Source organism: Microbacterium sp. SA39, assembly GCF_000967865.1.
Lineage (GTDB): Bacteria > Actinomycetota > Actinomycetes > Actinomycetales > Microbacteriaceae > Microbacterium.
The window spans coordinates 111,321-226,663 of record NZ_JXRU01000036.1 but is presented as its reverse complement, the minus strand read 5'-3'; the positions used below and the strand labels follow the sequence as shown (position 1 = coordinate 226,663).

The following is a 115,343-nucleotide window of genomic DNA, read 5'->3' as shown; positions in this document are numbered from 1 at the left end:
GGCGCGCGCGGCACAGTGGATGACCGCATCGATATCGGGGTGGTCGGCCAGCAGCCGATCCAGCAGCTCGGCATCCGCGATGTCGCCCTCGTAGAGGTTGCGTCCCTCACCGAAAGCGCGAAGGCCCTTGGAGAGGTCATCGAGGATGACGACATCGATGCCGGCTTCGATGCACGCCGTCGCGACAGTGGACCCGATGTAACCGGCGCCGCCGGTGATCAATACCTTCACCGTGCCCAGTCTAGCCAGCCACGCACGGACTTCATCGGAGGCCGCTCTCCGCAGATCCGAAGGCGGCGGACGGTAGGCTACTCACTGCTCGTCGAGTCGCGCGCTGTCCTGCGGCAGCGGTCTGCGGCACCAACATCGGAGAACTTCCCTGTGGCCCACGTCCTTCAGAATGTCGTCTTCCCACTCGATCGCGACCCCGATCTGCTTCCCCTCTATGCTGACCCGGAGACCTGGTCGGTCATCGAGAACGAACCGGTGCGCGTATCCAACCGGGCGCATCTGGGCAACATCCTCGGCCGTCATCGCGCGCGCATCGTCGCCGGACGCCGCGTGTCGCTCGGCACCTACTTCAACGCGTTCCCCGCCTCCTACTGGCAGCACTGGACCAGTGTGCGCGCCGTGCGCCTCACGGTGCGGACCACAGGTCCCGCGACGATCCTCGTGTACCGCTCCAACGGCTCCGGCATCCGCCAGCGGGTCGCGACCCGTGAGGTGACCGGCGAGTCGACCACGGACTTCGACCTCGAGCTGACGCAGTACAGCGACGGCGGATGGATCTGGTTCGACATCGTCGCCGACGAGAAGCCCGCGGTGCTCGAGGGCGCCGAGTGGACCACGGAGCAGGAGCCGACGCGCAAGGGCAAGGCCTCGCTCGGCATCACGACCTACAACAAACCGGACTACTGCGTCGAGACGCTCCGAGCGCTCGCGGCTTCGCCGGACGCTCTCGAGTTCGTCGACCGGATCTTCCTCATCGACCAGGGCACCCAGCTCGTCTCCGAGCAGGCCGGCTTCGAGGCGGTCGCCGGAGACCTCGGCGAGACGCTGCAGCTCATCCGCCAGGACAACCTCGGTGGCTCGGGCGGATTCGCCCGCGCCATGCACGAGACGCTGCAGCGGCCGGAGAGCGACTTCGTGCAGCTTCTCGACGACGACGTCCGGCTCGAGCCGGAATCCCTCCGCCGCTCGATCGTCTTCGGCCAGTACGCGACGACTCCGGTGCTGGTCGGCGGACACATGTTCGACCTGCTCGACCGACCGAAGCTCCACGGATGGGCCGAGGTCGTCGACGAGCATCCGTTCATGTGGCGCAACCTCTACCAGGAGCAGATGCCGCACGACTTCGGCGTGGCGAACCTGCGCCAGTCGACGCTGCTCCACATGCGGATGGACGCCGACTACAACGGCTGGTGGATGTGCCTGATCCCCGTCGACGCGATCCGCGAGGTGGGCCTGGCACTCCCCGCGTTCATCAAGTGGGACGACGCGGAGTTCTGCCTGCGCGCCGGCGAGGCCGGATTCCCGACGGTGTCGATGCCCGGCGTCGCACTCTGGCATGTCTCCTGGGTGAACAAGGACGACACGATCGACTGGCAGGCCTACTTCCATGCGCGCAATCGGATCGTCGCCGGCCTCCTGCACTCGAACGCGCCGCGCGGAGGGCGCCTGCTGACGCACAGCCGCCGCGTCGACCTCAAGCACCTCATGATGATGCAGTACTACCCGGTGGCCCTCCGCGCCCGCGCGCTGCGCGATGTGCTGTCCGGCCCGGAGCACATGCGCGGGAACCTCGCGACCGCCATGCCTGCCGCGCGTGCTCTCGCCGCCGAGTACCCGGAGACCGTCGTGCACCGCGACCCCCGCACGGTGCTGCACTCCCGCCGCGGACGCCAGGTGTACAAGCAGCTGTCGAAGAACGATCTCGACAGCCCCAAGGGGCTGAAGCTGAGGTGGTTCACGCTGTCGACCCTCGCGTCTCACTGGCTTCATCGGCCGGACCCGGCGAACATCGCACAACCCGAGGTCGAGGTCGGCAAGGAGGACGCGCACTGGTGGCGCGTTCCGGCATTCGACAGCGCGCTCGTGAGCTCCGCCGACGGGTCGGGCAAGAACATCTACACCCGCGATCGAGTGAAGTACCGTCGGATGCTGCGCGAGAGCATCCGACTGCACGCCGAACTCCGCCGCCGGTGGCCCCAGCTCCAGAAGCAGTATCGCGATGCGCTCCCCGAGCTCGTCTCGCCCCAGTCCTGGCAGCAGATCTTCGAGGAGAAGGCATGACCGCGGCGCCCGCTGCATTCGATCCCACGACAGCGACGATCGTCATCGTCACCTTCAACCGGTCGCACCTGCTCGCGGGTCTGCTGACCAGCATCACGGCGATGAACCCGAAGCCGGGTCACGTCGTGATCATCGACAACGCCTCGGCTGACGACACCACCGACGTGGTCGAGTCGTTCCGAGAGGTGATCGGCACCGAGATCGTGTACCGCCGCCTCGAGACGAACACGGGCGGTTCCGGCGGATTCAGCGAAGGCATGCGCACGGCGTATGAGCTCGGCTCGGAGTGGATCTGGATGATGGACGACGACGTCGAGGTCCTCACCGACGGCCTTGCGAAGATGGGCAAGTGGGCGCCGCGGTTCAAGAGCATCCAGGGCCGACGCTACGACTACGACGGCAGCGAGTTCTACTGGCAGTACCGGATCGCCGAGCGCATGGGCATTCCCATCCCCTTCGCGCCCTCCAAGTTCGACGCCTCCGGCTTCAAGGAGATGAACAGCGGATGCTTCGAGGGCATGTTCATCCACCGTTCGATCGTCTCGCAGATCGGCCTCCCCGACCCCCGCTTCTTCATCTACTGGGACGACCAGATGTACGGGTGGCTCGCCTCGCGGCGCACGACCGCCGTCATCGTCGACGAGTTCGTGCTGAGGCGCACTCGTGAGATCAAGCAGTGGGACATGGGCATTCGCCACATGAACGCCTCCAGCAACGCGTACCGCTACTACATCATGCGCAATCGAGGATTCATCAAGCAGTACTACCGCGTGCACGGTGTCTACAACCCGGTGCTCTTCGGGCTGGGCACTGCGGCGACGTTCACCAAGGAACTCATCCGACTCGTGTTCGTCGAGCGGACCGTGCGCGGAACCAGCAACCTGTTCCGCGGTATCCGCGACGGCGGCAAGGCCGGTCGCGATCGCACCTGGCAGCCGATGGAGCCCCTGGAGGCATGACGATGGATGAGCAGCAGCCGGAACTGCGGTGGGCACCGCTGGAACCAACACCGAAGCGGACCGGCCGCGTCTGGCTGATCGTGGGGCTAGCCGTCGCCGCGCTCGTCATCGTGGGTGTGCTGCTCTTTCTCTTCCTGCCGCGGGGCGAAACGCCGGACCCGGTGTCGAGTCCCTCAGCGACCCCTTCGGCGACGCCGAGCGCGACACCGACACCGACCTCGACCCCCTCGACGGCCCCGGAACCGAGCGAGACCCCGGTCGCCACGCCGCCGCCGGCGACCGACCCGACCGTCGAGGCATTCCGCGGACAGGTGAGCGGGTGGCTCAACGACGCTCCCCGTGGCCTCGACATCATCGCGGGAGCGAACGGTCCGGACGCTCTGCCGGTCGTGGAGACGCTGCAGCAAGACGCGCAGCGCCTGTCGGACGCGCAGCCGCCGTCATCGATCTCCGAGGGATGGCGCGAGGGCGTCTCGGCGTATTCGCAGAGCCTGACCGAGCTCTCGTCCGCCCTGTCATCGGGTGCCGCGCCCGCGAGCACGATCGACGCCGCGCGCACGGCCGTGCAGAACCTGCGGACCCTCGTCGGGCTCTGAGGCGCTCAGGTCAGGCGTTGTAGTCGGCGTTGTAGCGCGCGAGCACATCCGCGATCGGTGCGTCGAGCACCAAGGCGCCCTTGTCGAGGTAGAGGCCGCGCGTGCAGAACCGGCGGAGGTCGCGCTCGTTGTGGCTCACGAAGAACAGCGTGCGGCCCTCGGCGAGCAGTTCGTCGATGCGTTTGTAGCACTTCTCCCGGAAGGCCTTGTCTCCGACGGCGAGGACCTCGTCGACCAGGAGGATCGGCTCATCCAACTGCGAGACGACCGAGAACGCCAGGCGCACCTTCATGCCGTTGGACAGGTGCTTGTAAGGCGTCTCCTCGAAGCCGGCAAGCTCCGCGAAAGCGATGATGCCGTCGTAGCGGCGAGACACCTCGTCGCGTGACATCCCATGCAGTCCGGCGGTGAGCCGCACGTTCTCGCGCACGGTGAGGTCACCGACGAAGCCGCCGGTGATCTCGATCAGCGGGGCGACTCCCCCGTTGACCGTGACCTCGCCCGCGTCGGGCAGCAGCACCTTGGCGACCAGCCGCAGCAACGTCGACTTTCCCTGTCCGTTGCGTCCGACGACGCCGATGGACTCCCCCGGCTGCACCGTGAAGGAGACATCGCGCAGCGCCCAGAACTCCCCGGGCCGCGAGCGCCGTGACGCACCGGAGAAGAGGTCCTTGAAACTGCGCCTACCCCGCCGGTTGCGGCGGAAGTGGACACCGAGACCCTGCACCTCGATCGCCGAGGACATCACAGCTCCTTCAGCACGGGTCGCTCCAGACTCCGGAAGGTCCAGATGCCCAGAGCGAGGATGACGACGCACATCACGGCGCTGATCACCACAGGCGTGGTCTGCCACAGTTCCGGGAAGAAACCGACCCGGTAGAGGGTGAAGATGCCGGACAGCGGGTTGAACGCACCGATGGTGTCGAACGGCGCCGGGAGGTCCTGGAAACTGTAGATCACCGGCGAGGCGTAGAAGAGTGCACGCAGGATCAATGCCGTCGTGCGCTCCAGATCGGCGTAGAGAACGCACAGCGGCGCGACGAGCAGCCCGAGGCCGACGAGCAGCGTGGTCTGCATGAGCATCGCGACGGGGAACCAGAGCAGCATCCAGTTGACGGTCGCACCGCTGAACACCGCGAAGAGCACGAGCACCGGCATCGAGAACAGGAACTCGATCCCCTTGCTCAGCACGATGCGGTTGACCCAGATGGAGCGCGGGATCGCCGTCGAGCGCACCAGGCGGGAATCCTTCTTGAACGCACGGGTGAAATCGGACACCGAGCCGTTGAACCACACCCACGGGAGGAGCGCGACGATGAGGAACACGATGTACGGGTCCTCGCCCACCGTGCGGTGGAAGACCTGCGTGAAGACGAACCAGTAGATGGCGCTCATCACGAGCGGATCGAGCACCGACCAGAGGTACCCGAGGAAGCTCGTCGCGTACCGTACCTTGAGGTCTCTCGCCGAGAGCAGCCACAGCGAATGCAGGTATCGCCGGGGCGTTCCCGGCGCCCCGACAGCAGCGTGACTCACAGTGTCGATCTTAGGCGAGCGTGTTGTTCCACATCGACAGCGCCGAGCCGATCGCCATATGCATGTCGAGGTACTGGTACGTGCCGAGACGACCGCCGAAATGCACGTCCTTCTCGCCCTTGGCCAGCTCCCGGTAAGCCAGCAGGCCCTCGCGGTCGGTGGGCGTGTTCACCGGGTAGTACGGCTCATCCTCGCGGTTCGCGAACCGCGAGAACTCGCGCATGATGACTGTCCTGTCCTGGTCGAACACTTCCTTGCGCTCCGGGTGGAAGTGCTTGAACTCATGGATGCGCGTATAGGGCACGTCCATGTCGGGATAGTTCATGACCGGAGTGCCCTGGAAGTCACCGACGTTCAGGACCTCCTGCTCGAAGTCGAGCGTGCGCCAGCTGAGCGCACCCTCGGTGAAGTCGAAGTAGCGGTCTACCGGGCCCGTGTAGACGACGGGGACCTGACCGACGGTCGCCTTCTTGCTGAGCGGCTGCGAGTCGTCGAAGTAATCGACATCGAGCTTGACCTCGATGTTGGGGTGGTCGGCCATGCGCTCGATCCACGCGGTGTAGCCGTCGGTCGGCAGGCCCTCCCACGTGTCGTTGAAGTAGCGGTTGTCATACGTGTAGCGCACCGGGAGCCGGCTGATGATGTCGCCGGAGAGCTTGTGCGGGTCGGTCTGCCACTGCTTCGCGGTGTAGTCGCGGAAGAACGCTTCGAAGAGCGGACGGCCGACCAGAGCGATGCCCTTCTCCTCGAAGTTCGCGGCGGTCTTCACGTCGAACTCGCCCGCCTGCTCCTTGACCAGCGCCCGCGCCTGATCGGGGGTGTACGCGGACTGGAAGAACTGGTTGATCGTGCCGAGGGTCACCGGCATCGGGAAGACGGTTCCCTTGTGGGTCGTGTAGACGCGGTGCACGTAGTTCGTGAAGTTCGTGAAGCGGTTCACGTACTCCCACACCGTCGGGTTCGACGTGTGGAACAGGTGCGCGCCGTAGCGGTGGACCTCGATCCCGGTCTCGGATTCCGCCTCGCTGTAGGCGTTGCCGCCGATGTGATGACGACGATCGATGACGGTGACTTTGCGGCCCGCTGCTGCTGCGCGCTCCGCGATGGTGAGGCCGAAGAAGCCCGACCCGACGACGAGAAGATCCATACCTGCAATCGTATCGGCGCGTACCTGAGAGCTCAGCGCCCGGCGCCGGCGCTCGCCATCAGGTCGACGGCGGTGCCCACGACGATGCGCGGGGTTCCCGCCCAGCGCGCGGCGTCGGTCGACGCACGTCCGTCGACGAGCAGCTTGATACCGGGGAGCTGCGCAGGCTCGAGCTCGCGATAGGCCGCATGGTCGGTCTGCAGGACGGCGATGTCGATTTCGCCACCCAGCGCATACGGCTCGAAACCGAGACGACGGAGCTCATCATCGCTGTAGAGCGGATCGTGCACGTGCACGACTGCGCCGCGCTGCTCGAGCGCGGCGACCGTCGGGAACACGCCCGAGAATGCCGTCTCCTTCACGCCTCCGCGGTAGCTCGCGCCGAGGACGACGGCGCGCATCCCGGAGAGCGATCCGAGCAGGCTCTCCGCCTGAGCGACGAGGCGTTCCGGCATCGACTCGTTGACGCGACGTGCGGTACGCACGATGTCCGCGCCGGGATCCGTCGAGAGGTAGAGCTTCGGATACACCGGGATGCAGTGTCCGCCCACGGCGATGCCCGGACGGTGGATGTGGCTGAACACCTGCGAGTTGCAGGCCTCGATGACCTGATAGACGTCGATGCCGTTGGCTCCGGCGAACAGGGCGAACTCGTTCGCGAGCCCGATGTTCACGTCGCGGTAAGTCGTCTCGGCCAGCTTCGCCATCTCGGCGGCTTCCGCGCTGCCCAGATCCCAGACGCCGTTCGCCCGCGCGAGATCGGGGCGGTCGTCGAATTCGAGCACCGCCTCGTAGAACTCGACGGCTCGGCGGGCCCCCTCGTCGGACAGGGCGCCCACGAGCTTCGGGTACTTCCGCAGGTCGGCGAAGATGCGTCCCGAGTACACGCGCTCCGGAGAGAACACCACGTGGAAGTCCTCACCCTCGGTGAGGCCGGAGAGCTCCTCGAGCATCGGCTTCCACCGACCGCGGGTGATCCCGACCGGCAGCGTCGTCTCATACGACACCAGGGTTCCGGGGCTGAGATGCTTCGCCAGTGACGCCGTGGCCTGATCCATCCAGCCGAATTCAGGCTCCGCCGTCTGTTCGTTGACGAACAACGGCACGACGACCACGACGGCGTCGGCGCCGGGGATCGCCTCTGCGTAGTCCGTCGTCGCTCGCAGACGCCCGGCTGCGAGCGCCGCGGTGAGCTTCTCCTGCAGCTGAGCCTCGCCGGGGAACGGCTCGACACCCCTGTTGATCGTGTCCACGAGTGCCGGGTTCACGTCGACCCCGATCACCTCATGCCCACGGTCGGCGAACTGCAGAGCGAGAGGGAGGCCGATCTTTCCGAGGGCCACGACGGCGATACGCAGGCGAACCAACATATTGGACGGGGAGTCCGCTTCCCGCCGTGCAGGAGCCCGGCCAGATCGGACGGGCGCCGTTCGCGCGTCAGGAGCCGGGTCGCCGGAAGAGGACCGCGTACGCATCGCCCTCGGCGTCAACGACCTGGTCCCACCCCGCTCGTTCCATTCCCTCGAGCTGGACGGGCGCGTCCGTGGCGACGGCGATGAAGTCGCTGTCGTACTCGTCTGCCAAGTCGATCAGGGCGTCAACCGACAACTCGCTGTACCCGGGCGCACGCGGCTCGAGGCACTGCTCGTATCCGCCGAGTTCCGCCAGTCGCTTCTTCCACTGCGCCCACGGCTCGCCGCCGTATGGCACGTTCTTGCAGTCCGCGATCACTGCCCGCTCGGATACGAACTTGATCCACACCTGCTGAGGGGACGCGACGATCGACTCCCCGGCGGGCACGGCTCGCTCGGCGTTCTCCCCCCAGACCCGGAAGTCGGCGAAAGGGGTGATCGCGAAATCAGGAGCGCGCAGCGCGAGGCCGCCGTTGCCTGCCGCCGCCGCCAGCACGAGCACAGAAGCGATCAGGGCCGCCGCAGGCCGTGTCCTCACGTGGTCACGCCTCAGCTGACGAAGCACCGCGAATCCGAGGAAGGGAATCAGGAGTGCGAGCGTGTAGAAAACGAGGCGGCTGATGAGAGGTCCGGCTGAAACGAATCCCCACGCAGTGAGGATCATCAGCCAGCCCAGCCCCCACGCGGCGAGAAGCGCGACGTAGCGCCAGCCCCTTGCCCGGGACAGGAGGGGCGTCACCGCACCCCAGACTGCGAAGGGAATGAGTACCGCGGCGAGACGGTAGACGTTGACTCCCTGGGCGAGCGGACCGAGGACGGGCACGCTGAGCGCATCCATCGCGAAACCGCCCGCGTATCCGAGCGTCGCGAGCCCCACGGTGCTCAGCCAGAGCCAGCGCCGGGCGCGAGGCAGCGCGAACACGCTCAGCGAAGTGAGGAGGATCAGACCAAGCGTCGAGACGATGTCTCGCTCGTCCCAGGTATGAGCCGCACAGTGATAGGGGATCATCGTGTCGCAGATCTCCACGAAATCCGCGAGATTCGAAGCCACCGGGCGGATCAGCAGCCCGAAGCCCACTACCGCTGCGGTGAGCCCGCCGGCCAGTGCCAGCCACCAATCGACGCGACGGTCTCGGACCGCCTCGACGATCAGGAGCGCCACCATGAGCACGATCGCGATCGATCCTTGCTGGACGTGCACCACCGATATCGCGGGTCCGACGATCACAACCAGGAGCCGTCGTTCCGTCAACATCCCGGCGATGAGCAGGTAGATCATGTTGGCGGACAGCACGGCGGGCAGAGCAATGGCGATGACAGGCGTACCCGTGCCGCCGAGCATCCAGGGCATCAGTCCCGCCACGACGGTGACGAGCACTCCGACGCTCGCGGATGCGGACGGAACGAAGTGGCGCGCGAGCATGGCCGTCGCCGCGCCGAAGGCGAGAAGACCCGCAGCCCAGTACAGCCCGTAGACGAGGGGCAGGATGTGCAGGGACTCGCCGAAGGAGGTCAGAAGATCGAAGAACCAATGGGGCTGCGGCGCCGACTCCATGAACCAGTCGTTCGCGTACGCGTCGGGCCTGACCCAGTTGATGCCCTCTGTGGAGAGGACGAAGTGGTCCGCCCAACCCGCAAGGTAACCGAGCCCGGTCCTGCTTGAGAGCTCCAGCACTCCCAGGATCGCCGCAAGCAGGAGCGGGAGCGTCCAGCCCCATCGGCTCCCTCTGCTCGCCCGGTCCTCGGGTCGCGTCGTCGTCGTCTTCTCGTCGGTCGTCACTCTTGCCCCGCTCCTTGCCCAAACCCTGACCATCTTACGCACGCCCCCGCGCGCAGCGGTTTCTGATGTTCGCGGTACGCTGGGACGTGTGACAGACGAGATCGACCGCCCGGAAGCTCACCTTCCCCGCTCAACGCGCCTGTTCCTTCTCCTCGTCGGCGGAGTGGTCGCGATCGGCTCGCTCCTGGTCGTACTCGCTGTCCCCGAGCTGCGTCCGCAGCCGGGGTCCCTCGCCGCTCGGGCGACCCACGTCGCCGGTGGGGAGCCCGGCTTCACCTTGCTGCTCACGCTTCTCGGAGGCACCGAATCGGACGCCGCGTGGCGATCCGCCGCCGTCCTCCAGGCGTTCCTCATCGCCATTCCCTCCCTCTGGATGCCGCTCGCGGTCGCCCGCATCTTCCACCGGGCGCGGGCCGGCTACGCGCTGCTGCTGCTTCCCCCGCTGATGTGGCTGCTCAACAACGGCACCGTTCTCGTCGGCACCGAATTCGGCATCACCGACGATGTGAGCAGCGACCGGGTGCCCCTCCCGCTCGGCATGGTCGCATCTCTGACGTTCCTCGGACTGTCCCTCGCGCTGCTGTTCACCACATACCGGCTGTCCCGGGCGCGCCTGATCGGGGCCACCGCCCTCGTTCTCCTGCTCGCGGCGCTCGCCGGCTCCTTCGGTTGGCTGGCTGGAGTATCGGTCGCACTGTCGGCCAGCGTCCTCTGGTGGTTGCATCTGCCTCGCGGACGACGCCTCCTCCCCGCCGCCCTCGTCGCGATCGTGATGGTGGCTGGAGCCCTCGGCGCGCAGTCCGCCGCCGTGTGGGCCGCGTCCTCGACCCCCGTGTCGGCCAGCGCGCGCGCATCCGCGTGGGAAGACCTGTACACCGGTCTCACCTACCCGCGGCCCCTCCTGGACCGCCCCTCGATCACCGGGGTCACCGAAGCCGACGTCGAGGACGTTCGCGATTCACCGGATGCCGCCCGCGAGCAGTTCCTGGCGACGGCGGCGAACGATCCTGGCGGAGTCGCGGCCACGATCTTCCAGAAGGTGCTCGCCACCCTCAAGCACTTCGGCGCGATGATCATCGTGATCGTCGTCGGACTCGTCCTCGCCCTCACTCGTCGGGCTCACCAGAGCCGAAGTCTGTCGGCCGCCTTGATGATCGCGGTGCCTCCGCTGGTCCTCGGCCTCGCCTACGCATCGCTCACGATGCCGGTGGTGCACAACTTCTCCGTCCTCTCCGCAGCCCTGTCGTACCTCGTCGCCCTGTCCCTCGGTGCTCTCGTCTGGTCGGTCACGTCGATGCCCTCGCACGTGCGGTCCGTCGAACGCGGGAGGATCAGCAGCCGCGCCGGCATCCTGGTCCGCGCGGAGTACCCAGCGGACTCCGGAATCGACCTCACCGTCGTCGTGCCCACGCGCAACGGCGCAGAAGTCCTGCCGGAGACGCTGTCGCTTCTCGGGCAGGAGCTCGGAGCAGAGGACGAGATCATCGTCGTCGAGAACGGATCGACAGACGAGACCACGAAGACCGTGGGCGAGATCGTGCGCACCTGGCCGCACCCGTCGAAGCTCCTTATGCGGCACTCCGCCCCTGGTCTCGGGGAAGCGCTGCGCGCGGGGACGCTCGCGAGCCGCGGCCGCCGACTGCTCTTGACCGCGGACGACCTGCCGTTCGGGTTCACCGATCTCCAGCAGTTCCGCAAGCTCTCCTCATCGACGGCGGTCGCCATCGGCTCGAAAGCGCACCCCGATTCCGAGGTCGTGCGCAGTCGAACCCGCATGATCCAGTCGAAGATCTTCCGTTTCCTTCGAGAGTCGCTGCTGCAATCGCGGGTCGGCGACAGCCAGGGCACGCTCTGGGTCGACGGCGCCTGGGGGCGCGAGTTCGCCCGCCTCTCCCGCGAGGACGGTCTCATGTGGACCACCGAGCTCGTGCTCGCGGCCGAGCAGCAGGACCATCGCGTCGTCGAGGTCCCTGTCTCGCTCGTCGAACGTCACGAGACCGGGGCGAGCCGGTTCCGTGGCGGCGACGCGATCCGCTCGGTTCTCGGGTTTGTCCGCCTCGCCATCTATAAGGACGACTACTGCAACGAGGACTGGGAGCGTTCGACGCGACCGGACTCGGCTCCGATCGACGCATGAGTGGTGCCCCCATGTCGCCTGCACGCGCCGCCCTCGCTCGGCTCTGGAGTCGCGGAGAGGTGCGCTATCTCCTGGTGGGGGGATTCTGCTTCCTCGCCGATGTGGCGATACTCTGGGTCGCCCACGACCTCCTCGGCGTTCCTCTCCCGATCGCCACCCCCGTGGCCTTCCTCGCGTCGTTCGCTTTCACCTACACGATGCAGCGCGTGATCGCTTTCGGGTCGCAGTCCGCGATCGGGTCGAGCGTGTTCCGCTATACGCTCCTCGTCGTGTTCAACACCGTCGCCACGACCGGGATCGTCTGGGCGGCACCTGCGCTCGGGCTCCCGTGGATCGTCGGAAAGCTCGTGGCCGTGATCGCGACGACGATCTGGAACTACTTCGCCTATCGGCACTTCGTCTTCCGGCCCGCGCGACCCGCACGCGACGCCGACGCCGACGCCTGAGCCGACCGGTCTCTCCTCGTCGCTCGCAGCCGAAGCTGAACGCCCCCGGATAGACTGACTCCATGCCGTTCGCCCGAGGAGAATCCGCAGCTCGATGGTGAATCGCGACCGACTCCCCCGCTGGGTCAACGTGCTGATCGACCGGATCGCGGACGCTCCGACGAGTCCGATCGGCCGTCTCGCCGCCCGCCAGTACGGCAGGCCGAGTCCACGAGGAACGGTTCCCACGACGGTATTCGCCGATCTTCCGCTTCGGGTGCTCATCGCACCCGTCAACTACTCCGGACAGGGCACGGCGTGGGCCCGGGCCCTCGAGTCCAGCGGCGACGGAATCTCCGCGCGCAACATGGCGATCGACGTCGTCGGTGGCTTCCGCTTCCCCGCTGACGTGCTCGTGCCGCTGGCGACCTATCACAATGATCCAGACTGGCAGCGACGCGAGTTCGACGCGGCGTCCGCAGCGACGCACGTCCTGATCGAGGCGGAGGAGCCGCCCTTCGGTCGGCTGCTGGGGCGTTCCGTCTCCGCCCAGGCCACGGCGCTCGCCGACCGTGGCGTGAGTGTCGCCTACATGGCGCACGGCACGGATGTGCGCCTTCCCTCGCGGCATCTGCGCGACAATCCGTGGTCGCACTACAACGACGAATCCATCTACGTGCCCCGCGCCGAGGCGCTGGCAGCGCGGAACATCGCCCTGCTCGCAGACAGCGGTCGCCCATACTTCGTCTCCACACCGGACCTGCTGAGGGACCTCCCGCAGGCGCAGTGGTGTCCCGTCGTCGTGGACCTCGACCGATGGGCGGTACGTCGGACGGAGCGCGACGCGCGATGCCCGCTGAGCGTGGTGCACGCGCCGTCCGTCTCCGCCGTGAAAGGAACCGCCCTGATCCTGCCGGCCCTCGAGCGCCTGGCGGCCGAGGGCATCATCACCCTCGAACTGGTGAGCGGAATTCCGTCGGAGGCGATGCCGCGGATCTTCGCGGGTGCCGACGTGGTGATCGATCAGATGCGGATCGGGTCCTACGGCGTGGCGGCTGTCGAAGCGATGGCCGCCGGATGCGTGGTTGTCGGCCATGTCGCGGCAGACGTCCGGAAGTCGATCGCGCGGCACACCGGCGAGGAGCTGCCGATCGTTGAGGCCACTGCGGATACCATCGAGGAAGAGCTCCGCCGTCTGGCGGCCGAGCCGAGCCTCGCGGACCGCCGTGCAATCGGACAGGCGTTCGTGGCGCACGTGCACGACGGGCGTCTCGCCGCCCGAGTGCTGACACAGCACTGGATCGATCGGCATCCCTCCCGGCAAGGAAAGGCTTCCACAGATGAACCCGATCGCTGAGCGCGCGTGGCAGGTCGTCCCCAAGCCGCTGCAGGACGCCATCGCCGCCGGGGTCGACAAGCTGCAGGGCGCGATCGTCCCCTCTCCTCCCCTACCCGACACGAACAGGCCCTACCGCCTGTTGATCGGCCCGGTGAACTACGCGGGTCAGGGGTACCGCTGGGCGCGAGCCGCCGAGACCAGCGGACTCGTGTCCGCCCGCAACTACGTGCACACAGGCAACAACCCTTTCGGCTATGACGCGGACCACCTGGTCACCTGGCGTATGTCCGAGCACTCGCGCGCCTGGCAACGGGCGATGCTCCAGGTGATCCGCACGGATTACACGCACGTGCTGATCGAGGCCTGCTTCCCGATCCTCGGCGGGCTCTACCGCGGAGACGTCCGGCGTCAAGTGCGTCTGCTGCAGGAAGCCGGGGTGAAAGTCGGCATCGTCGGTCACGGTACCGATGTGCGCCTGCCGTCGACCCATCTTCGCGACCACCCCGACTCGCACTTCGGAGTGGGGGCGGCGGACTGGGCGCCGGTGGAGAGGATCGAGAGGAATGTCGCGGAGAACCTCGCTCTCATCGCAGATCTCGACGTGCCGGTGTTCGTCTCGACCGCCGGACTGCTTCGCGACCTGCCCGACGGACACCTCCTCGGCGTCGTGATCGAACCCGACCGCTGGGCCTCGTCCGAACCCCTGCTCGAACGGAAGCGTCCGCGCGTCGTGCATGTCCCGACGCAGCCCCATGTCAAAGGCAGCCACCTCATCGGCCCCGTCGCTCGGCGACTGCATGATGAGGGGCTCATCGAGTACATCGAACTCACCGACATCGCCCACGACGACATGCCTGCCGTCTTCGGCTCCGCCGATGTCATCCTGGATCAGTTCCGCGTGGGCGACTACGGAGTCGGCGCCTGCGAGGCGATGGCCGCCGGCAGACTCGTGCTGTCCCACGTCTCCACTCAGGTGCGCGATGTCGTGGAGCGACGAGCCGAGATGCCGCTGCCGATCCCTGACGTCAGCGTCGGCACCCTCGAGGGCGTGCTGAGAGACGTCGTCGCTCGCCCCGCAACCTACCGCGCGCTGGCGGCCACTGGCCCCGACTACGTCCGCCGACTCCACGACGGTTCGTTCTCGCGGGATGTCCTGCTGCACGAATTCTTGGAGCAGTGAGATGAGAGTCGCCATCGTCTCACGCATCTACCGACCGGAGCCGGCAGCCGCGTCACTCTATCTGGGAGCGGTCGCGGACGAGTTGCTCGCACGGGGTGACGAGGTCGACGTCATCACCGCGGCACCGCCGCGCGGCATGGCAGCGGAAACGCGCGGCGAACGCGTGCGCACGTTCCCCGTCCTACGCGACGCGAACGGCTATGTCCGCGGATACATCCCCTACCTCAGCTTCGACATCCCGCTCGCGTTCCGTCTGCTGTTCGTACGCCGACCCGATGTCGTCTTCGTAGAACCCCCGCCCACGAGCGGGGTCGTCGTGCGGGTGGTCTGCGCTCTTCGCCGCATTCCCTACGTGTACGACGCGGCCGATGTGTGGTCGGATGCCGCACAGCTCGAGCCGGTCTCGTCCGTCGTGGTGGCCGTCGTGCGTGTCATGGAACGCTTCGCTCTTCGCGGTTCCGCACACATCGTGACGATTTCCCAGGGCGTCGTCCATCGACTGCGCGACCTGAGAGTCGACCGGCCCGTCACCGTCACCGGATTCGGTGCGGACACGAAGGAGTTCCCCGCCGCGATCGCCGAACCTGCGCGGTCGTTCGTCTACGCCGGCAGCTACTCTCCTTCGCATGGCGCCGAGATTCTCGTCGACGCGTTCGCAGAGTTCCTGCCCGCTCATCCGGGCTTCGTGCTCCGATTCATCGGCAACGGCAGCGAGCGTCCCGTCGTCGAGGCGAGGGCGAAAGAGCTCGGCGTCGAGGAGAGCATCGAGTACCTCGACCCGATCCCTCCCGCCGAACTGGTGCCGCACCTGGCATCCGCGGTTGCCAGCCTCGCGACGATCAAGCCCAGCACGGTGTACGGGTACTCCTACGCCTCGAAGGTCTTCTCCTCCTTCTCCACGGGGTGCCCCGTGATCTTCGCGGGGCCGGGGCCGACAGCGGCACTCGTCGACGAGGCGAACATCCGAGTCAGAGCCGGGGTCGCCTGCGAGTACGACGCGACGGACATCGCCGCGGCCATGACGGAACTTGCGGATGCCCCCAGCACGCAGGGGCAGCGCCTCGCCCTGGGCGCGTGGGCCGCTGAGGAGCACTCCATGGCGGCTGTGGCACGTCGCGTGGCGGACGCGCTCCGATCCGTAGTCCGGAGACGATGACATGTCGAGGTTCTTCGCTGCCGCCACCGATTGGCTCATGCGCCACCGCTCCTCGCTGCCCGCGTGGATGAACCGCGCGATGGAGTCGGTCGCGAGAGATCCGGACGGCGTGATCGGGCGGCTCGCCTCACGCCTGCTCGGCGCGGGCACGGATGTCGCCGTGACCACCGTGCCGGACACCGAGATCCGTCTCTACATCGGCCCGACGAACTATTCGGGACAGGCGTTCGCATGGGCGCGCGCCGTCGAAGCCGAAGACCTCCGCGTCGGTGCGCGCAGCGTCGCCATCGAGCTGCCGGGCGGCTTTCGCTTCCCCGCGGACACCACTGTGCCGATCGCCGCCGTGAACGCCTCCCTGCCATGGGCGGAGGCTGAGTGGGAGGCAGCGCGTCGTTTCACCCACCTGCTCATCGAAGCCGAGCGACCCCTCTTCGGTCGCCGCTTCGATCGGGATGTCCGCACCGAGATCGCCGCTCTGGAGGCCGCGAACCTCTCGGTCGCCTACCTGTGCCATGGCACTGACATCCGCGATCCGGCGGCGCACGCCCGAAGGACTCCGTGGTCGCCGTACCCGGATGACCCCCGGACATCCACCCTGCAAGCCGACGCCGAGAGAAACCTCGCCCTCCTTCGAGCCATTCCCCTGCCCACGTTCGTCTCCACCCCGGATCTCCTCGACGATGTCCCATGGGCGACCTGGTGCCCGGTCGTCGTGGACACCGCCCGTTTCGCTTCGGCGGCGGGGCCGTTCGAGTCCGGCACGCCCCTCGTGATTCACGCGTCCAGCTCCGCCGTGCAGAAGGGCAGCCATCTGATCGACGGCGCTCTGGCGCCTCTCCGCAACGACGGAGATCTCGAGTACCGCGTGGTCGTCGGGGCCGCCGCCGCCAACATGCCAGCGATCTATGCGGATGCGGATATCGTGCTCGACCAGTTCCGCCTCGGTTCCTACGGCGTCGCGGCCTGTGAAGCGATGGCGGCCGGCCGGGTGGTCGTCGGGCACGTTCTGCCCGCTGTCCGAGATCGGGTCCTCGAAGCCACGGGCCTCGCGCTGCCGATCATCGAGGCGACTCCCGATACTCTGGCGGATGTCCTCGCCGATATCATCCGGGATCCCGAGTCTGCGCGAGAGTTCGCTGCAACAGGTCCGGCGTTCACAACTGCTGTGCACTCGGGCGAAGCGAGCGCGCGCGCCCTCCTGTCCGGCTGGATCGACGCGACGCCATAGAATCATCGTGATGAAGCAATACGACATCGACGTGGTCATCGCTGTGCATTCGGCGTCTCGTCCGATCCGACGGGCGGTCGCCTCCGTGCTGGACGGCGTGAACGCCGGGGTGCGCGCGATCGTCGTCGCCCATAACATCGACGTCGGCGAGATCCGTGACCAGCTCGGGGTGTTCGCCGACCACACAGGTGTGATGCTGCTCGATCTCGTCGATGGCATCCATTCCCCGGCTGGGCCGATGAACCGCGGGTTGGATGCGGCGACGGCCCCTTACGTCGCGCTCCTCGGTTCGGATGACGAGTTCGCCCCGGGAGCATTGGACTCCTGGCTGGGGATCGCACGGGAGACGGGCGCCAGTACCGTCCTCGCGCGCATCGACCGCCAATCGGCTGGCCCGGATCCGCTTCCTCCGACCCGCCGAGGCCGCACGCGCGACCTCGACGCGGTGAAGGACCGACTCGCGTATCGGAGCGCTCCGCTCGGCCTGATCTCGCGCGAACACTTCGGGGAGCTGCGCTTCACTCCGGGGCTGGGATCAGGAGAAGACCTGGAGTTCACGGCGGCTCTGTGGTTCACCGGCTCGCACATCGCGTACGATCGCGCCGCTCCCGGCTACTACGTCCACGAAGACGGAGAAGACCGCGTCACGTCGGCCGGACGCTCCGTCGCCGAAGACTTCGCTTTCGTGAACGCGATCATGGGCTCCGATTGGTTCCCGCGCCTGAACAGGTCTCAGCGACGCGCCCTCGGCGTGAAGACCCTTCGAATCCATCTCTTCGACGCCATCCTGATTCGTCTGCACAGCGCCGAGGGGCTGGTCGCCCATCGCGAAGCACTCGACGCCGTGATCGGGCAGGTCGAGGAATTCGCGCCGGGCACGACCGCGCTCCTTTCGCGTGTCGATCGAGCGATCATCGCGGCGATGCGTGCACCCGAAGTCGATGAGGCGCACATCCTGGCGCTCCTCTCGGCGCGGTGGGGGCGCTCGCCCGACGCGCTGCTCCCCCGCAATCCCTTCATCGCGTTCCATCGTCAGGCGCCGTACCGCACGCTGCGGGCCACGGTCGCATGACGAACGCCATGCCGACGCACGCGCCGCATCCGCTCGTCGATTTGATCATCCCGGTTCATTCGCCGACAAGGCCCATCGCCAGAGCGGTAGCTTCTGTGGTCGATCACACACACGCGGACGTGCGGGTCAACGTGATAGCGCACAACATCGGTGCCGACGTCATCCGTTCGCACCTCGGGTCGTATGCAGAGCACGCGCGCGTGCGCCTGCTCGAGTTGCGAGACGACATCCATTCGCCCGCCGGGCCGATGAACCACGGCCTCTCCCATTCGGATGCACGCTTCCTGTCGGTCATGGGTTCCGACGACGAACTCTCCCCCGGTGCTATCGATTCCTGGCTCGCGCTGCAGCGCGCCAGCCGCGCGGAGGTCGTGATAGCCCGGATCGTGCTCCCGGACGGGCGGACCGATCCCTACCCACCGGTGCGCGGCGGACGGCGAACCCGCGCTCTGGATCCCCGCAAGGACCGTCTCTCCTACCGGAGCGCTCCGGTAGGTCTCATCGACCGGCAGAGGTTCGGCGCGCTGCGCTTCTCCGAAGGCCTCCAGTCCGGGGAGGACCTCGCATATTCGACGGCGCTGTGGAACAGCGGCGCGCAGATCGCCTACGACCTGCACGGCCCCGGCTACCTCATCAACGACGACGCTGACGACCGGGTCACAGCGGCGCCGCGTCCTGTAGCCGAGGACTTCCGGTTCCTCGACGCGATCGAGGACTTGGACTGGTTCGCGACCGCCGGGCGCACAGCGCGTGAGGCGCTGGTCGTGAAGTTGATCCGGATGCATTTCTTCGATGTGCTTCGCGCGCACCTTGCTCAAGGCGGAGGCGTGCGGGCACAGGCGGATCCATTCAGGTCCGTGCTGGAACGACTGGTGCGGATGGCGCCGAGCGCATTGTCCCTGCTGTCGGTCGCCGACCGGCGCGTGCTCGACGCTCTCCAGTCGCCGCATGTCGACGATGACGAACTCGACGAGCTTCTGGCGGCGCGCTCGCGCTATCGGTCTGCAGCGGCGCTGCTACCGCGGAACCCGTTGTCCGTGCTACATCGACAGGCGCCACTGCGAACACTGGGCGCCGGCGTGCGCGCTGCTTCCGCCTGACCCAGAATCACTCCTGCGCGTCGCGCGCGAGCCCTGCGAGGAAGACTTGCTCGGCGAAAGCCGGAAGACTTTTCGCGACCTCGTGGAAGGACCCCGACGCCGCGATGACACCCTCGTCCAGGTAGCAGACACGGTCGTAGTCCTTGATCGTCGACAGACGGTGCGCGACGGAGATGAGCGTGACCTCACCCTGGAGCGAGCGGATGGACTTCGTCACCTCGTCCTCGGTCTTCGTGTCGAGAGAACTCGTCGCCTCGTCCAGCACGAGCACCAGCGGATCGGTGTAAAGCGCTCGGGCGATGCCGAGGCGCTGTTGCTGCCCGCCGGACAGCGAGACACCGCGTTCACCGATGCGCTCATGGATGCCGCCGGCGCGGGAGGCGATGAGACTTCCGAGCTGTGCGCGCTCCAGCGCGCGGAGCACCCGTTCCTCATCGACCTCGTCCGTCCAGGTGAGGGCGACGTTCTGCGCGATGGTGCCGTCGAAGAGGGCAACCTTCTGCGGAACATACCCGACGCGCCCTCGCCACTGCCGCAGCACCGACCGCAATGGGGCCCCGTCGATGGAGATCTCGCCAGAGGACGCCTGGCTGAGCCCGAGGATCAGATCGATGAGCGTCGATTTTCCCGCCCCCGACGGGCCCACGATGCCGAGCGAACTGCCGAGCGGAATCGTGAGCGACATCCCGCGGATGACGTCCTCCGTCGTGTGCGGGTAGTGGAAGCGGACGTCCGAGAGACGCAGCTCCCGCGGACTGGCCGACAGCTCCATGGTGTCAGCCGGAGCCTGCGAGCTCTTCATGTCGGCCTCGGCCGCCGTCAGGTCGCCGATGACGTCGCGAGCGGAGGGAATGCTCGCGACACCCTGCACCAGACCGCCCTGAACGCCGTTGATCGCCGGAATCAGCCGGAAGCCGGTCGCTGCGAACAGGGCCACGGAGGAGAGGGCACCCGCGAGTCCGTTCTGCGCGAACGCCACCGCGCCGATGAGGATCACTCCACCGATGAGAGCCGATTCGAAGACGAAGCCGGGAACCACGCCGAGGAAGGACCCGTTCGCACGCGCACGTACCGAGCGCTGCCGGTTGGTCGACACGAGGTCTGCGACCTCGGAGAGTCGATTGCGAAGGCTGAGCTCCTTGAGTGCATCGAGCATCTCGGTCATCAGAATCGCGACGCGGTAGCTGAACTCGAGGTTGACCTGGGCTGCCTCTAGGGTCCGGCGCGTGATGACGAAGTGCACGAGAAGGGCGACGACGGTGAGATAAACGAGCGCGATGATGGACGTCATCGGATCCGCGACGAAGAGGACGCCGATGATCAGAATGAAGGTGAAGACGGAGCTCGGCACGCGCATGAGCGGCAAGAGGAACCCTGCCATCGTGTTAGCGATGCCGGCATCCGCGATGCGGGTGATCTCAGCGACCGAGCGCTTGGAACGCTCTTCCCAGCTCGAATTGATGTAAGCCTTGAACATCCGGTCACCGATCTCCAGCTCATATCGAGCGAAGCGGCGAGTGGCGAGCCAGTGGACGGTGACGGTGAGTGCCGACTTGGTGATGATCAGAGCGCAGGCGCTGAGACCCAGCAGAGGAAGGCTCTCCGCGGGTACTTCGCCGATGATCGGAAGCTTGAGAGCCGACCCGGTGAGCGCCGGACCGATCATGACCGCCAGCAGGGACATCGCCACGACGTCGAGCGCGGTGATCAGCGTCGTGACGATCATGTACCCGACGAAGTACCGCTGCGCACCCTTGGGGAGCAACGGGAGGAGGTCTTTCAGTACCGACCAGAGATGCTTCATCCGAGATCAGAACGCCGTCGAGGCGCCGGAGGCGGCCGAGGCGACCGCACCTTCGACGACCTCGAGGGTGTGGAGACCCTGCTCCATGGTGACGAGGTCGCTCGGCTCGCCGAGCACGGCGTCGCGGAACGCCTCATGCTCGACGCGTAGCGGCTCGCGCTTCGCGAACGCGTATCGTGTGATATCACCTTCGGAGACTCCGCGGAAAGACGAGATCGACTCCCACTCGAGCGGGATGGTCCCGTTCGCGTAGAAGGTGAGGTCTCCGGTCGCGGTGTCCGCGATGAACGTGCCGCGATCGCCGGTCACGACTGTGATGCGCTCCTTCATCGGAGAGAGCCAGTTGACCAGATGATTGACGATCACGCCGTTGGCCAGCCGACCGGTGATCGTGATCATGTCCTCGAACTCACGACCGCTCTTATGTGCTGTCTGAGCGAACACGGTCTTGTACTCGCTCTGCGCGACCCAACTGGTCAGATCGATGTCATGAGAGGCGAGGTCCTTGGCAACCCCGACGTCCGCGATGCGCGCGGGGAACGTGCTCTGGCGACGGGTCGCGATCTGATAGACGTCTCCGAGATCGCCGCCCTCGAGCCGTCGCCGCATCTCCTGCACTGCAGGATTGAAGCGCTCGACATGGCCGACGGCGCCGACGAGCCCGCGCGACGCGAAGGCGTCGGCCATCCGACGCCCGGCTTCGACATCGTGCGCGATCGGCTTCTCGACGAGCGTGTGAACCCCCGCCTCTGCGAGCTTGAGCGCTGCGTCCTCATGGAACCGGGTCGGCACGGCGACGACCGCGATGTCGATGCCTGCGGCGATGAGGGCGTCGATGTCGGGAAGGACTTCGAGCCCCCCGGCGACGCCGTGGGGATCTCCCCCGGGGTCGGCGATGGCGACGAGATCGACACCGTCGACATCGCGCAGCACACGGGCGTGGTGACGACCCATCATTCCCACGCCGAGCAGACCTGCCCTCAGGTTGCCCATCAGGCACCCGCTCCGGCGACGGCGTTGACCGCCGCGACGATGCGCTCGAGGTCGTCCTGGCTGAGCGACGGGTGCACGGGCAGCGAGGCGACCTCGCGAGCGGCGCGCTCCGTCTCAGGCAGGTCCAGCCCCGGCGCGAAGCGCGTCAGCGAGGGCAGGCGGTGGTTCGGAATCGGGTAGTAGACGCCTGCACCGACATTGTGCTCGCTCTTCAGCGCCGCGACGAAGCCGTCACGGTCCTCGGGAACGCGGATCGTGTACTGGTGGTAGACGTGCACGGCGCCGTCGGCGACCGGCGGCACGACGACACCCTGCAGGTTGGCGTCGAGGAACGCGGCGTTCGCCTGCCGGGTCTTCGTCCAGGCGTCGACCTTGGTCAGCTGCACGCGGCCGATCGCCGCGTGGATGTCCGTCATGCGGGCGTTGAAGCCGATGACCTCGTTCTCGTACTGACGCTCCATGCCTTGGTTGCGCAGCAGCTTGACCTGGCGCGCGATCTCATCGGTCGCCGTCGTGACCATGCCGCCCTCGCCGCTGGTCATGTTCTTCGTCGGGTACAGGCTGAACATCGCGAACTCGCCGAATGAGCCGACGGGTCGGCCGTCGAGAGACGCACCGTGCGCCTGAGCCGCATCCTCGTAGAGCGCGACACCGCGCTCGGCAGCCAGCTTCTCGAGCTCACGCATACGCGCCGGGTGGCCGTACAGGTGGACCGGGAGGATGCCCTTGGTCTTCGGTGTGATGGCCGCCGCGACGGCCTCCGGGTCGAGCGTGAACGTGTCCGGCTCGATGTCGACGAACACCGGGGTGCCGCCGGTCAACGCGACGGAGTTGCCCGTCGCCGCGAAGGTGAAGGAGGGAACGATGACCTCGTCACCGGCGCCGACGCCGGCCGCGAGCAGACCGAGGTGGAGTCCCGCGGTGCCGGAGTTCACGGCGACGGAGGGACGACCGGGCACGAAGTGCGCGGAGAACTCGCTCTCGAACGTCGCGACCTCCGGGCCCTGCGCGATCATGCCGCTGCGCATCACGCGGTCGACAGCGGCGCGCTCTTCATCTCCGATGATCGGCTTTGCGGGGGGAATGAACTCGCTCACACGGTCTCCTTGATCAGTTTTCCGTCAGTCTCGATGTAGCGCGCCCCCGTGGAGGGGCACACCCAGGTCTTCTCGTCCTCGCCGGCGGCCAGGGGGACGCCGGATTCACCGACCCACCCGATGCGGCGTGCGGGAACGCCGGCGACGAGCGCATAGGCCGGCACGTCCTTGACGACTACCGCTCCAGCCGCGACCGTCGCCCAGGCGCCGATGGTGACGGGGGCGACACAGGTCGCCCGTGCGCCGATGGCGGCGCCGCGTTCGATCGTGACCCCGACGGGCTCCCAGTCGTGGGCGCTCTTGATCGTCCCGTCGGCGTTGATCGCGCGTGGGTAGGTGTCGTTGGTGAGCACCACCGCGGGACCGATGAACACGCCGTCGCCGAGCTTCGCAGGCTCGTAGACGAGAGCGTAGTTCTGCACCTTGCAGTTGTCGCCCATCACCACCCCGGTGCCGATGTAGGCGCCGCGCCCCACGATGCAGTTCTCTCCGAGCTGCGCATCCTCGCGCACCTGCGCAAGATGCCAGATGGAGCTGCCTGCTCCGATCTTCGCCTCAGGGGACACATCGGCCGAATCGACGATCCGGACATCGGTCGGTGAGGGCATACGGGTTCTCCTCGTGGGTGAAGAAGGGGACTCGGTCATCCTATCTGTTCACCCACTCGTTTCCTGAGAGGATAGGAGTGTGATCAACCCAGCCAGCCCCGATCCGCACACCTGGGTCGTCGTCCCGCTGTTCAACGAGGCGACCGTGATATCGGGGGTGATCGCGACCCTGCTCCCCCACTTCCCGAACGTCGTCTGCATCGACGACGGCTCCACGGACGACTCCCTGGAAGCGGCTCGCGCGGCCGGTGCGCACCTCGTCGAGCACCCGATCAACCTGGGACAGGGCGCGGCGCTGCAGACCGGTATCGACTACGCGCTCGCGCAGCCGGGGTGCGAGTACATCGTGACGTTCGACGCCGACGGCCAGCACCGCGTCGACGACGCGATCGCCATGGTCGCCGCGGCGCGGGAGTCAGGGGCGGCCATCGTCTTCGGGTCACGCTTCCTCGATGACCGGACGAACCCGGGCTGGATGAAGCGCGTCATCCTCAAGACCGCCGTCTGGGTGACGAACCTCACCACGAGCGTCAAGCTCACCGATGCGCATAACGGCCTGCGGGTCATCCGCGCAGATGCGGCCCGTCAGATCCAGCTCCAGCAGGATCGGATGGCGCACGCGACCGAGATCGTCCTCCAGCTCGGGCACACCGGGCTCCCCTGGATCGAGCATCCGGTGGAGCTGCTGTACACCGACTATTCGAAGTCGAAGGGGCAGTCGGTGCTCAACTCCGTCAACATCCTCGTCGACCTGATCGTGAGGTAACGCCATGTGGATCCAGATCGTCCTCATCGTCGGCGTCGTGGCCATCGGCGCTGTCTTCATGCGCCGCACGGGAGCTGACAACCACCTGGCGATCCGGCGACTTCTCTTCGGAGCCTTCGTCCTGGTCGCCATCGTCTCCATCCTCTTCCCGCAGTGGCTCACCTGGGTGGCGAATCTCGTGGGCGTCGGCCGAGGCACCGACCTGCTGCTCTATGCGCTCGTCCTGATGTTCCTGGTTTTCGTCTACACCCAGTCACGCCGCAACGCCGCGCAGCAGCGACGACTCACGCTGCTCGCCCGCAAGCTTGCGCTGCTGCAGGCGACCACCGCTCCCGAGGGAACACCGCCCCACGGCCCGACGCACACCCCCGGTCCGGATCCGGCCGACGGCGCCTGATCCCGGCGAGCCTCATTCGCACGCGGTGATCCGCCAGAGGCTCGCGTCGCCTTGCCGTGCGACCTCGGTGAACCCCGGCTGACCGTCGAAGTCGGTCATACCCGGCATCAGATACTCACCGGGGCGGGTGCCGCCGATGCCGAAGTCGAGCACGTACCCCGGAGCGCCGTACGCGACGAGCGCGTCGCAGACAGCGGGGTCATCGTCGACGTCGCGCAGTGAGGTCGCCAATGTGTCCCAGGCGGTCGACTGCGGCGGTGACCAGGTGCGCGGGACGATGTCGCGATCTCCCAGCACATAGGCGAAGGCCGCACCGGTCGACGGGTTCGCGACGATGAGAGCGTCGTCGGGGACGAGCTGGGGCAAGTCGCGCAACAGCGTGTACTCGTCGTCGGAGAGGTAGGTGTCGTCGTCCATCGCGTACCGGGACTGTTCATCGGTCTCGGCTGCCACGCGCAGCAGCACGACCGGTGCGACGATCACTCCGACCGCTCCGACGATCGCGATGACGATCATCGCGATCGCGGTGAGGGGCGTCCGGCCGAGAAGCGTCACAGAGGACCAACGCCTCCCCGTCATCCGGATCAGCGTCGCGAGGCCGATCGCGGCGAGGGGCACCACGATGAGCGGCACGATCGCCGCGATCCGGAAGGAATCCCCGTACCAGGGACCCGTGAGGACGCGTTTGACCACCGGGAGGTCGGTGGCGACGCCGACGACGTAGAGCAGGGACACTCCGGCCCAGGCGACGACCAGCCAGCGCAGGCGCGGATTGCGAACGGCGACGATGATGCCCGCCACCATCAGCGCACTCACGGCCACCGCCGCAGGGAGCAGGGAATGGCTGTTCAGCAGCACGTCCGAGGCTGCACCCAGCACCCCGCGGTACGACCGCCACAGGACCGTGCCCGCGAGATACGCGAGCGCGAGCCAGACCGCCACGACAGCGGTCCAGCCGACGAGGAGCACGGTAAGAGACCGGATTCGGAACAGGCGATCGCCGCTGCCGTAGCCGCGCAGGATGGTGCCGGTGAGCCACAGCATCACGAGCATTCCCCAGACGAGGACGGAAGACGGCTGCGCGAGTGTCGTGGCGACGACCGCGAACACGGCAGCGGTGCCGGTGGCGGACGCACGACGGAGCTTCGCACCGGGTGCCTCGCCCATCCAGACCCGCACGGTCATGATCGTCAGCGCCGCCGCGGCCGGGGCGACGGCGAGGGACAGTGCGTACGGGTAGAGGACGCCCCATTCGAACATGAGCTGCGGGAAAGCGAGGAGGCCGGCGGAGAGCGCTGCGGCGAGCGCGGTGACCGTGCGGCTGCCGTGACTGATCACGCGGGCGAAGAGAGCGATGCTCAACGGCCACACGATCGCAGCGATCACGAGCGACACCATGTTCGCCGCCACCGGGATCGACTCGACATCGAGCGCGACGAGTGACGCGACCGCATGCCAGGCCGCGGGATAGAAGGTCGTCCCCCCGATGAGACCCGAGACATCGAGGGAGGATGCCGTGCCGGTCTCTGCGATCCAACGCAGAGCGTTCAGGTGGAAGACGGCGTCATTGGTCTGAGACAGAGCGCCGGGTGCACCCACATATGTCAGGAGGCGCGCGGCGTTCAGTCCTCCACCGACGACCAGGCCTGCCGCGAGGAGCGCGTTCGACACCCGGGAACGGCCGCGCGGAACGGCCGCGCGAAGTCTCCGCCTGACCGCGAACGACACGGCCCACACGATCAGCGCGATCAGCGCGATCCCCGCCGCGACACTCACATGCCCCCAGCGGACGCCGATGAACGAGTAGATGATCGCCAGGAGCGACAGCAGCCCGACCGACACAGCCGGAGCCGCAGCCCACAGCGTGAGCCCGCGGAGGCGCAGCACGACACCGATGAGCAGACCGGGCAGGAACACCACGACGAGGCCCAGGGCGAAGAGCCCCGAGTGCGCCAGCCAGTCCGTGATCATTCGTCGACCAGCGCGATCGCGCCCTCGATCTCACCGTCGTAGACGACCTCGCCCTTGTTGATCACCACGCCTCTGGTGCAGAGCTCTCGGACCATCTCCATGTCGTGGCTGACCACGACGAGCGTCTTCTTCTGCGCGATCAGCTCGCCGAACTTGAGGCGGCACTTCTCGCGGAACGGTGCATCTCCGACGGACAGGATCTCGTCGACGAGGAGCACATCGAGTTCCACGTGGATGGCGACCGAGAAGGCGAGCCGCATGAACATGCCCGAGGAGTAGTGCTTGACCTCCTGGTCGATGAACTGCTCGATCTCGCTGAAGGCGACGATCTCGTCGTAGCGCTCCTCGACCTCCTTGCGCTGCATTCCGAGGATGGCGGCGTTGAGGAACACGTTCTCGCGACCGGAGAGCTCCGGGTGGAAGCCGGCGCCGACCTCGATGAGCCCGGCGACGCGGCCGCGCGTGAGCACCTCTCCGGCATCCGGCTCCATCACCCCGGAGATGAGCTTGAGGAGCGTCGACTTGCCCGACCCGTTCAGGCCGAGGATCGCGACCGATTCTCCCTCGTTGATGACGAGATCGAGTCCCTTCAGCGCCTCGAAGGTGCTGCTGGTCTTGCGACGACGGATCCAGGCCACCACGGTGTCCTTGAAGGACAACGCATGGTTGAGGGTGAAGTTCTTGCGCACACCGTCGACGACGATGCTGGGGCGTGAGGCGAGTGCGGTGCTCATAGGTCCTGGGCGAACTTTCCCTCGAGGCGTCGGAAGACGAGCTGGCCGAGCAGCAGGGTGCCCACGGCGATCAGGAACGTCCAGAGCGTGTTCCAGGCGAGGTCCGGCGGCAGCGCGAGCGTGGTGGTCGAGACCGGACGCCAGAAGGCGTAGTGGAACAGCTCGACACCCTGGGTGATCGGATTCAGCAGGTAAAGGTTCACGAACCAGTCCGGCCAGCCCAGCTTGTTCATCGCGTCCTGCACCATGGTCCACGCATAGAGCACGGGCGACGCCCACGTGGCGAGAAGGAGAAGGAGTTCGACGATGTTCTCCGCGTCGCGGAAGCGCACGTTGAGCGCTCCGAAGAAGAGTCCGATCCCGAGGGCGAACAGCGACACGATGATCATGGCCGCCAGGGCGGCGAGAACGCCGAGGATCGAGACGCTCGGGATCCACCCCATGAACAGGCAGACGATCAGCAGCAACGCGAGTTGCGGCAGGAAATGGATGAAGGCCACGATCACGGACGAGACGGCGAACAGCTGACGCGGCAGGAACACCTTGCGCACGAGGGGGGCGTTGTTCACGATCGACGTGGTGGCGTTCTTGAAGGCCTCGGAGAACAGATTGATGACCACGATTCCGGAGAACAGGTACACCGGGTAGTTCTGGATGTCGCGGTTGAGGTTGAGGAAGAGCCCGAGCACGACCCAGAACACGAGGAACTGCGCGCCGGGACGGACATAGGACCAGGTCCACCCGAGGATCGAGTTGCGGTAGCGGGTCGTGACGCCTGTCCGCACCAGCAGGTACAGGAGGTAGCGCCAGCGCACGACATCGATGAGTCCACGGCTGGTGCCAGGGGTATCGAACTCGGAACGCGGGACGACGGCGAAAAGATCTCGGGTATCTGTCACTGGCCCACTCATTCAGCTGCGGTGGCGGTCGCCACGACGCATCTCAGTATCTTATGGCACCGTGCTGAGCGCCTCCGGCACGCTCAACCGAGCGCCGAGAAACCGCCCCAGCCCGTCCCGATGATGCTGCTCGCACCCCACCCGCCGCGGCCATCTCCGCGGTACAGATAGAGGTTGTTGTCCGCACCCCGGGTGATCAGATCAGCCGTGCCGTTCCCATCGAAGTCGCCTGGACCGACGATCGCGGAGAAGCCGCCCCAGCCCTGACCGATCTGGCGAGCGGTGCCCCACCCGCCGGCTCCGTTCGTCGAATACAGCCACAGGCTCGCTCCACTCGATCGGACGACGAGGTCTGTGTAACCATCGCCGTCGAAATCGCCGGCGTTGGAGATCGAGTCGAACCCGCTCCAGCCGTTGCCGATCGGGAGCGCCGAGCTCGCCCATCCTCCCTTGCCGCTACCCCGGTAGTAGACCAGCTGTCCCGCCCGGTTGCGGCCGATGACGTCAGTGTTCCTGTCGCCGTCGAAGTCGACACCGCCCACCAGCAGCGACAGCGCCTGCCAGCCCGTGCCGATCACCGCCGGTTCGCCGTACGTGCCGACGGCCGATCCGGGGTACATCAAGAATCTGCCGTCGGCCGTGATCCGTCCGAGATCGCGGTAGCCGTCGCCGGTGAAGTCGCCGAGCGTCATGATGCGGTCGGTCGGCAACCAGCCGGCGCCGATCGGCTTAGATCCGCGCCATCCCCCAGTGCCGTTCCCGCGGTAGAGGCTGAGAGAACCCTGCGAACTCAGTGCGAGCACATCGAGGGCACCGTCGCGGTCGACGTCGCCGGCCCCGGGAGCCAGCGCGCGAGGACCGGTCACCACCGCACCCACACCGGTGAGGCCGGAGAGCGCCTGCCAGCCGTTGCCGATCCTGCCGCCGGTGATGATGGAGCCCGAACCGTCGCCCGGGTAGTGATAGAGATCACCGGCCGCCGTGCGCGCGAGCAGGTCGGTGACGCCGTCTCCGCTGAAATCGCCCGGCGCGAAGATCACCGACATCCCGCCCCATCCGTCGCCGATCTGCCGCTGCCCGTTCCACCCGCTGGCGCCGTTTCCGTAATAGGCCCAGAGACGGCCGGCTGTGTCCCGCCCGACGAGATCGGGATTGCCATCGCGGTTCAGGTCGACGTTGCCGACCAGAAGGTTCATCCCGTTCCAGCCGTTACCGATCCGAACGCCCGGGAGCAGTCCGCCTCGATCGTCGCCGCGCCACAGGGAGAGGTCGCCGGCCGCGTTCGTCGTGATCACGTCGGGAATACCGTCGCCGTCGAGGTCACCTGCCGCGGTCGACAGGAGCACTCCGCTCCAGTCCAGATTGAGAGCTCGCGGCGCGTCGAAGCCCGAACCGTTCCCGCGCATCAGCGACACACCGCTTTGCTGACGAATCACGAGGTCGCGTGTGCCCTCCCCGTTGAGATCACCGACCATCATCGCCGACGTGACCGGCGCGAGTCCGCTCGCCAACTGCTTGCGCTCGCCCCAGGCGCCCTTCGCGAACGGGTATCCCCACAGCGACCCGGCACTGTCGACGCCCGCGACGAATGACGACGTGCTCACCGAGGTGAGCGCAGGAACGGTCGGCACCTGCGTCGAACCGAACCAGTCCGTGAAGTAGTTGTAGAAGTTCCGGTTGCCGTAGGCGGAACAGGAGTTGCCCGCGCCGTAGCCCGCGGCGAGAGCTGCGGCGTTCGGCTGGTACGGCGTGTAGTAATAGAGCGCGGACGTGGCCTTGTTGGCCACGTAGACGGGCGAGGAGCCGCAGGCGGAATTCGGGTTGTACTGAATGTTCCACGTCCGTCCCGGTGCGTACCACTGGAACCACTTGCCTTCCATGTAGATCTGCATCTGGCGCGCCGCGCCGTAGATCTGGTGGAAGAAGCCGATGTAGTTCGGGTCGCACGGTGCGGTGTCCGGGCACCCCTGTCCCAGAGCGATGCGGTAGCGCCAGGCGCTGGGCCAGGTGTTCGTCACCAGGCTCTGCTCCTTCTGGAGCATCACGATGAGCACCTGCGGGTTGATGTTGCAGGCCTGGGCGGTCCGGTAGATGATCCGCGCCGCCGACTCGTTCGCCGCCCCCGTGTATCCGCTGCAGTAGGCGTCGGCCGGGCGCGTCACCGTGGTCATGGTGAAGTCCTTGAGGCAGACGATCGGTTCGTTGTTCTCGTCGCGACCGCCGAGGCAGCGGGACACCTTGCTGTTGAAGAAGCTCTGGATCTGCGCCTCTGTCATCGAGTTCTTGTTCGTGAACACGGCATCGCTGATGATGTTGCCGGCGTTGAACCCGGCGAGCACCGTCTTCGCTATGCCGGTCGCGGCGGGATCGGCGGAGGCGCTCACCGCGGGGGCGACGCTCGACGAGACGGATGCCGCGGCGACGGTGGCGGGGACCACCGTGCCGACGATCAGGGCAGAGGCGGCGAGGAAACAGGTGAGGAGTCGGGCGGTCCTCAGTGTGTTTCGCGAGCGTGGGGCACGTCGAGACATGTGACCAGTGTGACGGAAGTTGCAGAATGATGCCACTGTTACTGAGAATCCGCTGCATGAGATCGGCGTGTCATGAGACGCGCAGGCAGCTCTCAGGTCTCAGAGATCGGCGTGCAGGCCCCAGACGCGCTCAGCGGAACTGGCCCACGAGAACGCGCGCGATCGATCGGCGGCGAGGACCCGCAGGCGCGGCCCGCCCTCCCTCGCGGCCTCGGCAACGGCATCCGCCATCCCGCCTTCCGGCACCAGAAGTCCGCCGTCCGCGATGACGTCGTGGTGCGAGCCGCTGTCGACAGCGACCACCGGGACACCGAGCGTCATCGCCTCGACCGCACGCCACGGCCATCCGGCGACCGGACTCGTCGCCGCGAAGGCCGAGGCTCCGGCCAGCACGGCCGCGCGGTCTTCCGGCGACAGCCCGCCGCGGATATGCGCCCGGCGCTCCGGGAGTCCTGCGGCGGAGGCGAGCTCCGCCAGGCGCGGCTCCGCTCCCTCAGGGGCATCGAGCACCACCGCGTCGACACCGGCGGCGACAGCTCCGCGGAAACCCCCTTCCAGGGAGGCGGCGGTGCCCGTGAGCACCACGTAGCCCTCGGGGAGGGAGAGCGATGCACGCCGCGCGGCGGCATCATGCGGCGCCGAGAATCCGCGGGGGGCGGCCCCGGCGATCACCCTCACGCGGTCGCCGATCCGAGCCAGTTCAGACAGCCGTTCCGCGACCGCATGCGACGGCACCACCACCGCGTCGGCGTGCTTCACGGCTCGCTTCAGCATCGCGCGCTGCCATCCCACCACGCCCTTCGGAAGAAGATCCGGCGCATCCCACGCCTGCAGATCCCACACGGTGACAGTGGTCTGGTCGTTGTCATGCACGCGATCGTGACGCACGAGAGGTGCCATGAGGCTCGGAGAATGGATGAGGCCGCCTCCCACCCCTGGCGCTATCCCCAGCTGCCAGGCGCCGGCGAGCTCGCGACGACCGAGAGTGAGCGTGCGCACGTCGGAGACTCCGGGCACGGGCACCTCGGCTCCCGCCGGCACGATCGCGTCGACTGTGCAGCCCGATGGCGCCGTGGCGACGAGCCCCGCCACGAGATCGACGGCCGCGGAGGCCTGATCGGCATCCACGACATGCACGAGCTGATCCAACACCACACGCAGCCGAGCACCCATGCGCTCAGGTTATCCTCGCCTACCCGCTCCCCCGTGGAGCGCGACCCTCGTGCCGCGCGAATGTCAGTGATCCCACAGGAAGCATGCCGTCGCTCACTCCGGTTCGTGCTTGAATGCTCACGTGAGCGACGGTCGACTTCCCCGGCAGCGCCGATGGGTCGGTTGGACCGTCGGCATCCTTCTGACCGTCCTGGTCCTGGCAATCGGCTGGGTGACCGTGCGCGGGATCGGCGCCGTGAGCGATCTGCAGCAGGTCGCGAAGGGCGCATCGCAGCTCAAGTCGTCGATCGCCGCGGGCGATCTCGAAGGAGCCGAGCCGATCGCGAAGAGCATCGCCGGCAACGCGGCCTCGGCGAACGACCTCACCTCTGATCCGATCTGGCAGGCGTTCGGTCTCGTGCCATGGCTCGGCCCCAACTTCCGAGCGGTGAGCGACGTGGCGACGATCGCCGATGATGTGTCGTCGGACGCTCTCACTCCGCTCCTCGACGTCGCCGGCGACTTCGACCTGGCCGGCCTCGGGTTCACCGGCGGCGCGATCGATCTCGCACCGTTCGCAGCGATCGAGAAGCCGCTCGGCACCGCCAGCGATGCTCTGACCTCGGCGGCGCGGCGCGCCCAGCAGATCGACGCCGACGCCACTCTCCCCCCTCTCGCCGACGCGGTACGCGAGCTGCGCGGCTCCGTCACCGAGGCCGCGACGGTGGTCGGTTCGCTCCACGGAGCTTCCGTCCTGCTGCCCACCATGCTCGGCGGCGAGGGTCCTCGGAATTACGTGCTGGCGATGCAGAACAACGCCGAGTTGCGCTCGTCCGGCGGGATCATCGGCTCCATCGCCCTGCTGCATGCGGAAGGCGGCCGCATCACCCTGGGCCTGCAGGCCTCCACCCGCGACTTCCCCGCGCTCGACGTGCCTCTTCCGCTCAGCGAGTCCACGGTCGCGCTTTTCGAGGACCGGCCCGGACGCTACCTGCAGAACATCACCAGCATCCCTGACTTCGCTGAAGCGGGCGCCACGATCGCCACGCGATGGCAAGGGCGATTCGGCGGAGAGGTCGATGGCGTGATCGCCGTCGACGCCGTCGTCGCGAAGCATCTGATGGCTGCGACCGGGGACCTCGCCTTCGGACCCTTCACCGCGACCGAGGACACGGTGCTCAGCATCCTGCTCTCTGAGATCTACGCCGCCATCCCCGACCCGGCAGCCCAGGACGACGTCTTCGCCCAGGCGGCGGGCGGACTCTTCTCCGCCGCGCTCTCCGGCGGTGACCCACGCGCGCTGATCGGCGCCCTCGCCGAGGCGGCCGACGAAGGCCGCGTCCGCATCTGGAGCGCGCACGAGGACGAGGAAGCCGTGCTCGCGGCCTCTGCGCTCGGAGGCACGATTCCCGAGGACGCTGCCGATGCGACCTACGTCGGCGTGCTGATGAACGACACCACCGGCGCCAAGATGGACTACTACACGCGCGCATCCATCGCCACAGCGGTCGGAACGTGCCAGGGCGAGGCGACGACCCAGGTGCGAGTGACGTGGACCAACACCGCGCCGGCGGATGCCGCGACCTCGCTGCCGCCCTATGTGACGGGCGCCGGATACTACGGCGTCCCGGCGGGGTCGGTGGGCACGCTGATCGCGGTGTACGGACCCGAGGGCGCCACGCCTTCGCGGATCGATCGCGACGGCGAGGAAGAGGGCGTGCAGACGACGACGCTCCAAGACCGCGCCGTGGTGCAGCACGAGGTGCTGCTCGCGCCCGGGGAGTCGACGACCATCACCGTCGAGTTCCAAGGCGAGGGTGCCGGAGAACGACTCACCGAGGCGCTGGTGACACCGTTGATCCAGGAGCCCGAGATCTCCCGGGCCGAACTGCAGTGCGCATCGTGACTTTCGCCGCCGGATAGGTTACTGTCGACCTACTGGGGAATATCTGGGCTCTGTCTTCCTGCCGTGGGGGCAGGATGAGTCCACGCAGTCGAATGCAGGGGTGTGTTCGAGTGCGATTCCGCGTGAAATTCTGGGGAGAAATCATGCTGAAGAAACTGGCTGCCATCAGCCTTGCCGCCGGCGCGCTGGTATTCATCGCGCCGACCGCTGCGACCGCTGCGCCTACCGCGCCGGATGCAGCATCCGACTCCTACCCGTCGCCTCCCGGCGTGAAGGTCGGTGATCCGATCATCGACACATGCGAGGTCTCGACCATCGTCTTCGGGGCGGACTACTTCCTGCCGTCCGAGAACGTGAACGTGTCGGTGTCCGGCCTGAACGCCGGGAACTCGGCGATCTCCGGCAACACCGCGACTGCCGACGGGGGCCTCACTGTGACCTTCCGCCCGCCGTCCGACGGCGAGGGCTCCTACGCCGTCGCCTTCGCGGGTTCGCGCTCCTACACGGCGACGATCACCGTCTCGCAAGGCCAAGACGCAGCCGAGAGCTGCGATCACGATCCCGCGGTCGCACCCGCAGGCTCGGAGATGCCGCTCACCGGTGACGGATTCGAGCTGGCTCTCACGGGAGGAAGCGTCTCGCCGTGGGTCCTCGGCGGCGGGGCAGTCGCTCTTGTCGCCGGCGGAGCGCTCGTCGCGACGGGTGCGGCTCGCCGCAAGCGCGCCTGAGTCTGGCTGCCGCCTCGCGCGGTGGTCGGCTGGACGACGGTGATCCCTCCCCCTCCGATCACCGTCGTCTGGCGAGTCCGGTCATCGCACCGGAAGCCCACGGCCTCTTCCTCTCGAGGAGACGGTCGTGGGCTGCGGCGTGCCCGGCAGGCGGCGCTGATCACGGCTCGGGGGTCGGGGTCTCCGTCGGAGGGTGCAGTGCGAGCCGGATCATCTCCTGGATGTAGGCGTAGTCCGGCTGATACTCATCCACACCCGTCTCGGGGGTCAACTCGATCGACGTGACCGGCAGCTCCTTCGACTTGAGCACGAGGTCGAAGAACTCCGGGAGCTTGTCCTGCGGCAGGTCGGTGCTGATCAGCGCCGTCCCCGCCGCTGCCACCTCGTTGAATCGGGTGAGCACGGTCTGCGGGGTGAACTGCGCGAGGATCGCTGCCTGCAACTCGCGCTGGCGTTTCATGCGGTCCCAGTCGCTGGTCGTGTACCTCGAGCGGGCATACCACTGCGCGGTGTCGCCGTTCATGAGCTGTTCGCCCGGCTCGATCCAGCCGATCGCCCACTCGTTCACGTCGGTGCCCTGCCAGTTCTCGGGCGGGCCGCCCTTCGGCAACCGCTCGGTGACGTTTATGTTCACACCGCCGAGAGCATCCACGAGTTCTGCGAATCCGTGCATGTCGACGAAGACGTAGTACGGGATCTCGATTCCGAGAATGCCTTCCGCAGCATCCTTGGTCGCCTCGATGCCGGGCTCCGAGCCCTGCGCCACCGCGTCGGGATAGAGCGACGCCCCCTGGTCTTCACGGCAGATCTCGGCGGCATTGCGCACGTGGTTCATCCACCCGTTCCACCCGCACGAGGACGAACCGTGCCCTTCGAAGCCGTCCGGATACAGTTCCTGCATCGGACTGCCCTCACTGAACGGCGCGTTCGGGAGTTCGCGCGGGATGCCCGTGATCGTCACGGCTCCGGTGTCGGCGTTCACAGACACGACGGAGATGCTGTCGAACCGCATCGAGTCGCGTCCGTCACCGCTGTCGGCGCCGAGGAGCAGGATGTTGTAGTAACCCTCGCTGGGCGGGACACTCGGTCCGCTCTGACCGAAGATCGTGCTGATGGTGCCCCGCGCAGACCCTACCGCCGTCGCGGCGTACCCCGCTCCCCCGCCTACGAGCCCGAGGAGCAGTAGCGCCACCACCGGAATCGCGAACCGCGAAGGGACCGGCACCTTCACCAGGCGAACCAGCCGCAGGGCGTCGAACGTCAAGATGATCCACAGCACCACGTACCCGACGAGCAGGACCTGCACGATCGTCAGCACAGCTGCCGAGAAGAAACCCCCGCCGATGGTGAGCCACAGCAGCACGGGCCGGGCGAAGAGCACGAGGCCGGCCGCCACGATCACGAGGAACCAGGCGAGAAGGGTGGCACCGAGCCCGAAGCGGCCGAGGCGGCGGTTGCCGGCGAGGACCTGCGCCGATCCGGGCACGAAGAGGTTGAGCAGCACGAGCCACCAGCCGCGCTTGGCCATGAGCGCCGGGTCGGACGAGTTCGGATGCCGGAGCGGGCGAGTCTCGATGAGCGGGCGCCCTGATGCGCGCGGCGGCGCAAGCGTCACAGCGAACCCTTCAGCCGTTCGTTCTTCTTCTCGACCTGCGCTTCGAGGTCGCGCGCGAAGGCCTCCATGCGGTCAGCGATATCGGAGTCGGAGGTTCCCAGGATCCGCGCGGCGAGCAGACCCGCGTTGCGCGCCCCACCGATCGACACGGTCGCCACCGGGATACCCGCAGGCATCTGCACGATCGACAGCAGCGAGTCCATGCCGTCGAGGTAGGCCAGGGGTACGGGCACGCCCACCACCGGCAGCGGAGTCATCGAGGCGACCATCCCCGGCAGATGAGCTGCTCCACCGGCGCCGGCGATGATCACGCGGATGCCGCGAGCCCTCGCCTCACGCGCGTACGACATCAGCTTGTCAGGCGTGCGGTGCGCCGACACGACCTCGACCTCATGCGGGATGCCGAACTCCGTGAGTGCCTGGGAGGCGTCGCCCATGACGCGCCAGTCGGAGTCGGATCCCATGATGACGCCGACGAGCGGCTCGGCAGCGGAGTGCAGTGGCTCGGTCACCAGATCAGGCTACGGTCTGCCGCTGTGAGAAGCCCCCAGCGGCACACCTGTCCGCCGGTGTTGCGGACACTCAGTCGAAGTGCGCCGCCGCTGCCCTCGCCACGTAGACGGCATCATCGAGGTCGTCGCCGGAGACATTGACATGACCCACCTTGCGACCGGGTCGCGGGGTCTTGCCGTACGTATGGATCTTCGCCGTCGGGTGCTCGGCCATGGCTGCGTCGAACCGCGCCTCGAGCGTGCCCTCGGCGGGGCCGCCGAGGATGTTCACCATCACCGACCACGTCGCGCGCGGCGCCGTGCTCCCGAGCGGCAGATCGGCCACGGCGCGCAGGTGCTGTTCGAACTGCCCGGTGACCGCACCGTCCTGCCCCCAGTGGCCGCTGTTGTGCGGACGCATGGCGAGCTCGTTGACGAGGATCCGCTCGTCGTCCGTCTCGAAGAGCTCGACGGCGAGCATGCCCGTCACTCCGAGGCCGTCGGCGATGGCCCGACCGATCTCCGCGGCGACCCTCGACAGCCGCTCGGTCGCCGCCGGCGCCGGAGCGATGACCTCGGCGCACACGCCGCCGCGTTGCACGGTCTCGACGACCGGGTAGACGGCGATCTGACCGCTGGGACGACGAGCCACCTGCTGCGCGAGCTCCCGGACGAAGGGCACGAGCTCTTCGACGAGCAGGGCGTCGCCGTCGGCGACCGCGTCGATCCAGTCACGGGCCTCCTCGGCGGCGCGGACGACCCGCACGCCTTTGCCGTCGTATCCCCCGCGCGGCGTCTTGACGACACCTCGGCCGTCGTGCGCGTCGAGGAAGGCCTGCAGTTCCTCCGCGCTGCGGACGGCTGCCCACTCGGGCTGCGGGATGCCGAGCTCCGAGAGGCGCTCCCGCATCGAGAGCTTGTCCTGGGCGAACTGGAGCGCGTCGGGACCGGGGTGTACGACGACGCCGTCGGCGACCAGCGCGCGCAGCACGTCCTGGGGCACATGCTCGTGATCGAAGGTGATCACATCGACGTCTGCGGCGAAGGCACGCACGGCATCGATGTCCCGGTAGTCGCCTACTGCGGTCGCCGCGAGCTGGGCGGACATGCCCTCACCCTCGGCCAGCACCCGCAGATCGAGGCCGAGCTCGACCGCCGGAGCGATCATCATCCGGGCCAGCTGTCCTCCGCCGATCACGCCTACACGCAGCGTCATGTGCCGCCTCCATTCGTCTGTCCTCATTCTCGCGCACGAGAGCTGGGGCGTCCGACATCATCACCGATGCACCCACGAATGAGCGCCGGTCGAGCGGATCAGAACCGGTCGGTGTTGTCGGCGCCGCCCTGCGCGTCGCGGTGAGCGAGGATCTGCCCCACCTCGATCTGGTCGGCGAGGGTCTCGTGCACCAGCGTGACGTTCGGCACGTTCGACAGTCGCAGCGGGGCGTCCACGCCGTTGGAGAGAGTGATGGTCCCCGCTCCCCACAGGCGCTGCAGCGGTCCCCGACGAACGCCGATCGTGTAGCCCCGGGCGTGCGACATCTCCTGGCGCCGACGCGCCCCGATGCCGTGGTGCGCGATGACCCTTCTGGTGGTGACCGTCGTGCTGCGGGAATACCAGACGAAGAAGGGAATCACGACGAGGAGCAGGACGGCGACGCCGGCCGCCGCCAGCAGCATCCAGTTCTCCAGGCCCGCCGGCAGATTGTCGTAGAAATACGCTGTCGCGCCGAAGACGGCGATGAGAACGACCGCCGACCAGAACAGACGGCGGGCGTGGCTGCGGAACCGTGCGATCAGCAGTTCCTCGGTCTGCGCGCCGGGGGGCGGCATCAGGGGCCGGCCTCCGAGCGTCACGGGCTGAGTCACCCCACCATTGTGCCTCTGATCTGCGACATCGCCGTCTGCGCGACGGCGTGTCAGATCAGGCCGGGCGAACGTGCACGACGTCGCCCGCCGAGACCGCGTGCGCGGATCCGTCGGCCGAGACGAGCAGTCGACCGTGCGCGTCCAGCGCCGTCGCCACTCCGTCGAGCATCCGGTCACCCGGCAGGGAGACCCGCACGGCGAGCCCGAGTGTCGCACACCGGGCGGTGACCGCCGCATGCAGACCGCTGACCACGGCATCGTCAGCCGCAGTGAGCGCGGAGAGGTACTCGCCCAGCCGCTCCAGATAGTCTGCCAGCAGCCGGTCCTCGTCGACGGCCGTCCCGAGGACGGCGAACGAGGTCGCCGTCGGCACCGGAAGCTGCTCGGCGGTCATCGCGGTGTTGACGCCGGTTCCGACGATGACGGCATCCGTCGTCGCCTCGGCGAGGATTCCGCAGATCTTTCGGCCGTCCACGAGGACGTCGTTCGGCCATTTGACGGCGACGTCATGACCTGCGAGCTGCTCCGACACCGCCTCGGTCATCGCGAGGCCCGCGGCGAGCGGGATCCATCCGCGAGCGCCGGGGTCGGCGGGCAGCGCGCGGAGCAGGACCGAGACGGCGAGCGATGCGCCGTCCGGCGCGACCCAGGTGCGATCGAGGCGCCCTCGTCCGGCCGTCTGGTTACGGGTGATCACCGCGGAGAGATGCGGCCAAGCGTCGGTGTCGTCCACGTGGGCCCGCAGATCGGCATTGGTCGAGCCGGTGTCCCGCAGTACCTGAAGGCGCGGCACGACGGCCCGGGCGCGCGGGAAGTCGCCGCTCACGCTTCTTCCTCGTCTGCCTCGTCGTCGTCGTCGTCCTCGTCCTCGCGGATCGCGCCGACCTCGTGCGCCTGCCACTGCTCCCACTCCTGCATGAGCCGCTCGACGGCCGCGTGGAACTTCGCTGTGGCCACCCCCGGTGTCGTGTCCCCGAAATAGTGCTGCACCCACATCTTCAACCGCGCGACGGCCGCGTCGTCCGCACGCACGCGATCGACCTCGGCGACGATGCGCGCCGCATCCTCCACGGTCAGCCACTCGCAGTCCGCGAGGTAGCCCGTCGTGTCTATCGAGGCCTCTTCGTCTGCAGGGCGCGTGATCATGAGCGGCTTGCCTGCGGCGAGGCGGTCGTAGACCATGGCCGAGATGTCCACGATCGCCACGTCGGCAGCGGAGAGCTGCCAGCCGAGCTCCGCCCCGTCGTCGTACACGTGCTGGGCAGTGGAGTCGGCTGCATTCGCAGCGTTGATCGCCGCGACGATGCGCCGGTGCGCGGCTCCGTACGCCTCGTCGACGACCCCACTGCGGGGATGCGGGCGATAGATCACCCGATGTGCACCGGTCGCGAGCAGCCGCTCCACGAGCGCTTCGCCATGGGTCGCGATCGATCCGTAGTGCGCGCTCGGACGGTCGCCCTCCCAGGTCGGCGCGTAGAGCACCACGACCCGCTCGTCCGGGGTGTAGGGCAGGGTCCCCGAGTAGTGATCCGCCTGCGGGCGACCGATATCCATGGTGCGCCGCTCGACGTCGTAGTCCCAGAGAGTGCGGGAGAGACGGTCGCGCGCCGCCTGACCTGCGACGAACGCGTAATCGTATGCCTTGTACTGATTCGTCGTCATGTACATCTTGTCGGACTCGCCGTGGTTGATGAACACGTGCCAGCGGCGTCCGTAGCGGAACATCTGGAAGTTGCGCGTGTTCTGGTTGACGTACAGCACGACCTTGATGTCCTGCTGCGCGATGAACCTCTCGAGATCGCGGACCTTCGGCACGAAGGCGACGGGAGGACCGTCCTCCTCGAGCAGCTTCTCGGCGCCCGTGGCGGCACGCGAGAGCACCACGACCGGCCAGCGCTTCGCGAGTTCCGCGAGCGGCCGGTACCACTGACGCATCTGGTACATGTTCACCGCGCCGTCGGCGAAGTACACGGCGATCTGGAAGTGATCGAGCGGATGCGGCTCCCGCTCTGCCAGGCGTCGCCGGACCCGTTGCACCGCGCTGCGCGACTTGAGAGCACGCGTGAGGAGACGGTACGCCTTCTTGGCGTCAGACAATGCACCCATCCCTCCAGAATACGGAGATCAGGGAACGGTCGATGTCGCCGTGACATGATCGTCATGTGCCCGCCAACGAATCCGCCGCCCTCGTGTCCGGCGTTTCCTTCGTCATGCCGGTGCTCAACGAGCGGGCCTACCTCGAGCACGCCATCGCATCGGTGCTCGCCCAGGATGTCGATGCCCCGGCCGAGCTCGTCCTCGCGCTCGGCCCGTCGACCGACGGGACCACTGAGCTGGCCGAGCGGCTCGCCGCAGCGGACGATCGCATCCGACTGGTTCGGAATCCGGCAGCGCATATCCCCGTGGGTCTGAACGCCGCGATCCGGGCGAGCCGCTACGCGACGGTCGTCCGTGTCGACGCGCACTCCGAGCTCTCCCCCGGCTATGCAGCCCGTGCGCTCGAGACCTTGGCGCGCACGCAGTCCGCCAACGTCGGAGGCGTCATGCACGCCGAAGGCCGCACGCCGTTCCAGAAAGCAGTCGCGCGTCTGTACAATTCGCGCGTCGGCCTCGGCGGCGGGGCGTACCACAGCGGCACCCAGGAGGGGGAAGCAGAGTCCGCGTACCTGGGAGTCATGCGCCGCGAAGTGCTCGACGAGGTGGGACTCTTCGACGAATCGATCCGGCGCGGCGAGGACTGGGAGCTCAACCTCCGCATCCGCCAGGCGGGGCACCGGGTCTGGTTCGACCCGACCCTCTCGGTCACCTACTGGCCGCGCGAGAGCTGGATCCGCCTCGCGCGCCAGTTCCGCGCCACGGGCGCCTGGCGTGGCGAGCTCGTCCGCCGTTTCGGCCGCAGCAACGGCATCCGCTACTTCGCACCACCCGCGCTCGTGCTCGCGGTCGCCCTGGCCGTGGTCGTCGCGGTGCTGCAGATCACCGGCGTCCTCGCGGGGATCACCTCCGTCGTGGCGTCGCTCGTGGTGTATCTGCCGCTCGCGCTCTACCTGCTGCTCGTGCTCGCGGTGGCCTTCGCTCCGGGCAGCGGTCGGTTGCGGCAGAAGCTGTGGACCCTGCTCGTGCTGCCGACGATGCACCTCTCGTGGGGGCTCGGATTCCTCGGCGGGGTCCTTCGCGGAGCGCGCGACACGGTCGACGCGTCGCGCCTCGGCACCCGCAACACACCCCTGCCCTGACGTGAGCGTGGTCGGTCAGCGACTGACGAACCCCAGATCGAGGATGCGGTCCACCACGCGCTGCGCGGCGCGTCCGTCGTCGCGGGTGTTGAACTGCGCACGCCAGGCCGCGTAGCGACTCGCGTACGTCGCCTCCTGACCGGGGTCGGCCAGCGCCGCTGCGAGTTCGTCCTGCGTGCGGACGAGCGGCCCGGGAGCCCGTCCGGGGAGATCGAAGTAGAAACCCCGCAGCTGTCCGCGGTAGTGATCCATGTCGGGTACCAGGAAGTACATCGGCTTGCCGGTGACGCTGAAGTCGAACATCACCGAGGAATAGTCGGTGATGAGCGCATCGGCCGCGAGAAGAAGCTGCGCCGTCTCGGGGTAGCCGGTCACATCGATGACCCGGGCACCCGCCCGGTCCCGCCCCTGCGGCAGGGTGCGGGAATGCCCGCGAACGAGCACCACGGCGTCGGCCTGTACGGCGAGGAGCTCCAGGTCGATGAAGTCGACCATCTCCGCGCGATCGTCTCGCCAGGTCGGCGCGTACAGGAGCACACGCTCACCCTCAGCGATCCCGAGGGCTGCGCGGATCGCCGCCGGAGCACCCGTCGTGAGAGCGTCGTTGCGGGGGTAGCCATCGACCCAGATCGGTCGCCCGAAGAAGGCATATGCCTTGCGGAGAATCCGCTCCGAGTACGTGTTCTGCGCGAGCAGCACGTCCCACCGCCGCGACTCCTTGATGACAGCGGCCATGCGCCGCGGATCGAAGCCGGGCCGATGCAGAGCGAGGCGCTTGAGCGGGGTGCCGTGCCAGGTCTGCAGCACCTTCTGCCCTGGCTTGCGCACGAATCGTCGACGCAACCAGTCGTTCACCACGAGCAGGCGGGCCGCCCCTCGGGCGTGCCACCACTCCGGACTGCCCTCGACGACGGCGATCGCGCCCTCAGGCACGGCGACCGAGAGGTCGACGACGCTCCAATAGCGGTGCACGCCGGGGGCCCGCGCCGCGAGCTCGCGGTCGATCGCCTGCGGATTGCAGCCGACGCTGCGCCCGTAGAAGGTCTCGAAGAACACGGCGTTCTCGGTGCCTCCGGCCTGCGCCACATATCGACCTTCGAGGGTCGACTGGCCCTCCACCGTCTCGTACACGGGTGCGATCGGGGCGGCGATCAGGACAGTGGGGCCCTCGACCGCGACGCGGACACCCGTCAGCACCTGAGCCGCGACATGCAGATCGTCGATGTCGGTGTCGGCTATGCGCAGCTCGTACGACCCGGTCGGCAGGGGCAGCTCCGCTCCGCCCCAGCGCGAAGCCCGCAGGGGGAACATCGCCTTCCACGTCTTGCCGCCACCGGTGATCCGGGCGTCCACACGTGCCCGCGGTCCGACCAGTTCTGCCGTCGCCGGTCGCTGACCGGTCCCTGCGATGATCAGGGCTTCCGCCGCCTCATCGATCCGGGCCGTCGTCATGCTGCTCCCTTCGGTGCGGGTATCCCCCGCGCGCGGATCGCCTGGTACACCCGGTGGGTGTTGCGCCCGTCTCGATATGCGTGCATCTCCGCGCTGAGCGTAGCGGAACGCGCCGACGCCGCGTCGAACGCCGCGGGGTCGGACAGCAGCGCGCGAAGCTGGTCGAGGACGCCGGCCCAGTCGTTGGAGGCCGCGGGACCGGCGACGTCCTCGAAGCGGGCGTAGAACCCTCGGGTGTACGCGTACTCGATCGCGTCCGGAGCAAGGAAGAGCACCGGCATCCGCAGTAGTCCCACGTCGTAGGCGAGGGACGAATAGTCGGTGATCAGCACGTCGACCGCGGGAAGCGCCGGCGTGACATCGGCGAGAACGGAGGCACCCAGCATCCGCACCCTCCGGCTGGGCAACGGCGGCATGTATCCGCCTTCGCCGAGAGGATGCGAACGCACGAGCAGGACCGCGTCGTTGTCTTCCAGCACTCGGATGATCCGCACCCACTCCGACGCGGAGGGCACCGCCGGATCGGCGGCGCCGTCGCGCCAGGTCGGCGCGTACAGGACCACGCGCGTGTCTTCCGAGAGGTCGTCGACGACAGAGGAGAGCAGGGCGGATGCCGCGGCGCGCCGTGACGTGACCGACCCGGCCGACAGGACATCGACGCGCGGCTCCCCCGTCACGACGACACGGTCATCGCCGAGGCCGAAGGCGGACTCCAGGCGCCCGCGTGACCGATGCGACGCGGCGGGCAGCACCCTGATCCGCTGTGCCGCGCCACGGTAGAGCAGCGCCACCGCGCGGCGCAGCAGAGGGGCTCCCGGCACATTCGGCACCTGCGTGGTGGCCGGCGAATCGAGGCCGATCCGCTTGAGCGGGATGCCGTGCCAGAGCTGCACGACGAAGGCACCGCCGTTCGCGTAGCGGTTGACATCTCCCAATCCGTGGGTGACCACGAGCACTCCTGCTCGCGCCGTCGCCCACCAGCCGCGCAGACCGTTCTTGCGCAGGGTGCGGATGCCGAGGGCAGCCGCATCGCGATCCTCGCGGTCCGACGAGGTCAGCCACACCGTGTCGTGTCCGGCGGCTGCCGCGTGCCGCTGCAGGGCGAGCGCGCCGTCGCCGATTCCCGCACCGCAGCCGAATACCCAACGCCTACCGCGCGGTACGAGGAAGACGCCCAGGCGCCCTGCGGCATAGAGCGGAATCCGGAGCAGCTTGGCCGCATTGCCGGTGCCGAAAGAGAAGGACGCCACCCCGCGAGCCTATCGCGGGGTGGCGTCCTTCTCTGCGAACGCGGATCAGCCGGGGAGCTCGCCGAGCGTCACCTCGAGTTCGTCCTCCTTGCCGCCGCGCACGTACGTGACGGTGGCATCGCTCCCGGCGGCCGCTGCGCGCACCTGCGCGGTGAGATCGCTGGCGCTGGCGATCGGCACACCGTTGAAGGCCGTGACGACATCCTCTGCCCGAAGTCCTGCGTCGGCGGCCGCACCGCCGTCGGTGACCTCTGCGATGTACGCGCCGGAGACGCTGGCACCCTCGACGCTCGCGGCGTCGCGGACCGAGGCGCCGAGCAGACCGTGCGTCGCGGCACCGTCGGCGATGATCTCGTCGGACACCCGCTGCGCGATGTTCGCGGGGATGGCGAAGCCGATGCCGATGGACCCCGATTCCTCAGACCCGCCGGGGCTGGCGATCGCGACGTTGATGCCGATCAGCTCGCCCTTGCTGTTCACGAGGGCACCGCCCGAATTGCCCTGGTTGATCGCGGCATCCGTCTGGATCACGGCGATCGAGATCGATCCCCCGGACTGCTGGGGGGTGCTGCCGGGGATGTCGAACTGGAACGGTCCTTCGCCCTCCCCCTCCTCCGGCGTCTGCTGCTCCTGCGGAGCGTCTTCCGACGAGTCGGGCACGGCCGACGATGCGATCTGGATGCTGCGGTTGAGAGCGCTCACGATGCCGGTCGTCACGGAGTTGGCGAGTCCGAGCGGCGCACCGAGAGCCACGGCGGTGTCGCCCACGTTGAGCTTCGACGAGTCGGCGAACTCGATGGGGGTGAGTCCTTCCGCATCGGTCAGCTTGATCACGGCGAGATCGTAGATCGGGTCGGTGCCGACGACCGTGGCCTCGTAGATGCGTCCGTCGGAGGTGGTCACCCGGATCGTCGGGTCGGCCACGGCACCGCCGAGAGTCACGACGTGAGTGTTGGTGAGCACATAGCCGTCGTCGCTGATGATGACGCCCGAGCCGCTGCCGCCCTGGTCGGAGCCCGCGACCTCGATCGTGACCACGGAGGGGAGCGCTTCCGTCGCGACCGCAGTCGTCTCGTTCACCGATCCCGGGTTGTTGACCGTGACGGTCTGCGGTCCGCCGGCGTTGCTGCTCGTCGGCTGATCCTGCAGCCCGCTCATGAGGGCGCCGCCGCCGAACCCCGCGACACCGCCGACTAGGGCTGCCGCCACGACGAAGGCTGCGAACTTGGCGCCGCCTCGCGACTTCGGCTCCTTGGCTGCGCCGCTGTCCAGCGGCTGCGTCTGCTGCGTGGCGGTCGTGGGAATGCCGAAGGCAGCACCCGGGGCCGAGGCCGTCGCGTGAGCGGTTCCCGGCGCAGCGAAGGGCTGCGGCGCGACGTGCGTGGGCTCAGCGGATGCCGAAACGGCGGAGGCCTGCGACGTGAAGGTCGAGGGCACCTCGTGCCCTGGCGCGGGTGCGACGGGGATGGGGGTCTCGGCGGCGGAGGGGGTCGGCTGTGCGGCGACCTCTGCTGCCTCGGTGGACGGCACGGCGTCGTGCGACGCGGGTGCCGAGTGGTCCTGGGGGTGCTCTTCGTTCATGGTGTGCTCCTTCATCAACGCCCCTTCAGACTGCCGCCTGTATCTGTGCGTTTCGTATGGTGAAGATGAGTTTCCGCTATGGCCTTAGCCTGTTCTTCATGAATGTCATTCCCGGCGCATGGCGGCGCACAGCAGCCGGTGCAGGTCTGCTCGCCGCAGACGGAACCGTCGCACCTACGATCTTCGCAGAGATGTCGGCGGCGGCGGCCCGAACCGGGGCGATCAACCTTGGTCAGGGATTCCCCGACGAGGACGGCCCGGCGGTCGTGCTCGAGGCGGCGCGCGCCGCGATCGCAGCCGGCGCGAACCAGTATCCCCCCGGTCGCGGCATCCCGGATCTCCTCGCCGCCATCAGTGAGCATCAGCGCCGGTTCTACGGCCTGGAGGTCGACCCCGCGACCGAAATGATCGTCACGGCGGGCGCGACTGAAGCCCTCACCGCAACCCTTCTCGCTCTGATCGACGGCCCCGATGACGAGGTCGTGGTCTTCGAGCCCTACTACGACTCGTACGCGGCGGCGGTCGCGCTGGCGGGCGCACGGCTGCGGACGGTCCCGCTCCGGGCGCCGTCCTTCCAGCCGGACCTCGACGAGTTGGCGGCCGCCGTCAGCGATCGCACCCGCATCATCCTCGTCAACGACCCGCACAACCCGACCGGAGCAGTCTTCGACGCCGAGGTGCTCGCCGAGGTCGTACGCCTGGCGGAGCGGCATGACGCCATCATCGTGACCGACGAGGTGTACGAGCATCTCGCGTTCCAGACGCCGCACACGCCGATCGCGACCCGGCCGGGGGCCGCGGAGCGGACCCTCACGATCTCCTCCGCGGGCAAGACGTTCTCGGCCACCGGGTGGAAGATCGGCTGGGTGCACGGCCCCGCCGAGCTTGTCACGGCCGTCCTCACGGTCAAGCAGTATCTGACCTACGTCAACGGCTCGCCGTTCCAGCCGGCCGTGGCCGTCGGACTGCGCCTCGACGACGCCTACTTCACGGATGCCGCGGCGGCGCTCGCCCAGAAGCATCGGATCCTCGGCGATGGTCTGCGCGCGGCGGGTTTCACGGTGCACGCTCCTCAGGGCGGTTACTTCACCGTCGCCGATGCGACGGCCCTCGGAGGAGCGGATGCCGCGGCCTTCTGCCGTGCCCTGCCCGAGCGCGCCGGTGTCGTCGCGATCCCGTTGACGGCTTTCGTCTCAGCGGCCCACAGGGACGAGTACAGCGGACTGGTCCGCTTCGCCGCCTGCAAGCGCGTCGACGTGCTCGAGGATGCCGCGTCGCGCCTCGCCGCGCTCTCGGCCTGACGGGCACGCACTCCGGCGCGCGTCAGCGCGGTACCACGGCGTACCGCCGCATCCGCAGAGCCGGATTGACGGCACGGACCCGCTCGATCGCCGCCCGCTCGACGGGCGCCACGGCGATCCCCTCCGCCGTGCCGACGCCCGCAAGCACCACGCCCTGCGGATCGACGATCTGCGAGTGCCCGACCCCGATCGGCGTGGGGTGGTCGGCCGCGACGACGTACACGGTGTTCTCGATCGCCCGCGCAGCCAGGAGCGTCGTCCAGTGGTGCTCCTTGAGCGGCCCGCGCACCCACTCCGCCGGGACCACGAGGACGTCAGCCTCCGCGTCGACCAGCGTGCGCGCCAGTTCCGGGAAACGCAGGTCGTAGCAGGTCATCAGACCGAAGCGCAGACCGCCGAGATCGAACGTTGATGGTTCCCCCGGGTCCCCGGGCTCCACCCAGTCGGACTCGGTCTGCCCGAAGGCGTCGTACAGGTGCTGCTTCCGGTACACCGCGAGCACGCCGTCGCCTCGCACCGCCACGACGGTGTTGCGCACCCGCTCGCCGTCGGTGGCCCGCTCGGCAAGGCCGGCGACGATGACGACGGCGTAGTCGGCGGCGAGTGCGGCCAGCGCGGCGACGAACTCCCCCTCGAGGTCTTCGGCGTTCGCCGCGAGGGTGGCGTCCATCGGGTCGACGAAGTAGCTGGAGTATTCCGGGAACACGATCAGCTTCGCGCCGCGCGCTGCCGCATCCGCCGTGAGCGCGGCGATGCGCTCCCGATTGTCGGAACGGGATGCCGCGGGCGCGAACTGGCACACGGCGACGGACACGGCTGCGGACTCGGTCATGACCTCATCCTCTCGTATCGGGGAGGACCCGGCTCGATTGGCCCCCTCTCAGAATCCGTGATAAGTTACTTCTTGTGCCGCGGGGTGGAGCAGTTCGGTAGCTCGCCGGGCTCATAACCCGGAGGTCGCAGGTTCAAATCCTGTCCCCGCAACGAGAATGCGACACAAGAAAGGCCCCTGATCAGGAGAAATCCAGATCGGGGGCCTTTCGCTTGCCCCCTGCAAGCCGCCCGCGGAAGCCTCAGCCGCGGCCGCCGCCGAAGCTCACGGAGCGCACGCCCATGGCCTTCGCCTCGTCGCGGGCGAGCCGACGCTCGGCGTCGAGGTCCAGTCCGCGCGCGAGCAACACGTAGGCGACGGCGGATGCGCCGAGCCCGACGAACAGGGCGACGTCGATGCCGCCGATGGCCGCAGCGATCGGGCCCGTGAACCAGGTCGTGACGACGAACGGGATCATCGCCAGGATGCCGATGACGTATGCCGTGATGCCGCGCCAGCCCCAGGTGCCGTAGATGCCGTGCGGACGGAACATCTCGGCGACCGCGTAGCGTCCGCCGCGCACCACGTAGTAGTCGACGAGGTTCACCGAGGTCCACGGCACGAGCACGTACAGCAGCACGACGAGGAAGCTGCCGAAGGAATCGAGGAACTCGCCGGTCGAGAAGGCCGCGCCCAGCAGACCCCCGACGCCGATGATGCTGCAGGCAACGACGCGTGCGAGCCGCGTCGGACGCACCTGACGGAACGAGTCGGCCACGGTGATGAGCTCGATGCTGGCCGCGTAGATGTTGATCGTGATGACCGTGATCAGCGCCGGGAGCGCCGACCACAGCAGCACCGCGCCGGCGCCGGGCAGGATCGCGTCGGCGGCCGCGGTGATGGCCTCGACGGGATCGGCATCCGCGAAGAGCGAAGCGACGAAGGCTCCGAGGATCATCAGCCACCCTGCTCCCACGATGACACCCGCCGAGGTGTAGAAGAGCGCCTTGCGGGGGCTCGTCTGCGGCGGCAGATAGCGCGAGTAGTCGGAGACGTACGGCGCCCAGCCCAGCGCGTAGGCGGCGGCAGCCGCGAACTGCACGAGGAAGGCCGGCCAGTTCATCTCTCCGAGTGAGAAATCCGCTGCGGTGAGCGGCAGTGCGAACAGAGCCACGACCGTGAAGACGCCGAACGTCGCGAGGAACAGCCAGGTGAGCCACTTCTGCACGCGGTGGATCCAGTGGTACCCGACGATGGCGAGGGTCAGTGCGAGGGCCGTGATCAGCACATACCATCCGGCGCCTGCGTCGAGGCCGGTCGTCGCCGTCAGGACCTGGCCGGCGAGCAGCTGGTTGAAGATGTTGAACCCGACGATGCTGGCGACCACCACGAGGCAGACGATCGCCACGCCGCGGTAGCCGAACTGCGCCCGGGACTGGATCATCTGCGGCAGCCCCAGCTGCGGACCCTGAGCGGAATGGAACGCGGTGAACACGGTTCCGACGCACACTCCGAGCACGATCGCCAGCACGGACGCGAGGAAGTTCGCGCCCATCGCGACGCCGACCATTCCGGTCGCGAGGGTGGTGAGGTTCGCATTCGACATGAACCAGAGCGAGAAGAGGCTCGACGGCTTTCCGGTGCGCTCGGTGAGCGGCACCCAGTCGATGGACTTCACCTCGATGCCCGTCGTCGACGGCAGCGCGACCTCGGTCTGCACGGGCCCTGGCGCGGCGAGGTCGTTCTGCGGCTCGTTCATGGTGCTCCCATCGGGTCGGGCAAGACGCCACCGATGCCACAGTAGATCGGCGGCTGCTCTCGCCCCATCCCTTGAATCCGACGGCAACCACAGGGTCAGCCGATACGCGAATCGGGCGCCCCCGCAGGGACGCCCGATTCGCTTCAGCCTCGAGGAATCACTCCCCCGCTGCGGCGTCCAGCTCGAGGAGCGTGTTGACCGCCGCCGTGAGGCGCTTGTCCGCCTCGGCGAAGGCCTCGAGGTCTCCGGCCTTCAGCGCGGCGTCGCGATCGAGCAGCGCCTGCTGCGCTGCCGCGAGCGCCTCAGCCTCGTCGCCCGTCGGCGTGCTCGGCTCTTCGGGTTCGGTCGGCGTCTCGCCCTCGACCGGCTCTTCCGTGCCTGGCTCTTCCGCCCCAGGGTCGGTCGGCTCGACCTGGTCGTCACCGCCGGTCGCTCCGGAGTCGCCGCCGAACAGCGTGTCGAGCGCCTCGGTGAGCGTGTCCTCGAAGGCGACGCGGTCACCGAAGGCGACCAGCACCTTCTGCAGTCGCGGCAGCTGTGTTCCCTCGGAGGACTGCACGTAAACGGGCTGCACGTAGAGCAGACCGCCACCGACCGGGAGGGTGAGCAGGTTGCCGTAGATGACCTCGGATTCACCCTGTTGCAGCAGGTTCAGCTGCGGCACGACGGCGGTGTCCGAGTTGTAGGTGTTCTGCACTTGACCCGGTCCTGGCACAGTGGTGTCCGTGTCGATCTCCAGCATCCGCAGCTGACCGTAGCCCTCGCCCTTCACACCGGCCTCGGAACCGGCATCCGAGTCCACCGCGAGGTAGCCCATCAGCACGTCTCGGCTGCCGCCCGCGCCCTGCGACACGGGGATGAAGGTCGAGAACATCGAGAAGCGCGGAGAGTCCTGACCGGGCATCTGCATCGTCAGGTAGTACGGCGGCTGCAGCATGGCGTCGGAGCGGGGGTCGTTCGGCGTCTGCCAGCGGTTGTCCTGCTGGGCGAACGAGCCGGCCGTGTCGACGTGGTAGATCCCGAGCACGTCGCGCTGCACCTTGAACAGGTCGGTCGGGTAGCGCACGTGACTCATCAGCTCGCCGGACATCTCGCTGATCGGCTTCACCGTCGACGGGTACACCTTCTGCCACGTCTCGAGGATCGGGTCCTCGTCGTCCCAGGCGTAGAGCGTCACGGAGCCGTCGTAGGCGTCGACCGTGGCCTTGACCGAGTTGCGGATGTAGTTGATGTCGTCGATCGCGAGGGTCGGCGACGGCACGTTGGAATCGGCGATGGCGTCAGACAGGCTCACACCGGTCGAGTAGGGATACGTCGAGCTCGTGGTGTAGCCGTCGACGATCCAGACGATCCGTCCGTCCACCACGCTCGGGTACGGGTCGCTGTCGAGTTCGAGGTAGGGCGCCACCTTCTGCACACGCGTCTTCGGGTCGCGGTCGTAGAGGATCTGCGACTCCTCGTTCACCAGGTTCGAGAAGAGGATCTGCTCCGACTGGAACTTGAGCGCGTAGAGCAGCTTCGTGAACGTGCTGCCGACGCTCGGTCCGCCCTCACCCTCGAAGGTGGTCTTGGTCTCGCTGGCGCCGTCCTTGCCCCGCGGGTAGTCGATCTCCGCGGGATCCGCGCCCTCGGGCGCTCCGACGATCGAGTACTCCGGGGAGTTCTCGCCGAAGTACACTCGCGGCTCGAAGTTCTCCCGGTCGGTGAGGAAACCCGAGGACGGGATGCCGCGCTCGAGGAACACCGGTTCACCGTCGCTCGTGCGCTGGTTGCCCGCCGCAGCGACGAGGCCATAGCCGTGCGTGTACACCGCGACGCGGTTGTTCCAGTTGTCGCCGTCGCCGAGACCCGACATGTCGAGATCTCGTACCGACACGACCGTGTCCTGCATCACGCCGTCGATCTCGTAGCGGTCGACGTCCATGTTCGTCTGGAACTGGTAGTAGCCACGGTACTGCTCGAGCTGGCGGACCGTGGGCGGGATGACTTTCGGGTCCATGATGCGGATCGACGCAGTGGTCTCGGCGTCTTCGCGCAGCTGGCCGGCGGCGGCATCCGTCTCGGCCTCGAAAGCCGTGGTCTCGAGGTCGGCGACTCCGTAGGCCTCTTTCGTACCGTCGATGTTCCGCTGGTAGTACTCGGCCTGGTAGGCGTTCTGGTTCGGCTTCACCTGGAAGGTCGTGACGACCCACGGGTAGCCGACTCCGACGACGAGCGACGCGACGATCAGCAGCGCGGTCGCCGCGAGCGGGAAGCGCCAGCGGCCGATGACGGCGGTGACGAAGAAGAGCACGGCGACGACAGCGGCGATGATCGCGAGGATCGCGAGGCCGGGAATCGTGGCGTTGACACCGGTGTAGGCGGCACCCGTGATGCGATCGTCCGGCGTGGTCAGCGTCTTGTAACGGTCGAGCCAGAGGCTGGCCGCCTGCACGAGCAGGTAGAGACCGGCGATCACCGCGAGCTGGATGCGGGCGGGCTTGGAGATGCGCAGCTCGCCCTGCCCGATGCGCACCGAGCCGTAGAGGTAGGACACGAGCGCCGTGACCAGCAGCGAAAGCACCAGAACCGCGGAGACGAAGGCCAGCAAGATCGAGTAGAACGGCATCGCGAACATGTAGAAGCCGGTGTCGATGCCGAACTGCGGGTCGACGTCGGACGTCGCCACGCCATTGGCCCACAGCCAGACGGTCTTCCACTGTCCGGCCGCGGCGAAGCCGGCGAACAGACCGAAGAAGAGCGGCATGCCCCACATCGCGAGGCGACGGAGAGGCTCGATGACCTCCTGATACCGGTCCAGCTGCGAGCTGAGCCGTACGTAGACGGGACGCAGACGGTACGCCAGCTGGATCACGAGGAACAGGGGGGCGGCCATGCCGAGGAAGCCCACCACGAACATCACGGCCGTGGCGAACCACTGCGTGGTGAGGACGCCGGTGAAGCCCACCTGATCGAACCAGAGGAACTCCGTGTAGAGCGAGGCGAACACGAAGAACGCCGCGATCAGTGCGGCGATGATCACCAGGGAGATGCCGAGGATGCGTCGGGAGGTTCGAGGCGTGGCCGGATTCGGAGCAGTGGCTGAGTTCGAGGTCACCGTTCCATCCTAGGCGGGCCTTACTATGGTGCGGCTGTCATCCCGGTCACGGCGAGATCACGGCGCACCCGCTGCCGTGCCGCCGGGGTCACGACGTGGCGGGCTCGCAGGTCGGGAGCGCATCGACGTCTCCGTCGGCGGCGATCACCTCGAGCGCGTCGAGGGACTCCTCGAGCGTCGCGGTGCGGATCACCTGAAGGCCGTCGGGCACGTGCCCCACGACCTCGTCGCAGTTGGATGCCGGTGCGAGGAAGAACGCTGCCCCTGCATCTCGCGCGCCGTAGAGCTTCTGTCGGATGCCGCCGATCGGCCCGACAGTGCCTTCCGCGTCGATCGTGCCGGTGCCGGCGATGTTCTGCCCGCCGTTGAGCTCGCCCTCGGTGAGCGTGTCGATGATCCCCAGCGCGAACATCATCCCCGCGCTGGGTCCGCCCACGTTGTCGAGCTGGAGAGTGACATCGACCTCGAAGTCGTAGTCGGTCCGCAGGGTGATGCCGATGAGCCACGTCGTCACGTCGTTCTCGGTGCGCTTCTCGGGCGCGACCTCGACGGTCTGCTCCTCGCCGTCGCGGAGCACGGTCAGTTCGACCGCGTCTCCTCCGGCCTCCTGGATCGCCTCGCGCAGCTGCGTCGCCGAGGTCACGGGGGTGCCATCGATCGCCGTGATCACGTCCTCCGCCTCGAGCAGACCGTCCGCCGGTGCGTCTGCGACGGCCTCCTGCACGACCACCTGCGCGCCCGTGTCGTACCCGAGTTCGTTCAACGCCGCCGCCGTCGCCTCATGCTGGGAGTCGACCATCAGCGTGGCGTTGCGCTCGTCGCGCTGCTCGGTCGTGACGCCCTCGGGGAAGACCGAGTCGAGCGGCACGACGGCGCGGGAAGAGTCCATCCAGGCCAGGGCGAGCTCGAACCAGCTCGGGGTGCGCTCGCGATTCCCGATCACCTGCACGGTCGTGAGGTCGAGGGTCCCGCCCGTCTCGAACGTCTCCGCGCCCTCGACGCTGATCAGCGGAACCGGCTCGCCGTCGGTGCCGGTCGCCGTGCCGAGGGTGTCGTAGACCGGTCCGGGGCGCTGGATCACGTACGGCGTCGGGAGGAACGTCAGGACCACGAGGGCGATGAGCGCGACGATCAGCGCCCAGACTCCGAGTCCGGGCTTTCCAGCGCGCATTCGGTCCACAGCATCCTCCGTCGTTCGCGAGCGGCGTACAGCGATCTGCTCGCTTCGCGGACGCGTGCAGAAACCTGTGACTAGCGTAGATGCCACGGCTACAGGCGTGCTGAGAGGGCGAACGACATGGCAGACAACGACCCGACACCCGAGGACTTCCAGGAGTTCCTCCGACGGATGCTCTCGAACCAGGGCGGAGGGGACATCGATCCCGAGGCTCTTCGGGAAGCGATGCAGGGAATGGAGGGGTTCCAGTTCGACCCCGCCATGATGCAGACGATCATGTCGCAGCTGCAGGGCGCCTTCGGCGGCGACCCCTGGGAGAACGCGCGGCAGCAGGCGCTGCACATCGCCAATCGCGACGGCCAGGGGGTCACCGACGGCTCGCGCAGCTCCCTGGTGGACTCGTTCACCCTCGCGAACCTGTGGCTCGGCGAGGTGACCACCATCTCCGAACTCAGCGAGGCCCCCACCGCGATGACCCGCGGCGAATGGGTGGAGAAGACCCTGCCGGTGTGGAAGGAGATCGCCGACCCCGTCTCGACCAGCATCGCCGACGCCCTGACCTCGGCCCTCGACACCCAGGTGCCCGAGGAGATGCGCAGAGTCGTCCAGGGCGCCGGCAAGCTGATGCGCGGCCTCGGCGGCTCCGTCTTCGCCGCGCAGTTCGGTCAGGTGCTCGGCAATCTGTCGCTCGAGGTGGTCTCGGGCGGCGACGTCGGCATCCCCGTGCTTCCGGCGGGCACCGCAGCCGTGATCCCGCAGAACCTGACCGCCTTCGGCGAGGGCCTCGAGATCCCCGAGGATCAGATCGCCCTCTACCTGGCGACCCGCGAGCTCGCCTACGCCCGTCTCTACCGGCACGCGAAGTGGCTGCACCTGCACGTGATGGCGCAGATCACCGACTTCGCCCGCGGGGTGACGGTCGACGTGGATGCGCTGGAAGACGTCGCCAGCCGCCTCGATCCTTCCGACCCCGAGGAACTGCGTGCGGCGATCGAGGGCGGAGCACTGCTCCCCGTGCAGAGCGACGCGCAGCGCGAGGCGCTGGAGCGGCTCGAGAACCTCATCGCGACGATCGACGGCTGGGTCGATGTGGTCACCGCGCAGGCGACCGCACGGCTTCCCGACGGCGCCCGTCTCGCGGAGGCGGCTCGCCGCCGCCGCGCCGTCGGCGGTCCCGCAGAAGACGCGCTCGGCGCACTCGTCGGCCTGAAGTTGCGTCCGCGGCGCATGCGCGAGGCCTCGGCGATGTGGCAGGCGGTGACGGATGCCGTCGGCATCTCGGCCCGCGATGCCCTCTGGGACTACCCCGACCTCATGCCGACCGCCGAGGACATCGACGACCCGAGCGCGCTGGTCGCCCGCCTGCAGGCCGCAGAGCGCGGCGAGCAGCCGGTGGCGGACGAGTTCGACGAGGCGCTCGCGCGGCTTCTCGACGGAGACGACTTCTCGGAAGAGAAGACGGCCGAAGGCGGAGAAACGCCCGAGGATTCCGACGGCGACGCCACTCCGGAGGGCGAACGGCCGGTCTGAAGTCCCCACGGCCGGGGGCGATGAGCACCGCTCCTCCCCCGGGCCGGGTCACCCCGAAGTTCTCCACCGAAGCGTATTCTCGTCGCCACGGCATCGCGGCCTTCTCCAGAATCGGGGAATGCCCCTGACTCCACCGACACTCACCCGCCTCGATCCTGGCGCACCACTGCTCTGGAGAGACGGCGAGACGTTGCAGCTCGGGATCGAGGGGGAACTCCGCATTGCTGCGGCGGTCCCCTGGGTGGAGCTTCTGCTGAGCCGCCTGCGCACCGGCTTCCGCCGAACCTCGTTCGACGTCATCGCGCACGGAGTCGGCGCGCCGCGCGAGGAGGCGCGGACGTTGCTGGCCCGCATCGAGCACCTGCTGGTGGACGATCCCGTCGCCGCACGCCCCGCGTGGGTCGAGACCATCGGCGTCACCGACGGTCGCAGCGCCCACCGCGCGCGAGAGGTCCTCGAGGACGAGGGCGTCGCGCTGGTCGACAGGACGATGCGCGGAGCAACCGGCGTGATCCTCGTGCAGGGCGCAGCCGCCGCGATGCAGTTCGCGCGCTACCTGCGCGACGACATCCCGCACCTGCCGATCGCTTTCGAACCGGGGCGCGTGTCGGTGGGGCCGCTCGTCATCCCCGGTCGCACGCCCTGCCTGTCATGCCGAGACGCGGCCGATACCGACCGCGACCCGGCGTGGCCGCTGCTGCACGCGCAGCTGATCGGCCAGGGCGCCGGCCCCCTGCGGGCCGGACGGATCGCGGAGGGCGCTGTGGCGGCCTCGAGACTTCTCGTCGCCGGCGACGGCGGCACGGTGGCGCAGATCAGCGAGGACGGCTCGCGCGCGTCGCGTGCGGTGTCGTTTCACGAAGGATGCCGGTGCCGCGAGCAGTCGTCCCCATCTCCGCGAGGAACCGCGACGGAGCCCGCTCTCCTCGCCCTGCCGACCGCGCCCACGAGATCTCCAAGGTACGCGCGGCGCGCGTGACGCCGACATAGGCGAGTCGTCGCTCCTCGTCGATCGCCTCGAAGCTCGACGCGTACGAGATCGGCAGCGAGCCCTCGGCCCAGCCCGCGAGGTACACGTGCGGCCACTCCAGTCCCTTCGCGGCGTGGAGGGTCGAGAGCGTCACGGTGCGCATCGTCGGCTCATGCTGGTCCTTCGCGCGGGCCATCATCGCGTCGCTGAAGGTGCGCAGGCTGGCCTCGGGCCCCGCCTCTTCGGCGAGCCGCAGGATCGCGCGTCGCGCCTCCCACCCGTCGCGCTGTGCGCCCCCGGCCTCCGGCGGTTCCTCGGTGAGGCCGAGTTCCCTGAGCACGCGCTGCACGTTCGGCAGGAATCCCTGTTCCGTCGGTGCGACGGCGGCAGCACGCAGCGCGAGGATCGCCTGACGCACCTCGGGCATCGCGAAGAAGCGTGTGCCGCCGAGGACCGAGGTGGGAATACCCTCCGCGGCGAGCGCCTGCTGCAGCACCCCGGACTGGGCGTGCGCGCGGTACAGCACGGCGATCTCGGCCGGAGACGCCCCGGCCGAAATCCGGGCCGAGATCGATGCGGCGATACCCGCCGCCTCTTCGCTCTCGGAGTCGTAGGCGGTGACGGTGGGGGCGTCCGCGGTGAACTGCTCGCGAGCGGGCTTGAGCTCCAGCGCGCCGGGACGACCGTGCATGAGAGCGTTCGCCGCCGTGAGGATGGGCGCCTGCGAGCGGTAGTTGGTCTCGAGCCTCACGACGGTGGCGTCGGGGTGGCGGCGCTCGAACTCGAGGAGGAACCGCTGCTCGGCCCCGGCGAATGAGTAGATCGTCTGGCTGGCATCGCCGACCACGCAGATGTCCTGGCGATCGCCGAGCCACAGCTCGAGCAGACGGTTCTGCAGCGGAGAGACGTCCTGGAACTCGTCGACCGTGAAGTGCCGGTACTGCTCGTGGACGGATGCCGCCACCCGAGGCTCGGCTTCGAGCATGCCGGCGCAGGCGAGGAGCACGTCCTCGAAGTCGAGCTGCCGGCGCTCATCCTTGAGAGCCTCGTAGCGGCTCATGAGCTCGACGAGCTGCACGGAGTCGATACCGGTGACCGGGCGGCCGAGCGCGGCGTGCTGCTCGATCGACAGCATCGAGACCTTCCGCCATTCGATCTCCGAGGCGATGTCGCGAAGGGCGGCGGTGCTCGGGCGCAGCCGCATCGCGTCGGCCGCCTGTCCCAGCATCCGCACCTTGTTGTCGATGATCGACGGAGCAGGCGACCCGGCCAGCGTCGGCCAGAAGAAGTTCAGCTGAGCGAGCGCGGTGGCGTGGAACGTGCGGGCGGCGACCCCTTCGACGCCGAGTGCGCGCAACCGGCCCCGGAGTTCGCCCGCGGCCTTCGCGGTGAAGGTCACCGCCATCACGCGAGAGGGCGAATAGGCGCCGGTGTCGACGCCGTGCGCGATGCGGTGCGTGATCACTCGGGTCTTGCCCGTCCCCGCGCCGGCGAGCACGGCGACTGGGCCTCGCAGGACGGATGCCGCAGCCTTCTGCCGCTCGTCGAGCGCATCGAGTGCGCTCACGCGCGCTCCTCGTACCAGTCGAGGATCAGAGCGCGGGCGATGGATGCCGGGCCCGGCAGGCCGACAGGACCCTCTCCGGCCAATGCCGAGCCGATCTCTGCGCGGGTGAACCAGCGCACGTCGATGATCTCCTCGCCGTCCGCGAGGGCGGCCGATTCCTCATCGACGACCGCACGGAAGCCGATCATCAGGGAACGGGGGAACGGCCACGCCTGCGAGGACATGTAGCTCAGCTGCGACAGCCGCACCCCGGACTCCTCCTCGATCTCGCGGTGGACCGTCGCCTCGAGCGACTCTCCCGCCTCGGTGAAGCCGGCGAAGCAGGAATACATCCGTCCGCCCCAGTTGGCGTTGGCCCCCAGCAGCAGCCGCTCGCCGTCGCGGCTCTCGACGGCGACGATGACGGCGGGGTCGGTGCGCGGGAAGTGGTCGCGCCCGCAGACGAGGCAGCGCCGGGACCATCCGGCTTGGCGTAACTCGGTGCCTCCGCCGCACGTCGGGCAGAACGGGGCATCGCGCAGCCACCCCGCGACCGCGATGGCCTCGACGAGCAGTTCGGACTCGACGCTGTCGATGCGACCGCCGAGATCGCGCAAGCCCAGCCAGATCTCGTCCGGAGCCGTGTCGAGGGCATCGTTCTCCGGCGGCGCGGCGGCGAGCAGGAGCACCGCGCCGTCCTGATCCCGCCCCAGGAGAGCCCAGGTCGCATCGTCGATGCCTTCGGCGTGAACCCGCAGGAGGGTTGATTCGATGACTCTGACTCGGCGGTCGCGCACCACGATCACCCGGGTGTCGGGGTCGCTCCGCAGACGTTCGAGCACACCGATCTCCTCACGCAGATCGGCGGCGCGGTCGAGGGCGGGGGGCTGAAAGGTCATCGACTCCCTCTCTCACGGGCGTGGCGGAGGCGGGACCGCCCCGGCGTCGACCTACCCTGGGGGGATGGGACGCTCTCCTTTCACTCTAGCCGCGGCGGTGACGGCCGCACTGCCCGGCGCGGAGGTCACGGGTGCCCGCGCTCTCAGCGCTGACGGCGACGGCCGATTCGACTCCGCCGTGGCGTCGCTCGTCGACGGCCGTGAGCTCGCGATCCGTGTCGCCGACGACGAGGAGACCGCGCGCGAGCTTGCCGCGGAGGCCCTCGCGCTGCGCGCACTGACCGACGGCGCCCGCGCGATGCTGCCGTTCCGCGCCCCCGAGTACATCGGCGAAACCGCGGTCGGCAAGGGTCGAGCACTGGTGACAGAACTCCTCCCCGGTTTCCAGATCGAGGCGGCGATGGTGCCGGCCGGGCGTGGCGCCGCCGTATCCATGGGCGCGGCGATCGCCGCCGTCCACGGCATGCCGACGTCCGTCGTGCGCAGCGCGGGACTGGTGATGCGTTCCGCCGAGGAGAGCCGCGACGAGATCGATCGGCTCGTCGACTCCGCCGCGGCGACCGGACGAGTGCCCGCACGCCTCACGGTGCGCTGGCGCGACGCCGTCGCCGACGACGAGCTGTGGCGATTCGAGTCCACCGTCATCCTGGGCGGGGTGCAGTCGACGTCGTTCCTGTTCGCGGACGACCCCGAGCGCGGCCCCGAGGTCACCGGCCTCATCGGCTGGCACGGGCTCTCCGTCGGAGACCCCGCCGTCGACCTCTCCTGGCTCTCGGCAGCCCCGGATGCCGCCGAAGATGTCCACGCGTCCTACGCCAAGGCGGTGGATCGCGCGCCCGATGCCGGACTCGAGATCCGCGCACGGCTGCTCGCGGAGCTGGAGTTCGCGCGCTGGTTGGTGCACGGCGACTCGATGCGACGGCCGGACATCGTCGACGACGCCGCGGCACTGCTCGAGTCTCTCGCCGAGGGTCTGCGGTCGGACGATCTGAGCATCATCGCCGCGCGCAGCGAGGGGGTCGACTCAGCCCTCGACGCCCTCGGCCGGGTGCCATCCGCCACGGTGGCCGACGTCGACACCTCGATGCAGACCGACGCGTACAATCCGAACCAACTGTGGTCGGACGAGCAGTCCGAGTCCGAGGACACCGAAGAGCCGCTCGTGACCGAGAAGGCAGCGGAGGGTGACCGCCGCGCCGAGATGCTGAGTGTGGAGACCGAGGACCTGACCGGAGTGGCGAACCTGTTCGCCGGCACGAATGGAGCCGCCGGAGTGCGGGAGGACTCGCATCCGCTCAACCCCCGCCCGGGTTCGTCCGCATCGTCGACCGATTCCGCGCCGAGCAACGCCGAAGATGATTCCGAGGAGGCTCAGCGTGCCGCGCGCGCGGCACTCCAGCGGTGGAAGAGCTCCTCCTCCGAGTAGACGCGGTCACCGCGGATGACGAGGTCGTCGGCGACGTAGTACAGGGCTACATCGATCTCTTCCAGCGGCACGTCGAAGCGTCGATGGTAGGCGAGCCGGTACAGGGCGAGCTGGAGCATCCGCTCCTCGCGCTCCGCTGCCGTGCGCGGCGCCTTGCCCGTCTTCCAGTCGACGATCTCCACGCGGCCACCGCGATCGGCTCGGCGGTACACCGCGTCGAGCTTGCAGATGACGATGTGCGAATCCTCACGCGCCGCGACGTCGGCGAGTCCTGCGCCGAGAGCGAAGTCGATCTCGATCTCGACCGCGATCGGCTTCAGATCGCCCCACTCGCTGCGCTCGAACGTCTGCTGCAACGCGGCGAGGTCGGCGGCGTCCGCTGACGACGCCGCCCCCTCGACCCCGTCGTCCGGCCCGAACGCGGGGTCCGGCGAGACCTCGTCCTCGTCGAGCTCCCACAGGGCCTCGTCGAGGCGGCTTCCCACCCCGACGAGCTCGGAGCGCTGCTCGACCCACGCGTGGAAGAGCGTGCCCAGTCGGGTCTGCCGGTACGGGCGCTCCGGCATCGGCCGCACGATCGACGCCAGTGTCCCACTGAAGTCGGTGACGTAGTCCTTGAACCGCGACGCCGGCACGCGGGTCGGAGCGACGGCATCCGCTCCGCGTTGACGCGCGGCGCGTTCGGCGAGCAGGCGTTCGAGTTCGAGTGACGGCTGGGCATCCCGCGCCTGCACGGCAGCGTCGACGGCGGCCGCTGCGGCGGTCACGACACCCCGGCGGGCGCCAAGGGGATCGATCGGCCAGCTGAGCGTGGACCCCGGGCCCTCGTACGGGTTCTCGTCCGGATCGACCGGATCGATCGGCTCGAGACCCTGCGCCTCGAGAGCCTCGATCAGGTAAGGGCTCGGCGTGCGAGGCGCCTTCTGGCCCGCCCAGTGCGCACCGCTCAGCAGCAGGTCGGTGCGCGCTCGGGTCACGGCCACGTAAGCGAGACGGCGTTCCTCCTGCTGCTGATAGGCACGGTAGGCGTCTTTGAAGCGCTTGAGTGCCCCGCCCTGCGGGTTCGCCTTCGTGGCTCCGCCCGACAGTGAGGCCTGAGCGAGCTTCTGCCGCTTCTCCGGGTCGCTCTCCTCCCCCATCGCCGCCACCGGATCCCAGTCGAAACGCGGGAGCGCGTCGCGGTCGCCGCGCAGCGCGAACGGCACCACCCCGAATCCGAACCAGCCGGACGTGTCGGACACGCGGCTCGGCAGCTCGTCGACCACGAGGCGGACGACGGCGACGGCGTCCCACTCCAGGCCCTTCGAACCGTGGATCGTGAGCAGCTGGACGACTCCCGGCTCCGGAGGCTCCGGGCGCGGCATCAGCTCATCGGTGCTCTCGGCCTTGTCCAGCCACGCGAGCAGGCTGCCGATCGTGCCGCGGTCATCGGCGGCGAGGAAGGCGCGCACCTCGTCGGCGAACGCTCGCAGCTGGGTCGCCGCGATCCGCGCCGGGCCCCTGGTCTCGTTCGAGGCCAGCTCGATGTCGAGACGCAACTCCAGCTCGATGAGGCGGATCAGCTCGGGGATCGGCTGGGACGAGGCCCGACGCAGTCGCTCGAGCATCTCGCCGGCGGCGCGGATGCGGGCTCGGCCGTCCGGCGTGATCCCCTCGAGCATCCGGTAGTCGTCGCGCACGCCACGCACCACGTCGACGGCGTCGATGATCGACACGGCCTCGTCGGCTCCGCGCGAGGACCGCAGCCGCGCCCGCACCTCCTCCGGAAGCGGCGCCATGTCGGTGTCGCGCTCGGAGAGCGTGCGACCGAGGTCGTACAGCGCGCCCATGTCGGCGACGCCGACGCCGAACCGTGGGCCGGTGAGCAGGCGGATCAGGGCGGATCCGGCAGTCGGATCGTGGACGACCCGCAGCGTGGAGACCACGTCCACCACCTCGGGCGTCGTGAGCAGTCCGCCGAGGCCGAGAATGCGATGCGGGATGCCGCGCGCCGCGAGCGCGCCGGCGAAGGTCTGCATGTGCCTCTTCGACCGGAACAGGATCGCGCCTGTATGCGGGCTCTGCCCCTGTGCGCGACCGCGACCCCGGGCCTCGTGAGCGGCACGGCGCTCCTCGAACCATTCGGCGACCGCGGCGGCCTCGTCGTCGACCGTGAACGGGAATCGCACGCTCACCTCCCCCTCGCCGGCCCCGGGGCGCGGTTCGAGGGGCGGCACATCGAGTCCTGGCCGCTGCAGCGGGGTGAGCACCTGGTTCGCGATGTCGAGGATGCTGCGGTCGTTGCGCCAGCTCGTCATCAGGCTGTACGTCTCTGCGGCGACGTCGGCGGAGAAAGTCTTCGAGAACGCGTAGAGGTTGTCGGCGCTCGCTCCGCGCCACCCGTAGATGGACTGGTGCGGATCGCCGACGGCCATGACGGCGGAATCGCGGAACAGCTCCGCGAGGAAGCGCGTCTGGATCACGGACGTGTCCTGGTACTCGTCGAGCAGCACGACGCGGTGCTGCTCGCGGAGCTCGGCACGCACGTCGGGAGCGGACTCGACGATGTCGTACGCGCCGCCGACCTGATCGGCGAAGTCGAGCACCCCGCGCCTCTCTTTCTCGGAGATGTAGTCGCGCACGAGGGCGGTCAGCGTCGGCAGGCTCAAAAGGTTCGAAGCCGCCTTCTCGACGTCGGCATTCGAGCGGTAGGGCGCGAATGCGAGGGCCTGCTCGTGAGCGATTCGCTCGGCGAGCGCGAGATCGACACGATGGTCCATCGCGTCGCCGGCCAGCCGCTGCACCGCATCGATCACGGTACCGAGGGCGAAGTCGATGTTCTCGAGCTCGGGCAGGTCGCTCCGGAGCACGACCTCGCGCGCCAGCATCCACGACGCCGCCTGACTGAGCATGGCGACGTCGGGATCACGACCGATCCGGGCGGCGTGTTCGCGGACGATGCCGTCCGCGAAGGCGTTGTAGGTCGACACCCGCGGACGGATCATCAGATCTTCCGCGGCGCGCGGTGTCGCCGGATCCCATCCCGTTCCGAAGCTGCCGGCCAACTCGTCGAGAACGTGCATGCGCACGAGTTCGCGCTGGCGCCCGGGGGCTGCCTCCTCCACGCGTCGGAGCGCAGCGCCGCGGACGATCTCCGGGATGTGCGGCAGCAGGCCGCGCCGACCGTACTCGTCGATCACGGCCAGACGCGTCCCGATGCGCTCGGCGAGCTCGCCGGCGGCCTTCCGCGTGAAGGTGAGCCCCAGGATCTCGTCCCGGCGCACATGCCCGTTGGCCACCAACCAGACGACGCGTCCGGACATCGTCTCGGTCTTGCCGCTGCCGGCACCTGCCACGACCAGCGCCGGCAGCGGGGGCGCCTCGATCACCCGCTGCTGAGCCTCGGTCGGGGGCGGCTGCCCGAGGGCCGTGGCGATGTCGACCGCCGACAGGCCCGCGCCGGTCGTCCAGGTCGTCACGAACTCACCGCCGGAACGGTGTGGATGCGGCACGGATGCACGCGGCGCTGCGTGTCGGCGCAGTGCGACTCCACCTGAGCCGTGAAGCTCGAGGCCGACATCCCACGCGCGGCGCCGGCGACCCGGCGGAGGAACGCCGAACGTGATTCGTCGTCGAGCGTGTGCTGGTGAGCGATGCGATAGTCGCTCTTGGCGAGGGTCTTCGACACGATGACCAGCCGGGCACCCGCGAGCGACTCCGGCGGGGCGCCCTCGATCAGCCCCTGCTGCACGGCGACCTGGTAGGCGGCGAGCTGCGCATGCTCGAGCACACCGGAATCCGATTCCGGGTCGGTCTTGCCCGTCTTCAGGTCGACGACCACGGTCGGTCCGGCGGCATCGCCCGCCATTGTCTGCCACCCGCGCCCCCGAGCGTGGGCGTGCTCACCCGCCCCCGGCGGATACGCCTCGATCCGGTCGATGTAGCCGTGGATGATCGCCTGATTCCCGCGATCCTCCGCCACCGGATGCACCGTGGGGCCGGCGTCGTCATCGCCGAGCTCCACGGCGAAGCGGAACTCGACCTCGCTGCCGATGACCTCGCCGCGCTCACGGCGCACGTCGCCGAGGTAGGAGTGCAGACGGTCGACGAGCAGGTCGGCGCGCCGACGTTCCTTGCGTCCGATCCACTCCGTCTCGAAGTCGAGCTCGGGCCAGTGCTCGCCGACGATCGCACGCATCGCCTCGAGATCGCCGTCGGGCACGCGTTCCATCGCCTCGTGCACGATCGTGCCGATGCCCGCGGTCGGCGGCATCACGGTATCGCCGCCGAGCGCCGAGACGACCCAGTTCAGGCCGCATTCCTCGTAAGACTCCATCTTCGACGGCGACACCCGCGCCCCGGCGACCACGAGGTCGCGCAGCGGCGCATCGGTCGACGGCGGGACCACGCCGTACCATTCCGCAGACGCGGCACCCGGAACACCCTCGCGAGCAAGCACGGCGAGCTGGCCTGCCGCTTCGCGCCGCAGCGGTTCCGACGCCACCGACGTCAGGGTGCGACGGTGACGCGCGACCATGCCGCGCAGGGTCAGCGGATGCTCGGCCGAGATGTGGCGCTCCGGCGGTTCCGGTGCGGGGAGGAACGAGAAGAAAGCACTGGGTGTCATGTCATCGTCGTCGACGGCGGTGACGAGGAGCCGGTCGCGTGCGCGGGAGATGGCGCGCACGAACAGGCGGAGTTCGTCATGCAGAGCCGCACGGCGGCGATCGACGACGCCCGGGGGTTCGATGCTGACTCCGGTGCGCATCGCCTCGAGCTCGTCGGCGAGGCGCCAGGTCTGCAGCAGCCCGCCGCGGAGGCGCACGTTCGGCCAGACACCGTCCTGCACGCCCGCCACCACGACGGCGTCGAACTCGGTCCCGAGGGCGGTCGCCGGTGTCAACAGCGTGACCTTGCCCGGCCGGTCGGGTGTCGAGAGCGAATCCTCCGGCACCTCGCTGTCGAGGATGTCGCGGACGAACGTCTCGGGCTTCTCCTCGGGTGTGCGCTCGACGAACCTCTTGGCCGCATCGAAGAGCGCGACCAGCGCATCGAGCGAGCGGGCCGTCTCGGCGCCGGTGGGCAGCAACGAGATCTCGCGCCACGCGACCTGCAGGCGTCGACCGTCGACGGCGCGGGCCTGATCCCACACGCGCCAGAGCAGATCGTGAATGGTCTCCCCCTCTGCCGCGGCGCGGGAGAGAGCCGCGATCGTCTCGGCGAAGCGGGTCGCGGTGCGCGACTCGGCCGCGTCGATCAAGGTCAGGTGCGCAGGGTTCGCCATGGCCTGCCGCAGCAGTTCGCGCGCAGGTGTCGATCCGCCCTGCTCGAGCTCGATGTGCCGCAGGCGCGCGCGAAGGCGACGCAGCCCGATCGCGTCCATGCCGCCGAACGGGGTCCGCAGCGCCTCCTCGAGTGCCTGCGGCGTCCGCTCCTCGACAGGGGTCAGCGCGAGTCGCACGATGCCGACGATGTCGCGCACGATCCCTTCACTCCCCAGCGGACGTTGCACACCCGCCGCCCGCGTCGGGATCTCCCGCGCCGCGAGCTCGGTCTCCAGCGTCGTCACCTGGCGGGTGTCGTGAGCGATCACCGCCATCCGGTCCCAGCGGACGCCTTCGCTGAGGTGCCAGTCGCGCATGACGCCGGCGATGCGGTCGAGCTCCTCATGGGGCGAGGGCGCGATGAAGGTGCTCACCGCGGCACCGATATCTTCGGTCACCGGCACGGGGGCGCGTCGGTGCTCGACCCGCCCGGAGACGCCGATGGCCTGCGTCACCGTGCGCGTGAGAGCGGTGAGCGCCGGCTTCTGGCGATGCGGTCCGTCGAGCACGTGCACGCGCCCCAGTGCGCCGGCGAGCTGAGCGAAGAGCTCGGGGCTCGCCCCGCGGAAGGCGCCGGAGGAGATGTCGGGGTCACCGAACGCGAGGACGGCGATTCCCCTGCTGCGCAGCGCCCGCACCACCGCGATGCCTCCGCGCGTCAGCTCTTGGGCATCGTCGATCAGCACCACGCGGAGCGGCGCGAGCGGGCCGAGAGCTGCAGCCTCAGCCGTCTGCAGGATCGCGCTCGCCTCGCTGAGCAGATCGGCGGCGTCGCGATGAGCCGAGCGAAGCGCGTCGAGCACCGAGCGATACTCCATGAGGAAGTCGGCCGTCGCCGCCCAGACCTCGTTACCCGACGCCCGGAGCTCGTCGGGGCGTACCCCTGTCTCCGTGCACTCCGCCAGGAAGGCCCGCAGCTCGGAGCGGAACCCTTTCGACGCCCGCACGGACGGACTGAGGACATCCGGCCACGGAATCCGCGAGTCCTCGGCATCGCCCGCCAGCAGTTCCGCGATGATGCGGTCCTGGTCCGCACCGGTGAGCAGCGCCGGGGGCTCGGCGCCGTCTCGCACCATCGCTCCGCGCACCAGCTGGAACGCGAAGGAGCCGAGCGAACGAGCGAGCGGACCAGGAGTCGCCTGGTCGATGCGCACCCCGATCCGGTCGCGCAGGGCCGTCGCCGCCTGGCGGCTGGGCGTGAGGATGAGCAACTCCTCGGGACGCATGCCCGCGTCGTCGAGCAGGTGTACGACGCGGTCGACGAGGGTGCGCGTCTTGCCCGTTCCCGGCGCGCCGATGATGACCCCGGAGGCGGACGCCGCGTCGCCGATGACGGCTCGCTGCGCAGCATCCGGTGTCATGTCCTCCACGGTATCGGGGCTCGCCGACATCGTCGCGGCGCCCTGCCAGCGCGAGGTGTGCGCTCACGGCGAAACCGGCTCCGAGGGCCGATCCGGGCCGGTGCGCGCGGGGTAGAGTTGGCGTGTCCGACGAACTTCAAGGAGCACCGTGGAAATCCGCATCGGCATCATCAACACCGGCCGTGAACTGAGCTTCGACACCGGCGCGAGCGCGGACGAGGTCCGCACGCAGGTCTCCGCCGCCCTCGAGCAGAGCTCGACGCACCTGAACTTCTCCGACGTCAAGGGCAACTCGTACCTCGTCCCGACCGCGAACCTCGCCTACATCGAGCTGGGCACCGAGGAATCCCGCCGCGTCGGCTTCGTCGCCTGACCCGACGATGTACATCCTCCTCGCGCTCGTCGGTGCGTGCGCGCTCGGCATCCTCGGGCACTACCTGATCGGCGGCCGCGAGCTGCGCGGTGTCGTGGTGACCCCGGCCATCGCCACCGCGGTGTCGGCGATCGCCTACACCGGCCTGCAGTGGCTGGGCCTGGGCGAGGACAGCATCTGGCTCTGGCTCGCGAGCGTGCTCGGCGCGGCGGCGATCGCGGTCGTCGCGACGCTCGCCCTGGTCGCCGCGCGTCGTCGATCGGATGCCGAGGCCAAGGCCGCGCTCGGCATCTGATCCCCAGGAGCGAGCTGACGTGAGCGAGCGGCGCACACTGCTCTGGATCCGGATCTGCATCGCGATCATGATCGTGGGGCTGTTCGTCAGCGGCGTGACCGCTTTCCCGCTGCGCGTCGAGCTCGAGATCGGCTCCGACATCCTGCACTCGAGCCCCGTCGTGGACTGGTTCCCCGACGCCGTGGCCTGGGTGGACCGCGTGCGGGATGCGCTCGTGGATGTCGACGGACGCTACCCGTTCATCTCCTACGGCACGGACTGGCTCGCATACGCGCATCTCGTGATCGCTGTGGTCTTCATAGGGCCGGTCGTTGATCCGGTGCGCAACATCTGGGTCATCCAGTTCGGTGTGATCGCCTGCGCGGGTATCGTCCCGCTCGCCCTCATCGCCGGTGGCATCCGCGGAATCCCGGTGGGCTGGCAGCTGATCGACATCTCGTTCGGCGTGATCGGCGTGATCCCGCTCGCGTTCGCTTGGCGACTCACCCTCAGGCTCGAGCGGATGCGTGCGTTGGAAAGGAAGTCGTGAGCCCGAAGGAACGCGCCGTCTGCGTGTGCTTCGACGGTGCCCACGTCCTGCTGATGCGGCGACTCAAGGGCGGCCGGCGGTACGCCGTGCTTCCGGGTGGTGGCATCGAGCCCGGGGAAACCCTCGACCAGGCGGCAGTGCGTGAACTGGCTGAGGAGACCGGGCTCGTCGCGACCATGACCGGCCACCTCGCCACTGTCGACCACGACGATCGGCGGGCGCACTACCTGCTGATGGCTGCGTCACCCGGAGAGCCGACGCTGGGAGGGCCGGAAGCCCTCGCGGAGAGCGAGGACAACCGGTATTTGCCCGGATGGGTCCCGGTAGCCGAACTCGCAGACGAGCCGCTCGTTCCCGAGGAAGCGCGAGAGATAGTGCTGCGAGCCTTCGCGGAGAGCCTCGAGCGGATGCGCCCGGCCTAGGAGGCCAGGCTCATCGCGTCCATGCGACGCGCGTGCGCGCCCATGAGCTCGGTGTACACCGGCTCGATCCGCTCGTCGTCCTCAGCCAGGCGCTCGGGACGCAGCGCGGAGCGGCAGACCAGTATCGTGTCGCCGACGAGGCGGCGTGCCCACATCGACAGCAGCGAGCGCCACTCCTCGTCGCTCTCGATCGTCTCCTGGATGATCGCGACGATCTCGTGCCTGGCGTCGTCCTCGCGGAGGATCTCGACGACGCGGCGCCCGGTGTCGCCGTAGCTGGAGGCGAGCGCGAGGTAGAAGTCGTCGAGCATGCCGGCGGTGATGTAGACCGCGAGCAGGGTCTCCCGCGGACGCGCGCCGATGGTCTTGCGACGGAACGCATCGAGGTTCTCCCGGAACGGGAGCATCAGCTGGGTGGGGTCGTCCCCCCGCTCGGCGATGAGATCGACGATCGCGCGATGCTTGGTGAGCGCGGCGCCCGCCGCACGGGAGAGGGCTTCCTTCTCGGTGAGCTCCGGCGTCGCGCGGATCAGACGCGTGAGGGTCTCGAAGTAGCCCAGCTGCAGGTACGCGGCCTGCCCGAGGAAGCGGTTCAGCTCGGGGGCGAGTTCGGCGAAGTCGACGCGCGTCGCATCCCCCTGGTCGCCTCGGCTGCGAAGCGCGAGCACGCGGCGAGGTGCCGCATCGCGCTGCCAGAACCACTTAACCACGGGGCCTCCCCGTCACGTTCGCCACGTCGTTCACAATACTCGGGCGGAGCCGGTCTTCCGGGCCCGGACCGGCCCTCGGGTAGGCTGGGCGTGTCCCGCCGTCGGAGCGGGCCCCCGCGCCTGTGGCACATGAGACGGCGTGGATCCGTTTACGTGGCGACCCAGAGGGTCGCCGGACAGGCAATTGAACAAGTGACAACTTTCGCTGAACTCGGTGTCGACCAGGACATCGTCGACGCAATCGCGGCCAAGGGCATCGTCGATGCGTTCCCCATCCAGGAGCAGACCATTCCCCTCGGTCTCCCCGGTCAGGACATCATCGGTCAGGCCAAGACCGGAACGGGAAAGACCTTCGGCTTCGGCATCCCCGTCGTCCAGCGCCTCGGACCGAACCCGGAGCACGGCGTCAAGGCGCTCATCGTCGTGCCCACCCGCGAGCTCGCGGTGCAGGTCTACGAAGACATCGACCTGCTCACCAGCAACCGCTCGACCAGCGTCGTCGCGATCTATGGCGGCAAGGCCTACGAGGGTCAGATCGACCAGCTCAAGGCCGGCGCGCAGATCGTCGTCGGAACCCCCGGTCGTCTGATCGACCTCGCCGGCCAGCGCCTGCTCGATCTCTCGAACGCGACCGAGGTCGTGCTCGACGAGGCCGACAAGATGCTCGACCTCGGCTTCCTCGCCGACATCGAGAAGATCTTCCAGAAGGTCCCGGAGGTGCGCCACACGCAACTGTTCTCGGCGACCATGCCCGGCCCGATCGTCGCGCTCGCGCGCCGCTTCATGTCGAACCCGATCCACATCCGGGCCACCGACCCCGACGAGGGCCTCACGCAGGCCAACATCAAGCACCTCGTCTACCGCGCCCACTCCATGGACAAGGACGAGATCATCGCCCGCATCCTGCAGGCCGAGGGCCGCGGCAAGACCGTGATCTTCACGCGCACCAAGCGCGCCGCGCAGCGCCTCGTCGACGAGCTGGGCGACCGCGGCTTCAACGTCGGCGGCGTGCACGGCGACATGGGCCAGGATCAGCGCGAGCGCTCGATGGCCGCGTTCAAGGCCGGCAAGCGCGACGTGCTCGTCGCGACCGACGTCGCAGCCCGCGGCATCGACGTCGACGACGTGACCCACGTCATCAACCACACGATCCCCGACGAGGACAAGACGTACCTCCACCGCGCCGGCCGTACGGGCCGCGCGGGCAAGACGGGCATCGCCGTCACATTCGTCGACTGGGAGGACCTGCACAAATGGGCCCTCATCAACCGAGCCCTCGAGTTCGGCCAGCCTGACCCGACCGAGATCTATTCGTCGAGCCCGCAGTTGTTCGAAGACCTCGACATCCCGCAGGGAACGAAGGGCCGCCTCCGGACCGCCCCGAAGACCGAGTCGGTGAAGACCGAGCGCACGCGTCGTCCCGAGCGGGCGGCGGATGCTGCGGCCGAGGGCACCGAAGAGGGCGGCACGCGTCGTCGCCGGCGGCGTCGCAACAGCGAGAACCCGGTCGGATCGACCTTCGTCGAAGGCAGCGGTGAGGAATCGAGTGCCAGCGATCAGACCGCTCCCGCGGCGGACCGCGGCGCTGACGGCGGAGGCACGCACGACGGCGCAGGCAAGGAGCACCACGACGGCAAGCCCGCTCCGGCGCGCCGCCGCCGTCGTCGCCGCGGCGGGTCCGGCGCACCCGGTTCCGCCCCCGTCGCCGGGGCCTGAACTACTTCTGAGGGGCGGATGCTGCGCGAGCGGCATCCGCCCCTCTGTCGTCCCCGGGGCCGCCGCTCATCACCGATGCCGGCACCTGCGGCGGGTACACCCAGGTGACCAACACCACCGAGATGATCATCAGCAGGAACCACGAGGTCAACTTGCTCAGCGACACCGGCTGCCAGGAATCCACCTGGTCGGGATACACCCATGCTCCTGCCCACGTACCGATGTTCTCGGCGAGGTAGATGAACACGGCGACACCGCCGAACACCAGCAGCAGAGGCAGCCGAAGGGTTCGACGCCAGACGCGAGCATGCATGACGGTGGGGAGCCAGAGCAGCACGACGCCGATCAGCAGCACCCAGCGCAGATCCCACCACCAGTGGTGGGTGAAGAAGTTCAGATAGATCGCCGCCGCGAGGACCGCTGTCATCCAACGCCGGGGATAGCGCGTGAAGCCGAGGTCGAACAGGCGGTGGACGCGCACCATGTAAGAGCCGACCGCCGCGTACATGAAGCCGCTGAACAGCGGAACACCGCCGATGCGCAGGATGCCATCGGCCGCATAGGCCCACGAACCCGCGTCGGTCTTGAAGAGCTCCATGACCGTGCCGGTGAGGTGGAACAGCACGATCACCCACAGTTCGCGCCCGCTCTCGAGCCGGAACACGAGCATGGCGACCTGGATGAGCACCGCGGCTATCGTGAGCGCATCGTTGCGGGCGAGCGCGGCGTCGTCCGGGTACCAGAGCTGGGCGGCCACGATCACCAGCAGCAGTGCGGCGCCGAAGATGCACGCCCACGCCTGCTTCAGGACGAACACCGTGAATTCGACGAGCCCCGCGCGGATGCCGTTCGCCGGAGCGCCGAGGAGAACGCGGTGGGCTGCGGCATCGACGCGACGTTCGAGGGAAGTCGCTCGCTGCATGTCTGGTACCGTATCCGCCCTGCTCGACAGGCCGCAGGGAGTCTCCCGCCAGAATGCCGCGGATCAGGGGCGGCGCGAAGCGATTCCCGTCGCGCGGTCTATGATCCTGGCGACCATCTCGTCGGTCGTGGTGTTCTCACCGGGTCGATTGGGCTTGCCCGTGCCGTGGTAGTCGCTGGATCCGGTCACGATGAGGTCATGCGTGGCCGCGATCTCTCGGAGCTTCCGCTTGCCGGCATCCGTGTTCTCGCGGTGATCGATCTCGAAGCCGCCGAGGCCCGCGGCGATGAGCCGCTCGATGTACGGCACCGGCATCATCATGTCGCGACCGGTCACCGGATGCGCGATGACGGCCACTCCCCCGGCTTCCGTGATCAGCCGCACGGCCGTGAGCGGGTTCGGCGCGTAGTGGGGCTCGTAATACCCCTCGCGCGGATGCAGGATGCCGTCGAACGCCTCGGTCCGATCACGCACGATGCCGCGGGCGACGAGGGCGTCCGCGATGTGCGGGCGACCGACGGTCGCGTCGAGCGTGGTCTGGGCCACGACGTCGTCCCAGTGCAGGTCGTAGTCGCGTCCGATGCTGCGGACGATGCGCTCGGCGCGGCCGATGCGGTCCCCGCGGATGCGATCGGTCTCGGCGACCAGGGCAGCATCCGTCGGATCGAAGAGGTAGCCGAGCACATGCACGCTCCGCCATTCGTGCTTCGCGGAGAGCTCCATCCCGGGGAGGAAGGTCATCCCGAGCGCGACCGCAGCCTCACCCGCCTCGGCCCATCCCGTCGATCGGTCGTGATCGGTGAGCGCCATCGTCCGCACGCCGTGCACATGCGCCTGTCGGACCACCTCCGCAGGACTCTCCGTGCCGTCGGAGTGGTTGGAGTGCAGGTGCAGGTCGGCGGGACCGGCGAACCCGAGGGACGGAGTGGCCATCCTCCGAGCGTACCGAGCCAGGCGGCGGGAACTTCACAGGCGACGCTTCTAGGCTTGTCGGGATGCTTCGACTACTCGGGATCCTCTTCACGGTGCTGCTCGCGATCGCGACGGCGGTCGTGGTGTGGCCGCAGTTCTTCCGTCTCGAGCAGACCTTCCCGTTCGCGCAGCTCGTGGCGGTGCGAGGGCTGGTGCTGGGCGGTTTCCTCATCGTGGCCGCGCTCGCTCTGCTGCTGCTGCTCGCGCGTCCGCTGCGAGGCTTCGCGGCATCCGTCCTCATCGTCTCGCTGCTCGGCGCCGGCGCAGTGGGTCTGGTCGGTGCGAAGCGCGGCTTCGGAGCATCCGCCCTCCCGGAGAAGACCGAGGAGAGCGTGCGGGTCCTCACCTGGAACACGGCGGGCGAGGCCGTGCCGGCCGCGCAGGTCGCGCAGCAGATCCTCGAGCAGGGCGCCGACATCGTGGCCCTCCCCGAGACGACCCAGGCCGTCGGCGAGGAGATCGCGCTCATGCTGCGCGAGCAGGGGCGTCCGATGTGGGTCCACCACGTGCAGTTCCGCCCTGACGTGCCGGACGGTCCGCAGTCCTGGCAGACCACTGTGCTCGTGGCTCCCGAACTCGGCGAGTACTCCGTGATCGAGTCGTCGAAGGACGGCACGAGCAATACGGGCTCCGTCCCCAGCGCCGTGCTGATGCCGATCGACGGCACCGGACCGACGGTCGTCGCCGTACACGCCGTAGCGCCGCGCATCGAGGAGATGGAGCAGTGGCGCAGCGACCTGCAGTGGATCGCCGACCAGTGCCCCGAGGGCGACTTCATCCTCGCCGGCGATTTCAACGCCACGATCGACCATATGGCCGCGCTCGGAGTGGACGGCGGTGACATGGGCTACTGCCGGGATGCCGCGACGCGCACCGGCAACGGTCTCGTCGGTACCTGGCCGAGTTCGGTGCCTCCCCTGGCCGGAGTGCCGATCGATCACGTCATGGCCTCACCGAACTGGACGCCCTCCGGTTCGGTCGTGCTCGACGACGCCGGTGGCAGCGATCACCGCGCGCTCGTCGTGCAGCTCGAGCCGGCAGGCTGAACTCCCGGCTCCTCCCTCCAGGTGACAGACTGGAGGGATGAGCACCGGAGAGCGCGACACGATCGCAGAAGCCGCCGTAGAGATTCCCGCTGAGGCCACGACCGAGGCGGTCGAGAACAGCACCACGAATCGCAGGCAGCCGTTCCCGCAGGGCTTCCTCGACACGATCTCCGAGGGATGGGCGGAGCGGCCTGAGACCCTCCCGGCGCCCCGGGCCCAGGCGGCATTCGCCGCGACACGCCGCGCGGCTGTCTCTGCAGCCTTCCCCGGCAAGCGTCTCGTCCTCCCTGCCGGCTCGTTGAAGCAGCGCAGCAACGACACCGACTACGTCTTCCGCGCGCACTCCGCGTTCGCGCATCTCACCGGCTGGGCGTCGGATGCCGAGCCCGACTCGGTCCTCGTCTTCGAGCCGACGGATGCCGGACACGATGTCACCCTCCACTTCCGCGAGCGTGCCGACCGCACGACCACCGAGTTCTACGCCGACGCGACGGTCGGCGAGTTCTGGATCGGACCGCGCCCGTCACTCGCCGGCGTCGCCGCCGATCTCGCGATCGCGACCGACCACCTGCACGAATATCAGCCTCACGAGGGCGAGCTCGTCCTCGACGATGACGAGGACCTCACCCGCTTCGTCTCGGAGCTGCGTCTGATCAAGGACGAGTTCGAGATCGCCGAGATGCGCCGAGCGGTGGACATCACCGCGCAGGGCTTCGACGACATCATCCGCGAACTGCCGCAGGCGATCGATCACGCCCGAGGCGAGCGCGTCGTCGAGGGCGTCTTCCATCGCCGCGCTCGCGAGGATGGCAACGGCGAGGGGTACGACACGATCGCGGCCTCCGGCCCGCACGCCTGCTACCTGCACTGGACCCGCAACGACGGCAGTGTCGTGCCCGGCGACCTGATCCTCGTCGACGCGGGCGTCGAGGCCGACAGCCTGTACACCGCCGACATCACCCGCACGCTCCCGGTCTCCGGCACCTTCACCGAGGTGCAGCGCCGCGTGTACGAGACGGTGCGCGAGGCCGCGGATGCCGCCTTCGCCGCCGCCCGTGTGGGCGTGCGGTTCCGTGATGTGCACGCGGCAGCGATGACGGTGATCGCGGCCCGCGCGGCCGAGTGGGGTCTGCTGCCCGTGAGCGCCGACGAGGCGCTCGACGCGGACAAGGGCGGGCAGCACCGTCGCTACATGGTGCACGGCACCTCGCATCACCTCGGCATCGACGTGCACGACTGCGCGCAGGCGCGGCGCGAGATGTACTACGACGGCATCCTCGCTCCCGGCATGGTCTTCACGATCGAGCCGGGCCTCTACTTCCAGATCGACGACCTCACCGTGCCTGCCGAGCTGCGCGGCATCGGCGTGCGCATCGAGGACGACATCCTGATGACCGAGGACGGCCCCGAGAACCTGTCAGCCGGCATCCCGCGCACGGCCGACGAGGTCGAGGCCTGGATCGCCCGGGTGCAGGCCTGATCGCCGCGGGGGCACAAGGGCGAAGGTGCAGGCGCCTTTGGCGAGGTCGGCGTGGATCAGAAATGCTGCGGACTCGGCGTCCGCAGGAGCATTTGTGATCCAGCCTGATCAGTCGACCGTCAGTTCGCGACGATCTCGACCTTGAAGCCGTCGGCGTTCTCCAGCCAGCCGGCGTAGTGGTCGGGTCCACCCGCGTGGGGGTAGCGATCCTGGTAGAGCGGCCTCCATCCGTGAGCCGCGGCCGAGGCCATCACCGCATCGACTTCAGTGCGCGACCCGCCCCAGAGCGCGAGGTGGTTCATGCCGGGGCGACGCCGATCGTGCTCGTCCGCCGACAGGTTCGGGGAGTTCGTCAGGGTCACGTAGGACCCACCGGCATCCCAGGTTCGCCCGCCATCCCACGTGCCCGTGCACGCGAGGCCGAGGGACGCGAACAACCAATCCCAGGCGTCGGCCACCGCATCGAGATCCGCGACCCAGATCTCGACGTGGTGGATACCCTTCATCACTGCCGCCCGCGGAAGACGGCCGTGCGCAGCTCGACCGCCCACACCTCGCGCATTGGCATGGCAAGCGCTTCGGCGACAGCGATCTCGGCCTCGACGTCATAGGGCACGCGCACGAACTGCACGCTGAACGGGTCGGATGCCGTCGACCCGCCCTCGAGGATCACGTAGGACGGGGTCGGCTCGTCGAGGGGGTTGCCGACGCTGCCGACGTTGAACAGCGTCCGGCCGTCGACGGATCGGATGTAGGCGTCGTGGATGTCGGCATAACCGACCACATCGGGCATAGGTCCGTCCCCGGTCATCTCGGTGTTCTCGAACATCGCCGCGAACTGCTCCGCCGTGTGGTGGAAGTGCACCCGCACGTGCGGGCTCTCCGCCGACGCGTGGAACAGGCGGATCCGGCGCCCGCTGAGCTCGAGGTCTGCGCTGAGGGGAAGCCCCGACAGCCACGCCCTGCTCTCGGGTGACAACTCGTCGCGCCACCAGAGCATCTCCGGCAGGCCGTCATCGGGGATGCCGGGAAGGAAGTCGTCCCAGTTGCCCCGAACGTTCACCTCGCACACCTCCCGACACCGCGCGACGGCATCATCTCCCCGGGGGCCCTTGCCCGCGGTGTCCCCCAGATTGAAGATCCGCCGGATGCCGCGCGCCGAGATGTCGGCGAGCACGGCGTCGAGAGCCGTCAGGTTGCCATGGATGTCGGAGATCAGGGCGATGCGTTCCACACTCACCCTGTCATCCTCGCACTCAGCGGCGGATGAAGTCCGCGACGATCGGCGCCAGCGAGGCACCGATGTCGGATGCCGGGCGCTTCTGCCCCTTCACCTCGAACGTATGCCCGCCGCCCTCGATCCAGACGACGTCGGCGTTCTGGCACGTGGCGACGGCATCCTCGAACTGGGAGATCGGCTGGATGAACGGGTCGTTCGTCCCCTCGACGAACAGCTGCGGAACGCCGATGTCGGGAAGGTGCTCGATCCGCGGCTTATCCGGCCTGCCCGGTGCGTGAAGCGGATAGCCGAGATAGGCGAGGCCGTCGACCATCAGGCCCTCGGCGACGGCCATCGACGCCATCCGGCCGCCGTAGGACTTCCCCGTCGCCCAGACGGACGCGGCGGGATCGGCGGCTCGGGCGAAAGCCACGACCGCGTTCCAGGTGGCGATCGCGTGCGCCGCCGGGCCCGGCATCCGACGTCCCTGCTCGACGTAGGGGAAGTTGAAGCGCAGCGTCGAGAAGCCGAGTTCGTGGAGCGCATCGGCAAAGCCGGTGAGGAAGGGGTGGTCCTTGCCGGTGCCCGCACCGTGGGCGACGATCACGGTCTGTCCGCTGTCTCCGGCGGACCAGTCGGCCGAGACCGTCGTCGGCCCCGTCGGCAGCTCGACGGTGATCTCGACCATCAGGCGCGGACGAAGGGGATCGCGAACGGCACCCGTATGACCTTGCCCGACGTCGTGCGAACCGTGCCCATGATCACCAGCACGAGGTGCACGATCGAGAGCGCGAAGTAGATCGTGATCGGGATGCCGAGCGGATAGAAGTCCGAGGAGGGTGCCTCCGCCGTCAGCACGAACAGCAGCACGAAGTGCATGACCAGCAGAAGCGTCGAAACCATGAGGTAGGTGAGGCCCCAGTTCAGCGCGCTACGGGCGTTCTCACGGGCGGGGCCGCCGACGCGCCAGGAGGAACCGCCGCTCACGGCCATCGCGATCCCGGAGGCGAGGCCGCCGAAGAACGGGATCGGCAGCAGGATGAGGAAGCCGAGGACCCACGGCAGCAGGCCGCGTGGCGGCACCGCGGCCGGGTAGCCCGGCCCCGGGTAGCCGGGCGTGGCATAGCCGGCCCCCGGATATCCGGCGGCCGGATATCCGGGGGCTGGATATCCGGGGGCTGGATATGCCGGCGTCTGGGAGCCCTGCGGCGGGTATCCCGGAGCCGGAGCAGGAGCACCGTAGGGAGCAGGAGCGGCAGCCTGCACCGGCGGAACAGCGGACGCGGGAGGCGCGGGCGGAGGCGGAGGCACGAACTCGCCAGGACCCTGCGGTTCCTGTGCACTCATCGGGCGTCGCCCAGCGGACGCTCGACGCGGGTCGCCACGCCGGGTTCAGCGACGGGAGCGGGCTTCGGCTGCCCCGGGGCGCCGTCTTCGGGCTCGGCGACAGGATCGGCCGGCCGCGGCGGAACGACAGGCTCCGCAGCAGGCTCCGGGGACGGGTCCGCAGCAGGCTCAGGAGCCGGCACCGGCGCGGGTGCCGGCGTACCCACCGGGATCCGCTCGCCGTAGCGCGGCGGCTCGTCGAGGTTGACCGGCGGACGCACCGGCGCCGTCTGACCGGACCCGAGCACCTGCCGCGCCTTCGAGAGCGAGGCGGCGAGCACAGTCACCTCGTAGTGGTCTGCGGCGAACTGCGTGACGCTCGCGAAGTCCCGGCGCCTACGCACGATCGCGTAGGTCACCAGGCTCATCAGCATCCCCAGGGCCACGCCGATGAAGACGAACCCGACGAAGAGCTGGATGGGGACCTCGGGATTGCCGAGCACCAGGATCGCGGAGAGGAAGAGACCGAGCAGCACGCCGTTGATCGCGCCGGAGCGTGCGGCGGCGGCGTAGCCGAGCTTGCCCGTCACCCGCTCGATGGTGCGGACGCTCTGGCCGACGATGGCGATGTCGCGCGCAGGAACCTCCCCCGCGATCAACTTCGACACCGTCTTCTGGGCGTTCTCGTAGTCGCGCGTCGACGCGACGATCTCGCCGGTCTCGGTACCGCTCACAGGGCGGTTCAGCATGCTCATGCGGCCATTCTTCCACGCCCGACCATGGCGGGGCCGGGAACGCGATCCGCACGGCGTCCCCGAGCCCCGCGCACTACGCTGGGCAGGGTGAGCACACAAAGGGTTTTCGCCGCGCGCCTGGCCGGGTGCGCCGTCTTCGACCCCCTCGGCGATCGGCTCGGCAAGGTCCGCGACGTCGTCATCGTGTACCGAAGTACCGCTGCTCCCCGCGTCATCGGTCTGGTGGTCGAGATTCCCGGCCGACGTCATGTTTTCCTGTCGATCGGACGCGTGACATCGATCCGCGCCGGGCAGGTCATCACCACGGGTCTCATCAACGTGCGTCGCTTCTCGCCGCGCGCCGGAGAGGTGCGTGTGCTCGCCGAGCTCCTCGGCCGACGGGTCAGCTTCGTCGACGGCAGCGGCACCGCGGTCATCGAGGATGTCGCGATCGAGCCGAACCGTCTCGGCGAGTGGGCGGTCAGCCAGCTCTTCCTGCGTCGCCCGAAGACGAGCGCGTCGCCCTTCGCGAAGGGTCCGACGACGTTCGCGGGCTGGAGCGAGGTCGCCGAGCAGCGCACCCCGGGCGAGTCGCAGTCCGCCGAGCAGCTCGTCGCCTCGTACTCCGAGCTGCACGCCGCCGACCTCGCCAACACGCTGCTCGATCTTCCGCAGCAGCGCATGATCGAGGTCGCCGAGGAGCTGTCGGACGACCGCCTCGCGGATGCGCTCGAGGAGATGCCCGAAGACGAGCAGGTGCACATCCTCGATCGCCTCGGCGACGAGCGCGCGGCCGACATCCTCGACCAGATGGAACCCGACGACGCGGCCGACCTGCTCGCTCAGCTGCCCCCGGGCCGGCTCGAACAGCTGCTCGCGCTGATGGAACCCGAAGAGGCCGAAGACGTCCGGATGCTGCTGCGATACGGCCCGGATACCGCCGGCGGTCTGATGACCCCCGAGCCGATCATCCTCTCCGCTGATGCGACGGTCGCCGAGGCGCTGGCGCTGATCCGCCGTCATGAGCTCCACCCCGCTCTGGCGGCCGCCGTCTTCGTCACCCTTCCGCCTTTCGAGACCCCGACCGGTCGTCTGCTCGGCATGGTCCATTTCCAGCGGATGCTGCGCTACCCGCCGCACGAACGACTCGGCGCCATCGTCGACGACAGCCTCGAGCCGGTGCCCGTCACCGCCTCCGCCGCCGAGGTGGCCCGGATGCTCGCGAGCTATGACCTGGTCTCTCTTCCGGTGATCGACGCCGCGCACCGCCTGGTGGGAGCGATCAGCATCGACGACGTGCTGGACTATCTGCTGCCCGATGACTGGCGCTCGCATGACGACGACGCGCCGGCACCCGCCGCGAAGGAGGTGCTGTGATGGCCCGCTCATCACCCCGCCTGGACGCGCCCCTCGGCCGTGGCACACCGCTCAGCCGGGGCACGACCCGGTCGCGGCCGACCTCGCGCGATCGTTTCGGCCGCTTCACCGAATGGGTCGCCCGCGCGATGGGAACTCCGGTGTTCCTCCTGATGCTCACGCTGTTCTGCGTGGCCTGGATCCTCTGGAACACGCTGACGCCAGATCACCTGCGGTTCGATGACGCGGCTCTCGGGTTCACGGCGCTCACCCTGATGCTCTCGCTGCAGGCTTCGTACGCCGCGCCCCTGATCCTGCTGGCTCAGAACCGGCAGGACGACCGCGACCGGGTGCAGATCGAGCAGGACCGTCAGCGTGCCGAACGCAACCTCGCCGACACCGAGTACCTCGCCCGTGAGATCGTCGCGCTGCGGATGTCGCTGGAGGAGCGCAACACCCAGCTCGTCACGCGCGATGTGCTGCGGCACGAGCTGAAGGCGCTGCTCGCCGAGCTCGAGTCCGACGAGGAGAAGCCTTCAGGAGAGAAACCCTCGCGGGGCACCACGTCATGACGTCGGCCGACAGAGTCCGTGCCGCCGTGGCAGCGGTCACGGACCCGGAGCTGCGCCGTCCGATCGGCGACCTCGACATGGTGCGCGACATCGAGGTCGAGGGCGATCTGGCTCGGGTCGGGATCGTCCTCACGATCGTCGGCTGCCCGGCAGCGGCACGCATCGAATCGGATGTGCGGCAGGCCGCGGCATCCGTCCCCGGCATCGCAGCGGTGGATGTGTCGGTGGGCGTGATGACGCCGAGCGAGCGCAAGGCGCTCACCGAGAAGCTCCGCGACGGCCGCCCGGCCCGTCAGATGCCCTTCGGCCCCGATTCGCTCACCCGCGTCATCCTCGTCTCCAGCGGCAAGGGCGGCGTGGGCAAGTCCACCGTCACCGCGAACCTCGCCGTCGCCCTCGCTGATCAAGGCCTCGCCGTCGGGCTGGTCGATGCCGACGTGCACGGCTTCTCGATCCCCGGACTGCTCGGCATCCCTCCGCAAACGCAGCCGACGCGCATCGACGACCTCATGCTTCCCCCCGTCGCGCATGGTGTGAAGACCATCTCGATCGGCATGTTCCTCCGCGACGGCGAGGCCGTGGTGGCCTGGCGGGGACCGATGCTGCATCGCACCGTCTCGCAGTTCCTCACGGACGTGTTCTTCGGCGACCTCGACGTGCTGCTCATCGACATGCCTCCGGGCACGGGTGACATCGCGATCTCGATCGGCCAGCTGCTGCCGCACGCCGAGGTGCTCGTCGTCACGACCCCTCAGGCCGCGGCATCCGACGTCGCCATCCGCAGCGGCCTGGTCGCCCGGCAGACCGGCCAGCGGGTGATCGGGGTGATCGAGAACATGGCCGCCTACACCCTGGCCGACGGCACCGTGGTCGACCTGTTCGGCTCCGGCGGGGGCGCGTCCGTCGCCGCGGCTCTGTCGGAAGGCGCGGATGACGTGCCGCTGCTCGCATCCATCCCCCTGAGCCCAGCGCTTCGCGAAGGGGGGGACATCGGTGTTCCGATCGTCACCGCGGAGACGACGGATGCCGCCGCTTCGACGATCCGCGACCTCGCACGCTCGCTCGCACGCCGGGGGCGCGGCCTGTCCGGCCGCTCCCTGCCGATGTCCGTCGGCTGAGCGGTCGCCCGAGGGGCCGAGCGTGGGAGGATGGGACGATGCCCCCACGCTCGCTGACAGTCGATGAGCGCCTGCTGCGGAGGATGGCCCGCGACGCCGCGATCTACTCGCTCACTCGCCCGGCCGCGATCGTCATGTGGGTCGCACTCGCGGCCGCGCTCGTCGTCAGCATCCTCAACCTGTCCGGACTCGTCACCGAAGGCCGGGATGACGGCGGCTTCGCCGCATGGATGCCGCCGCTGATCATCGCACTCGCCGCCGGGGCCGTGATCATGTCGATCTCGAGTGCCCGTCATGCCGTGCGGGCCGCGATGCCCCCGCAGACCGTCGTCTGGGTGTCGCTCGAGGACGAGGTGCTGCGGGTGGGCAGCGGGGACCGCCGATCGGTCATCGCGTACGACACATTCCAGGGCGTGCGCGTCGGCACGGATGCCGTGCTGCTCAAGGTGCGGGATACGACCGTCGCTACGGCGATCCCCCGCGCTCTGCTGAGCGACGACGATATCGCCGCGCTGCGCGCGAAGATCGCCTGACGCACGACGAGATCAGGTGGACTCGGGGTCGTACGGCGGCCGGTTCTCGGCGTTGAACACCTGCGGAACACGAGGAGCCACGGGTTCCGCGATCGTCGCGCGCGCCTGGGTCGGCGTGGCGGGCTTCGGCTCTTCCATCAGAGCGTCGCGGATGATGCGGCGCGGGTCGTACTGGCGCGGGTCGAGCTTGCGCCAGTCGACGTCGTCGAGCTCGGGGCCCATCTCCTGACGCATCTTCGACTTCGTGTCGCGGACGTACTCGCCGGCCTTGCGAACCCAACGGGAGAATCCCTCGGCCGCCCTCGGAAGACGCTCCGGGCCGATGATGAGCACGGCGATGAGGCCGATCAGCAACAGCTTCTCGAAGGTGAGCCCGAACGTCATGTCCCCAGGCTACCGCCGCGCCTGCGCTCTTCGCGCCCATCGAGCGAATAGCCTGGCAGGAACACCCATGCAGGCAGAGAAGGGCAGGCCATGAGCGAGCACGAAGCCAACGCGCGATTCCTCCGCGAATCCATCGTCGAGCCGGATGCCATCGCTCGCGCGCGAGCCCACGCGGTCGAACTCGGAGCGGCACCGGTCAGCGCCGTCGTCGGTTCGCAGATCGCCGTGCTCGCCGCCGCAACCGCCGCCCGCTCGATCGTGGAGATCGGCACCGGCGCGGGCGTCTCGGGACTGTGGCTGCTGCGCGGCGCACCTCACGCCGTGCTCACCTCGATCGACAACGAGCCCGAGCATCTCGCCGCCGCGCGTCAGGCGTTCTCCGACGCGAAGGTGCCGTCGACCAAGGCCCGGTTCATCACCGGACGCGCTGCGGACGTGCTCCCCCGCATGAACGAAGCGTCCTACGACATCGTGCTGGTCGACGCCGACCCCGAGAACGTCATCGCGTACGTCGAGCACGGCCTGCGGCTCGCGCGCAGCGGCGGCATCGTGTTGGTACCGCGAGTGCTCGGTGGCGGACGTGTGGCCGACCCTGTGCAGCGGGATGAGATCACCGCTGCGTACCGCTCGCTGGTCCAGGAGACGCAGGAGTCCTCGGCAGTCCTCGCGACGGTCTCCCCCGCGGGCGAAGGCCTGCTGCAGCTCGTCAGCATCGCCGACCGCGCCTGACCCGCGCACCTGCCCACGAGAAGCGACGAGAAGAGGGCGACGGATCCGAAGATCCATCGCCCTCACAGATCCGTAGAACGGATCCGGGTCGATCAGGCCGGTGCCACGACGGCGGCGAGCACGTCGTGAAGTTCCTTGGCCTCGGCGTCGTTCACGGAGACGACCAGACGGCCGCCGCCTTCGAGCGGAACGCGCACGATGATGAGTCGCCCTTCTTTCACGGCCTCCATGGGTCCGTCTCCGGTCCTCGGCTTCATCGCTGCCATCGTGGCTCCTTTTCCTCCGGTGGTATGTGACGAGTTTATCGGGTGTGACCGGCGCCTGGACGTCACCTGTGAGAATTGCACCGGTCATTCATCTTCAGGGCACCTGCCAGAACGTGTTCCCGAGTGCGTACATCGGGTAGATCCAGAGCCATTGACCGAGGAGACACAGGGCCAGCACGCCGACACGCCAGGGCCGTGACCGCGGCACTGCGACCGCTCCCCACACGGGGCTCAGCGGCAACAGCAGCCGGAAGGTGCTCGACTGCGGGAAGAACACCGCCAGCAGGTAGAGGAGGTAGCTCGCGCTCCAGAGCCGCAGATCCGGCCCGAGTGCGCGCACCTGTGGGAGGGACAGCAGCGCGGCGCCCGCCGCGACGACGAGCAGAACCAGAGCCACCGGCGCCGCCCAGGTGGGAAGCGCCCAGAAGCCGAACCAGAACTGGGACGCCTGCACCCATCCCTCGAACGGCACGAAAGCCTCGACGCCGCCCGCGACCCAGTGACGACGCCACGCCAGCTCCGTCGCGAGATACGCACCGGGATCGCCGGTGACGATTCCGGCGATGACCTGCCACGCGAAGCCGGTCGCTGTCGCGAGCGCACCGAGGGCGATGATGTGCGTGATCTCCCTCGCGGTGAGCGGATCGTCGCGCCGACGGACCCCGCGCAGGATGCCGTGCAGACCCAGGTACAGCGCGAAGGCCAGGATTCCCGGCCTGGTGAAGCCCATCACCGGGACGAGCAGATAGAGCCAGGCATAGCGCCGTCGCGTGGTCGCGTCGAGTGCGAGGAAGAGCAGCAGCAGGAACAGCGTCTCCGCGTATCCGACCTGGAACATCGCGGCGAGCGGGCCCGCCGCGAAGAACACGACGGCCCACATCGCCGCCGATACGCCGATGCGGTCGCGGAGCAGGCGGTGCAGCGCCAGGCATGCGAGATAGCCGGCCACCGAGGAGAGCACGAGCGCGCCTGCTCCCCACGACCCGAGCACGAAGCCGATCGCCTTGGCCGCGTAGGCGAAGACCGGCATGAACGCCCAGGGGTTCTCTGCGACGTCGCCGGACTCGGTCAGCGGGAGAACTGCCGGATACCCGGATTCGGCGACGAGCCAGTACCACTGCGCGTCCCATCCGACGACGAAGTCGGTGAGACCGGCATCCGCCCCGAAGCGGGAAGACGAGGTGGAGAGGGATGCCGCCGCGATGAGGAATCCGGTGGTGACCAGTCGCGCCGCGAGATAGACGACGGCGATGCGCAGCGCCAGCGGCATCCGCGCCCAGCGTCGTGCAGTGCTCAGCGCGAGGTGAGCCATGCGCGCAGGCCCTGCTCCACGGCGTCGATCTGCGCGAGCGGAACGCGCTCCTCGTCGTGGTGGGCGAGATGCGGGTCGCCGGGGCCGTAGTTCACCGCGGGGATGCCGAGGGCCGAGAAGCGTGCGACGTCGGTCCACCCGTATTTCGGCCGCGGTTCGGCTCCGACGGCTTTCACGAACTGCTGCGCGATCGGGGCATCGAGTCCCGGGCGGGCGCCCTCGGCGGCATCCGTGATCTCGACGTCGAATCCGGCGAGCACGCCGCGCACATGTGCCGCGGCGTCGGCGGCCGACTTGCTCGGGGCGAAGCGGTAGTTCACCTCGACCTCGCAGGCGTCGGGGATCACGTTCCCGGCGACGCCGCCGGTGATCCGCACGGCGCTCAGGCTCTCGCGGTACACGAGACCGTCGACCGGCACTTCCCTGGCGCGGTACTCGGCGAGGCGGGCGAGGATGGGCGCTGCACGATGGATGGCGTTCTCGCCGATCCACGCGCGGGCGGCGTGCGCGCGGACACCGGTCGTGCGCACGATCGCGCGCAGCGTGCCGTTGCATCCTCCCTCGACCTCGCCGTTGGACGGTTCGCCCAGGATCGCGAAGTCCGCCTGGAACAGCTCCGGACGTACCGCGGCGAGCAGCCCGAGGCCGTTCTTCGAAGCCTCGACCTCTTCGTTGTCATACCACATCCAGGTGATGTCGATCGCGGGATCCGTGAGCTCCGCGGCGAGTTTCAGCTGCACGGCCGTGCCCGCCTTCATGTCAACCGTGCCGCGCCCCCAGAGGTAGGGCGTGCCTTCGATCTCGACGTCGCGGGTGGGGACGTTCGCGTTGATGGGCACCGTGTCGATGTGCCCCGCGATCGCGACGCGCTGTGCACGGCCGAGATTCGTGCGGGCGACGACGGTGTTGCCGTGGCGGATGACCTCGAGGTGCGGCAGCGGTGCGACGGCCGCCTCGATCGCGTCGGCGAGGACCTTCTCGTCTCCGGAGACGCTCGGGATGTCGCACAGTGCGCGGGTGAGTTCCACCGAGGAAGTGGTCAGATCGAGCAGCATGCCATCAGCCTACTTACCCCGTCATGCGTGACGTCTCCGACCGGCGGGCGCGCTAGCGTGGAAGCATGACGGACTCGCGCAGCGTATGGGGAATCGGACTGACCACGATCGCCGGAGACGGCACGGTCCTGGACGCGTGGTACCCCGAAGTCCGCACCGGATCGCCGTCCGCGGGCGATGCTGCGGCGGCTTCGGCCACTTGGCTGTCCCTCACCGGTCCTGACGAGCGCCGCAACGTCACCGTCGAACTCGTTCAGCTTCAGATCGATCTGGGCACCCCGCCGGCCTCCACGGCCGACGCCTACCTGCGCCTGCACGCCCTGTCGCACCTCGTGGTGCGACCGAACGAGCTGAACCTCGACGGCATCTTCGGCCACCTGCCCAACGTCGCCTGGACCAACGCGGGGCCCGTGCACCCCGCCGACGCGGCTCGCCTGCGTCCGGTCCTCCAGCGCGCCGGCATCCAGGTGCAGGGCCTCGACAAGTTCCCGCGCCTGACCGACTACGTGCAGCCCGCCGGCGTCCGCATCGCCGACGCCTCCCGCGTACGCCTCGGCGCATACCTCTCCCCCGGCACGACCGTGATGCATGAGGGCTTCGTCAACTTCAACGCCGGCACGCTGGGCGCCTCGATGGTCGAGGGTCGCATCTCGCAGGGCGTCGTCGTGGGCGACGGCAGCGACATCGGCGGCGGTTCCTCGATCATGGGGACGCTGTCGGGCGGCGGCACGCACCGCGTCTCGATCGGAGCACGCACGCTGCTGGGAGCCAACGCCGGCATCGGCATCTCCCTCGGCGACGACTGCATCGTCGAAGCCGGGCTCTACGTCACCGCGGGCACCAAGATCGTGCTGGTCGACGGACCCGTCACCCCCGACGGCGGCAGGAAGACCGTGAAGGGCGCGGACCTGTCCGGCCAGGACGGCCTCCTGTTCCGCCGCAACTCGCTGAGCGGGGCCGTCGAAGCTGTGCGTCGTGCCGGTACCGGCGTGACGCTCAACGAGGCGCTGCACGCCTGAGGCACCGCCGCCGGCGACCGCTCCGCCTGCGTGGCGAGTCTCCTCCCAGGTTGTGCGTGATAGTGTCGGCACGACGTTCCTCGCGATGCGAGACGTCTGCGTCGTCGACACGCTCCCGCGCCACTAGCCTGGTTCTGGCCATTTCGAACGGCGAAACGATGCGCGATCCCGCGCCGTCGCCCACCTTCCGCACCCGGCCCTGATGGTTCGTGCGTGCACTCTCGGAGATATACCCCTATGACTTCCTTCCTCGATCTCGGCGTGCCCGCCGACCTCGCCGCCGTCCTCTCGAAGGACGGCAAGACCGAGGCGTTCGCGATTCAGCGCGACACGCTTCCCGACTCCCTCGCAGGCCGTGACCTGCTCGGCCGCGGCCGCACCGGCAGCGGCAAGACGATCGCGTTCGCGCTCCCCCTCGTCACTCGCCTCGCCGCTTCGTCGCGCAAGAGCCGCCCCGGACACCCCCGCGGCCTGGTTCTCGCCCCGACCCGTGAGCTGGCCACCCAGATCGCGGCAACGATCGCGCCGCTCGCCGAGGCCAAGGGCCTTCGCGTCACGACCGTGTTCGGCGGCGTCAGCCAGCGCCCGCAGGAGCAGGCCATGCGCAACGGCGTCGACATCGTCGTCGCGTGCCCCGGCCGCCTCGAAGACCTCATGAAGCAGCGTGTCGTGCAGCTCGACGCCGTCGAGGTCACCGTGCTGGATGAGGCCGACCACATGGCCGACCTCGGCTTCCTGCCCGGTGTCACGCGCATCCTCACCGCGACGCCGACCGGTGGTCAGCGACTGCTGTTCAGCGCGACGCTGGATCGCGGCATCGACACCCTCGTCCGCCGCTTCCTCTCGAACGCCGTGAGCCACGAGGTCGACGAGGAGAGCGTGCCCGTCGGCGAGATGACGCACCGCGTGCTGGTCGTCGACTCGACCGACAACAAGACGGCTCTCGTGCGCGACCTCGCGTCCGGCACGGGCCGCCGAATCCTGTTCACGCGCACCAAGCACCAGGCGAAGAAGCTCGCCAAGTCGCTCACCGCCGCCGGCATCCCGGCCGTCGATCTGCACGGCAACCTGTCGCAGAACGCACGTGAGCGCAACCTCAGCGCCTTCTCGGCCGCTCCGGCCGACGGTGGCGTGCGCGTGCTCGTCGCGACCGACGTCGCGGCCCGAGGCGTTCACGTCGACAACGTCGACCTGGTCGTCCACGTCGACCCGCCCGTCGAGCACAAGGCGTACCTGCACCGCTCGGGTCGTACCGCGCGTGCCGGCGCTGCCGGAACCGTCGTCACGGTCGTGCTCCCCGAGCAGCGCCGCGACGTCAAGGATCTGCTCCGCAAGGCCGCGATCGACGCACCGCTGGAGAATGCGACGCAGGATGCCATCTCGGGTCTCGTTCCCGAGCGCGCAGAGCACGTCCGCCCCGCACCGGTCCAGGCGCAGCAGCCGCAGCGTCAGGCCAAGCAGCGTCCGGCCGGCGGAGAGCGCCCCGGCGCATCCACTCCCCCTGCACGCCGCCGTCGTCCCCGCTCCGGTCAGGGCGGACAGGGCGGCGCAGCTCGTCAGGGCGGCGCAGCGCGCCAGGGCCAGGGCGGCGGCCGCGGCTACCAGGGCCGCTGATAGCCACTCTCTGAAACTCTGATCTGATCTGCCCGCAGATCGGTTGACGCGAAAGGTCGCCGTGCACTCGTGCCGGCGACCTTTCGCGTCACCTCGCAACCGAAGCGGTCGCGGCGTCAGTGCCGGACCGACTCCAGCACGACGGGATCCGAGCATCCGCGCGCGAATCCCTCGAGGCGGCGCCGGATCTCGAAGCCGAGCACGCGGGCGCCGATCCACTCGGCGATCGGCGCGAGCCAGGCCGGCCGGCAGGAGAAGTTGTACTTCCACACAGCTCTGGCGCCCTCGGGGACGGCCGTGAAACGCCACCCACCGCCGAGCTTCTCGAAGAACCACGGGCCGCTCTCCATCACCATCCCGACGTTCGTCGGAGGCGCATACGAGACGTAGCTGCTCACCATCGCGAAGCCGAAGCGCTGTCGCGTGAAGGTACGGACGCCTGTGGCGGCGGCATCCGCATCATCGAGGAAATGCTGCTCGCTGATGAACGGGTCCCAGCGGCGACGGATCGCGCCTGTCGTCTGCGATACGGCGAACGCCGTCGCGGCATCGACAGCGACGACGGTCTCGGCGCTGACGACGGGCATCGGATGCCGGCCGCTCAGCGCGTCGGGAAATGGCGCTCCGGAGATCCTGTGTAGAGCTGCTGCGGGCGACCGATCTTCGTCTGCGGGTCGAGCTGCAGCTCTCGCCACTGCGCCAGCCAGCCCGGCAGGCGGCCGATGGCGAAGAGCACCGTGAACATGCGTGTGGGGAAGCCCATCGCCTTGTAGATGACGCCGGTGTAGAAGTCGACGTTGGGGTACAGGCGACGCTCGCGGAAGTAGTCGTCGGCGAGCGCGAGCTCTTCGAGCTCCTTGGCGAGGTCGAGGAGCGGATCGGTGACGCCGAGGGAGGACAGCACCTCATCGGCGGCATCCTTGACGAGCTTGGCTCGCGGGTCGTAGTTCTTGTACACCCGGTGCCCGAAGCCCATCAGCTTCACGCCCTCTTCCTTGTTCTTCACCCGCTCCACGAAGCGCGACACGCTCTGGCCGGAATCACGGATCTGGCCGAGCATCGTGAGCACGGCCTCGTTCGCGCCGCCGTGCAGCGGACCGGACAGGGCCTGGATGCCGGCGGAGATCGACGCGAACTGGTTGGCGCCGGTGGAACCGACCAGACGGACGGTCGACGTGGACGCATTCTGCTCGTGGTCCTCGTGCAGGATGAGGAGCAGTTCGAGCGCCTTCGACATGACCGGGTTGATCTCGTACGGCTCGGACAGCACGCCGAAGTTCAGCTTGAGGAAGTTGTCCACGAAGCTCAACGAGTTGTCGGGATAGAGGAATGCCTGGCCGACGCTCTTCTTGTGCGCATACGCCGCGATCACGGGGAGCTTGGCGAGCATGCGCACCATGTTCAGCTCGACGTGCTCGGGGTTGTGCGGGTCGGTCTGGCCCTCGTAGTACGTCGAGAGCGCGGCGACCGCCGACGAGAGCACCGACATCGGATGGGCCGTGTGCGGCAGCGCCGAGAAGAAGCGCTTGAGGTCTTCGTGCAGGAGAGTGTGACGCCGGATCTTCTCGTCGAACTCCGAGAGCTCGGAGGCCGAGGGCAGCTCGCCGTAGATCAGCAGCCAGGCCACCTCGAGGTAGCTCGTGGAGCCGGCCAGCTGCTCGATCGGATACCCGCGGTAGCGCAGGATGCCCTTGTCACCGTCGATGAACGTGATGTCCGACTTCGTCGAGGCAGTGTTGACGAACCCGTAGTCCAGGCCCGTGTAGCCGGTCTGCCGGGTCAGAGTCGAGAAGTCGATGCTGTCGTGGCCTGCCGTGCCGCGCACCAGCGGGAACTCGGCGGTCGTGTCGCCGATCGTCAGCTTCGCCGTCTGGTCTGCCGCTGCACTCACGCGGGCCTCCTCGTGGTGTCCGACCGTCAGCGCGTCGCATCGGTGTCGGACAAGATCTTGATCAAGCCGGAATTTAGGGGGATCTCACGGCGCCGAAGCGCCAGGTCGGGTTACGACCGAATCGCTTTTACAGCCTAGTAGGCACACAGGCCTACTGTGACATTCACCAAACAGTCAGCCGTTCTGAAGAGGTGTTCTACAGATCAGCGTCATGGAGGCGGCGCGCGGCCTCGGCCACCCGATCCGTCGCCGCGGTCAGCGCGAGCCTCACGTGCTGCCCGGAGGCGGTGCCGTAGAACGGCCCTGGACCCGCGAGGATGCCGAGGTCAGCCAAGCGCCCCATCGACTCCCAGGCATCCCGTCCCTCCGTCGCCCAGAGGTAGAGGCCCGCTTCGGAGCCGTCGATGCGGAATCCCGCTGCTTCCAGAGCCGGACGCAGCGTGTCGCGCCGCGTGCGGTAGAGCTCCTTCTGAACGGCGACGTGCTCGTCGTCGCCGAGAGCGATCGCCATGGCATGCTGCACGGGCGCAGGAGGCATCAGACCGAGATGCTTACGAGCCGTGAGCAGGTCGCCGACGATGCGCGCGCAGCCTGCGACGAAAGCGGCACGGTAGCCTGCGAGGTTCGACTGCTTGCTCAGGGAGTACACGCTGAGCAGATTCGACCGCGTGCCGCCTGTCACGCGGGGGTCGAGGATCGACGGGATGGGCTCGGTCGCCCACGCACCGTCCCAGCCGAGCTCTGCGTAGCACTCGTCGCTCGCCAGAACGGCACCGAGTTCGCGGGCACGCCGGACGGCGGCGCTCAGCTCGTCCACGGTCCAGGTGCGCCCGTCAGGGTTTCCCGGAGTGTTGATCCAGATCAGCTTCGCGCCCTCGGGCCACTGCGCGGGGTCGTCCGCGGCGACCGGCGTCGCTCCGACCACGCGAGCGCCGACCTCATAGGTGGGATAGGCGACGCGCGGGTGCACGACGATGTCGCCGGCGCCGAGTCCCAGCAGGGTCGGCAGCAGCGCGACGAGCTCCTTCGAACCGATCGTGGGGAGCACGTTGTCGACCGTCAGGTCGGGCACCCCGCGGCGACGCGCGTACCAGGCGACGATCGCCTCGCGGAGTGTCGATGTGCCGAGGGTCTGCGGATAGGCGTGCGCATCGGTCGCCTCCGCCAGAGCCCGGCGGATGATCTCCGGCGTCGGGTCGACGGGCGAGCCGACGGACAGGTCGACGAGACCCTGCGGGTGCAGGGCGGCGCGCTCGCGGAACGGCACCACGGCGTCCCACGGGTAGTCGGCGAGGTCGTGGACGCTCACGGACGGCGCCTACTCGCCCTGAGGCGGCAGGGCGGCGATGATCGGGTGGTCGAACGTGTAGACGCCGACCTTCGCGGCACCACCGGGCGACCCGATCTCGTCGAAGAACTCGACGTTGGCCTTGTAGTAGTCCTGCCACTCGTCAGGCAGATCGTCTTCGTAGTAGATGGCCTCGACGGGGCACACGGGTTCGCACGCTCCGCAGTCCACGCACTCGTCCGGGTGGATGTACAGCGAGCGTTCACCCTCGTAGATGCAGTCAACGGGGCACTCGTCGATGCAGGCGCGATCCTTGACATCGACGCACGGGAGGGCGATCACATACGTCACTCCCCCAGTCTACGACTCGCGAACGACCGCAGCCTCCGCAGCCGGCGTCTCGGTGCGCACCGGGATCCTCGAGAACGACGGCCAGGCGACGACCAACAGCACGAGACCGGCGACCAGATAGGTCCAGATGCGTCCGGCGAGCGAATCCGCCACGACGACCGACCCGCCCGGGCCGACGCCGGAGATCAGCACCAACATCCCGAGCATGCCGAGACCGGCAGCGACCGCCGCGCCCCGGTCATGCGTGAGTGCGCGCACCGCGATGAGGATCGCCCCGCAGGCGATCGCACCGACGATCAGGCCGACCGGGATCGGTCCCCACATGAGACTGTGGCCGATGGTCCCCGCCACGCCGTAGACGCCGCCCACGAGGGCGGCCGCGACCCACGACAGGACTCTCGACACCCAGCTCACGCGCACCTGTCGATCCTACCGGCGGGGCCTGTGCATCCGTCGCGGCGTCTCGGGCTCCGGAGCAGGAGTCAGGCGGCGAGTCCGAGCAGCCGCAGGAGCGCCGCCACCAGTGCCGCCGCGGCGACGACGACGAGGAACGACTGCCGCAGCCACAGGAGACCTCCGGCGATGAGAAGGGCGGGCACTCGGGCATCCACGGTGATCGCCTGCCCGTCGCCCAGCGACTGCACGGCGACCAGAGCAGCCAGCAGCGCGACGGTCAGGAGGTCCGAGATGCGTGCGGGCCGCGGAGCCTCGAGCACCTTCGGCGGCACGAGGTACCCCACCGCCTTCAGCGCGAGGCAGATCAGCGCGGCCAGCAGAATCGCGCTCCACAGGCTCATGAGATCGCCCCCTCGCCGGTTTCGTCCCCGGTCCCGGACGGCCGACCGAGCCAGTTGAACCAGCCGACGACGATGGCGACGAGCGCCGCCACCAGTACCGGCAGCCCTGGCATGAGGAAGGGCGTGAGCGCCGCCGCGACCACCGCAGCGGCGATACCGACCGCGATCGCCTGCCGCTCCTTGAGCCGAGGCCAGAGCAGCGCCAGGAAGGCTGCGGCCGCCGCGGCATCCAGCCCCCACATCTTCGGATCGCCGAGCACGTCTCCGACGAGGGCGCCGACGAGGGTGGTGAGGTTCCAGCCGATGAAGATGCCGATTCCCGTCACCCAGAACCCGACCTGGCGCAGCCGGGGGACGGTCTGCGAGATGGCTACCGCCGTCGACTCGTCGATCGTGAAGTGCGCGGCGGCGGCGCGGCGGACCGGTCCCCCGCCGACGAGCGGCGACATGCGCATTCCGTAGGCCACGTTGCGCACGCCGAGGAGCGCAGCGGAGGCCACGGCGGACGGCAGCGCCGAGAGCCCGCCTGCCGTGAAGACGCCGACGAACGCGAACTGCGATCCACCCGTGAACATCAGCAGGCTGAGCACGCACGTCTGCCACACGTCGAGACCGGATGCCACGGCCAGCGCTCCGAAGGAGATGCCGTAAGCGCTGGTCGCGAGCACGACACCAAGGGCCTCGCGCCAGACCTCGCGCTCGGGGCTCATACGAGCCGCCCAGCCGACGTCGTTCGTTCCGGTGAACACATGACTATCATTCTGAACACGGTGCGATGCATAGTCAAGCGAACGAACGTTTGACATGATGAACACATGGAGGATCTCCGCACCCGCATCTCCCGCACTCTCCGCCGCGAGCGAGAGTCCGTCGGCCTCTCGGTCTCCGAGCTCGCACGACGCGCCGGCGTGTCGAAGGCGACCGTCTCACAACTCGAGAGCGGCGCGGGCAACCCGAGCGTCGAGACGCTCTGGGCACTCGGCGTGGCCCTCGGCGTCCCGTTCGCGGTGCTGGTGGATCAGCAGGCCAACGCTCCCACGCTGATCCGCGCCGACGATCTCGCCGGTGTTCCCTCCTCCGCGGCGGCGTACAGCGCAACCCTGCTGTCGGCCAGCCCTCCAGGCGCGCGCCGCGACGTGTACCTGATCCAGGCCGAGCCGGGCGATCCCCGGTTGTCCGACCCCCACCATCCGGGCACGATCGAGCACGTGATCCTGATCGCGGGGAGCGCGCAGGTCGGTCCGGTGTCGGAGCCCATCCTGCTGAACCCCGGCGACTACCTGACCTACGCCGGCGACGCTCCGCACATCTTCGAGGCGACGGCACCAGGTACGAGCGCTGTGCTCATCTCGGAACTACGGTGAGGGACGCTCAGCGCCGGGGTCAGTACCAGTTCATCGCCTGCGAGTGCCCCCAGGCGCTGCACGGGGTGCCGTAGACGGCATCGATGTAGCCGAGGCCCCACGCGATCTGCGTCGCGGCGTTCGTCTGCCAGTCGCTTCCCTCTGACGCCATCTTGCTGCCGGGGAGGGCCTGCGGGATGCCGGTGGCACCGCTCGGGTTGTAGGCCTGGTAGTTCCAGCCGGACTCCTTGTTCCACAGCGAGTCGAGGCAGGAGAACTGGTCGCCTCCCCAGCCGTAGCGGCTCGACATCAGCTGCTGCGCCGTTGCCTTCGCGCCGTCGACGGTGTTCCCCGATGCGAGGGCGGCGGCGGCAGCCTCGGCTTCGGCGGCGGCGGCCGCAGCGGCTGCCGCGGCAGCGTCGTCGGCGGCCTTCTTCTCCTGCGCTGCGGTGAATGCGCTCTGCAGCGCCGCGGTGGCCGATGCCAGCGTGGTCGTCTCGGTCTCGACCTCAGTGGTGAGCACGGCCACCACGAGTGACGACATCGCGTCACGATCCTGGAGCGCATCGATGTCGCTTTGCAGTTCCGAGACGTCGATGGGCGGAGCAGCGCTCACCTCGAGGCCCGAGGAGGCGACGTCGTAGGTCAGCGCCTGGGCGCTGAGCACCGCGTCCTTCGCCTCGATCAGGGGCATCGCCGCGTCGTCCGCGAACTTCGCGAGCGGCTCGACTCCGGTCACCATCTGCGTGACGGCGGACGTCGCGTCCGGCATCTCGGATCCGGATGCCGGCGCAGAGACCATGCCGGCGGTGAGGGTGATGCCGAGAAGCGCGGCGGCTGCCGTACCGACGATCATCATCGGGCGCCGAGTGACGGCGTCGCGGGCGGATGCCGCATCGGAGGCGCGCCGAAGCGCACGGGTTTCATGGAGCATGGGTTCGACTTTCGGGTCGTCGTACGCCCTCGCAGGAGACTCATCGGGAGCTCGTCCCAGGCGCAAGTGCTCGAGTCTGTCTCATGTTCCTGAACGAAAAATCTGTCTCACCTGGGATTTACATGAGAAGAGGGCCCCGCACGCGCTTCTTGGCGCGTGCGAGGCCCTCTGCAAGTTCTCCGAAGCGGGGGTCAGGCGTTCGCGTCCTGACGCTTGAGACGCGCGGTGTCCCGCGCGCGGGTGTTCGCGTCGAGATTGACCTTGCGGATGCGCACGACCTCGGGCGTCACTTCGACGCACTCGTCATCGCGAGCGAACTCGAGGCTCTCCTCCAGCGTCAGCTGACGCGGCGGGGTCATCGACTCGAACGTGTCGGAGCTCGCTGCACGCATGTTGGTGAGCTTCTTCTCCTTGGTGATGTTCACGTCCATGTCGTCGGCGCGCGAGTTCTCGCCGATGACCATGCCCTCGTAGACCTCCTGCGTGGGCTGCACGAAGAACGACATGCGCTCCTGCAGGGCGATCATGGCGAAGGGGGTGACGACGCCCTGGCGATCGGCGACGATCGAGCCGTTCTGGCGCGTCGTGATGTGACCCGCCCACGGCTCGTAGCCGTGCGAGATCGCGTTCGCGATGCCGGTGCCGCGAGTGGTGGTGAGGAACTCGCTGCGGAAGCCGATCAGGCCGCGCGACGGGACGATGAACTCCATGCGCACCCAGCCGGTGCCGTGGTTCGTCATGTTCTCCATGCGGCCCTTGCGACCGGCGAGCAGCTGTGTGATGGCGCCGAGGTGCTCCTCCGGCGTGTCGATGGTCAGGTGCTCGAACGGCTCGTAGGTCTTGCCGTCGATCTTCTTGGTGACCACCTGCGGCTTGCCGACCGTGAGCTCGAAGCCCTCGCGGCGCATGTTCTCGACGAGGATCGCCAGGGCGAGCTCGCCGCGGCCCTGGACCTCCCAGGCATCCGGACGCCCGATGTCGACGACCTTGAGCGACACGTTTCCGATGAGCTCGCGGTCGAGGCGGTCCTTGACCATGCGCGCGGTCAGCTTGTGCCCCTTGACCTTGCCCATGAGCGGCGAGGTGTTGGTACCGATCGTCATGGAGATCGCGGGGTCGTCGACCGTGATGGCAGGGAGCGGACGAACGTCTTCGGGGTCGGCGATGGTCTCGCCGATCGTGATGTCCTCGAAGCCGGCGATGGCGACGATGTCGCCGGGGGCAGCCGACTCGGCCGGGTACCGCTCGAGGGCACGGGTCTTCAGCAGCTCCGTGATGCGCGCGTTCTGGTGCGTGCCGTCGGCACGGACCCAGGCGACCGTCTGGCCCTTCTTCAGCGTGCCGTTGAAGACGCGCAGCAGTGCGAGGCGGCCGAGGAACGGGCTCGAGTCGAGGTTGGTGACCCAGGCCTGCAGCGGAGCCTCGTCGTCGTAGGACGGCGCGGGGATGTGCTCGAGGATCGCACCGAAGAGCGGCTCGAGGTCGTCGTTGTCCGGCAGAGTGCCGTTCTCCGGGCGGTTGAGCGAGGCGGCGCCGTTACGGCCGGACGCGTACACGATCGGCACGTCGAGCAGAGCGTCGACGTCGAGGTCGGGCACGTCGTCGACGAGGTCGGAGGCGAGACCGAGCAGCAGGTCGTGCGCTTCCTCCTCGACCTCGGCGATGCGGGCATCCGGGCGGTCGGTCTTGTTGACCAGGAGGATGACCGGGAGCTTCGACTCGAGCGCCTTGCGCAGCACGAATCGGGTCTGCGGCAGCGGACCCTCACTCGCGTCGACGAGAAGCACGACGCCGTCGACCATGGACAGGCCGCGCTCGACCTCGCCGCCGAAGTCGGCGTGGCCGGGGGTGTCGATCACGTTGATCGTCACCTCGCCGTCCGTGGCGTGCACACCCTTGTAGGTGATCGCCGTGTTCTTGGCGAGGATCGTGATGCCCTTCTCGCGCTCGAGATCGTTCGAGTCCATCGCGCGATCCTCGAGGTGCGCGTGATCTCCGAAGGAGCCCGTCTGACGCAGCATGGCGTCGACGAGAGTGGTCTTGCCGTGGTCGACGTGCGCGACGATTGCGACGTTGCGGAGGTCAGAGCGGAGGGCGTGCGCCATGCAGAAGTCCTAAAAGAGTGTGGGGTTGCGTCGAGAAGCCGACGTTCCAGGATAACGCAAGCTCAGGGCATGTTCCTGAACAGAAGTCGTACCATCGGGAACGTGACTTCCGAGCATCCGGTTCCTGAGCGAGCGAAGCGAGACGAAGTGCCCCGATCCTGGGACCCGGCCGCCCCTTCCCGAGCGCGGTTGTGGTGGGAGATCTCGATCGTCCTGGCCCTCGGCCTCGGCCAGTCCGCCGTGTACGCGATCGTGCAACTCGCCTACCGCCTCACGGACGAGACCCCGCTCGCCGATCAGACCGCGACCCTGAATCCGTCACGCAGCGACCGCGAGATCTTCGACCTGATCTACCAGGTGCTGTCGATCGGGTTCTCGCTCGTGCCGGTCCTGCTGGTCTGCTTCCTGCTCTGGCAGTCGCGGCGTCCGCACCTGGGCCGGCTGGGACTCGACGGCACGCGGGTGTGGGCGGATGCCGGGCGCGGCATTCTGCTCGTCCTCGCCATCGGCATCCCCGGCCTCGGTCTCTACATCGCCGGGCGCGCTCTCGGCCTCTTCGTCGCCGTGAACCCCGCCGGGCTCGACGCGCACTGGTGGACCGTCCCGATCCTGCTGCTGGCGGCCGCACGAGCATCGCTGCAGGAGGAGTTCGTCGTGCTCGGCTACCTTTTCGCGCGGCTCAAGCAGCTGGGCTGGAGTCCGTGGACGATCATCGTGTCCACCTCGGTGCTGCGCGCGAGCTATCACCTGTACCAGGGGCCGGGCGCGTTCATCGGGAACCTGGCGATGGGTCTGCTCTTCGGTTGGCTCTACCAGCGGACAGGTCGCCTGCTGCCGCTCCTCGTCGCGCACTTCCTGATCGACGCGACGGTGTTCGTGGGGTACCCGTGGGCGGCGGCGACCTGGCCGGACCTGTTCGGACTGCCGGGCTGAAGCGCGGTCAGCCGGCGTTCGTGATGAGCACGGCGACCACGGCCCAGACCAGAATGACGCCCAGCGCCACGAGAGCAGGACGATCCCAGCCCCTGCGGATCGGCGCATCGGCCGCGAGGTCGGCGGCCTCCCAGCGGTCGCGGATGTCCGTCAGATCGCGCAGGCTCGTCGGGGCCTTCCGCTCTTCGCCGTCCTGCCGAGCGCCCTCACGCCGCTGTCGCGCCCTGGCCGGCCCGCCGTAGCAGGTGACATCGGTGCCGTCGTCGAGCGAGAAGACGAGCTGCCACCGCAGATCGACGTCACGCACACGACGCCACCCGAAGGTCGTGCGTCGCAGCATGTTCTGCACGGTCGCCCCCGCGTCGTCGATGCGGACGAACGAGACGAAGGCGACCTCGTAGGCCACCCACAGCCCGAGGAGGAACCAGGGCGCGAGCAGCAGCATCTGTCCCCAGCCGGCGCGCACCACGGCGTCGCCGAGCAGGAACAGCGCGAGCAGTCCGCAGAAGACGAAGAGGACCGGACCGGAGACCGCACGGAAAGTCCGTGCGGTCCCCTGGCCTGGATCGGCCGTCACGCTCCGCGTCCGCCGAGCGGGATGGACGCCCCCGGGATCGCCTTGAGCAGACGGTCGGTGTACTCCTGCTGCGGGTTGGCGAAGATCTCGTCGACCGTTCCCTGCTCGACGACCTTGCCGCTCTCCATGACGCACACGAGGTCGCTCGACACCCGGACAACCGCGAGGTCGTGCGTGATGAAGAGGTACGTGAGGTTCAGCTCCGACTGCAGACCGGCGAGCAGCTGCAGGATCTGATCCTGCACCAGCACGTCGAGTGCGGACACCGCTTCGTCGAGCACGACGATGTCGGGCTTGAGGGCGAGCGCTCGCGCGATCGCGACGCGCTGCCGCTGGCCGCCCGAGAGCTCGTTCGCGTACCGGGTCGCGAGCGCACGCGGCAGCGACACCTGGTCGAGCAGCTCCTCCACGCGTGCGCGCTGGGAGGCCCGATCGCCCACGCCGTGGATCTGCAGGGGCTGCGAGATGGTGTTCCCGATGTTGCGGAGCGGGTCGAGGGATCCGTACGGATCCTGGAACACCGGCTGCATGCGACGGCGCAGCCCGAAAGCCTGCGCGTTCGAGAGCTTCGACACATCCTGCCCGTCGATCTCGATCGTGCCGCTCGTGGGCTCTTCGAGCTTGAGCAGCATCTTCGCGACCGTCGACTTACCCGACCCCGACTCGCCGACGAGCGCGAGCGTCTTCCCTCGCGGGATCTCGAAGGAGACGTGATCGACCGCGCGGAAGGCTTCGCTGCGGAAGTTCCCCTGACGGATCTTGTAGTCCTTCGTGAGATCCGTGACCCGAACGGTGGGCGGGATGTCGGCGAGGTCCTCGAGCCGCTCGATGCCGCGGTCCTCGACCACGGCCTGGATGCGCTGCGAGGCGACGCTGGGGGCAGCCCCCACGAGCCTCTGGGTGTATGGATGCTGCGGGTTCTCGAGGATCTCCCTGCTCGGCCCAGCCTCGACGATGTTGCCGTTGCTCATCACGATGATCTTCTCGGCACGCTCGGCGGCGAGGCCGAGGTCGTGCGTGATGAGGAGCACCGAGGTGCCCTTCTCACGCGTGAGCTTCGCCATGTGATCGAGGATGACCCGCTGCACGGTGACATCGAGCGCCGAGGTCGGCTCGTCCGCGATGAGAAGCTTCGGGTCCGCTGCGAGGCCGATGCCGATCAGCGCGCGCTGACGCATGCCGCCGGAGAACTGGTGCGGGAACTGATGCAGACGCCGCTCGGCGTCTGCGAGTCCGGCCTGCTTCAGCACCTCGATCGCTCGGGCGTTCACGTCTTTCTTGCCGCGGGCGATCCCGTTCGCGCGGATCGCCTCCTTCACCTGGAAGCCGATGCTCCACACCGGGTTGAGGTTGGACATCGGATCCTGCGGGACGAAGCCGATCTCCCGGCCGCGCAGCGCCTCCAAATCCCGTCGTCCGAGCGTGGTCAGCTCGCGGCCGTCGAGGGTGATCGAACCACCCGTGATCGTTCCGGTCCCCGGGAGCAGGTTCACGATGGCGCTGGCCGTCGTGGACTTCCCGGAGCCCGACTCGCCCACGATCGCGACGGTCTCGCCGGGGAAGATGTCGAAGCTCGCTCCGTGGAGGACCTCCTTCTCGCCGTCCTGCGTGCGGAACGCGACCTTCAGGTCGCGCACGCTCAGCAGGGGGACGCGTGCGGTTGCGCGATCGTTCATCGCCGTGCCCTCGCTCTCGGATCGATGGCGTCTCGGATGAGCTCGCCGAGGGTCACGAACGCGAGCACGGCGAGCGTGAGCGCGATCGACGGATAGATGAGCGCCATCGGTGCCACCCGGAGCGACTGCTGCGCCGCGCTGATGTCATTTCCCCACGACATGGTGTCGCTGCCCAGACCGACGCCGAGGAACGACAGGGTCGCCTCGGCGACGATCGACGCGGCGAGGGCCAGCGTCGACACGACCAGTAGCGGAGCCAGCGAGTTCGGGATGACGTGCGCGAGGAGAATGCGGAACTTCGAGAGCCCGACCGCCTGCGCCGCCACGATGAAGTCCGATTGACGGACCCTCAGCACCTCGGCGCGCACGACCCGCGCCGTCGACGCCCAGGCGAAGCCTCCGATCGCGAGCGCGAGCACCGGCACGGAGCGGTACTGCGAGAAGACCGTCATGACGACCACGGCCGCGAGGATGTAGGGGATGGCGAAGAAGATGTCGCCGATGCGCGACAGCAGCGAGTCGAGCCATCCGCCGTAGAAGCCCGCCAGCGCCCCCATGATGAGTCCGACGATCGAGCCGATCGCCGTGGCCAGCAGGCCCACTGAGAGCGAGGTCTGCGCGCCCCAGACGAGCCGGGCGTAGATGTCGCATCCCTGGAAGGTGAAGCCGAGAGGGTGGCCTTCCGTCGGGCCGCCGTTGCTGTTCGAGAGCTGGCAGTTGTCGACGGGCGAGGTCGCGGTGAACAACGTCGGCCACACGGCCATCACGATGAAGAACAACGCGAGCACGACGGAGAACCAGAACAGCGGACGACGCCGCAGATCGGCCCACGCGTCGCGCCACAGGTTGCGAGGCCTCTCGGCGATGCGCACCGCGTCGACGGCGATGGTCTCCGTCTCGACCGGCGCGACGTAGTGATTCTGCGAGATGGGGTCATGCATAGCGGATCCTTGGGTCGAGCAGACCGTAGAGCAGGTCGATGACGAGGTTGACCAGGACGTACAGGATCACGAACACCGTGACGAAGGAGACCACAGTGGGGCCCTCGTTGCGGATCGCCGCCTGGTAAAGGGTATTGCCGACGCCGGGGACGTTGAAGATGCCCTCGGTCACGGTCGCACCGACCAGAAGCACACCGAAGTTGGTGGCCGAGTTCGTGATCACCGGGATCAGCGAGTTGCGCAGCACGTGCACCGGGATCACCCGATTGCGCGAGAGGCCCTTGCTGTACGCGGTGCGCACCCAGTCCTGATTGAGCGTGTCGATGACCGAGCTCCGCATGAGCCGCATGCTCACGGCGTAGAGGCTGAAGCCGAGCACGATGGCGGGAAGCCAGAGACCACCCCAGTCGTTGTCGGAACCCACCGTCGGCTTGAACCAGCCGAGCTTGATCGCGAGGAAGTACTGCGCGAGGAAGGCCACGACGAAGATCGGGATGGCGATGGCGACGAGCGCGACGCCGAGCATCGTGTGATCGAAGACCTTGCCTTTCCGGAGCGCGGAGATCGTGCCGATGATGATCGCGAGTACGAACTCGATGCCGATCGCCATGATCGCGAGGCGGCCGGTGACGGGCAGCGTCTCGGCGAGGACCTCGGAGACCGGGCGGCCCGAGAACGTGTTGCCGAGGTCGCCCTGGAACACTCCGGTGATGTAGTACCAGTACTGCACGAGGAACGGATCGTTGAGGTGGTACTGCTCCCGCAGCTGCTCCACGACCGCAGGGTTCGGGGTGCGGTCACCGAACAGGGCGAGGATCGGGTCGCCGGGCATGGCGAACACGAGGAAGTAGATGAGCAGTGTGGCTCCGAAGAAAACCGGAATCACCTGCAGGAGACGTCTGAGGATATAGCCGAACATCTGTGGTCCCGTTATGAGGAGGCGGAAAAGCGTGACGAACACAGCCCGCGAGGCGGTGACGACGAATCGTCACCGCCTCACAGGTGAGTGCCGTCAGGCTTACTCGCCGTCCTTCGTGACCTGGTAGAGGATCGGCCAGGTGTCCCAGCCGAACTCGACGTTCTCGACGTCCTCGCCCCACGCGCCCATGGCGTTGGTGTACCAGAGCGGGATGGCAGGCAGATCCTGGAACAGGATCTCCTGCGCCTCCTGGAACTTCGTGATGCCCTCTTCGACATCGGCAGCGGATGCGCCCTCATCGAGGAGTGCGTCGAACTCGGGGTTCGAGTAGTCGCCGTCGTTCGAGCCTGCACCGGTGCCGAAGATCGGGCCGAGGCCGTTGAACATCGACGGGTAGTCGAACTGCCATCCGGTGCGGAAGGCGGTGGTCGACTGACGCTCGGTGATCAGCGTGCGGTGCTCGGCGAACGTCGGGATCGGGTTGCCCGATGCCTCGATGCCGAGGTTGTTCTTCAGCTGGTTGGCGATGGCGTCGACCCAGCCCTGGTTGGGGCCGTCGGCGTTGTACTGGATCTGGAACGAGCCGGTCCACGGCGCGATGGCGTCGGCCTCGGCCCACAGGTCCTTCGCCTTCTCGGCGTCGAACTCGAGCACCTCGGAACCGGGGATGTCCTCCGAGTAGCCGTCGATCACCGGCGACGTGAAGTCCTTCGCCGGGGTGCGAGTGCCGCTGAAGACCACGTCGGTGATCTCTTCACGGTCGATCGCGTGCGAGATGGCCGCACGGCGCAGCTGGCCCTCTTCACCGCTGAAGTGCTCGAGGCGCTCCGGGATGGTGATGGTGGCGTTGGCCGCGGCGGGCTGATTCACCGTGCGGTCCGGGAAGTCGCTCTCGAAGGTCTGCAGAGCGGTGTCCGGGATCTCCTGGATGATGTCGAGCTCGCCACCCTGGAGGTCGGCGTACGCCGCGTCCGTGCTGGCGTAGAGCTTCATGTCCACGCCGCCGTTCATGGCTTCGCGGGGACCGGTGTAGTCCTCGTTCTTGATCAGCTCGATGCTCTCGTTGTGCTTCCACGCACCCTCTTCGGCGAACACGTACGGTCCGTTGCCGATCGGGTTCTCGCCGAAGGCCTCGAGGTCGTCCCACGCCGCTGCCGGCAGCGGGAAGAACGCGGTGTAGCCGAGGCGCAGCGGGAAATCGGACTCCGGCTGCTTGAGCTTGACGGTGAAGGTGAGGTCGTCGACGACCTTCAGGCCGGAGAGCTCCGCGACGTTCTCTTCGTAGGAGAAGCCCTCGATGGACTCGAAGAAGTAGCTCGAGAGCTGCTTGTTGTCGAGCGCCGCACCGTAGTTCCAGGCGTTGACGAACGACTCGGCGTCGACCGGGTCGCCGTTCGCGAACGTCTGGTCGGCCTTGATCTTGATCGTGAAGGTCTGCGCGTCCTCGGTCTCGATGGACTCGGCGAGGTCGTTGTGCACGGCGCCCTCGGCGTCGTAGTACACCAGACCGGCGAAGATGCTCTGCAGCACGAGGCCGCCACCGACCTCGTTGGTGTTCGTCGGGATCAGCGGGTTCTGCGGCTCGGTGTTGTTGACCGAGATGACCGCCGTGGCGTCACCGGATGACGTCTCCTCGGTGGGCTCGTTGCCGCCGCCGCTCGCGCAACCCGCGAGAGTCAAGGCGCCGATCAGGAAAAATGCGCTGCCCGCGAGGGCGATTCTGTTGCGCTTCACTTTGTGTCCTCCTGGACTATTACTCAGACTGCGCGCTCACCGTTGAACGCGTAGGGATAGTCGAGAGTAACCCGCGCCCGTACACACATCGCACTCAGCTAATGAACCGTTACTGAGTGGTGATCATCGTTAACACGGGGGAAACATTCGGACGCATGAAACGGCGCCGCACCCCGTCAGGGGTGCGGCGCCGCTTCATGACGAGCGTCCTGTTCAGGCGAAGGCCTCCACCGGAGGGCAGGCGCAGACCAGGTTGCGGTCGCCGTAGGCCGGGTCGATGCGGCGTACCGGCGGCCAGTACTTCCCCGCGACCAGTGCGTGCACCGGGTATGCGGCGTCCTCGCGGGTGTAGGCGTGCGTCCACTCCCCCGAGATCAGTGAGACCGCGGTGTGGGGGGCGTGCACCAGAGGGTTGTCGTCGGCGGGCCAGCGGCCTGCCGCGACGGCATCCGCCTCTGCCTTGATCAGGATCATGGCCTCGATGAAGCGGTCGATCTCGCCGATGTCCTCCGACTCCGTCGGCTCGACCATGAGCGTGCCCGCGACGGGGAACGACATGGTCGGAGCGTGGAAGCCGTAGTCGATCAGGCGCTTGGCGACGTCGTCGACCGTGATCCCCGTGGCTTCTCGAAGCGGACGCAGATCGAGGATGCACTCGTGTGCGACCCGTCCGTTCTCACCCGTGTAGAGCACCGGGTAGTGCTCGCCCAGGCGCGCGGCGATGTAGTTCGCCGAGAGCACCGCGGCCGCGGTCGCGCGGCGGAGGCCGTCGGCGCCCATCATCCGCACGTACGCCCACGAGATCGGCAGGATGCCCGCAGAGCCGTACGGCGCTGCCGACACCACTCCGCCCTCGAACGTGAATCCGCCGAAGTGCTCAGCGCGCTGCGCGAGCGGGTGCGACGGCAGGAACGGCGCCAGGTGGGCCTTGGCCGCCACCGGACCGACTCCGGGACCGCCACCGCCGTGCGGGATCGCGAACGTCTTGTGCAGGTTGAGATGCGAGACGTCGCCGCCGAGGTCGCCGAACCGTGCGTAGCCCAGCAGCGCGTTGAGGTTCGCGCCGTCGACGTACACCTGACCGCCCGCGTCATGCACCGCGCCCGTGATCTCCACCACGTCGTGCTCGTACACACCGTGCGTGGACGGGTAGGTGATCATCAGTGCCGACAGGGTGTCGGCGTGCGCGGCGATCTTCGCACGGAGATCGTCGAGGTCCACGTTGCCGAGCTCATCGCAGGCGACCACGACGACCTTCATCCCGGCGAGGACGGCGGAGGCGGCGTTCGTGCCGTGCGCCGACGACGGGATGAGGCACACCGTGCGCTGCGTGTCGCCGTTCGCGAGGTGATAGCCGCGGATCGCGAGGAGCCCGGCCAGCTCGCCCTGCGAGCCGGCGTTCGGCTGCAGTGAGACGGCGTCATACCCGGTGACCTCGGCGAGCCAGCCCTCCAGCTGCTCGATGAGGTCGAGATAGCCCTGCACGTCGGATGCCGGTGCGAACGGGTGGATGCCCGCGAATTCGGGCCACGTGATCGCTGCCATCTCGCTCGCCGCGTTGAGCTTCATCGTGCAGGATCCCAGCGGGATCATTCCACGATCGAGCGCGTAGTCGCGGTCGGCGAGGCTCTTCAGGTAGCGCATCATCGCGGTCTCGCTGCGGTGCGCGTGGAAGACCGGGTGGGTCAGGTAGTCGTCCTGGCGGATGAGTCCGTCGGGCAGAGCACCGTGGGAGCCGCTCGCGAAGCGTCCGAAGGCGCGCTGCTGCTGACCGCCGAACACCATGGCCACCTGATGCAGTTCACCGTAGGTCGTCGTCTCGTCGACGGAGATGCTCACGGTGTCGGCATCCGCCGCGTGGAGCAGGATGCCGTGGGTGTCATGCGCCTCGGCGACGAGCTCAGCCGCGCGCCCCGGAACCCGGACGGACAGGGTGTCGAAGAACGCGTCGTGCACGACCTCGGCGCCGGCTTCTCTCAACCAGTCCCGGAGGAGGAGCGCCTTGTCGGCGACCTCGCGGGCGATCGCCTTGAGCCCGTCCGGCCCGTGGTAGACCGCATACATCGACGCCATGACGGCGAGCAGCACCTGCGCGGTGCAGATGTTCGACGTGGCCTTCTCGCGGCGGATGTGCTGCTCGCGGGTCTGCAGCGAGAGGCGGTACGCGGGCCTGCCGTCGGCATCCACAGAGACGCCGACCAGGCGACCGGGCAGCTGCCGTTCGAGGCCCGCACGCACGGCCATGTATCCCGCGTGCGGACCGCCGAATCCCATCGGCACGCCGAACCGCTGGGTCGTGCCGACCGCGACGTCCGCGCCGAGCGAACCGGGAGACGAGATGAGGGTGAGCGCGAGCAGGTCGGCGGCGGCGACTGCGAGACCACCGGCGAGGTGGGCGGCGTCGATGACGGCCGAGGGTTCCCAGACCCGTCCGGACGCACCGGGGTACTGCACGAAGACGCCGAACAGCTCTGTCGGGAGTTCCTCACCCGCGGCGAAGTCGACGATCATGAGCTCGATGCCGACGGCATCCGCCCGCGTGGCCAGCAGGGCCTTCGTCTGCGGGAACGCGTCCGCGTCGACCGCGAACACGTTCGAGGTGGACTTCGAGGCGCGACGGGCGAGCAGCATGCCCTCCACGACCGCGGTGGACTCGTCGAGCATCGACGCGTTCGCCGTCGTGAGACCGGTGAGCTCCGCGACCATCGTCTGGAAGTTGATGAGCGCTTCCAGGCGGCCCTGCGAGATCTCGGGCTGGTACGGCGTGTAGGCCGTGTACCACGACGGGTTCTCGAGCACGTTGCGCTGGATCACCTGCGGCGTGATGGTGCCGTAGTAGCCGAGGCCGATCATCGGGCGGTTCACGGCGTTCCGCGACGCGAGGGCGCGCAGCTCGGCCAGCGCTTCGGTCTCGCTCGCCGCGGCCGGGATGGTGGACGACAGGGCATCCGCGCCCGAGGCGGGGCCGGTGAAGATCGAGGACGGGACGGCCTGGCGCATCAGCGCCTCGACCGGACTCCAGTCCTCGAGCGGGGAGGTGACCTCGAGCGCATCCAGCATGGTGCGCTGGGCGGCATCCGTCGGCCCGATGTGACGATCGGCGAAAGAGACCACGGGCGGATCAGCCCTCCGTCAGGGCGACGTAGGCGTCGCGGTCGAGCAGGCCGTCGAGAGCGCCGTCGGCGACGGACACCTTGATCAGCCACCCGCCCTCGAAGGGCTCGGCGTTGACCAGCGAGGGGTCGTCGACGGCGGCGTCGTTGATCTCGACGACCGTGCCGGCGACGGGCGCGTACAGCTCGCCCACGGACTTGGTCGACTCGATCTCTCCGACGATCGCGCCGGCGGTGAGCTCGGTGCCGACGGCGGGCAGCTCGACGAACACGACATCGCCCAGCTTCTCGGCGGCGTAGTCGGTGATGCCGACCGTGACCGTATCGCCGGCGACGGCGATCCACTCGTGCTCTTCGGTGTACTTCAGCGCGCTGAGATCGGTCATTTCATCCTCCGGTAGAAAGGCAGGGCGGTCACGGTCGCGGGGATCTTCGTCCCCCGCACATCAAGGAATACTGCGGTTCCCTCTTCCGCGGAAGAAGGGGTCACGTAGGCCATCGCGATCGGATGGCCGAGGGTCGGGCTGAGGGCTCCGCTGGTGATCTCGCCGATCATGGCGCCGTCGGCATCCTCCACGGCGTAGCCGGCGCGGCCGGCGCGCTTGCCCTCGGCCACGAGGCCAACGAGGACGGGCGCACCTGATGCCGCGGCGACGGCATCCTTCCCGACGAAGCTCTCCTTCTCGGACACGACGACACGACCGAGGCCGGCCTGCGCAGGCTTCGTCTCGGTGGTCAGCTCGTGGCCGTACAGCGGCATCCCCGCCTCGAGGCGGAGCGTGTCCCGCGCGGCGAGTCCGGCGGGCACGAGGCCGTGGGGCTCTCCGGCCGTCATCAGCGCATCCCACAGGACCGGTGCGTCGGCGGCGCGCACCAGCAGCTCGAAGCCGTCCTCTCCGGTGTATCCGGTGCGGGCGAGCAGCAGCGACTCGCCCTCGAAGCGCGCATCGGCCCAGGCGTAGTACTTCTGCGCCTCCCACGGCGTCGAGACATCGGTGATCCCGGCGGTCGCGGCGACGATGGCCTCGGCGGCGGGCCCCTGGACGGCGATGAGGGCGAAGGACTCGGACACGTCCTCGACATCGACCCCCCGATCCCCCAGGAAGCCGGCGAAGCTGCGCTCCTCGCCCTCCGCCCGCGCCGGAGACTGCCGTTCGATGAGCGAGGGGAAGGAGCGGATGCGTTTGGCGAAGGCTGCATCGACAAACCCTCGGTTGCCTGCGTTCGCGATCACGAGGTACCGGTCGTCGGCGAGACGGTAGACGATCACATCGTCGACGATGCCGCCTGCGTCGGAGAGCATCAGGGAGTACTTCGCCTTGCCGACGGGCATCGCCGAGAGGCGACCGGCGAGCGCGTAGTCGAGGAATTCCCCCGCGCTCTCGCCCGTGACGAGGAACTCGGCCATGTGCGAGATGTCGAAGATGCCCGCGGCCTGACGCACGGCGTGGTGCTCGGCGAGGTCGGAGGTGTAGCGCACCGGCATCTGCCAGCCGCCGAAGTCGGTGAACGAGGCGCCGAGTGCCTCGTGGCGCTCTCGCAGCGGGGTGTAGCGGGGGTCGGACATGGAGTTCTCCCGGGCTGGTACGGGCGGAACGGCGGCATCGACGTTCCTCGGAACTCCCCCTCTGTCATGGGCCTGAGAGCTTCACCCGCACCTGGGGGGCTTTCACCGTCGGCGGACTTCTTCACGTTCGGTCGTTGAGCGAGCGGAGCGAGACGAAACGCCTCGGGATTCACTCGACTCTCAGACCGAGAGCAAGAACGGGGAGACTCGCGGAACTCGTCTCACCGGGGTTTCGACTCGGGCGCGGACGCCTTCGCTCAACCCGATTTCTTGCTGCGCTCGAAATCGCTTTTCAGAGTGGCCGGAACCGCGCGGTACGCGTTACCTGAGAGATTGGCGGGGAGGCTTGCTCCTTCGGTGCCCGGCTGCGTTCGCCGGGGCTCTCCCGCGGGGGTCATTCGGCCTGTCTTCAGTTGTGGGTTCAGTCTAGCCCGAGACCCTCGGCAGCCGAGAGCGCGTTCCGGTCGCCAGAAAGTGCGACCGGAGTCGCCCCGTCAGCCTACGATGCCGAGCTCGGCCCGCACCTCATCGCGCAGCTTGCCGAGGTTGTCGGGCTCGGGAGCCGCGCCGAGGAGCGTCGTCGTGTACTCGTGCTGCGGGTTGAGGATGACCTCGTCGGCGGGGCCGCGCTCGACCACGTCGCCCTTGTAGAGCACCATGATCTCGTCGGAGAAGTGCCGGGCGGTCGCCAGGTCGTGAGTGATGTACAGCACGCCGAGGTTCTCCTCGCGCTGCAGATCGGCGAGGAGGTTCAGCACCCCGAGACGGATCGACACGTCGAGCATCGACACCGGCTCGTCAGCCACGATGAACCGCGCCCCCGGTGCGAGGGCCCGCGCGATCGCCACACGCTGCCGCTGTCCGCCCGACAGCTCGTGCGGGCGGCGTTCCGCGAAGCTCTCGCCCGGGGTGAGCCGCACGCGTTCCAGCAGCTGCACGGCTCGTTCGCGCACCTCGGCGCGGCTGAGTTCGGGATGATGCAGCCGGATGGGCCGCTCCAGGTGATGAACGATCGTGTGGAACGGGTTCAGCGAGGCGAACGGGTCCTGGAACACCATCTGCACGTCCGAGCGATACCGCTCCAGCGCACCACCGCGAGTGCCGGACGGCTTGCCGTCGAGGAGGATCTCTCCGCTCGTCGGCGTCTCCAGCTTCATCAGCATCCGGGCGATCGTCGACTTGCCCGAGCCCGACTCGCCGACGAGCGCGACCGTCCGGCCCGGCTCGAGCGTGAACGACACGTCCTTGACCGCGTGCAGCACCGTGGTCTTGAAGCCGGAGCGCAGGTGGAAGTCCTTGGTGAGGTTCCGTGCCTCCAGCGTGCCCGTGCCGCGCGCGGCATCCGCCTTGATGCTCATCGGGTCCCCTCCTGGCTGACGCCGGTGCGGACGAAGTCGCCGCGCTCCCCCTTCAGCGAGGGGAAACTCGACAGCAGCTTCTTCGTGTACTCGTGCTGCGGGGTCCGGTAGATCTGCTCCGCCGTGCCCTGCTCGACGATCTGTCCCTGCAGCATCACCGCGATCCGGTCGCTGATCTCGATCAGCATCGGCAGGTCGTGGGTGATGAAGATGACCGCGAACCCGAGACGCTCGCGCAACCGCATGATCTCGCGGATGATGCCGCGCTGTACGACGACGTCGAGAGCGGTGGTCGGCTCGTCCATGATCATGACCTGCGGATCGAGGGCCAAGGCCATCGCGATCATCATGCGCTGTCGCATGCCGCCCGAGAGTTCGTGCGGGAAGCTCGTCAGCCGGCTCGGGTCGACCCCGACCAGCGTGAGCAGCTCTTCAGCCCGCTCCTTCTTCGCCTTCTTCGACATGCCGGGGCGGTGGGTGTCGAAGATGTCGAAGATCTGCGCCTTCACGTCGATCACCGGGTTGAGCGAGTTCATCGCTCCCTGGAAGACCATCGAGATCTTGTCCCAGCGGAACGCTCTGAGGCCGTCCCCGCTCAACCCCACGATGTCGATGTCGTGCCCGTCGCGGTCGTGGAACACGATCTCGCCGCTCGTCATCAGTGCCGGCGCCTTGAGGAGGCGATTCATCCCGTAGGCGAGCGTCGTCTTGCCACACCCGGATTCGCCCGCGAGGCCCAGGATCTCGCCCCGGTGCAGCGTCAGCGACACGTTGCGCACAGCTTTGACGGGCGGATCGACCTCGTACTCGATCGACACGTTGGTTGCGGTCAGCACTGCCTCGGTCATGCGGTGACCCCCTTGGTCTTGGCGGCCTTGCGCACGCGACGCGCCGCGTCGGGAGCGTTGCGGAGCTTCGGGTTGATGACCTCGTCGATCGCGAAGTTGATCAGCGCGAGTCCGGCGCCGAGCAGCGCGATCATGATGCCCGGGGGAACGAACCACCACCACGCACCTCGGCCGAGCGCCTGTCCGGACTGCGCGTCGTTGAGGATCGTCCCCCACGTGATCGAGTCCGTCGGTCCGAGACCGAGGTACGAGAGCCCGGCTTCGCCGAGGATCGCGAAGATGAGGGCGAAGAGGAACTGCGCGGTCAGCAGCGGCAGGAGGTTGGGCATGATCTCGACGAGGATCACCCGGAAGGACCGCTCCCCCGCGACCTTCGATGCGTAGACGTAGTCTCGCGTCCGCAGCGATCGCGTCTGCAGACGGAGCACGTAGGCGGCCCCTGCCCACGAGGTGACGCCGAGGAAGATGGCGACCAGCTGCCACGTGCGCTGCGGCACGAACGACGCGATCACCATGACCAGCGGAAGCGCGGGGATCACGATCATCACGTTGGTGATGAGGGCGAGACCGTCTTCCCGCCATCCACCCAGGTACCCGGCGAGGACGCCGAAGACGAGCGACAGCACGATCGCGATGACGCTGGCGACGAGTCCGACCAGTAGTGAGCCCTGGGCGCCGATCGCGAGCTGGGCGAACATGTCGTTGCCGAGCTTCGTCGTGCCGAGCCAGTGCTCCGCCGAGGGCGGTTGCAGGGCCGGGTTCGCGGTGCTGCGGGGGTCTTGCGTGAAGAGCGGCGCGATGACCGCGAACAGCACGGTGGCCACCACGAGCACGATGCCGACGATGAACTTCGGAGAGGTGCTGGGGAGGATGCGGCGCTTGCGCCCCTGCTGCGTCGCGAGCGAGACCGTGCTGGCCGGCGACGTCATCGGCTGCTCCTCGACGGTCAGGAGTCCGGCGGTGTTCTGCGGATCAGACATTCTGGCGAGCCCTCGGGTCGATGAAGCCATAGACGAGGTCCATGAAGAAGTTGGCGGCGAGCACGGTGATCGTGATCACGAGGAACAGCCCCTGCATCAGGGCGTAATCGTTGTTCGTCACGGCCTGGAACATCAGCTTCCCGATGCCGGGGTAGGTGAACACCTGTTCCATGACGATGGAGCCTGAGACGACGAAGCCCAGGGTGATCGAGAAGCCGGCGATCGACGGGATCGCGGCGTTCCGGGAGGCGTAGGTGGTGAGGATGCGGCGGGGCCGGAGACCCTTGGCCTCCGCGGTGAGCACGTAGTCCTCCGCCATGGTCGCGACCATCATGTTGCGCATGCCGAACATCCAGCCGCCGACCGAGCTGATCACGATCGTGAGGGCGGGGAGGATCGAATGGGCCAGCGCATCGGAGAAGAACGCCCAGGTCGGCTCGGGTCCCTCGGGGAAGTCGAAGACGTCGTAGCCGCCGAAGATCGGGAACCATCCGAGTCCCACCGCGAACACGGCGACCAGGATGAGCGCCATCCAGAAGTACGGGATCGACTGGAGCACCGTCGTCGCCGGGATCAGGTGATCGACCCAGGTGCCCCGCTTCCAGCCCGCCCAGGCGCCGAGCGCGACACCGAGGATGAAGGAGATCACGGTCGCGGTGCCGACCAGGATGAGCGTCCAGGGAAGAGCGCCGGCGATGAGCTCCGTCACCGGAGTGGGGTACTTCGTCACCGAGATCCCGAGATCACCGCGGAACATGCGACCCCAGTAGGCCAGGTACTGCTCCCACAGAGACGCATCATCACCGCCGAGCAGCAGTTTGATGTTGCGGATGGTGGTCTCGGAGATCTCGCCACCCGCCCGCTGCATCTTGGCGATCATGATGTCGGCCGGGTTCCCCGGCATGAGCCGGGGAAGCAGGAAGTTGAGTGAGATCGCGGCCCAGAGCGTGAACGCGTAGAACCCGATTCGTCGTGCATAGAACTTCATGTCACTGCTTCCTGCTTCCCCACCCCTTCTGCTACTTCGCCGGCTGCAGCTGCGTCAGGACGTAGCCTGCCGCGATGGCACCCCAGGACGGCGGGAAGGCGTACATGTCCTCCTCGGTCGGCCAGCCCGTGTAGTCCTGCGTGTTGTAGAACGTCTGGGTGGCGTTGATCACGAGCGGGATGTAGGGCAGGTCCTTCACGATCTCGGTCTGGATCGTGCCGTACAGCGCCTTCTTCTCGGCCTCGTCATCCGTGCTGATCGCCGACTGGATGGCGGCGTCGACCGTCGGGTTGCTGTAGCGGCTGAAGTTCCAGCGGCCGGCCGGAACCTCGGTGCCCACCGGGCTCGTCGACTGCACGTCCGTGCCGCCGAACCAGTCGCGGTAGATCTGGAACGGGTCGGCGACCGAGGTGCCGATCATTCCACCGACGATCAGCTGGAAGTCGCCACCCTGACGGGAGTCGGAGAACTCCTGCCACTGCACCGTGGAGGCCGTGATCTTGATGCCGGCGGCTGCCGCCTGCTCGGCGATCAGCTTGGCTGCGTCGTTGTAGTCGGTCCAGCCGTCGACCGAGGTCAGCGTCAGCTCGAGCGGAACGCCGTCCTTCGCGTAGAAGTCGCCGTCCTTCGTGTAGCCGGCGGCCTCGAGGATCGCGCCCGCCTCAGCGGCGTCCGCCTCCTGGGGGCTGACCTCGTTGGCGGCATCCGCGACCCACTTCTCGTCACGCGGGAGAAGAGCGTACGTCGGCGAGATGTCGCCGGTGAGTCCGACGAACGCCTTGTCCTTGATCGTGGCGCGATCGATCGCGACGTTGAGCGCCTGACGCACGGCGACATCGGTCTGCGGGCCGGTGCAGCCGAGCTCGGCGTTCGAGCACGTGTAGAGGACGGTCGGGTCCTGCGGCGTGTTGACCCAGTCGATCTTGCCGTTGCCGGTCACATCGTCCGGGTTCGGGATGAACATGCCGGTCCAGTCGAGCTCACCGGCGGCGAGCAGGTCCTGCGCGGTCTGGTTGTTGTCGACCGCGATGTACTGGACCTTCTTGACCCCGAGCTCGTCCGCGCCGCGGAAGTTCTCGTTCGCCACAAGGGTGTACGACTCGCTGGTGGTCTTGTCGACGACATAGGCGCCGGAGCCGACCGGCTCCTCGTTCGCGAAGTTCGCGAAGTCGGTGACCTCGGACCAGATGTGCTCGGGCAGGATGTAGGTCGAGCCGAGGCGCTGGAACTCGGTGGTGTACTGCGCGGCCGAGTAGGTCAGCACGACGGTGGTGTCGTCGGTGGCCTCGGCCGACACGAGTCCGTTGCCCTCGGGGTTGTTCGCCTCGTAGTTGAAGGAGAACGCGACGTCCTTCGCCGTGAGGGGCTCTCCGTCGCTCCACTTCAGGTCGGGCTTGATGGTGATCGTGATCACCGTGCCGTCCTCGTTGTACTCGTACGAGTCGCCGATCAGGCCCACGGGCTCGGAGTCGGCCGTCTTGTTGAAGAAGAACAGCGGCTCGTAGATGGGTCCGAGCGCGCCGTGGAGCACGGTCGGGGCGAACGGGTTGTAGTTGGCGGTGATGGGCGTCTGGCTGCCGGCCCAGACCCGAAGGGCCCGGTCGCCGTCGGCGTTGCCGTCGTCGCCGCTGCCGCCGGTGCCGCAGGCGGTGAGGCCCATGGCGAGGACGGATGCCCCT

The 115,343-nt window shown here is 68.4% G+C and carries 101 protein-coding genes, 1 tRNA gene and 1 riboswitch (2 of these 103 cut by a window edge); of the genes, 36 read left to right on the top strand and 66 right to left on the bottom strand.

The features are described from left to right. On the bottom strand, positions 1 to 231 hold the beginning of the coding sequence (gene galE / locus RS85_RS13385; protein ID WP_082087624.1) for a UDP-glucose 4-epimerase GalE. Its footprint begins 759 nt before the window's first position; the window shows 231 of its 990 coding nt (coding positions 1-231); the start codon lies at positions 229 to 231; its stop codon lies beyond the left edge, outside the window. Between the two features lie 150 nt (positions 232 to 381). Between galE and RS85_RS13380 the strand changes: the two genes are divergently transcribed. The 3 genes from RS85_RS13380 to RS85_RS13370 are packed head-to-tail and all read left to right on the top strand — an operon-like array spanning position 382 to position 3,847. Next, positions 382 to 2,292, top strand: coding sequence for a glycosyltransferase (locus tag RS85_RS13380; RefSeq protein ID WP_052703562.1), 1,911 nt, complete (start codon positions 382 to 384; stop codon positions 2,290 to 2,292). Continuing rightward, positions 2,289 to 3,251, top strand: a complete 963-nt coding sequence (locus RS85_RS13375) for a glycosyltransferase (RefSeq protein WP_046013944.1) — start codon at positions 2,289 to 2,291, stop codon at positions 3,249 to 3,251. The genes RS85_RS13380 and RS85_RS13375 overlap by 4 nt, the downstream gene beginning before the upstream one ends. After that, complete coding sequence (locus RS85_RS13370) at positions 3,248 to 3,847, top strand: hypothetical protein (RefSeq protein WP_046013943.1); 600 nt, start codon at positions 3,248 to 3,250, stop codon at positions 3,845 to 3,847. Before RS85_RS13375 ends, RS85_RS13370 begins: the two co-directional genes overlap by 4 nt. A gap of 10 nt (positions 3,848 to 3,857) precedes the next feature. Here the strand turns inward: RS85_RS13370 and RS85_RS13365 are convergent, their stop codons facing one another. The 5 genes from RS85_RS13365 to RS85_RS13345 form a co-directional block, all read right to left on the bottom strand. Beyond that, positions 3,858 to 4,592: an ABC transporter ATP-binding protein gene (locus RS85_RS13365; RefSeq protein ID WP_046013942.1), complete on the bottom strand. Its 735-nt coding sequence runs from the start codon at positions 4,590 to 4,592 to the stop codon at positions 3,858 to 3,860. Continuing rightward, on the bottom strand, positions 4,592 to 5,383 hold the full coding sequence (locus tag RS85_RS13360) for an ABC transporter permease (RefSeq protein ID WP_046013941.1): 792 nt from the start codon (positions 5,381 to 5,383) through the stop codon (positions 4,592 to 4,594). The genes RS85_RS13365 and RS85_RS13360 overlap by 1 nt, the downstream gene beginning before the upstream one ends. A 10-nt stretch (positions 5,384 to 5,393) precedes the next feature. Further along, positions 5,394 to 6,530, bottom strand: coding sequence for a UDP-galactopyranose mutase (gene glf / locus RS85_RS13355; protein ID WP_046013940.1), 1,137 nt, complete (start codon positions 6,528 to 6,530; stop codon positions 5,394 to 5,396). A gap of 32 nt (positions 6,531 to 6,562) precedes the next feature. After that, positions 6,563 to 7,888, bottom strand: a complete 1,326-nt coding sequence (locus RS85_RS13350) for a nucleotide sugar dehydrogenase (protein WP_046013991.1) — start codon at positions 7,886 to 7,888, stop codon at positions 6,563 to 6,565. Positions 7,889 to 7,967: 79 nt separating this feature from the next. Continuing rightward, positions 7,968 to 9,722: a DUF6798 domain-containing protein gene (locus RS85_RS13345; RefSeq protein WP_046013939.1), complete on the bottom strand. Its 1,755-nt coding sequence runs from the start codon at positions 9,720 to 9,722 to the stop codon at positions 7,968 to 7,970. Positions 9,723 to 9,810: 88 nt separating this feature from the next. Between RS85_RS13345 and RS85_RS19065 the strand changes: the two genes are divergently transcribed. From RS85_RS19065 to RS85_RS13305, 8 genes are all read left to right on the top strand, one after another. Then, positions 9,811 to 11,859, top strand: a complete 2,049-nt coding sequence (locus RS85_RS19065; RefSeq protein WP_052703561.1) for a glycosyltransferase — start codon at positions 9,811 to 9,813, stop codon at positions 11,857 to 11,859. A gap of 11 nt (positions 11,860 to 11,870) precedes the next feature. After that, positions 11,871 to 12,305 carry a GtrA family protein gene (locus RS85_RS13335; protein WP_052703560.1) on the top strand — a complete coding sequence of 145 codons (435 nt, stop codon included), beginning with the start codon at positions 11,871 to 11,873 and terminating at the stop codon, positions 12,303 to 12,305. Positions 12,306 to 12,399: 94 nt separating this feature from the next. Next, positions 12,400 to 13,641: a glycosyltransferase gene (locus RS85_RS13330; RefSeq protein WP_046013937.1), complete on the top strand. Its 1,242-nt coding sequence runs from the start codon at positions 12,400 to 12,402 to the stop codon at positions 13,639 to 13,641. Continuing rightward, on the top strand, positions 13,625 to 14,803 hold the full coding sequence (locus RS85_RS13325; protein WP_046013936.1) for a glycosyltransferase family 1 protein: 1,179 nt from the start codon (positions 13,625 to 13,627) through the stop codon (positions 14,801 to 14,803). The genes RS85_RS13330 and RS85_RS13325 overlap by 17 nt, the downstream gene beginning before the upstream one ends. Position 14,804: 1 nt before the next feature. Then, on the top strand, positions 14,805 to 15,959 hold the full coding sequence (locus tag RS85_RS13320; protein ID WP_046013935.1) for a glycosyltransferase family 4 protein: 1,155 nt from the start codon (positions 14,805 to 14,807) through the stop codon (positions 15,957 to 15,959). A 1-nt stretch (position 15,960) separates the two neighbouring features. Then, a complete protein-coding gene (locus RS85_RS13315) occupies positions 15,961 to 17,187 on the top strand; it encodes a glycosyltransferase family 1 protein (RefSeq protein WP_052703559.1) in 1,227 nt (408 codons plus the stop codon). Between the two features lie 10 nt (positions 17,188 to 17,197). Then, positions 17,198 to 18,259 (top strand): glycosyltransferase, encoded by a 1,062-nt coding sequence (locus tag RS85_RS13310; protein WP_046013934.1) that lies wholly within the window; start codon positions 17,198 to 17,200, stop codon positions 18,257 to 18,259. After that, on the top strand, positions 18,256 to 19,359 hold the full coding sequence (locus RS85_RS13305) for a glycosyltransferase (protein ID WP_327037220.1): 1,104 nt from the start codon (positions 18,256 to 18,258) through the stop codon (positions 19,357 to 19,359). The genes RS85_RS13310 and RS85_RS13305 overlap by 4 nt, the downstream gene beginning before the upstream one ends. Positions 19,360 to 19,366: 7 nt before the next feature. Here RS85_RS13305 and RS85_RS13300 read toward each other — a convergent pair whose 3' ends face one another. Genes RS85_RS13300 through RS85_RS13285 form a run of 4 tightly spaced genes read right to left on the bottom strand, consistent with a single transcriptional unit; the run spans position 19,367 to position 23,861 of the window. Next, entirely contained in the window at positions 19,367 to 21,163 is a 1,797-nt protein-coding gene (locus RS85_RS13300) for an ABC transporter ATP-binding protein (protein WP_046013932.1), read from the bottom strand. Positions 21,164 to 21,169: 6 nt separating this feature from the next. Next, complete coding sequence (locus RS85_RS13295) at positions 21,170 to 22,156, bottom strand: Gfo/Idh/MocA family protein (RefSeq protein WP_046013931.1); 987 nt, start codon at positions 22,154 to 22,156, stop codon at positions 21,170 to 21,172. After that, positions 22,156 to 23,253: a DegT/DnrJ/EryC1/StrS family aminotransferase gene (locus tag RS85_RS13290; protein WP_046013930.1), complete on the bottom strand. Its 1,098-nt coding sequence runs from the start codon at positions 23,251 to 23,253 to the stop codon at positions 22,156 to 22,158. The genes RS85_RS13295 and RS85_RS13290 overlap by 1 nt, the downstream gene beginning before the upstream one ends. Then, positions 23,250 to 23,861, bottom strand: coding sequence for an acyltransferase (locus tag RS85_RS13285; protein ID WP_046013929.1), 612 nt, complete (start codon positions 23,859 to 23,861; stop codon positions 23,250 to 23,252). Before RS85_RS13285 ends, RS85_RS13290 begins: the two co-directional genes overlap by 4 nt. 79 nt (positions 23,862 to 23,940) lie before the next feature. Here RS85_RS13285 and RS85_RS13280 point away from each other — a divergent pair, with 79 nt between their 5' ends. Both RS85_RS13280 and RS85_RS13275 read left to right on the top strand, forming a co-directional pair. Next, a complete protein-coding gene (locus RS85_RS13280) occupies positions 23,941 to 24,627 on the top strand; it encodes a glycosyltransferase family 2 protein (protein WP_152642421.1) in 687 nt (228 codons plus the stop codon). A 4-nt stretch (positions 24,628 to 24,631) separates the two neighbouring features. Further along, positions 24,632 to 25,024: a DUF2304 domain-containing protein gene (locus RS85_RS13275; protein ID WP_046013928.1), complete on the top strand. Its 393-nt coding sequence runs from the start codon at positions 24,632 to 24,634 to the stop codon at positions 25,022 to 25,024. 12 nt (positions 25,025 to 25,036) lie between these two features. Here RS85_RS13275 and RS85_RS13270 read toward each other — a convergent pair whose 3' ends face one another. From RS85_RS13270 to RS85_RS13245, 5 genes are all read right to left on the bottom strand, one after another. Further along, positions 25,037 to 26,995, bottom strand: a complete 1,959-nt coding sequence (locus RS85_RS13270) for a DUF6541 family protein (protein ID WP_046013927.1) — start codon at positions 26,993 to 26,995, stop codon at positions 25,037 to 25,039. Next, positions 26,992 to 27,729: an ABC transporter ATP-binding protein gene (locus RS85_RS13265; RefSeq protein WP_046013926.1), complete on the bottom strand. Its 738-nt coding sequence runs from the start codon at positions 27,727 to 27,729 to the stop codon at positions 26,992 to 26,994. Before RS85_RS13265 ends, RS85_RS13270 begins: the two co-directional genes overlap by 4 nt. Further along, on the bottom strand, positions 27,726 to 28,628 hold the full coding sequence (locus RS85_RS13260) for an ABC transporter permease (RefSeq protein WP_046013925.1): 903 nt from the start codon (positions 28,626 to 28,628) through the stop codon (positions 27,726 to 27,728). Before RS85_RS13260 ends, RS85_RS13265 begins: the two co-directional genes overlap by 4 nt. A gap of 83 nt (positions 28,629 to 28,711) precedes the next feature. Continuing rightward, the gene (locus RS85_RS19060) at positions 28,712 to 31,159 is read right to left on the bottom strand and encodes an FG-GAP-like repeat-containing protein (protein ID WP_082087621.1); all 2,448 of its coding nucleotides are present in this window, start codon (positions 31,157 to 31,159) and stop codon (positions 28,712 to 28,714) included. A gap of 99 nt (positions 31,160 to 31,258) precedes the next feature. Continuing rightward, entirely contained in the window at positions 31,259 to 32,332 is a 1,074-nt protein-coding gene (locus RS85_RS13245) for a glycosyltransferase (RefSeq protein ID WP_046013924.1), read from the bottom strand. Between the two features lie 121 nt (positions 32,333 to 32,453). Here RS85_RS13245 and RS85_RS13240 point away from each other — a divergent pair, with 121 nt between their 5' ends. Next, complete coding sequence (locus RS85_RS13240) at positions 32,454 to 34,217, top strand: DUF4012 domain-containing protein (RefSeq protein ID WP_046013923.1); 1,764 nt, start codon at positions 32,454 to 32,456, stop codon at positions 34,215 to 34,217. A gap of 143 nt (positions 34,218 to 34,360) precedes the next feature. Then, on the top strand, positions 34,361 to 34,945 hold the full coding sequence (locus RS85_RS13235) for a hypothetical protein (RefSeq protein WP_046013922.1): 585 nt from the start codon (positions 34,361 to 34,363) through the stop codon (positions 34,943 to 34,945). 160 nt (positions 34,946 to 35,105) lie between these two features. Here the strand turns inward: RS85_RS13235 and RS85_RS13230 are convergent, their stop codons facing one another. The 6 genes from RS85_RS13230 to RS85_RS13205 form a co-directional block, all read right to left on the bottom strand. Beyond that, positions 35,106 to 36,560 (bottom strand): LCP family glycopolymer transferase, encoded by a 1,455-nt coding sequence (locus RS85_RS13230; RefSeq protein ID WP_046013921.1) that lies wholly within the window; start codon positions 36,558 to 36,560, stop codon positions 35,106 to 35,108. Continuing rightward, complete coding sequence (gene purE / locus RS85_RS13225; protein WP_046013985.1) at positions 36,557 to 37,024, bottom strand: 5-(carboxyamino)imidazole ribonucleotide mutase; 468 nt, start codon at positions 37,022 to 37,024, stop codon at positions 36,557 to 36,559. The genes RS85_RS13230 and purE overlap by 4 nt, the downstream gene beginning before the upstream one ends. Before the next feature lie 118 nt (positions 37,025 to 37,142). Then, positions 37,143 to 38,294, bottom strand: a complete 1,152-nt coding sequence (locus RS85_RS13220; protein WP_268748008.1) for a 5-(carboxyamino)imidazole ribonucleotide synthase — start codon at positions 38,292 to 38,294, stop codon at positions 37,143 to 37,145. Between the two features lie 71 nt (positions 38,295 to 38,365). Further along, positions 38,366 to 38,884, bottom strand: coding sequence for a PH domain-containing protein (locus tag RS85_RS13215; RefSeq protein WP_082087620.1), 519 nt, complete (start codon positions 38,882 to 38,884; stop codon positions 38,366 to 38,368). A 91-nt stretch (positions 38,885 to 38,975) separates the two neighbouring features. Continuing rightward, entirely contained in the window at positions 38,976 to 39,746 is a 771-nt protein-coding gene (locus tag RS85_RS13210; protein WP_046013918.1) for a biotin--[acetyl-CoA-carboxylase] ligase, read from the bottom strand. Beyond that, entirely contained in the window at positions 39,743 to 41,026 is a 1,284-nt protein-coding gene (locus RS85_RS13205) for a CDP-glycerol glycerophosphotransferase family protein (protein ID WP_046013917.1), read from the bottom strand. Before RS85_RS13205 ends, RS85_RS13210 begins: the two co-directional genes overlap by 4 nt. Before the next feature lie 104 nt (positions 41,027 to 41,130). On the opposite strand from RS85_RS13205, the gene RS85_RS13200 reads away from it, so the two are divergent. Next, positions 41,131 to 42,156 (top strand): glycosyltransferase family 2 protein, encoded by a 1,026-nt coding sequence (locus RS85_RS13200; protein WP_046013984.1) that lies wholly within the window; start codon positions 41,131 to 41,133, stop codon positions 42,154 to 42,156. Between the two features lie 15 nt (positions 42,157 to 42,171). Here RS85_RS13200 and RS85_RS13195 read toward each other — a convergent pair whose 3' ends face one another. The 3 genes from RS85_RS13195 to RS85_RS13185 are packed head-to-tail and all read right to left on the bottom strand — an operon-like array spanning position 42,172 to position 46,439. Further along, positions 42,172 to 43,608, bottom strand: coding sequence for a CDP-glycerol glycerophosphotransferase family protein (locus RS85_RS13195; protein ID WP_046013916.1), 1,437 nt, complete (start codon positions 43,606 to 43,608; stop codon positions 42,172 to 42,174). Next, positions 43,605 to 44,858: a CDP-glycerol glycerophosphotransferase family protein gene (locus tag RS85_RS13190; protein WP_046013915.1), complete on the bottom strand. Its 1,254-nt coding sequence runs from the start codon at positions 44,856 to 44,858 to the stop codon at positions 43,605 to 43,607. Before RS85_RS13190 ends, RS85_RS13195 begins: the two co-directional genes overlap by 4 nt. 45 nt (positions 44,859 to 44,903) lie before the next feature. Further along, entirely contained in the window at positions 44,904 to 46,439 is a 1,536-nt protein-coding gene (locus RS85_RS13185; protein WP_082087628.1) for a S1C family serine protease, read from the bottom strand. 98 nt (positions 46,440 to 46,537) lie between these two features. Between RS85_RS13185 and RS85_RS13180 the strand changes: the two genes are divergently transcribed. Beyond that, a complete protein-coding gene (locus RS85_RS13180; protein WP_046013913.1) occupies positions 46,538 to 47,740 on the top strand; it encodes an aminotransferase class I/II-fold pyridoxal phosphate-dependent enzyme in 1,203 nt (400 codons plus the stop codon). Between the two features lie 22 nt (positions 47,741 to 47,762). Here RS85_RS13180 and RS85_RS13175 read toward each other — a convergent pair whose 3' ends face one another. Continuing rightward, positions 47,763 to 48,572 carry a carbon-nitrogen hydrolase family protein gene (locus RS85_RS13175; protein ID WP_046013912.1) on the bottom strand — a complete coding sequence of 270 codons (810 nt, stop codon included), beginning with the start codon at positions 48,570 to 48,572 and terminating at the stop codon, positions 47,763 to 47,765. 78 nt (positions 48,573 to 48,650) lie between these two features. Here RS85_RS13175 and RS85_RS13170 point away from each other — a divergent pair. Further along, positions 48,651 to 48,724 (top strand) — tRNA-Met (locus RS85_RS13170). 89 nt (positions 48,725 to 48,813) lie between these two features. Here RS85_RS13170 and RS85_RS13165 read toward each other — a convergent pair. From RS85_RS13165 to RS85_RS13155, 3 genes are all read right to left on the bottom strand, one after another. Then, entirely contained in the window at positions 48,814 to 50,310 is a 1,497-nt protein-coding gene (locus RS85_RS13165; RefSeq protein WP_052703557.1) for a purine-cytosine permease family protein, read from the bottom strand. A 157-nt stretch (positions 50,311 to 50,467) separates the two neighbouring features. Next, on the bottom strand, positions 50,468 to 53,407 hold the full coding sequence (locus RS85_RS13160) for a UPF0182 family membrane protein (protein ID WP_235282436.1): 2,940 nt from the start codon (positions 53,405 to 53,407) through the stop codon (positions 50,468 to 50,470). An 88-nt stretch (positions 53,408 to 53,495) separates the two neighbouring features. Beyond that, a complete protein-coding gene (locus RS85_RS13155) occupies positions 53,496 to 54,578 on the bottom strand; it encodes a PDZ domain-containing protein (RefSeq protein ID WP_046013911.1) in 1,083 nt (360 codons plus the stop codon). 126 nt (positions 54,579 to 54,704) lie between these two features. Here RS85_RS13155 and RS85_RS13150 point away from each other — a divergent pair, with 126 nt between their 5' ends. Continuing rightward, entirely contained in the window at positions 54,705 to 56,114 is a 1,410-nt protein-coding gene (locus RS85_RS13150; RefSeq protein ID WP_046013910.1) for a zinc-dependent metalloprotease, read from the top strand. 815 nt (positions 56,115 to 56,929) lie between these two features. On the opposite strand, the gene RS85_RS13140 is transcribed toward RS85_RS13150, so the two are convergent. Continuing rightward, positions 56,930 to 58,651, bottom strand: a complete 1,722-nt coding sequence (locus RS85_RS13140; protein ID WP_046013908.1) for an ATP-dependent helicase — start codon at positions 58,649 to 58,651, stop codon at positions 56,930 to 56,932. Next, positions 58,648 to 59,529, bottom strand: coding sequence for an NAD(+) diphosphatase (gene nudC / locus RS85_RS13135; RefSeq protein WP_046013907.1), 882 nt, complete (start codon positions 59,527 to 59,529; stop codon positions 58,648 to 58,650). The genes RS85_RS13140 and nudC overlap by 4 nt, the downstream gene beginning before the upstream one ends. 64 nt (positions 59,530 to 59,593) lie before the next feature. Between nudC and RS85_RS13130 the strand changes: the two genes are divergently transcribed. After that, entirely contained in the window at positions 59,594 to 60,955 is a 1,362-nt protein-coding gene (locus RS85_RS13130) for a phosphotransferase (RefSeq protein WP_046013906.1), read from the top strand. On the opposite strand, the gene RS85_RS13125 is transcribed toward RS85_RS13130, so the two are convergent. Then, the gene (locus RS85_RS13125) at positions 60,901 to 64,413 is read right to left on the bottom strand and encodes an ATP-dependent DNA helicase (RefSeq protein ID WP_046013905.1); all 3,513 of its coding nucleotides are present in this window, start codon (positions 64,411 to 64,413) and stop codon (positions 60,901 to 60,903) included. The two genes, RS85_RS13130 and RS85_RS13125, sit on opposite strands and share 55 nt — an antisense overlap. Next, complete coding sequence (locus RS85_RS13120; RefSeq protein ID WP_052703555.1) at positions 64,410 to 67,619, bottom strand: ATP-dependent helicase; 3,210 nt, start codon at positions 67,617 to 67,619, stop codon at positions 64,410 to 64,412. The genes RS85_RS13125 and RS85_RS13120 overlap by 4 nt, the downstream gene beginning before the upstream one ends. 148 nt (positions 67,620 to 67,767) lie before the next feature. Here RS85_RS13120 and RS85_RS13115 point away from each other — a divergent pair, with 148 nt between their 5' ends. From RS85_RS13115 to RS85_RS19055, 4 genes are read left to right on the top strand one after another with little or no spacing between them, the layout of a single operon-like run. After that, on the top strand, positions 67,768 to 67,992 hold the full coding sequence (locus RS85_RS13115) for a DUF3107 domain-containing protein (protein ID WP_046013903.1): 225 nt from the start codon (positions 67,768 to 67,770) through the stop codon (positions 67,990 to 67,992). 7 nt (positions 67,993 to 67,999) lie between these two features. Beyond that, a complete protein-coding gene (locus tag RS85_RS13110; RefSeq protein WP_046013902.1) occupies positions 68,000 to 68,287 on the top strand; it encodes a hypothetical protein in 288 nt (95 codons plus the stop codon). A 19-nt stretch (positions 68,288 to 68,306) separates the two neighbouring features. Then, a complete protein-coding gene (locus RS85_RS13105) occupies positions 68,307 to 68,816 on the top strand; it encodes a hypothetical protein (RefSeq protein WP_235282434.1) in 510 nt (169 codons plus the stop codon). Further along, a complete protein-coding gene (locus RS85_RS19055) occupies positions 68,813 to 69,238 on the top strand; it encodes an NUDIX domain-containing protein (protein ID WP_152642420.1) in 426 nt (141 codons plus the stop codon). The genes RS85_RS13105 and RS85_RS19055 overlap by 4 nt, the downstream gene beginning before the upstream one ends. On the opposite strand, the gene RS85_RS13095 is transcribed toward RS85_RS19055, so the two are convergent. Then, a complete protein-coding gene (locus tag RS85_RS13095; RefSeq protein ID WP_046013900.1) occupies positions 69,235 to 69,948 on the bottom strand; it encodes a ferritin-like fold-containing protein in 714 nt (237 codons plus the stop codon). The genes RS85_RS19055 and RS85_RS13095 overlap by 4 nt on opposite strands. 192 nt (positions 69,949 to 70,140) lie before the next feature. Here RS85_RS13095 and RS85_RS13090 point away from each other — a divergent pair, with 192 nt between their 5' ends. Next, on the top strand, positions 70,141 to 71,664 hold the full coding sequence (locus RS85_RS13090; RefSeq protein ID WP_046013899.1) for a DEAD/DEAH box helicase: 1,524 nt from the start codon (positions 70,141 to 70,143) through the stop codon (positions 71,662 to 71,664). Position 71,665: 1 nt separating this feature from the next. Here the strand turns inward: RS85_RS13090 and RS85_RS13085 are convergent, their stop codons facing one another. Then, positions 71,666 to 72,586, bottom strand: a complete 921-nt coding sequence (locus RS85_RS13085; protein ID WP_046013898.1) for a DUF817 domain-containing protein — start codon at positions 72,584 to 72,586, stop codon at positions 71,666 to 71,668. Positions 72,587 to 72,649: 63 nt separating this feature from the next. Next, positions 72,650 to 73,519, bottom strand: a complete 870-nt coding sequence (locus RS85_RS13080; protein ID WP_046013897.1) for a PHP domain-containing protein — start codon at positions 73,517 to 73,519, stop codon at positions 72,650 to 72,652. Positions 73,520 to 73,581: 62 nt separating this feature from the next. Here RS85_RS13080 and RS85_RS13075 point away from each other — a divergent pair, with 62 nt between their 5' ends. Then, positions 73,582 to 74,604, top strand: a complete 1,023-nt coding sequence (locus tag RS85_RS13075; protein ID WP_046013896.1) for an endonuclease/exonuclease/phosphatase family protein — start codon at positions 73,582 to 73,584, stop codon at positions 74,602 to 74,604. 37 nt (positions 74,605 to 74,641) lie between these two features. Continuing rightward, complete coding sequence (locus tag RS85_RS13070) at positions 74,642 to 76,084, top strand: aminopeptidase P family protein (protein WP_046013895.1); 1,443 nt, start codon at positions 74,642 to 74,644, stop codon at positions 76,082 to 76,084. A gap of 119 nt (positions 76,085 to 76,203) precedes the next feature. Here the strand turns inward: RS85_RS13070 and RS85_RS13065 are convergent, their stop codons facing one another. From RS85_RS13065 to RS85_RS13045, 5 genes are read right to left on the bottom strand one after another with little or no spacing between them, the layout of a single operon-like run. After that, on the bottom strand, positions 76,204 to 76,590 hold the full coding sequence (locus tag RS85_RS13065; RefSeq protein ID WP_046013894.1) for a VOC family protein: 387 nt from the start codon (positions 76,588 to 76,590) through the stop codon (positions 76,204 to 76,206). Continuing rightward, entirely contained in the window at positions 76,590 to 77,324 is a 735-nt protein-coding gene (locus RS85_RS13060; protein ID WP_046013893.1) for a metallophosphoesterase family protein, read from the bottom strand. Before RS85_RS13060 ends, RS85_RS13065 begins: the two co-directional genes overlap by 1 nt. A gap of 16 nt (positions 77,325 to 77,340) precedes the next feature. Then, the gene (locus RS85_RS13055) at positions 77,341 to 77,991 is read right to left on the bottom strand and encodes an alpha/beta hydrolase family protein (RefSeq protein WP_046013892.1); all 651 of its coding nucleotides are present in this window, start codon (positions 77,989 to 77,991) and stop codon (positions 77,341 to 77,343) included. Further along, positions 77,991 to 78,650, bottom strand: coding sequence for a DUF4870 domain-containing protein (locus RS85_RS19535; RefSeq protein WP_152642419.1), 660 nt, complete (start codon positions 78,648 to 78,650; stop codon positions 77,991 to 77,993). The genes RS85_RS13055 and RS85_RS19535 overlap by 1 nt, the downstream gene beginning before the upstream one ends. After that, the gene (locus RS85_RS13045; RefSeq protein WP_046013890.1) at positions 78,647 to 79,384 is read right to left on the bottom strand and encodes a general stress protein; all 738 of its coding nucleotides are present in this window, start codon (positions 79,382 to 79,384) and stop codon (positions 78,647 to 78,649) included. Before RS85_RS13045 ends, RS85_RS19535 begins: the two co-directional genes overlap by 4 nt. Positions 79,385 to 79,471: 87 nt before the next feature. On the opposite strand from RS85_RS13045, the gene RS85_RS13040 reads away from it, so the two are divergent. The 4 genes from RS85_RS13040 to RS85_RS13025 are packed head-to-tail and all read left to right on the top strand — an operon-like array spanning position 79,472 to position 82,942. Beyond that, the gene (locus RS85_RS13040) at positions 79,472 to 80,740 is read left to right on the top strand and encodes a magnesium transporter MgtE N-terminal domain-containing protein (RefSeq protein WP_046013889.1); all 1,269 of its coding nucleotides are present in this window, start codon (positions 79,472 to 79,474) and stop codon (positions 80,738 to 80,740) included. Next, a complete protein-coding gene (locus RS85_RS13035) occupies positions 80,740 to 81,291 on the top strand; it encodes a DUF1003 domain-containing protein (protein ID WP_046013888.1) in 552 nt (183 codons plus the stop codon). The genes RS85_RS13040 and RS85_RS13035 overlap by 1 nt, the downstream gene beginning before the upstream one ends. Next, a complete protein-coding gene (locus RS85_RS13030; protein WP_046013887.1) occupies positions 81,288 to 82,409 on the top strand; it encodes an Mrp/NBP35 family ATP-binding protein in 1,122 nt (373 codons plus the stop codon). Before RS85_RS13035 ends, RS85_RS13030 begins: the two co-directional genes overlap by 4 nt. Positions 82,410 to 82,447: 38 nt before the next feature. Beyond that, positions 82,448 to 82,942 carry a YcxB family protein gene (locus tag RS85_RS13025; protein ID WP_046013886.1) on the top strand — a complete coding sequence of 165 codons (495 nt, stop codon included), beginning with the start codon at positions 82,448 to 82,450 and terminating at the stop codon, positions 82,940 to 82,942. 12 nt (positions 82,943 to 82,954) lie between these two features. Here RS85_RS13025 and RS85_RS13020 read toward each other — a convergent pair whose 3' ends face one another. Continuing rightward, entirely contained in the window at positions 82,955 to 83,326 is a 372-nt protein-coding gene (locus RS85_RS13020) for a twin-arginine translocase TatA/TatE family subunit (protein WP_046013885.1), read from the bottom strand. A 90-nt stretch (positions 83,327 to 83,416) separates the two neighbouring features. On the opposite strand from RS85_RS13020, the gene RS85_RS13015 reads away from it, so the two are divergent. Further along, positions 83,417 to 84,055, top strand: coding sequence for an O-methyltransferase (locus RS85_RS13015; RefSeq protein ID WP_046013884.1), 639 nt, complete (start codon positions 83,417 to 83,419; stop codon positions 84,053 to 84,055). Positions 84,056 to 84,147: 92 nt separating this feature from the next. Here RS85_RS13015 and RS85_RS19295 read toward each other — a convergent pair whose 3' ends face one another. From RS85_RS19295 to dapE, 3 genes are all read right to left on the bottom strand, one after another. Next, positions 84,148 to 84,321: a DUF3117 domain-containing protein gene (locus RS85_RS19295; RefSeq protein WP_017203323.1), complete on the bottom strand. Its 174-nt coding sequence runs from the start codon at positions 84,319 to 84,321 to the stop codon at positions 84,148 to 84,150. Positions 84,322 to 84,415: 94 nt separating this feature from the next. Next, positions 84,416 to 85,633, bottom strand: coding sequence for a hypothetical protein (locus tag RS85_RS13010; protein WP_046013883.1), 1,218 nt, complete (start codon positions 85,631 to 85,633; stop codon positions 84,416 to 84,418). Beyond that, positions 85,615 to 86,688, bottom strand: coding sequence for a succinyl-diaminopimelate desuccinylase (gene dapE, locus RS85_RS13005; RefSeq protein WP_046013882.1), 1,074 nt, complete (start codon positions 86,686 to 86,688; stop codon positions 85,615 to 85,617). Before dapE ends, RS85_RS13010 begins: the two co-directional genes overlap by 19 nt. Positions 86,689 to 86,753: 65 nt before the next feature. On the opposite strand from dapE, the gene dapD reads away from it, so the two are divergent. Both dapD and RS85_RS12995 read left to right on the top strand, forming a co-directional pair. Next, a complete protein-coding gene (dapD, locus tag RS85_RS13000) occupies positions 86,754 to 87,707 on the top strand; it encodes a 2,3,4,5-tetrahydropyridine-2,6-dicarboxylate N-succinyltransferase (RefSeq protein ID WP_046013881.1) in 954 nt (317 codons plus the stop codon). 237 nt (positions 87,708 to 87,944) lie between these two features. Further along, on the top strand, positions 87,945 to 89,321 hold the full coding sequence (locus tag RS85_RS12995; protein ID WP_046013880.1) for a DEAD/DEAH box helicase: 1,377 nt from the start codon (positions 87,945 to 87,947) through the stop codon (positions 89,319 to 89,321). A 116-nt stretch (positions 89,322 to 89,437) separates the two neighbouring features. Here RS85_RS12995 and RS85_RS12990 read toward each other — a convergent pair whose 3' ends face one another. From RS85_RS12990 to RS85_RS12960, 7 genes are all read right to left on the bottom strand, one after another. Further along, positions 89,438 to 89,908 carry an SRPBCC family protein gene (locus RS85_RS12990; RefSeq protein ID WP_046013879.1) on the bottom strand — a complete coding sequence of 157 codons (471 nt, stop codon included), beginning with the start codon at positions 89,906 to 89,908 and terminating at the stop codon, positions 89,438 to 89,440. 14 nt (positions 89,909 to 89,922) lie between these two features. Then, positions 89,923 to 91,212 (bottom strand): citrate synthase, encoded by a 1,290-nt coding sequence (locus RS85_RS12985; protein ID WP_082087619.1) that lies wholly within the window; start codon positions 91,210 to 91,212, stop codon positions 89,923 to 89,925. A 196-nt stretch (positions 91,213 to 91,408) separates the two neighbouring features. Next, positions 91,409 to 92,521, bottom strand: a complete 1,113-nt coding sequence (gene dapC, locus RS85_RS12980; RefSeq protein ID WP_046013878.1) for a succinyldiaminopimelate transaminase — start codon at positions 92,519 to 92,521, stop codon at positions 91,409 to 91,411. Positions 92,522 to 92,530: 9 nt separating this feature from the next. After that, positions 92,531 to 92,851 (bottom strand): ferredoxin, encoded by a 321-nt coding sequence (gene fdxA / locus RS85_RS12975; protein ID WP_046013877.1) that lies wholly within the window; start codon positions 92,849 to 92,851, stop codon positions 92,531 to 92,533. A gap of 9 nt (positions 92,852 to 92,860) precedes the next feature. Beyond that, positions 92,861 to 93,271: a hypothetical protein gene (locus RS85_RS12970; protein WP_046013876.1), complete on the bottom strand. Its 411-nt coding sequence runs from the start codon at positions 93,269 to 93,271 to the stop codon at positions 92,861 to 92,863. 62 nt (positions 93,272 to 93,333) lie between these two features. Beyond that, the gene (locus tag RS85_RS12965; RefSeq protein ID WP_046013875.1) at positions 93,334 to 93,648 is read right to left on the bottom strand and encodes an AzlD domain-containing protein; all 315 of its coding nucleotides are present in this window, start codon (positions 93,646 to 93,648) and stop codon (positions 93,334 to 93,336) included. Beyond that, complete coding sequence (locus RS85_RS12960) at positions 93,645 to 94,358, bottom strand: AzlC family ABC transporter permease (RefSeq protein ID WP_046013979.1); 714 nt, start codon at positions 94,356 to 94,358, stop codon at positions 93,645 to 93,647. The genes RS85_RS12965 and RS85_RS12960 overlap by 4 nt, the downstream gene beginning before the upstream one ends. A gap of 105 nt (positions 94,359 to 94,463) precedes the next feature. Here RS85_RS12960 and RS85_RS12955 point away from each other — a divergent pair, with 105 nt between their 5' ends. After that, positions 94,464 to 95,012 carry a helix-turn-helix domain-containing protein gene (locus tag RS85_RS12955; protein ID WP_046013874.1) on the top strand — a complete coding sequence of 183 codons (549 nt, stop codon included), beginning with the start codon at positions 94,464 to 94,466 and terminating at the stop codon, positions 95,010 to 95,012. A 19-nt stretch (positions 95,013 to 95,031) separates the two neighbouring features. On the opposite strand, the gene RS85_RS12950 is transcribed toward RS85_RS12955, so the two are convergent. Further along, entirely contained in the window at positions 95,032 to 95,925 is an 894-nt protein-coding gene (locus tag RS85_RS12950) for a hypothetical protein (RefSeq protein ID WP_046013873.1), read from the bottom strand. Positions 95,926 to 96,116: 191 nt separating this feature from the next. After that, the gene (gene typA, locus RS85_RS12945) at positions 96,117 to 98,030 is read right to left on the bottom strand and encodes a translational GTPase TypA (RefSeq protein ID WP_046013872.1); all 1,914 of its coding nucleotides are present in this window, start codon (positions 98,028 to 98,030) and stop codon (positions 96,117 to 96,119) included. Positions 98,031 to 98,177: 147 nt separating this feature from the next. Between typA and RS85_RS12940 the strand changes: the two genes are divergently transcribed. Continuing rightward, the gene (locus RS85_RS12940; RefSeq protein ID WP_046013978.1) at positions 98,178 to 98,963 is read left to right on the top strand and encodes a CPBP family intramembrane glutamic endopeptidase; all 786 of its coding nucleotides are present in this window, start codon (positions 98,178 to 98,180) and stop codon (positions 98,961 to 98,963) included. 7 nt (positions 98,964 to 98,970) lie between these two features. Here RS85_RS12940 and RS85_RS12935 read toward each other — a convergent pair whose 3' ends face one another. The 13 genes from RS85_RS12935 to RS85_RS12875 all read right to left on the bottom strand — a co-directional run. Then, the gene (locus RS85_RS12935) at positions 98,971 to 99,540 is read right to left on the bottom strand and encodes a PH domain-containing protein (RefSeq protein WP_046013871.1); all 570 of its coding nucleotides are present in this window, start codon (positions 99,538 to 99,540) and stop codon (positions 98,971 to 98,973) included. Beyond that, positions 99,537 to 101,216 carry a dipeptide ABC transporter ATP-binding protein gene (locus RS85_RS12930; RefSeq protein WP_046013870.1) on the bottom strand — a complete coding sequence of 560 codons (1,680 nt, stop codon included), beginning with the start codon at positions 101,214 to 101,216 and terminating at the stop codon, positions 99,537 to 99,539. Before RS85_RS12930 ends, RS85_RS12935 begins: the two co-directional genes overlap by 4 nt. Beyond that, positions 101,213 to 102,157, bottom strand: coding sequence for an ABC transporter permease (locus tag RS85_RS12925; protein ID WP_046013869.1), 945 nt, complete (start codon positions 102,155 to 102,157; stop codon positions 101,213 to 101,215). The genes RS85_RS12930 and RS85_RS12925 overlap by 4 nt, the downstream gene beginning before the upstream one ends. Then, entirely contained in the window at positions 102,150 to 103,076 is a 927-nt protein-coding gene (locus RS85_RS12920; protein ID WP_046013977.1) for an ABC transporter permease, read from the bottom strand. Before RS85_RS12920 ends, RS85_RS12925 begins: the two co-directional genes overlap by 8 nt. 99 nt (positions 103,077 to 103,175) lie before the next feature. Continuing rightward, positions 103,176 to 104,810, bottom strand: coding sequence for a peptide ABC transporter substrate-binding protein (locus RS85_RS12915; RefSeq protein WP_046013868.1), 1,635 nt, complete (start codon positions 104,808 to 104,810; stop codon positions 103,176 to 103,178). A 213-nt stretch (positions 104,811 to 105,023) separates the two neighbouring features. Then, positions 105,024 to 107,870 (bottom strand): aminomethyl-transferring glycine dehydrogenase, encoded by a 2,847-nt coding sequence (gcvP, locus tag RS85_RS12910; protein ID WP_046013976.1) that lies wholly within the window; start codon positions 107,868 to 107,870, stop codon positions 105,024 to 105,026. A gap of 61 nt (positions 107,871 to 107,931) precedes the next feature. Beyond that, complete coding sequence (gcvH, locus tag RS85_RS12905; protein WP_046013867.1) at positions 107,932 to 108,309, bottom strand: glycine cleavage system protein GcvH; 378 nt, start codon at positions 108,307 to 108,309, stop codon at positions 107,932 to 107,934. Next, a complete protein-coding gene (locus tag RS85_RS12900) occupies positions 108,306 to 109,490 on the bottom strand; it encodes a glycine cleavage system aminomethyltransferase GcvT (RefSeq protein WP_046013866.1) in 1,185 nt (394 codons plus the stop codon). The genes gcvH and RS85_RS12900 overlap by 4 nt, the downstream gene beginning before the upstream one ends. A gap of 302 nt (positions 109,491 to 109,792) precedes the next feature. Beyond that, a riboswitch (glycine riboswitch) is annotated at positions 109,793 to 109,888 on the bottom strand. Between the two features lie 96 nt (positions 109,889 to 109,984). Next, entirely contained in the window at positions 109,985 to 110,848 is an 864-nt protein-coding gene (locus RS85_RS12895; RefSeq protein ID WP_046013865.1) for an ABC transporter ATP-binding protein, read from the bottom strand. Continuing rightward, positions 110,845 to 111,696, bottom strand: a complete 852-nt coding sequence (locus RS85_RS12890) for an ABC transporter ATP-binding protein (RefSeq protein WP_046013864.1) — start codon at positions 111,694 to 111,696, stop codon at positions 110,845 to 110,847. Before RS85_RS12890 ends, RS85_RS12895 begins: the two co-directional genes overlap by 4 nt. After that, the gene (locus RS85_RS12885; RefSeq protein ID WP_046013863.1) at positions 111,693 to 112,676 is read right to left on the bottom strand and encodes an ABC transporter permease; all 984 of its coding nucleotides are present in this window, start codon (positions 112,674 to 112,676) and stop codon (positions 111,693 to 111,695) included. The genes RS85_RS12890 and RS85_RS12885 overlap by 4 nt, the downstream gene beginning before the upstream one ends. After that, on the bottom strand, positions 112,669 to 113,664 hold the full coding sequence (locus RS85_RS12880) for an ABC transporter permease (protein WP_046013862.1): 996 nt from the start codon (positions 113,662 to 113,664) through the stop codon (positions 112,669 to 112,671). The genes RS85_RS12885 and RS85_RS12880 overlap by 8 nt, the downstream gene beginning before the upstream one ends. A gap of 31 nt (positions 113,665 to 113,695) precedes the next feature. Continuing rightward, positions 113,696 to 115,343, bottom strand: partial view of an ABC transporter substrate-binding protein gene (locus RS85_RS12875; protein ID WP_046013861.1) — the 3' portion only. 44 nt of this gene lie beyond the right edge of the window; 1,648 of the gene's 1,692 nt are visible here — the last part of the coding sequence; its start codon lies off the right edge, out of view; its stop codon occupies positions 113,696 to 113,698.

Coding starts and splice junctions, on each gene's coding strand:
- RS85_RS13375 (WP_046013944.1), top strand. CDS start 2,289: ATGACCGCGGCGCCCGCTGCATTCGATCCCACGACAGCGACGATCGTC.
- RS85_RS13370 (WP_046013943.1), top strand. CDS start 3,248: ATGACGATGGATGAGCAGCAGCCGGAACTGCGGTGGGCACCGCTGGAA.
- RS85_RS13365 (WP_046013942.1), bottom strand. CDS start 4,592: ATGTCCTCGGCGATCGAGGTGCAGGGTCTCGGTGTCCACTTCCGCCGC.
- glf (WP_046013940.1), bottom strand. CDS start 6,530: ATGGATCTTCTCGTCGTCGGGTCGGGCTTCTTCGGCCTCACCATCGCG.
- RS85_RS13335 (WP_052703560.1), top strand. CDS start 11,871: ATGTCGCCTGCACGCGCCGCCCTCGCTCGGCTCTGGAGTCGCGGAGAG.
- RS85_RS13330 (WP_046013937.1), top strand. CDS start 12,400: ATGGTGAATCGCGACCGACTCCCCCGCTGGGTCAACGTGCTGATCGAC.
- RS85_RS13325 (WP_046013936.1), top strand. CDS start 13,625: ATGAACCCGATCGCTGAGCGCGCGTGGCAGGTCGTCCCCAAGCCGCTG.
- RS85_RS13320 (WP_046013935.1), top strand. CDS start 14,805: ATGAGAGTCGCCATCGTCTCACGCATCTACCGACCGGAGCCGGCAGCC.
- RS85_RS13315 (WP_052703559.1), top strand. CDS start 15,961: ATGTCGAGGTTCTTCGCTGCCGCCACCGATTGGCTCATGCGCCACCGC.
- RS85_RS13310 (WP_046013934.1), top strand. CDS start 17,198: ATGAAGCAATACGACATCGACGTGGTCATCGCTGTGCATTCGGCGTCT.
- RS85_RS13305 (WP_327037220.1), top strand. CDS start 18,256: ATGACGAACGCCATGCCGACGCACGCGCCGCATCCGCTCGTCGATTTG.
- RS85_RS13300 (WP_046013932.1), bottom strand. CDS start 21,163: ATGAAGCATCTCTGGTCGGTACTGAAAGACCTCCTCCCGTTGCTCCCC.
- RS85_RS13295 (WP_046013931.1), bottom strand. CDS start 22,156: ATGGGCAACCTGAGGGCAGGTCTGCTCGGCGTGGGAATGATGGGTCGT.
- RS85_RS13285 (WP_046013929.1), bottom strand. CDS start 23,861: ATGCCCTCACCGACCGATGTCCGGATCGTCGATTCGGCCGATGTGTCC.
- RS85_RS13275 (WP_046013928.1), top strand. CDS start 24,632: ATGTGGATCCAGATCGTCCTCATCGTCGGCGTCGTGGCCATCGGCGCT.
- RS85_RS13270 (WP_046013927.1), bottom strand. CDS start 26,995: ATGATCACGGACTGGCTGGCGCACTCGGGGCTCTTCGCCCTGGGCCTC.
- RS85_RS13265 (WP_046013926.1), bottom strand. CDS start 27,729: ATGAGCACCGCACTCGCCTCACGCCCCAGCATCGTCGTCGACGGTGTG.
- RS85_RS19060 (WP_082087621.1), bottom strand. CDS start 31,159: ATGTCTCGACGTGCCCCACGCTCGCGAAACACACTGAGGACCGCCCGA.
- RS85_RS13245 (WP_046013924.1), bottom strand. CDS start 32,332: ATGGGTGCTCGGCTGCGTGTGGTGTTGGATCAGCTCGTGCATGTCGTG.
- RS85_RS13235 (WP_046013922.1), top strand. CDS start 34,361: ATGCTGAAGAAACTGGCTGCCATCAGCCTTGCCGCCGGCGCGCTGGTA.
- purE (WP_046013985.1), bottom strand. CDS start 37,024: ATGGGATCCGACTCCGACTGGCGCGTCATGGGCGACGCCTCCCAGGCA.
- RS85_RS13220 (WP_268748008.1), bottom strand. CDS start 38,294: ATGAGGACAGACGAATGGAGGCGGCACATGACGCTGCGTGTAGGCGTG.
- RS85_RS13215 (WP_082087620.1), bottom strand. CDS start 38,884: ATGCCGCCCCCCGGCGCGCAGACCGAGGAACTGCTGATCGCACGGTTC.
- RS85_RS13205 (WP_046013917.1), bottom strand. CDS start 41,026: ATGGGTGCATTGTCTGACGCCAAGAAGGCGTACCGTCTCCTCACGCGT.
- RS85_RS13200 (WP_046013984.1), top strand. CDS start 41,131: ATGCCGGTGCTCAACGAGCGGGCCTACCTCGAGCACGCCATCGCATCG.
- RS85_RS13195 (WP_046013916.1), bottom strand. CDS start 43,608: ATGACGACGGCCCGGATCGATGAGGCGGCGGAAGCCCTGATCATCGCA.
- RS85_RS13185 (WP_082087628.1), bottom strand. CDS start 46,439: ATGAACGAAGAGCACCCCCAGGACCACTCGGCACCCGCGTCGCACGAC.
- RS85_RS13180 (WP_046013913.1), top strand. CDS start 46,538: ATGAATGTCATTCCCGGCGCATGGCGGCGCACAGCAGCCGGTGCAGGT.
- RS85_RS13175 (WP_046013912.1), bottom strand. CDS start 48,572: ATGACCGAGTCCGCAGCCGTGTCCGTCGCCGTGTGCCAGTTCGCGCCC.
- RS85_RS13165 (WP_052703557.1), bottom strand. CDS start 50,310: ATGAACGAGCCGCAGAACGACCTCGCCGCGCCAGGGCCCGTGCAGACC.
- RS85_RS13155 (WP_046013911.1), bottom strand. CDS start 54,578: ATGCGCGCTGGAAAGCCCGGACTCGGAGTCTGGGCGCTGATCGTCGCG.
- RS85_RS13150 (WP_046013910.1), top strand. CDS start 54,705: ATGGCAGACAACGACCCGACACCCGAGGACTTCCAGGAGTTCCTCCGA.
- nudC (WP_046013907.1), bottom strand. CDS start 59,529: ATGACCTTTCAGCCCCCCGCCCTCGACCGCGCCGCCGATCTGCGTGAG.
- RS85_RS13130 (WP_046013906.1), top strand. CDS start 59,594: ATGGGACGCTCTCCTTTCACTCTAGCCGCGGCGGTGACGGCCGCACTG.
- RS85_RS13120 (WP_052703555.1), bottom strand. CDS start 67,619: ATGACACCGGATGCTGCGCAGCGAGCCGTCATCGGCGACGCGGCGTCC.
- RS85_RS13110 (WP_046013902.1), top strand. CDS start 68,000: ATGTACATCCTCCTCGCGCTCGTCGGTGCGTGCGCGCTCGGCATCCTC.
- RS85_RS13085 (WP_046013898.1), bottom strand. CDS start 72,586: ATGCAGCGAGCGACTTCCCTCGAACGTCGCGTCGATGCCGCAGCCCAC.
- RS85_RS13080 (WP_046013897.1), bottom strand. CDS start 73,519: ATGGCCACTCCGTCCCTCGGGTTCGCCGGTCCCGCCGACCTGCACCTG.
- RS85_RS13075 (WP_046013896.1), top strand. CDS start 73,582: ATGCTTCGACTACTCGGGATCCTCTTCACGGTGCTGCTCGCGATCGCG.
- RS85_RS13070 (WP_046013895.1), top strand. CDS start 74,642: ATGAGCACCGGAGAGCGCGACACGATCGCAGAAGCCGCCGTAGAGATT.
- RS85_RS13065 (WP_046013894.1), bottom strand. CDS start 76,590: ATGAAGGGTATCCACCACGTCGAGATCTGGGTCGCGGATCTCGATGCG.
- RS85_RS13055 (WP_046013892.1), bottom strand. CDS start 77,991: ATGGTCGAGATCACCGTCGAGCTGCCGACGGGGCCGACGACGGTCTCG.
- RS85_RS19535 (WP_152642419.1), bottom strand. CDS start 78,650: ATGAGTGCACAGGAACCGCAGGGTCCTGGCGAGTTCGTGCCTCCGCCT.
- RS85_RS13045 (WP_046013890.1), bottom strand. CDS start 79,384: ATGAGCATGCTGAACCGCCCTGTGAGCGGTACCGAGACCGGCGAGATC.
- RS85_RS13035 (WP_046013888.1), top strand. CDS start 80,740: ATGGCCCGCTCATCACCCCGCCTGGACGCGCCCCTCGGCCGTGGCACA.
- RS85_RS13030 (WP_046013887.1), top strand. CDS start 81,288: ATGACGTCGGCCGACAGAGTCCGTGCCGCCGTGGCAGCGGTCACGGAC.
- RS85_RS13025 (WP_046013886.1), top strand. CDS start 82,448: ATGCCCCCACGCTCGCTGACAGTCGATGAGCGCCTGCTGCGGAGGATG.
- RS85_RS13020 (WP_046013885.1), bottom strand. CDS start 83,326: ATGACGTTCGGGCTCACCTTCGAGAAGCTGTTGCTGATCGGCCTCATC.
- RS85_RS13015 (WP_046013884.1), top strand. CDS start 83,417: ATGAGCGAGCACGAAGCCAACGCGCGATTCCTCCGCGAATCCATCGTC.
- RS85_RS19295 (WP_017203323.1), bottom strand. CDS start 84,321: ATGGCAGCGATGAAGCCGAGGACCGGAGACGGACCCATGGAGGCCGTG.
- RS85_RS13010 (WP_046013883.1), bottom strand. CDS start 85,633: ATGGCTCACCTCGCGCTGAGCACTGCACGACGCTGGGCGCGGATGCCG.
- dapE (WP_046013882.1), bottom strand. CDS start 86,688: ATGCTGCTCGATCTGACCACTTCCTCGGTGGAACTCACCCGCGCACTG.
- dapD (WP_046013881.1), top strand. CDS start 86,754: ATGACGGACTCGCGCAGCGTATGGGGAATCGGACTGACCACGATCGCC.
- RS85_RS12995 (WP_046013880.1), top strand. CDS start 87,945: ATGACTTCCTTCCTCGATCTCGGCGTGCCCGCCGACCTCGCCGCCGTC.
- RS85_RS12990 (WP_046013879.1), bottom strand. CDS start 89,908: ATGCCCGTCGTCAGCGCCGAGACCGTCGTCGCTGTCGATGCCGCGACG.
- RS85_RS12965 (WP_046013875.1), bottom strand. CDS start 93,648: ATGAGCCTGTGGAGCGCGATTCTGCTGGCCGCGCTGATCTGCCTCGCG.
- RS85_RS12960 (WP_046013979.1), bottom strand. CDS start 94,358: ATGAGCCCCGAGCGCGAGGTCTGGCGCGAGGCCCTTGGTGTCGTGCTC.
- RS85_RS12955 (WP_046013874.1), top strand. CDS start 94,464: ATGGAGGATCTCCGCACCCGCATCTCCCGCACTCTCCGCCGCGAGCGA.
- RS85_RS12950 (WP_046013873.1), bottom strand. CDS start 95,925: ATGCTCCATGAAACCCGTGCGCTTCGGCGCGCCTCCGATGCGGCATCC.
- typA (WP_046013872.1), bottom strand. CDS start 98,030: ATGGCGCACGCCCTCCGCTCTGACCTCCGCAACGTCGCAATCGTCGCG.
- RS85_RS12930 (WP_046013870.1), bottom strand. CDS start 101,216: ATGAACGATCGCGCAACCGCACGCGTCCCCCTGCTGAGCGTGCGCGAC.
- RS85_RS12925 (WP_046013869.1), bottom strand. CDS start 102,157: ATGCATGACCCCATCTCGCAGAATCACTACGTCGCGCCGGTCGAGACG.
- RS85_RS12920 (WP_046013977.1), bottom strand. CDS start 103,076: ATGTTCGGCTATATCCTCAGACGTCTCCTGCAGGTGATTCCGGTTTTC.
- gcvP (WP_046013976.1), bottom strand. CDS start 107,870: ATGCTGGATGCGCTCGAGGTCACCTCCCCGCTCGAGGACTGGAGTCCG.
- gcvH (WP_046013867.1), bottom strand. CDS start 108,309: ATGACCGATCTCAGCGCGCTGAAGTACACCGAAGAGCACGAGTGGATC.
- RS85_RS12900 (WP_046013866.1), bottom strand. CDS start 109,490: ATGTCCGACCCCCGCTACACCCCGCTGCGAGAGCGCCACGAGGCACTC.
- RS85_RS12895 (WP_046013865.1), bottom strand. CDS start 110,848: ATGAGCATCAAGGCGGATGCCGCGCGCGGCACGGGCACGCTGGAGGCA.
- RS85_RS12890 (WP_046013864.1), bottom strand. CDS start 111,696: ATGACCGAGGCAGTGCTGACCGCAACCAACGTGTCGATCGAGTACGAG.
- RS85_RS12885 (WP_046013863.1), bottom strand. CDS start 112,676: ATGTCTGATCCGCAGAACACCGCCGGACTCCTGACCGTCGAGGAGCAG.
- RS85_RS12880 (WP_046013862.1), bottom strand. CDS start 113,664: ATGAAGTTCTATGCACGACGAATCGGGTTCTACGCGTTCACGCTCTGG.